General features: G+C 63.7%; 120 protein-coding genes and 1 tRNA gene (1 of these 121 running past the window's edge). 61 read left to right on the top strand and 60 right to left on the bottom strand.

Annotated features, from left to right (window positions below; all coding sequences use genetic code 11):
* Positions 1-1,155 carry the 5' portion of an acyl-CoA carboxylase subunit beta gene (locus tag NGM29_RS16135; protein WP_254157602.1) on the bottom strand. Its footprint begins 627 nt before the window's first position, so the window shows 1,155 of its 1,782 coding nt (coding positions 1-1,155); the start codon lies at positions 1,153-1,155; its stop codon lies beyond the left edge, outside the window.
* A 404-nt stretch (positions 1,156-1,559) separates the two neighbouring features.
* Here NGM29_RS16135 and NGM29_RS16130 point away from each other — a divergent pair, with 404 nt between their 5' ends.
* On the top strand, positions 1,560-2,729 hold the full coding sequence (locus NGM29_RS16130; protein WP_254157601.1) for a hypothetical protein: 1,170 nt from the start codon (positions 1,560-1,562) through the stop codon (positions 2,727-2,729).
* Positions 2,730-2,774: 45 nt separating this feature from the next.
* Complete coding sequence (locus tag NGM29_RS16125; protein WP_254157599.1) at positions 2,775-3,032, top strand: DUF8119 family protein; 258 nt, start codon at positions 2,775-2,777, stop codon at positions 3,030-3,032.
* 130 nt (positions 3,033-3,162) lie between these two features.
* On the opposite strand, the gene NGM29_RS16120 is transcribed toward NGM29_RS16125, so the two are convergent.
* The 4 genes from NGM29_RS16120 to NGM29_RS16105 form a co-directional block, all read right to left on the bottom strand.
* Entirely contained in the window at positions 3,163-3,981 is an 819-nt protein-coding gene (locus tag NGM29_RS16120) for an HFX_2341 family transcriptional regulator domain-containing protein (protein WP_254157597.1), read from the bottom strand.
* Between the two features lie 226 nt (positions 3,982-4,207).
* Positions 4,208-4,786 (bottom strand): SprT family zinc-dependent metalloprotease, encoded by a 579-nt coding sequence (locus NGM29_RS16115; protein WP_254157595.1) that lies wholly within the window; start codon positions 4,784-4,786, stop codon positions 4,208-4,210.
* A 186-nt stretch (positions 4,787-4,972) separates the two neighbouring features.
* Positions 4,973-5,302: a hypothetical protein gene (locus NGM29_RS16110; RefSeq protein WP_254157593.1), complete on the bottom strand. Its 330-nt coding sequence runs from the start codon at positions 5,300-5,302 to the stop codon at positions 4,973-4,975.
* A 132-nt stretch (positions 5,303-5,434) separates the two neighbouring features.
* Positions 5,435-5,848: a DUF7548 family protein gene (locus NGM29_RS16105; RefSeq protein WP_254157591.1), complete on the bottom strand. Its 414-nt coding sequence runs from the start codon at positions 5,846-5,848 to the stop codon at positions 5,435-5,437.
* 136 nt (positions 5,849-5,984) lie between these two features.
* Between NGM29_RS16105 and NGM29_RS16100 the strand changes: the two genes are divergently transcribed.
* Both NGM29_RS16100 and NGM29_RS16095 read left to right on the top strand, forming a co-directional pair.
* Entirely contained in the window at positions 5,985-6,320 is a 336-nt protein-coding gene (locus NGM29_RS16100) for a DUF5798 family protein (protein ID WP_254157589.1), read from the top strand.
* A gap of 170 nt (positions 6,321-6,490) precedes the next feature.
* Positions 6,491-7,471: a PLP-dependent cysteine synthase family protein gene (locus tag NGM29_RS16095; protein WP_254157587.1), complete on the top strand. Its 981-nt coding sequence runs from the start codon at positions 6,491-6,493 to the stop codon at positions 7,469-7,471.
* 42 nt (positions 7,472-7,513) lie between these two features.
* On the opposite strand, the gene NGM29_RS16090 is transcribed toward NGM29_RS16095, so the two are convergent.
* From NGM29_RS16090 to NGM29_RS16075, 4 genes are all read right to left on the bottom strand, one after another.
* Positions 7,514-7,924: a CoA-binding protein gene (locus NGM29_RS16090; RefSeq protein ID WP_254157585.1), complete on the bottom strand. Its 411-nt coding sequence runs from the start codon at positions 7,922-7,924 to the stop codon at positions 7,514-7,516.
* A 203-nt stretch (positions 7,925-8,127) separates the two neighbouring features.
* Positions 8,128-8,751 carry an RAD55 family ATPase gene (locus tag NGM29_RS16085; RefSeq protein WP_254157583.1) on the bottom strand — a complete coding sequence of 208 codons (624 nt, stop codon included), beginning with the start codon at positions 8,749-8,751 and terminating at the stop codon, positions 8,128-8,130.
* A 219-nt stretch (positions 8,752-8,970) separates the two neighbouring features.
* The gene (locus tag NGM29_RS16080; protein WP_254157581.1) at positions 8,971-9,816 is read right to left on the bottom strand and encodes a geranylgeranylglycerol-phosphate geranylgeranyltransferase; all 846 of its coding nucleotides are present in this window, start codon (positions 9,814-9,816) and stop codon (positions 8,971-8,973) included.
* Positions 9,817-10,037: 221 nt separating this feature from the next.
* Positions 10,038-10,220 (bottom strand): DUF7511 domain-containing protein, encoded by a 183-nt coding sequence (locus NGM29_RS16075; protein WP_254157579.1) that lies wholly within the window; start codon positions 10,218-10,220, stop codon positions 10,038-10,040.
* A gap of 155 nt (positions 10,221-10,375) precedes the next feature.
* Here NGM29_RS16075 and NGM29_RS16070 point away from each other — a divergent pair.
* The 4 genes from NGM29_RS16070 (at position 10,376) to NGM29_RS16055 (ending at position 13,034) form a co-directional block, all read left to right on the top strand.
* Positions 10,376-10,450 (top strand) — tRNA-Arg (locus NGM29_RS16070).
* Positions 10,451-11,113: 663 nt separating this feature from the next.
* Complete coding sequence (locus NGM29_RS16065) at positions 11,114-11,410, top strand: cysteine peptidase family C39 domain-containing protein (RefSeq protein WP_254157578.1); 297 nt, start codon at positions 11,114-11,116, stop codon at positions 11,408-11,410.
* Complete coding sequence (locus NGM29_RS16060; protein WP_254157576.1) at positions 11,407-12,372, top strand: hypothetical protein; 966 nt, start codon at positions 11,407-11,409, stop codon at positions 12,370-12,372. The genes NGM29_RS16065 and NGM29_RS16060 overlap by 4 nt, the downstream gene beginning before the upstream one ends.
* Before the next feature lie 479 nt (positions 12,373-12,851).
* Positions 12,852-13,034: a hypothetical protein gene (locus NGM29_RS16055; protein WP_254157574.1), complete on the top strand. Its 183-nt coding sequence runs from the start codon at positions 12,852-12,854 to the stop codon at positions 13,032-13,034.
* Between the two features lie 6 nt (positions 13,035-13,040).
* Here the strand turns inward: NGM29_RS16055 and NGM29_RS16050 are convergent, their stop codons facing one another.
* The gene (locus tag NGM29_RS16050; RefSeq protein ID WP_484549574.1) at positions 13,041-13,301 is read right to left on the bottom strand and encodes a DUF8139 family protein; all 261 of its coding nucleotides are present in this window, start codon (positions 13,299-13,301) and stop codon (positions 13,041-13,043) included.
* Positions 13,302-13,360: 59 nt separating this feature from the next.
* Between NGM29_RS16050 and NGM29_RS16045 the strand changes: the two genes are divergently transcribed.
* From NGM29_RS16045 to NGM29_RS16035, 3 genes are all read left to right on the top strand, one after another.
* Positions 13,361-16,294, top strand: coding sequence for an N-6 DNA methylase (locus NGM29_RS16045; protein ID WP_254157570.1), 2,934 nt, complete (start codon positions 13,361-13,363; stop codon positions 16,292-16,294).
* A gap of 103 nt (positions 16,295-16,397) precedes the next feature.
* The gene (locus NGM29_RS16040) at positions 16,398-16,544 is read left to right on the top strand and encodes a hypothetical protein (RefSeq protein ID WP_254157568.1); all 147 of its coding nucleotides are present in this window, start codon (positions 16,398-16,400) and stop codon (positions 16,542-16,544) included.
* A gap of 38 nt (positions 16,545-16,582) precedes the next feature.
* The gene (locus NGM29_RS16035; RefSeq protein WP_254157566.1) at positions 16,583-16,891 is read left to right on the top strand and encodes a M48 metallopeptidase family protein; all 309 of its coding nucleotides are present in this window, start codon (positions 16,583-16,585) and stop codon (positions 16,889-16,891) included.
* Between the two features lie 329 nt (positions 16,892-17,220).
* Here NGM29_RS16035 and NGM29_RS16030 read toward each other — a convergent pair whose 3' ends face one another.
* The 3 genes from NGM29_RS16030 to NGM29_RS16020 form a co-directional block, all read right to left on the bottom strand.
* Complete coding sequence (locus NGM29_RS16030) at positions 17,221-17,688, bottom strand: response regulator (protein WP_254157564.1); 468 nt, start codon at positions 17,686-17,688, stop codon at positions 17,221-17,223.
* 354 nt (positions 17,689-18,042) lie between these two features.
* The gene (locus NGM29_RS16025; RefSeq protein ID WP_254157562.1) at positions 18,043-18,258 is read right to left on the bottom strand and encodes a DUF7576 family protein; all 216 of its coding nucleotides are present in this window, start codon (positions 18,256-18,258) and stop codon (positions 18,043-18,045) included.
* The gene (locus tag NGM29_RS16020) at positions 18,251-18,820 is read right to left on the bottom strand and encodes an SWIM zinc finger family protein (protein WP_254157560.1); all 570 of its coding nucleotides are present in this window, start codon (positions 18,818-18,820) and stop codon (positions 18,251-18,253) included. Before NGM29_RS16020 ends, NGM29_RS16025 begins: the two co-directional genes overlap by 8 nt.
* Positions 18,821-19,045: 225 nt before the next feature.
* On the opposite strand from NGM29_RS16020, the gene NGM29_RS16015 reads away from it, so the two are divergent.
* Positions 19,046-19,366 carry a hypothetical protein gene (locus NGM29_RS16015; RefSeq protein ID WP_254157558.1) on the top strand — a complete coding sequence of 107 codons (321 nt, stop codon included), beginning with the start codon at positions 19,046-19,048 and terminating at the stop codon, positions 19,364-19,366.
* 576 nt (positions 19,367-19,942) lie between these two features.
* On the opposite strand, the gene NGM29_RS16010 is transcribed toward NGM29_RS16015, so the two are convergent.
* The 3 genes from NGM29_RS16010 to NGM29_RS16000 form a co-directional block, all read right to left on the bottom strand.
* Positions 19,943-21,091, bottom strand: a complete 1,149-nt coding sequence (locus NGM29_RS16010; RefSeq protein WP_254157556.1) for a hypothetical protein — start codon at positions 21,089-21,091, stop codon at positions 19,943-19,945.
* An 810-nt stretch (positions 21,092-21,901) separates the two neighbouring features.
* Complete coding sequence (locus tag NGM29_RS16005; protein WP_254157554.1) at positions 21,902-22,825, bottom strand: DUF4352 domain-containing protein; 924 nt, start codon at positions 22,823-22,825, stop codon at positions 21,902-21,904.
* Entirely contained in the window at positions 22,815-23,312 is a 498-nt protein-coding gene (locus tag NGM29_RS16000; protein WP_254157552.1) for a hypothetical protein, read from the bottom strand. The genes NGM29_RS16005 and NGM29_RS16000 overlap by 11 nt, the downstream gene beginning before the upstream one ends.
* A 377-nt stretch (positions 23,313-23,689) precedes the next feature.
* On the opposite strand from NGM29_RS16000, the gene NGM29_RS15995 reads away from it, so the two are divergent.
* Positions 23,690-23,920 carry a HalOD1 output domain-containing protein gene (locus NGM29_RS15995; protein WP_254157550.1) on the top strand — a complete coding sequence of 77 codons (231 nt, stop codon included), beginning with the start codon at positions 23,690-23,692 and terminating at the stop codon, positions 23,918-23,920.
* Positions 23,921-24,122: 202 nt separating this feature from the next.
* Here NGM29_RS15995 and NGM29_RS15990 read toward each other — a convergent pair whose 3' ends face one another.
* From NGM29_RS15990 to NGM29_RS15980, 3 genes are all read right to left on the bottom strand, one after another.
* Positions 24,123-25,139 (bottom strand): tyrosine-type recombinase/integrase, encoded by a 1,017-nt coding sequence (locus NGM29_RS15990; RefSeq protein ID WP_254157548.1) that lies wholly within the window; start codon positions 25,137-25,139, stop codon positions 24,123-24,125.
* Between the two features lie 584 nt (positions 25,140-25,723).
* A complete protein-coding gene (locus tag NGM29_RS15985; RefSeq protein ID WP_254157546.1) occupies positions 25,724-25,924 on the bottom strand; it encodes a hypothetical protein in 201 nt (66 codons plus the stop codon).
* A gap of 427 nt (positions 25,925-26,351) precedes the next feature.
* Positions 26,352-26,729 carry a hypothetical protein gene (locus tag NGM29_RS15980; RefSeq protein ID WP_254157544.1) on the bottom strand — a complete coding sequence of 126 codons (378 nt, stop codon included), beginning with the start codon at positions 26,727-26,729 and terminating at the stop codon, positions 26,352-26,354.
* Between the two features lie 385 nt (positions 26,730-27,114).
* Between NGM29_RS15980 and NGM29_RS15975 the strand changes: the two genes are divergently transcribed.
* Positions 27,115-27,786, top strand: a complete 672-nt coding sequence (locus NGM29_RS15975) for a hypothetical protein (protein WP_254157542.1) — start codon at positions 27,115-27,117, stop codon at positions 27,784-27,786.
* A gap of 232 nt (positions 27,787-28,018) precedes the next feature.
* On the opposite strand, the gene NGM29_RS15970 is transcribed toward NGM29_RS15975, so the two are convergent.
* The 3 genes from NGM29_RS15970 to NGM29_RS15960 form a co-directional block, all read right to left on the bottom strand.
* A complete protein-coding gene (locus NGM29_RS15970; protein ID WP_254157541.1) occupies positions 28,019-28,417 on the bottom strand; it encodes a type IV pilin domain-containing protein in 399 nt (132 codons plus the stop codon).
* A gap of 31 nt (positions 28,418-28,448) precedes the next feature.
* A complete protein-coding gene (locus NGM29_RS15965) occupies positions 28,449-28,859 on the bottom strand; it encodes a type IV pilin domain-containing protein (protein WP_254157539.1) in 411 nt (136 codons plus the stop codon).
* A 981-nt stretch (positions 28,860-29,840) separates the two neighbouring features.
* On the bottom strand, positions 29,841-31,319 hold the full coding sequence (locus NGM29_RS15960; protein ID WP_254157537.1) for a PAS domain S-box protein: 1,479 nt from the start codon (positions 31,317-31,319) through the stop codon (positions 29,841-29,843).
* A gap of 243 nt (positions 31,320-31,562) precedes the next feature.
* Here NGM29_RS15960 and NGM29_RS15955 point away from each other — a divergent pair, with 243 nt between their 5' ends.
* A complete protein-coding gene (locus NGM29_RS15955) occupies positions 31,563-32,033 on the top strand; it encodes a PaaI family thioesterase (protein ID WP_254157535.1) in 471 nt (156 codons plus the stop codon).
* A gap of 187 nt (positions 32,034-32,220) precedes the next feature.
* Here the strand turns inward: NGM29_RS15955 and NGM29_RS15950 are convergent, their stop codons facing one another.
* The 4 genes from NGM29_RS15950 to NGM29_RS15940 all read right to left on the bottom strand — a co-directional run bounded on the left by NGM29_RS15950 (position 32,221) and on the right by NGM29_RS15940 (position 36,333).
* Complete coding sequence (locus NGM29_RS15950; RefSeq protein WP_254157533.1) at positions 32,221-33,594, bottom strand: M24 family metallopeptidase; 1,374 nt, start codon at positions 33,592-33,594, stop codon at positions 32,221-32,223.
* Entirely contained in the window at positions 33,591-35,525 is a 1,935-nt protein-coding gene (locus NGM29_RS15945; protein ID WP_254157531.1) for a UvrD-helicase domain-containing protein, read from the bottom strand. Before NGM29_RS15945 ends, NGM29_RS15950 begins: the two co-directional genes overlap by 4 nt.
* A 223-nt stretch (positions 35,526-35,748) precedes the next feature.
* Positions 35,749-35,907: a DUF7563 family protein gene (locus NGM29_RS21500; protein WP_425499167.1), complete on the bottom strand. Its 159-nt coding sequence runs from the start codon at positions 35,905-35,907 to the stop codon at positions 35,749-35,751.
* Between the two features lie 240 nt (positions 35,908-36,147).
* Positions 36,148-36,333: an HVO_0416 family zinc finger protein gene (locus tag NGM29_RS15940; protein ID WP_254157529.1), complete on the bottom strand. Its 186-nt coding sequence runs from the start codon at positions 36,331-36,333 to the stop codon at positions 36,148-36,150.
* Positions 36,334-36,459: 126 nt separating this feature from the next.
* Between NGM29_RS15940 and ubaA the strand changes: the two genes are divergently transcribed.
* The gene (gene ubaA / locus NGM29_RS15935) at positions 36,460-37,305 is read left to right on the top strand and encodes an SAMP-activating enzyme E1 (RefSeq protein WP_254157528.1); all 846 of its coding nucleotides are present in this window, start codon (positions 36,460-36,462) and stop codon (positions 37,303-37,305) included.
* 250 nt (positions 37,306-37,555) lie between these two features.
* Here ubaA and cofG read toward each other — a convergent pair whose 3' ends face one another.
* The 3 genes from cofG to NGM29_RS15920 all read right to left on the bottom strand — a co-directional run bounded on the left by cofG (position 37,556) and on the right by NGM29_RS15920 (position 40,841).
* Complete coding sequence (gene cofG / locus NGM29_RS15930) at positions 37,556-38,722, bottom strand: 7,8-didemethyl-8-hydroxy-5-deazariboflavin synthase subunit CofG (protein ID WP_254157526.1); 1,167 nt, start codon at positions 38,720-38,722, stop codon at positions 37,556-37,558.
* Positions 38,723-38,809: 87 nt separating this feature from the next.
* Complete coding sequence (gene cofC / locus NGM29_RS15925) at positions 38,810-39,445, bottom strand: 2-phospho-L-lactate guanylyltransferase (RefSeq protein ID WP_254157524.1); 636 nt, start codon at positions 39,443-39,445, stop codon at positions 38,810-38,812.
* Between the two features lie 214 nt (positions 39,446-39,659).
* Complete coding sequence (locus NGM29_RS15920; protein ID WP_253437123.1) at positions 39,660-40,841, bottom strand: tubulin/FtsZ family protein; 1,182 nt, start codon at positions 40,839-40,841, stop codon at positions 39,660-39,662.
* Between the two features lie 285 nt (positions 40,842-41,126).
* Here NGM29_RS15920 and NGM29_RS15915 point away from each other — a divergent pair, with 285 nt between their 5' ends.
* Positions 41,127-42,824, top strand: coding sequence for a formate--tetrahydrofolate ligase (locus tag NGM29_RS15915; protein ID WP_254157522.1), 1,698 nt, complete (start codon positions 41,127-41,129; stop codon positions 42,822-42,824).
* Positions 42,825-42,846: 22 nt separating this feature from the next.
* Here NGM29_RS15915 and NGM29_RS15910 read toward each other — a convergent pair whose 3' ends face one another.
* Positions 42,847-43,785 (bottom strand): complex I NDUFA9 subunit family protein, encoded by a 939-nt coding sequence (locus tag NGM29_RS15910; RefSeq protein ID WP_254157520.1) that lies wholly within the window; start codon positions 43,783-43,785, stop codon positions 42,847-42,849.
* Positions 43,786-43,910: 125 nt separating this feature from the next.
* On the opposite strand from NGM29_RS15910, the gene tmk reads away from it, so the two are divergent.
* A complete protein-coding gene (gene tmk, locus NGM29_RS15905; RefSeq protein ID WP_254157517.1) occupies positions 43,911-44,540 on the top strand; it encodes a dTMP kinase in 630 nt (209 codons plus the stop codon).
* 33 nt (positions 44,541-44,573) lie between these two features.
* Here the strand turns inward: tmk and NGM29_RS15900 are convergent, their stop codons facing one another.
* On the bottom strand, positions 44,574-44,894 hold the full coding sequence (locus NGM29_RS15900; RefSeq protein WP_254157515.1) for a DUF7991 family protein: 321 nt from the start codon (positions 44,892-44,894) through the stop codon (positions 44,574-44,576).
* 102 nt (positions 44,895-44,996) lie between these two features.
* On the opposite strand from NGM29_RS15900, the gene pdhA reads away from it, so the two are divergent.
* The gene (gene pdhA / locus NGM29_RS15895; protein ID WP_254157513.1) at positions 44,997-46,043 is read left to right on the top strand and encodes a pyruvate dehydrogenase (acetyl-transferring) E1 component subunit alpha; all 1,047 of its coding nucleotides are present in this window, start codon (positions 44,997-44,999) and stop codon (positions 46,041-46,043) included.
* A gap of 78 nt (positions 46,044-46,121) precedes the next feature.
* On the opposite strand, the gene NGM29_RS15890 is transcribed toward pdhA, so the two are convergent.
* From NGM29_RS15890 to NGM29_RS15880, 3 genes are all read right to left on the bottom strand, one after another.
* Positions 46,122-47,591, bottom strand: a complete 1,470-nt coding sequence (locus NGM29_RS15890; RefSeq protein ID WP_254157511.1) for a dihydrolipoyl dehydrogenase — start codon at positions 47,589-47,591, stop codon at positions 46,122-46,124.
* Between the two features lie 72 nt (positions 47,592-47,663).
* Positions 47,664-47,894 (bottom strand): Lrp/AsnC family transcriptional regulator, encoded by a 231-nt coding sequence (locus NGM29_RS15885; protein ID WP_254157509.1) that lies wholly within the window; start codon positions 47,892-47,894, stop codon positions 47,664-47,666.
* Between the two features lies 1 nt (position 47,895).
* Entirely contained in the window at positions 47,896-48,639 is a 744-nt protein-coding gene (locus tag NGM29_RS15880) for a potassium channel family protein (RefSeq protein WP_254157507.1), read from the bottom strand.
* A 184-nt stretch (positions 48,640-48,823) separates the two neighbouring features.
* On the opposite strand from NGM29_RS15880, the gene NGM29_RS15875 reads away from it, so the two are divergent.
* Entirely contained in the window at positions 48,824-49,450 is a 627-nt protein-coding gene (locus tag NGM29_RS15875) for a hypothetical protein (protein WP_254157505.1), read from the top strand.
* A gap of 39 nt (positions 49,451-49,489) precedes the next feature.
* Here NGM29_RS15875 and NGM29_RS15870 read toward each other — a convergent pair whose 3' ends face one another.
* Complete coding sequence (locus NGM29_RS15870; protein ID WP_254157503.1) at positions 49,490-49,687, bottom strand: heavy-metal-associated domain-containing protein; 198 nt, start codon at positions 49,685-49,687, stop codon at positions 49,490-49,492.
* A gap of 161 nt (positions 49,688-49,848) precedes the next feature.
* Between NGM29_RS15870 and NGM29_RS15865 the strand changes: the two genes are divergently transcribed.
* The gene (locus NGM29_RS15865; protein WP_253437094.1) at positions 49,849-50,079 is read left to right on the top strand and encodes an Lrp/AsnC ligand binding domain-containing protein; all 231 of its coding nucleotides are present in this window, start codon (positions 49,849-49,851) and stop codon (positions 50,077-50,079) included.
* 178 nt (positions 50,080-50,257) lie between these two features.
* On the opposite strand, the gene NGM29_RS15860 is transcribed toward NGM29_RS15865, so the two are convergent.
* On the bottom strand, positions 50,258-50,800 hold the full coding sequence (locus NGM29_RS15860; protein ID WP_254157501.1) for a DUF5813 family protein: 543 nt from the start codon (positions 50,798-50,800) through the stop codon (positions 50,258-50,260).
* Between the two features lie 209 nt (positions 50,801-51,009).
* Between NGM29_RS15860 and NGM29_RS15855 the strand changes: the two genes are divergently transcribed.
* On the top strand, positions 51,010-51,156 hold the full coding sequence (locus NGM29_RS15855; protein WP_254157499.1) for a hypothetical protein: 147 nt from the start codon (positions 51,010-51,012) through the stop codon (positions 51,154-51,156).
* A gap of 6 nt (positions 51,157-51,162) precedes the next feature.
* On the opposite strand, the gene NGM29_RS15850 is transcribed toward NGM29_RS15855, so the two are convergent.
* Positions 51,163-51,552, bottom strand: coding sequence for a DUF7522 family protein (locus tag NGM29_RS15850; protein WP_254157497.1), 390 nt, complete (start codon positions 51,550-51,552; stop codon positions 51,163-51,165).
* 160 nt (positions 51,553-51,712) lie between these two features.
* Between NGM29_RS15850 and pan2 the strand changes: the two genes are divergently transcribed.
* The 3 genes from pan2 to NGM29_RS15835 all read left to right on the top strand — a co-directional run bounded on the left by pan2 (position 51,713) and on the right by NGM29_RS15835 (position 54,950).
* On the top strand, positions 51,713-52,939 hold the full coding sequence (gene pan2 / locus NGM29_RS15845) for a proteasome-activating nucleotidase Pan2 (protein ID WP_254157495.1): 1,227 nt from the start codon (positions 51,713-51,715) through the stop codon (positions 52,937-52,939).
* A gap of 91 nt (positions 52,940-53,030) precedes the next feature.
* The gene (locus NGM29_RS15840) at positions 53,031-53,510 is read left to right on the top strand and encodes a pyruvoyl-dependent arginine decarboxylase (RefSeq protein WP_254157493.1); all 480 of its coding nucleotides are present in this window, start codon (positions 53,031-53,033) and stop codon (positions 53,508-53,510) included.
* Between the two features lie 234 nt (positions 53,511-53,744).
* Positions 53,745-54,950, top strand: coding sequence for a CobW family GTP-binding protein (locus NGM29_RS15835; RefSeq protein WP_254157491.1), 1,206 nt, complete (start codon positions 53,745-53,747; stop codon positions 54,948-54,950).
* Here NGM29_RS15835 and NGM29_RS15830 read toward each other — a convergent pair.
* Complete coding sequence (locus NGM29_RS15830; protein WP_254160673.1) at positions 54,931-55,113, bottom strand: hypothetical protein; 183 nt, start codon at positions 55,111-55,113, stop codon at positions 54,931-54,933. The genes NGM29_RS15835 and NGM29_RS15830 overlap by 20 nt on opposite strands.
* Before the next feature lie 87 nt (positions 55,114-55,200).
* On the opposite strand from NGM29_RS15830, the gene NGM29_RS15825 reads away from it, so the two are divergent.
* Positions 55,201-55,362, top strand: coding sequence for a DUF1059 domain-containing protein (locus NGM29_RS15825; RefSeq protein WP_254157489.1), 162 nt, complete (start codon positions 55,201-55,203; stop codon positions 55,360-55,362).
* Positions 55,363-55,434: 72 nt separating this feature from the next.
* Here NGM29_RS15825 and NGM29_RS15820 read toward each other — a convergent pair whose 3' ends face one another.
* The 4 genes from NGM29_RS15820 to NGM29_RS15805 form a co-directional block, all read right to left on the bottom strand.
* Positions 55,435-56,595, bottom strand: a complete 1,161-nt coding sequence (locus NGM29_RS15820; RefSeq protein WP_254160603.1) for a glutathione-independent formaldehyde dehydrogenase — start codon at positions 56,593-56,595, stop codon at positions 55,435-55,437.
* Positions 56,596-56,852: 257 nt separating this feature from the next.
* On the bottom strand, positions 56,853-58,772 hold the full coding sequence (locus tag NGM29_RS15815; RefSeq protein WP_254157487.1) for an aldehyde ferredoxin oxidoreductase family protein: 1,920 nt from the start codon (positions 58,770-58,772) through the stop codon (positions 56,853-56,855).
* A gap of 238 nt (positions 58,773-59,010) precedes the next feature.
* Positions 59,011-59,193: a DUF1328 domain-containing protein gene (locus tag NGM29_RS15810; protein ID WP_254157485.1), complete on the bottom strand. Its 183-nt coding sequence runs from the start codon at positions 59,191-59,193 to the stop codon at positions 59,011-59,013.
* 141 nt (positions 59,194-59,334) lie between these two features.
* On the bottom strand, positions 59,335-60,885 hold the full coding sequence (locus tag NGM29_RS15805; protein WP_254157483.1) for a bacterio-opsin activator domain-containing protein: 1,551 nt from the start codon (positions 60,883-60,885) through the stop codon (positions 59,335-59,337).
* A gap of 113 nt (positions 60,886-60,998) precedes the next feature.
* Between NGM29_RS15805 and NGM29_RS15800 the strand changes: the two genes are divergently transcribed.
* Both NGM29_RS15800 and NGM29_RS15795 read left to right on the top strand, forming a co-directional pair.
* On the top strand, positions 60,999-61,208 hold the full coding sequence (locus NGM29_RS15800; protein WP_254157481.1) for an HVO_0649 family zinc finger protein: 210 nt from the start codon (positions 60,999-61,001) through the stop codon (positions 61,206-61,208).
* Between the two features lie 150 nt (positions 61,209-61,358).
* A complete protein-coding gene (locus NGM29_RS15795; protein WP_254157479.1) occupies positions 61,359-61,988 on the top strand; it encodes an HAD family hydrolase in 630 nt (209 codons plus the stop codon).
* On the opposite strand, the gene NGM29_RS15790 is transcribed toward NGM29_RS15795, so the two are convergent.
* The 3 genes from NGM29_RS15790 to NGM29_RS15780 all read right to left on the bottom strand — a co-directional run bounded on the left by NGM29_RS15790 (position 61,985) and on the right by NGM29_RS15780 (position 66,112).
* On the bottom strand, positions 61,985-62,632 hold the full coding sequence (locus tag NGM29_RS15790) for a helix-turn-helix domain-containing protein (RefSeq protein ID WP_254157477.1): 648 nt from the start codon (positions 62,630-62,632) through the stop codon (positions 61,985-61,987). The two genes, NGM29_RS15795 and NGM29_RS15790, sit on opposite strands and share 4 nt — an antisense overlap.
* Before the next feature lie 80 nt (positions 62,633-62,712).
* Complete coding sequence (locus NGM29_RS15785; protein ID WP_254157475.1) at positions 62,713-64,587, bottom strand: molybdopterin biosynthesis protein; 1,875 nt, start codon at positions 64,585-64,587, stop codon at positions 62,713-62,715.
* A 223-nt stretch (positions 64,588-64,810) separates the two neighbouring features.
* Complete coding sequence (locus tag NGM29_RS15780) at positions 64,811-66,112, bottom strand: molybdopterin molybdotransferase MoeA (protein WP_254157473.1); 1,302 nt, start codon at positions 66,110-66,112, stop codon at positions 64,811-64,813.
* A gap of 372 nt (positions 66,113-66,484) precedes the next feature.
* On the opposite strand from NGM29_RS15780, the gene NGM29_RS15775 reads away from it, so the two are divergent.
* From NGM29_RS15775 to NGM29_RS15755, 5 genes are all read left to right on the top strand, one after another.
* On the top strand, positions 66,485-67,039 hold the full coding sequence (locus NGM29_RS15775; RefSeq protein ID WP_254157471.1) for a hypothetical protein: 555 nt from the start codon (positions 66,485-66,487) through the stop codon (positions 67,037-67,039).
* A 71-nt stretch (positions 67,040-67,110) separates the two neighbouring features.
* Complete coding sequence (locus NGM29_RS15770; RefSeq protein ID WP_254157469.1) at positions 67,111-67,506, top strand: Hsp20/alpha crystallin family protein; 396 nt, start codon at positions 67,111-67,113, stop codon at positions 67,504-67,506.
* A 75-nt stretch (positions 67,507-67,581) separates the two neighbouring features.
* Positions 67,582-69,186 carry an ABC1 kinase family protein gene (locus NGM29_RS15765; protein ID WP_254157467.1) on the top strand — a complete coding sequence of 535 codons (1,605 nt, stop codon included), beginning with the start codon at positions 67,582-67,584 and terminating at the stop codon, positions 69,184-69,186.
* Between the two features lie 83 nt (positions 69,187-69,269).
* Entirely contained in the window at positions 69,270-70,382 is a 1,113-nt protein-coding gene (locus NGM29_RS15760) for an enolase-like domain-containing protein (protein WP_254157465.1), read from the top strand.
* Positions 70,383-70,445: 63 nt separating this feature from the next.
* Positions 70,446-71,534: an aminotransferase class I/II-fold pyridoxal phosphate-dependent enzyme gene (locus NGM29_RS15755; protein ID WP_254157463.1), complete on the top strand. Its 1,089-nt coding sequence runs from the start codon at positions 70,446-70,448 to the stop codon at positions 71,532-71,534.
* Position 71,535: 1 nt separating this feature from the next.
* Here NGM29_RS15755 and NGM29_RS15750 read toward each other — a convergent pair whose 3' ends face one another.
* Positions 71,536-72,102, bottom strand: coding sequence for a DUF8102 family protein (locus NGM29_RS15750; RefSeq protein WP_254157461.1), 567 nt, complete (start codon positions 72,100-72,102; stop codon positions 71,536-71,538).
* A 111-nt stretch (positions 72,103-72,213) separates the two neighbouring features.
* Here NGM29_RS15750 and NGM29_RS15745 point away from each other — a divergent pair, with 111 nt between their 5' ends.
* The 6 genes from NGM29_RS15745 to deoC all read left to right on the top strand — a co-directional run bounded on the left by NGM29_RS15745 (position 72,214) and on the right by deoC (position 76,662).
* Positions 72,214-73,008: a DNA polymerase sliding clamp gene (locus NGM29_RS15745; protein WP_254157459.1), complete on the top strand. Its 795-nt coding sequence runs from the start codon at positions 72,214-72,216 to the stop codon at positions 73,006-73,008.
* Between the two features lie 111 nt (positions 73,009-73,119).
* Positions 73,120-73,494 (top strand): translation initiation factor IF-5A, encoded by a 375-nt coding sequence (locus tag NGM29_RS15740; protein WP_254157457.1) that lies wholly within the window; start codon positions 73,120-73,122, stop codon positions 73,492-73,494.
* A complete protein-coding gene (speB, locus tag NGM29_RS15735) occupies positions 73,494-74,342 on the top strand; it encodes an agmatinase (protein WP_254157455.1) in 849 nt (282 codons plus the stop codon). The genes NGM29_RS15740 and speB overlap by 1 nt, the downstream gene beginning before the upstream one ends.
* Before the next feature lie 209 nt (positions 74,343-74,551).
* On the top strand, positions 74,552-75,328 hold the full coding sequence (locus tag NGM29_RS15730) for a hypothetical protein (protein WP_254157453.1): 777 nt from the start codon (positions 74,552-74,554) through the stop codon (positions 75,326-75,328).
* A 122-nt stretch (positions 75,329-75,450) separates the two neighbouring features.
* A complete protein-coding gene (locus NGM29_RS15725; protein WP_254157451.1) occupies positions 75,451-75,951 on the top strand; it encodes a DUF5797 family protein in 501 nt (166 codons plus the stop codon).
* Between the two features lie 72 nt (positions 75,952-76,023).
* Positions 76,024-76,662: a deoxyribose-phosphate aldolase gene (gene deoC / locus NGM29_RS15720; protein ID WP_254157449.1), complete on the top strand. Its 639-nt coding sequence runs from the start codon at positions 76,024-76,026 to the stop codon at positions 76,660-76,662.
* Positions 76,663-76,699: 37 nt separating this feature from the next.
* On the opposite strand, the gene NGM29_RS15715 is transcribed toward deoC, so the two are convergent.
* Positions 76,700-78,088 carry a M28 family metallopeptidase gene (locus tag NGM29_RS15715; RefSeq protein ID WP_254157447.1) on the bottom strand — a complete coding sequence of 463 codons (1,389 nt, stop codon included), beginning with the start codon at positions 78,086-78,088 and terminating at the stop codon, positions 76,700-76,702.
* 214 nt (positions 78,089-78,302) lie between these two features.
* Between NGM29_RS15715 and NGM29_RS15710 the strand changes: the two genes are divergently transcribed.
* Positions 78,303-78,767, top strand: a complete 465-nt coding sequence (locus NGM29_RS15710; protein ID WP_254157445.1) for a universal stress protein — start codon at positions 78,303-78,305, stop codon at positions 78,765-78,767.
* An 82-nt stretch (positions 78,768-78,849) separates the two neighbouring features.
* Positions 78,850-80,616, top strand: coding sequence for an archaeosine synthase subunit alpha (gene arcS, locus NGM29_RS15705; RefSeq protein ID WP_254157443.1), 1,767 nt, complete (start codon positions 78,850-78,852; stop codon positions 80,614-80,616).
* A 9-nt stretch (positions 80,617-80,625) separates the two neighbouring features.
* On the opposite strand, the gene NGM29_RS15700 is transcribed toward arcS, so the two are convergent.
* Positions 80,626-81,243, bottom strand: a complete 618-nt coding sequence (locus NGM29_RS15700) for a DUF7509 family protein (RefSeq protein ID WP_254157441.1) — start codon at positions 81,241-81,243, stop codon at positions 80,626-80,628.
* A 97-nt stretch (positions 81,244-81,340) separates the two neighbouring features.
* Here NGM29_RS15700 and NGM29_RS15695 point away from each other — a divergent pair, with 97 nt between their 5' ends.
* The 4 genes from NGM29_RS15695 to NGM29_RS15680 all read left to right on the top strand — a co-directional run bounded on the left by NGM29_RS15695 (position 81,341) and on the right by NGM29_RS15680 (position 84,412).
* Positions 81,341-81,754: an ArsR/SmtB family transcription factor gene (locus NGM29_RS15695; RefSeq protein ID WP_254157440.1), complete on the top strand. Its 414-nt coding sequence runs from the start codon at positions 81,341-81,343 to the stop codon at positions 81,752-81,754.
* 13 nt (positions 81,755-81,767) lie between these two features.
* A complete protein-coding gene (locus NGM29_RS15690; RefSeq protein ID WP_254157438.1) occupies positions 81,768-81,980 on the top strand; it encodes a hypothetical protein in 213 nt (70 codons plus the stop codon).
* Between the two features lie 246 nt (positions 81,981-82,226).
* Entirely contained in the window at positions 82,227-83,147 is a 921-nt protein-coding gene (locus tag NGM29_RS15685) for a universal stress protein (RefSeq protein WP_254157436.1), read from the top strand.
* 53 nt (positions 83,148-83,200) lie between these two features.
* A complete protein-coding gene (locus tag NGM29_RS15680) occupies positions 83,201-84,412 on the top strand; it encodes an inorganic phosphate transporter (RefSeq protein WP_254160601.1) in 1,212 nt (403 codons plus the stop codon).
* A 29-nt stretch (positions 84,413-84,441) separates the two neighbouring features.
* Here the strand turns inward: NGM29_RS15680 and NGM29_RS15675 are convergent, their stop codons facing one another.
* Positions 84,442-84,873, bottom strand: coding sequence for a universal stress protein (locus NGM29_RS15675; protein WP_254157434.1), 432 nt, complete (start codon positions 84,871-84,873; stop codon positions 84,442-84,444).
* Positions 84,874-85,022: 149 nt separating this feature from the next.
* Here NGM29_RS15675 and gatD point away from each other — a divergent pair, with 149 nt between their 5' ends.
* From gatD to NGM29_RS21190, 3 genes are all read left to right on the top strand, one after another.
* Positions 85,023-86,291: a Glu-tRNA(Gln) amidotransferase subunit GatD gene (gatD, locus tag NGM29_RS15670; protein ID WP_254157432.1), complete on the top strand. Its 1,269-nt coding sequence runs from the start codon at positions 85,023-85,025 to the stop codon at positions 86,289-86,291.
* A gap of 3 nt (positions 86,292-86,294) precedes the next feature.
* Positions 86,295-87,305 (top strand): GNAT family N-acetyltransferase, encoded by a 1,011-nt coding sequence (locus tag NGM29_RS15665; RefSeq protein ID WP_254157430.1) that lies wholly within the window; start codon positions 86,295-86,297, stop codon positions 87,303-87,305.
* A gap of 121 nt (positions 87,306-87,426) precedes the next feature.
* Positions 87,427-87,561: a hypothetical protein gene (locus NGM29_RS21190; RefSeq protein WP_256548168.1), complete on the top strand. Its 135-nt coding sequence runs from the start codon at positions 87,427-87,429 to the stop codon at positions 87,559-87,561.
* 104 nt (positions 87,562-87,665) lie between these two features.
* On the opposite strand, the gene NGM29_RS15660 is transcribed toward NGM29_RS21190, so the two are convergent.
* From NGM29_RS15660 to NGM29_RS15650, 3 genes are read right to left on the bottom strand one after another with little or no spacing between them, the layout of a single operon-like run.
* Entirely contained in the window at positions 87,666-87,941 is a 276-nt protein-coding gene (locus tag NGM29_RS15660) for a ubiquitin-like small modifier protein 1 (RefSeq protein WP_254160599.1), read from the bottom strand.
* Between the two features lie 55 nt (positions 87,942-87,996).
* A complete protein-coding gene (locus NGM29_RS15655; protein ID WP_254157428.1) occupies positions 87,997-89,211 on the bottom strand; it encodes a DUF8167 domain-containing protein in 1,215 nt (404 codons plus the stop codon).
* Positions 89,208-90,491, bottom strand: a complete 1,284-nt coding sequence (locus NGM29_RS15650) for a DUF8167 domain-containing protein (RefSeq protein ID WP_254157426.1) — start codon at positions 90,489-90,491, stop codon at positions 89,208-89,210. Before NGM29_RS15650 ends, NGM29_RS15655 begins: the two co-directional genes overlap by 4 nt.
* 212 nt (positions 90,492-90,703) lie before the next feature.
* On the opposite strand from NGM29_RS15650, the gene NGM29_RS15645 reads away from it, so the two are divergent.
* On the top strand, positions 90,704-91,891 hold the full coding sequence (locus NGM29_RS15645; protein WP_254157424.1) for an NAD-binding protein: 1,188 nt from the start codon (positions 90,704-90,706) through the stop codon (positions 91,889-91,891).
* Between the two features lie 86 nt (positions 91,892-91,977).
* Here NGM29_RS15645 and NGM29_RS15640 read toward each other — a convergent pair whose 3' ends face one another.
* From NGM29_RS15640 to NGM29_RS15630, 3 genes are all read right to left on the bottom strand, one after another.
* The gene (locus tag NGM29_RS15640; RefSeq protein ID WP_254157422.1) at positions 91,978-92,232 is read right to left on the bottom strand and encodes a hypothetical protein; all 255 of its coding nucleotides are present in this window, start codon (positions 92,230-92,232) and stop codon (positions 91,978-91,980) included.
* Positions 92,233-92,333: 101 nt separating this feature from the next.
* Complete coding sequence (locus NGM29_RS15635) at positions 92,334-93,389, bottom strand: sensor histidine kinase (RefSeq protein WP_254157420.1); 1,056 nt, start codon at positions 93,387-93,389, stop codon at positions 92,334-92,336.
* Positions 93,390-93,474: 85 nt separating this feature from the next.
* Entirely contained in the window at positions 93,475-94,419 is a 945-nt protein-coding gene (locus NGM29_RS15630; RefSeq protein ID WP_254157418.1) for a calcium/sodium antiporter, read from the bottom strand.
* A 128-nt stretch (positions 94,420-94,547) separates the two neighbouring features.
* Between NGM29_RS15630 and NGM29_RS15625 the strand changes: the two genes are divergently transcribed.
* From NGM29_RS15625 to NGM29_RS15605, 5 genes are all read left to right on the top strand, one after another.
* Positions 94,548-95,357 carry a shikimate dehydrogenase gene (locus NGM29_RS15625; protein ID WP_254157416.1) on the top strand — a complete coding sequence of 270 codons (810 nt, stop codon included), beginning with the start codon at positions 94,548-94,550 and terminating at the stop codon, positions 95,355-95,357.
* A gap of 78 nt (positions 95,358-95,435) precedes the next feature.
* Positions 95,436-96,134, top strand: coding sequence for a helix-hairpin-helix domain-containing protein (locus NGM29_RS15620; RefSeq protein ID WP_254157414.1), 699 nt, complete (start codon positions 95,436-95,438; stop codon positions 96,132-96,134).
* A gap of 157 nt (positions 96,135-96,291) precedes the next feature.
* Complete coding sequence (gene pabB, locus NGM29_RS15615) at positions 96,292-97,980, top strand: aminodeoxychorismate synthase, component I (protein WP_254157413.1); 1,689 nt, start codon at positions 96,292-96,294, stop codon at positions 97,978-97,980.
* The gene (locus NGM29_RS15610) at positions 97,973-98,683 is read left to right on the top strand and encodes an anthranilate synthase component II (RefSeq protein WP_254157411.1); all 711 of its coding nucleotides are present in this window, start codon (positions 97,973-97,975) and stop codon (positions 98,681-98,683) included. The genes pabB and NGM29_RS15610 overlap by 8 nt, the downstream gene beginning before the upstream one ends.
* 48 nt (positions 98,684-98,731) lie before the next feature.
* On the top strand, positions 98,732-99,631 hold the full coding sequence (locus tag NGM29_RS15605; protein WP_254157409.1) for an aminotransferase class IV: 900 nt from the start codon (positions 98,732-98,734) through the stop codon (positions 99,629-99,631).
* A gap of 96 nt (positions 99,632-99,727) precedes the next feature.
* Here NGM29_RS15605 and NGM29_RS15600 read toward each other — a convergent pair whose 3' ends face one another.
* The gene (locus tag NGM29_RS15600; protein ID WP_254157407.1) at positions 99,728-100,099 is read right to left on the bottom strand and encodes a DUF7344 domain-containing protein; all 372 of its coding nucleotides are present in this window, start codon (positions 100,097-100,099) and stop codon (positions 99,728-99,730) included.
* A 330-nt stretch (positions 100,100-100,429) separates the two neighbouring features.
* Entirely contained in the window at positions 100,430-100,720 is a 291-nt protein-coding gene (locus NGM29_RS15595) for a transcriptional regulator (RefSeq protein ID WP_254157405.1), read from the bottom strand.
* A 98-nt stretch (positions 100,721-100,818) separates the two neighbouring features.
* On the opposite strand from NGM29_RS15595, the gene NGM29_RS15590 reads away from it, so the two are divergent.
* The 3 genes from NGM29_RS15590 (at position 100,819) to NGM29_RS15580 (ending at position 103,041) form a co-directional block, all read left to right on the top strand.
* A complete protein-coding gene (locus NGM29_RS15590; RefSeq protein WP_254157403.1) occupies positions 100,819-101,163 on the top strand; it encodes a nucleoside triphosphate pyrophosphohydrolase in 345 nt (114 codons plus the stop codon).
* A 66-nt stretch (positions 101,164-101,229) separates the two neighbouring features.
* The gene (locus NGM29_RS15585; protein WP_254157401.1) at positions 101,230-102,204 is read left to right on the top strand and encodes a nucleotidyltransferase family protein; all 975 of its coding nucleotides are present in this window, start codon (positions 101,230-101,232) and stop codon (positions 102,202-102,204) included.
* Positions 102,205-102,354: 150 nt separating this feature from the next.
* Positions 102,355-103,041: a hypothetical protein gene (locus tag NGM29_RS15580; RefSeq protein WP_254157399.1), complete on the top strand. Its 687-nt coding sequence runs from the start codon at positions 102,355-102,357 to the stop codon at positions 103,039-103,041.
* An 18-nt stretch (positions 103,042-103,059) separates the two neighbouring features.
* Here NGM29_RS15580 and NGM29_RS15575 read toward each other — a convergent pair whose 3' ends face one another.
* Entirely contained in the window at positions 103,060-103,839 is a 780-nt protein-coding gene (locus NGM29_RS15575) for a hypothetical protein (protein WP_254157397.1), read from the bottom strand.
* Between the two features lie 572 nt (positions 103,840-104,411).
* Positions 104,412-104,651 carry a glutaredoxin family protein gene (locus NGM29_RS15570; RefSeq protein ID WP_254157395.1) on the bottom strand — a complete coding sequence of 80 codons (240 nt, stop codon included), beginning with the start codon at positions 104,649-104,651 and terminating at the stop codon, positions 104,412-104,414.
* An 81-nt stretch (positions 104,652-104,732) separates the two neighbouring features.
* Between NGM29_RS15570 and NGM29_RS15565 the strand changes: the two genes are divergently transcribed.
* Positions 104,733-105,785 carry a Gfo/Idh/MocA family protein gene (locus tag NGM29_RS15565; RefSeq protein ID WP_254157393.1) on the top strand — a complete coding sequence of 351 codons (1,053 nt, stop codon included), beginning with the start codon at positions 104,733-104,735 and terminating at the stop codon, positions 105,783-105,785.
* A gap of 262 nt (positions 105,786-106,047) precedes the next feature.
* Positions 106,048-106,263: a hypothetical protein gene (locus NGM29_RS15560; protein WP_254157391.1), complete on the top strand. Its 216-nt coding sequence runs from the start codon at positions 106,048-106,050 to the stop codon at positions 106,261-106,263.
* 35 nt (positions 106,264-106,298) lie between these two features.
* On the opposite strand, the gene NGM29_RS15555 is transcribed toward NGM29_RS15560, so the two are convergent.
* Positions 106,299-106,616 (bottom strand): hypothetical protein, encoded by a 318-nt coding sequence (locus NGM29_RS15555; RefSeq protein WP_254157389.1) that lies wholly within the window; start codon positions 106,614-106,616, stop codon positions 106,299-106,301.
* 109 nt (positions 106,617-106,725) lie between these two features.
* On the opposite strand from NGM29_RS15555, the gene lrpA1 reads away from it, so the two are divergent.
* Together lrpA1 and NGM29_RS15545 are read left to right on the top strand one after the other, a co-directional pair.
* Positions 106,726-107,154 (top strand): HTH-type transcriptional regulator LrpA1, encoded by a 429-nt coding sequence (gene lrpA1 / locus NGM29_RS15550; protein ID WP_254157387.1) that lies wholly within the window; start codon positions 106,726-106,728, stop codon positions 107,152-107,154.
* 180 nt (positions 107,155-107,334) lie between these two features.
* The gene (locus NGM29_RS15545) at positions 107,335-107,814 is read left to right on the top strand and encodes an SRPBCC family protein (protein WP_254157385.1); all 480 of its coding nucleotides are present in this window, start codon (positions 107,335-107,337) and stop codon (positions 107,812-107,814) included.
* Positions 107,815-107,848 lie beyond the last annotated feature (34 nt).

The raw sequence follows: 107,848 nt of genomic DNA, 5'->3' as shown, positions 1-107,848 counted from the left end.
GATTTCCTTGCCGTAGTCGGGTTTCAGCTCGAAGTAACTGCCCGCGTCGACGACCCGCTCGATGACGTCGACCATGTCGTAACCCCGGTTGGGGTGCTGGGGTACGATGGAGTCGATGCCGTCCGGGGACTTTTCGGGGGCTCGAGGCTCGCTTCGAGGCGGGTTCTCGTCGGCGTTGTCGGGCAGGTAGGTGACGAGCTGGGCGACGAGGTCGCGGGCGTGTTCCTCGTCCGTGGCGACCAGGTCGGCCGACCCGGACTCGGTCGCGTGGACGCGAGCGCCGCCGAGCTCTTGCATACTGATCTTCTCGCCGGTGACCATCTCGACCATCCGCGGCGAGGCGATGGCCATCGCGGACATCCCCTCGACCATGATGGTGAAGTCGGCGAAGACGGGCGTGTAGGCTGCCCCGGCGATGCAGGGACCGTAGAGGACGCAGATCTGTGGCACGCGCCCCGAGAGCATCGAGTGGTTGTAGTAGTACTTGCCGATCCCCTCGCGGTTAGCGAAGAAGCCGGTCTGCTGGTCGATTCGCCCCCCGGAGGAGTCCATCAGGTAGAGCACCGGCTGGCCGGTCTTCAGGGCGCGCTGTTGCATCCGCAGGAACTTCTCAACGCCTTTGGCGGCCATCGATCCGCGTTTGACGGTGTAGTCGTTGGCCATGAAGTGCAGGTCCCGGCCCTCGAAGGTGGCCGCGCCCGTAATCAGGGCGTCCGCCGGGAGGCGGTCGTCCGCGTCGAACTCCGCAAATTTGCCGTCCTCGAAGAGGAACTTGCTGTTCTCGCCGTCGAACCAGAGGTCGATCCGGTCGCGGACGAACAGTTTCCCCTCCTCGGGCAACTGTTCCTTGTACTTCTCGTGGCCCCCCTCGAGGATCTCCTCGATTTCCTCGAGGAGTTTCTCCTCGCGTTCGGTCGGGCCGAGGTCGTCCTCCGTGGCGGACGCCGTGGCAGCAGCCTGATTGGTGGCTGCGGCGCCTGTGGCGCCGTCGCCGTGGCTCGAACTCGAGATCGAATCCGGCGGCGAGACGACGACGGCCGGTTCCTCCCCGTCGCCGACGTATACTTCGACTTCGTTCCCGACGTACTCGGCCAGCGCCGTCCCGATCGCCGACGCCTCCTCGTCGGACGCACCCGGTCCGATACGAACGTTCATGGCAAATTCTGCGAGGAGGGGGGAAAAACCGTTTTCCCTTTCGTCCGGTCGCGGGGTTCGTGATACCGTATTACATCCCTCGGAGCAGTCTCCTGACGTACCGTGTCGCACCCCTCGAGACAGTCTCTCGGCGCGTCGGCGAGTAGGGGAACCGAACGACTCGGAGATCGGCGAAGGACGCTGAGATGAGTGCGAGACGAGTGCGAACGAGTGGCGGTTCCGAGCGCCAGCCCCCGTAACCTCCGCCACAATAGTGCACGCTCGACGTGTACCCCGGACTCACGCAAGTACACCAGTTTAGTGGGTAAGTGTGGATTGTTCGATCTGTGCACTCGACCTGTCGATGTACGGGAGAATTAGCTTTCCCCGTAGGAGGGCCATCTACGCTCGTCTCTCGAGCCACGATGAGTTCTGATACCGACGGGTCGACCGAACAGCGACTGGCGTCTCTCCGCGAGCGGGTCGCTCGCGGCATGGATCGACGCGAGTTCATCAGGACCCTCGTCGCGGCGGGGTACAGCCTCGGCCTGGCTCGCGTCCTCGGCGTCGACGACTTCCTCGCCGCAGAAGACGGCGAGGTTCCCGTCGTCACGGCCCTCGTTCGGACGGACCCCGACGACCCGTGGTCCGTCGACACCCGCACGCGATCGGTGCCGGCGTCGTGGTACGCCAGCGTCTCCAAAGCGTTCGAACTCAACGAACTCCTCGCGGAGTCGACGATCACCGGCTACCTCGGGAGCGCCGTCGTCCCGGGAACGTACGACGACGGTGGCGCGACGATCACCGTCGAAGTATCCGTCGAAGCCGACGCCGTTCGCGATGTGGTCGATCGGGCGGTCGACGGCGTGTCGATCAACGTCGATACCATTCGAAATCTGGACGGCCTCGAGGACGACGTCCAGCGCGAACCTCGTCGAGCGCGTGACCCGGCGTCGACGCTCGTTCCGGCCGGCATCTCCTGTGAGACCGATACGAGTATCGCCACACTCGGACCGGCGCTGTACGAGCCCGGGACCAACTCCCGCTACTTCTCGACCGCCCACCACGCGTTCGACAGCGTTGAGGACGCGCGCGGGGCGACCGTCTCCCTCCCATTCGAGAACGGCCAACGGACAGAACTCGGAACGGTCACCGAGAGCTATCCGGTTGCGGACGTCGTAACCATCGAACCGACGGGTCCGTACCGGCCGAGCAGCACGATCGACGGAGACCGCCAGTACGACATTCAGGGACAGTTCACCCGGTACGGCCTGGCCGACCTGGTCGCCCGGGACGAGCCCCTCGAGAAAGTCGGCGCGCTCACCGGCCAGACGAGCGGCGAGATCCAGGGCATCGACGCCGTCTCCTGTCTCACCGGCTCGGTGTGTCGTCGCGGCCAGCTACGATGGGGCGACGAGACGGACATGGCCGACGGCGACAGCGGGTCGGTGAGCTTTCACGCCGACCCGGTCAGCGACGACGAGAGCGTCCTCATCGCGGGCTTCAACAACGCCCGAACCTGGTGGCCCGGTCAGAGTTACGTCTGGGGTATCGCGGCCTATCAGCTGACCGAACAGCACGGGTTTCACTTCTGAACGCACGTCAACGTCAACACCTGCTCACGAGAGCACCTAATACCAATGACCACCACATCACGACGACACGACTCGACCGACGGCTCGCGATCGTATCGGACGCTCGTCCTCGGCTGGATCCGACTCCTCGCGGACCTCGCTATCCTCACCCTCTGGACGGTCTTCCTGACGCTCCTGTTCCTCGAGACGGCCTGGCCCAGGTGGGCGTTCTACGTGCTCCTCGTCGGCGGAGCAGCAGGGTACGTTGCCATCACCGCTCCCTGGATCCGCGCGGGTGCGGTGACTCGGCAGGCGGAAGAGTAGAATAGGAGTTGTTGCCGTCGCTCGACGGTGGACGAATAGGACACGAGTCGCCGCCATCACTCGGCGGGTGGACGAGTACAACCGGAACCGCCGTCACTCGACGGGCAAACGGGGAAGACAGGAGACGCCGTCACTCCCCAGGATAGTTCTCGGCGTACTCGAGTTTGTGCCTGAACGCCCGGTACGCGTTTTCGCCCTGTTCGGTGAGCGTGATCACGCGACGCCGACCCACCGACTCGATCTCGACGTAGCCGTCGGTCTCGAGCGGATCCAGAACGTGCGTGTCGAGGACGCGAAAGGCACCCTTGTCCTCGCCGCCGGGGTGGGACTCCGGTGGGGCGCGATCGGCCATGAACGAGAGGCCGACGTCCCGGGCGAACTCGATGCAGTCTTTCTTCTTCGGTGGCGTCGTCCGGTCCTCGTGATAGCCGTCCCAGGCCGCGGGGTCGGCGAGAAAGCCCATGATCGCGATCTGGTCGCGGGTGGGCGACTCGATCGGATAGGTCGGGAGGCCGTAGACGTCCGCGGCCCCGTTCGAGATCGGTGCCATCGTCGGATCGTGTGCGTACCCCTCGGGTTCGACGTAGTAGGCGGTCGCGTCGGTCGAGACGTCCATGCAGGCCATGGTCGCGCCGATGGCCGCGATGGTGCCGCCGCCGGAGACGTTCACGTAGACGGAATCGGTCGCGTGCTCGTCGGCCAGGGTCGTCACCTCCCCGAGGACGGCGTAGACGTCCGTCAGATCGCACTCGCGGCGACGAACCGTGGCCGCGGCTGACTCGAGATCCGTCACGAGGTCCTCACGGTAGTCGGGGACGACCCGATCCGGATCGTCCGTCGGGTGCTCGAGGAGGTAGACGAGGTCGGCCCGCTGGTCGCAAATCGGCTCGAGGACGCGGTCGAACTCGTAGCCGAGGGGCACGATGTGTACGCGCTTGACGACGTCCATACGACGACCGCCCACGGCAGGGAGATAACTGTACGGGATTCCCTCCCGATCCGACGAGTGCAGGGTATTCGGGGTCGGTTGTCGAGTACCGAGAATCGAGTACCAGGCATCGGACAACGAGCAGCAGGCACCAATCGACGAACCTCGAGCACCGAGAAAAGGCACTGAATTCCGGGCGTTCCTAGCGAACAGACGTCTCGAACCCTCGAGATCGCGTTCCCTCTCGCTACCAGTCGTCGCCAAGGGCGGCCTTCGCGCCGCCGTACTCGCTCGCGGTCGTCCAGCGCCGACCGCTCTCGGCGTGTTCGACGGCGTAATCGCTCCCGCAGTTTCCACAGCGGTATCGTTCAGGCGTCGTCACCGGGGTCGACGCACGGTGGCGACGCGCCCGCCAGTCGCAGTCATCGTTCAGACAGCGCAGGACGTACCGCGGTTCCGCGAACGAGGGACAGTGACGCGGGGCCTCGAGTTCGGCGGCAACGCGGCGAAATCGCTCGCCGTGGCCCGACTCGCCGAAGCGCTGGTACTCCCAGGCGTGGACCAGTTCGTGACGAACGACCGCGGCGAAGGTCTCCCAGTCGTAGGCCTCGTAGGCCCGCCGCGAGAGCACGATGGTCGCCACCTCGCGGTCGGCCTGCCAGCGGCAGGCCCCCGCCCGACGCTTCGCTCGCGCCGAGACGTCCCACTCGAGGCGGTCCCAGTCGACGTCGATGTCGACGTCTCGCGCGTGGATCCGGGCGCGAGCGAGGAGTTCGTCGTCGATGGTGGGCGACGGGTCGATGTCGCTCGAGTCGGCGTCGGACACGGGTTACCGACCGCGACGAATTCTCGAGACGTAGTCGTTACGGTCGTGACTGCGTGTCCGCTCGAGGTTGTTATCGGTGGTCGGTGACTGGATGTGTCACGCCAGATATCGCGGTTGTCGTCGCCATCACCGTTACCGTCGGCGTTGCTGTCGCTGGTCGCACGATAGAGCGAAGAACCGAGAGGATCAGTTCGTGACGCCGTAATCGACGTGAACCGTCGGGACGCTCGTCGATTCGGGGGCGGTGTTTCCGTTCCAGTCGACGACGCGTACGTTCGCCATCTCCCCGGAGAATCGGAACCGCCTGACACCGGTGTCGACCGCACCTTCGGCGCCGCTTCCGGAGACGACGGTGGCCGACTCGGTGGGTTCGTCGTCGACCATCTCGATGTCGCCGTCGACCGTGATTTCGAAACTCGAGGGGACCCCGCGACCGACGATGGTCACGAGGTTCGGGAGGGTGGAGTGGTGTTGTGGTGTTTGCGCGTCGTCTGCTGCCGGAGTGTCACGTGCCATACCCGATAACCTGAGTAGCGCGTCATAAGCTTTCCTGTCGAAATATTGGTAGAACAGACGGACTGTGACGGCGGCGGTAGTTTTCAGCCTGCTGAATCGTGTTCGGGAGAAGCGAGAACGGGCCGAACAGAATCAGACGAGATCGAGCGTCCAGGCGTACCAGACGGCAGCAGCGGGAATCACGGCCGAAATCGCGGTCGTGAGCCAGCGATGGTACACGAACCAGTCGGCGCCGGCCTCGAAGGCGACGCTTTCAGGGACCGAAACGGCCCAGAGGGCCGTCACGGCCAACAGGACCAGTCCCAGGACGAGCGTCACGCCGGCGACCAGGTCCGGTTCGGTCCTGGCCTGTCTCCCCGCCGCGAAGAGGACGACTGCGACGAGCGCGAACAACGAGAGCAGGTTCGGGCCAGCGATCCCGGCGGCGTAGTACACCTCGAGGACGCTCGTGTCGACCTCGAGGAGGACGTACGGCGCGAGTGCGGCGAGCACGTACGCGAGCGCCGCGACGACCCCGAGCGTGGGTGGTCGCTGGTGTGGGTACATGCTCGAGGGATCGAAGGCGGATCGTTTAATTGCGGCGATTGTCGAGCCCTCACGCGAACCTGGAGGCGAGGGCGAGCGGATACGCGCGACGAGATGGAAGACAACACTCAACCCGCTGGCGCTCGCATCGGCTGGTATGGGACTCGGCAGTACGGCCAAGAAGATCCAGAGCCTCTCGGATCGCGCGGAAGCCATGTATCGCCAGGTGCAGGAACTCCAGCAGCGAATCATCCACCTCGAGGAGGAAGTCGACGACACCCACAACACGGTGACGAAGCTCGACCACAACGTCACCGAACAGCGGGCGCTCCTCCTCGCGATCGCCGACGAGCACGGGATCGACGGCGAGCAGATCCTCGCCGATGCGGCGATCGACGACCCGGAGGGAACGGACGCCGAGGAATCGACTCAGACGGAAGGGAACGCGGATGAAGACGCAGACACCGACGTGCCGGCCCAGCCGAGCGAGTAACGACCGGCTTCGATCCGGCGTCGGTATTCGATCCGGCGTTGGTATCGGCCACCACTGGAGACAGGGTTTTCGGCCCAGCACGGCTTTTTCTGGCGGCTCGCGCTCCGAACTGACGCCCGCGCCAGTGCTGATGAGAAGACCTAACAACAGGGGTAACATTTGCCAGCACGATGACGACCTACGAGCGACCGTTGGATTCGGTGCTCGAGACGATCGGTGAGACGCCGCTCGTGCGGATCCACGAGGGACCGACCGACATCCCGATCTACGCGAAACTCGAGACGTTCAATCCGGGGGGGAGCGTCAAGGACCGTATCGGCCGCTACATGCTCGAACGGATGCTCGAGCGTGGCGACGTCGCACCCGGTGGGACGATCATCGAACCGACCGCCGGCAACACCGGCATCGGCATCGCCGTCGCCGCCGGCCAGCTGGGACTCGACGCGATTTTCGTCGTCCCCGAGCGCTTCAGCGTCGAGAAACAGCAGCTGATGGCGGCGCTCGGTGCCGAGATCATCAACACGCCGAGTTCGGACGGGATGGACGGGGCGATCGAACGGGCCCATCAGCTGGCCGAAGAACTCGACGACGCCGTCGTCCCCCAGCAGTTCTCCAACCCGCTCAACACCGAAGCACACTACGAGACGACCGCCCCCGAAATCTACGAGGCCCTCGACGGATCCGTCGGCGCCGTCGTCGCCGGCTGTGGGACGGCCGGGACGCTCATGGGTCTCGCTCGCTACGCTCGTGAACAGGACCCCGAAACCTACGTCGCCGCCGTCGAACCAGAAGGCTCCCTCTACGGCGAATTCTTGGGTGAAGATCGCGAAGAAGGCGAGTACAAGATCGAGGGGATCGGCACGCACAACGTCGAGACGAACGAACTGTTCGACCCCGACCTCGTCGACGACGTCTTCGCGGTCGGCGACCGGGCGGCCCACGACGAACTCGCGCGTCTCGCCGCCGAGGAGGGCCACCTCGTCGCCTCGAGCGCCGGCGCGGCCAGCGTCGCCGCACGACACGTCGCCGAGGGAATCGCCAGCGGCGAGATCGACGCCCCTCACGAGTCGGTCGTCACGGTGTTCCCCGACTCGAGCGAGCGCTACCTCTCGAAGGGGATCTATCGCTCGTTCGAGGAGTGGGAAGGGTGACGGAAAGCGGATTCGTTCGCTAGTCTCTACTACTGCCCAAAACTACGCCATCAACCGCCGGTGCTCGACCTTCATACACCGATCCTGGACGACCGTCCGACCCGCGTCCTCGGCTCGCTTGGTGGCGGCCTCGTCGCCGATTCCCAGTTGCGTCCAGATGACGTCGGCGTCCGCCCGCTCGAGGGCCGCGTCGACGATGCTCGACACCTCCTCGTTGGGCCGAAACACGCAGACGACGTCGATCTCCTCGTCGACGTCGGCGAGTTCGTCGACCGCCTCGCGACCGAGGAGTTCGTCGGCGTACGGGTTCACTGGGATCACGTCGTAACCGTGCTGGTGTAGATACGTCGGAACGTCGTGTGCTGCCTTCCCCGGCGTACCCGAGCAGCCGACGACGGCGATCGTCTCTCGCTCGAGAATCTCCTGCAGCGTGGCATCGTCGGTTACTGGCATGATGCGAGCTTCGTGCTGGAAGCGGGTCAACGTATCTATTTTCTGGCGGACGGGTACTGGAGAGGGTCGTGACGGGGGCTCGACGGGGCTCGATGGGTATTGGACGGGGACTGGTGACTCGAGTCGAAGGACTCTCGACCAATCAGCAGCCGAACGATGAAACTAGCCGGAAAACTGGCTCCACTCGAGACGCACCGTCGAACTCAGGATAATCCAGCCGTTCGGATCGTCTGCTCGCCGTCGCCTCCCTCGTCGATCTCGACGACGCCGTCGAAGAGCTGTTTGAGCGTGTTCATCGTCTGGTCGTCGTGGGCCGTCGAGTCGATAACGTAGACGCCCAGGGCGTCAGCGCTCTGGATTCGGCCGGTAAAGACGTGGAGAAATCGAAACACGGTCTGGAGGTCCGAGTACATGAGCAGCGTCGAAATCGAGTGCAGGAGGATGCGGTTTTCGGTCAATCCACGTACCTCGTAGAAGTCCTGAAGGTACTCAGAGAGTTTGATCCCGATTCCGGTCATGTCGACCGGCGAGGACGCGTACTTGATCCGCGGGTCGTCGTCGGCCGTGCCGATCCCTCGCTGTTTGGTCACGCAGTCGACGACCCCCACGTCTGGATCGTCGTTCATCGTCCGCGTCGTAAACTCGGTGAGAACCTTCCCGGCGCTGTCTTTCGTCGTGACGATTATCGTCCCCTCTCCCCCGTCGGCGCCGCTCGCGAGCACGTCGAGCGCGAGATTGCGCTTCCCTGTGAGCGGCGGCCCAGCAATCAGCACGTTCGTCCCCGGGGCAATCGACTCCTCCGGGCGGACGTCTGCGAGATCGTACATACCAGATACCCCGTTGTCGGCAGCCACGGTCACGGTCGACGGCACTCCCCGGTGACTGCACTGACGTATGGTATGTAGATGCAGTAAGCGGGATATAGTACTTTTGATTATACAGTTGTCTACGTGTGTTTCGCGTCGGAAACGAGAATATTGGATGGCGAATAAGATCGGCAACGCTGCACGGTCGGCTACCCGGTCTCGAGGCGGCGTGACGAAGGACTACGTAAGGAGCAACGCGGCGCGACCGACGATGAACGCCAGCGCCGCGAGAAACATGCCATACTTGAGGTGTGATTGCCCCGCCGTCGGGTTCCGGTAACTCTCGACGGCCGCGTACAGCATGACGAGATCCGCGGGGACGACGACGAGCAGGTACGCGACGCCGAAATAGCCGTCTAGGTACGGAAACGGGCTCGCCACCACTGCGACGACGAGCAGGACCGTCGCGATGTGGAGGGCCAATCGTTCGCCAATCGCGATCGGCAACGTGTTGAGTCCCTCTTCGCGGTCGCCGTCGACGTCCTCGACGTCCTTGATGATCTCCCGCGTCAGCGTCGATACGCCAGCGAGCAGGAACAAGACGACCGCCGCCTGGACGTCGCCGACGGCGGCCGCACCGAACAGGAACGTACTTCCGACGAGGTAGGCCACAAGCGCGTTCCCGATTCCGGGCAGCCCCTTGAAGTACTCCGTGTACGTGATCAGCGCGAGGAGGTTGATCACCGCGATGGCGATCGCAATCGGCGGTAACGTGACGGCGAACGCGACGGCAGCGAGGAACGCGACCAGGCTGAACGCCAGCGCCCCTCGTGGAGACACCGCCTCTCGAGGAATCGGGCGCTGTGGCTGGTTGATCCGGTCGATCTCCCGGTCGAAGTAGTCGTTGATCGCGTTCCCCGCACCGACGGCGAACGCCGTCGCCCCGACCGCCGCGCCCAGGTGCAGCGGCGCCTCACCGACTCCGCCGGCGACGAACCCGCCGATGAACGTCAGCACCGAGGCCGCGACGACGTTCATCGGCCGCGTCAGTTCGAGTAGCCCGCGGATCGTCTCTCCCGTCGCCATGTGCTGGAGTGCTCATCGATTCCGTATAAACGGACCGATACGTCCGGCTGTGGGTGCTCGAGGTTGATCGGGGTTGCTTGAGGACGCTCGAGTTCGGGTTCGGGCTCGGCCTAATCCGCTCGAGGACGAATTCCCTCGAGAACGCCTGAAGACTCCACCGTCGCAACGAAAATGCAGAGTGGACCTGGAGGACCCAAGTTTGGTATACGCCTCCGATGTGATCAGCGCATCTCCTCGAGTTCACACAGCACGGCGCTATCGACGGAAATCCACTGAGTCATCCGCTCGTCACCGGTTGCACCCATGGGGACCATCGTCCAGGTGCCTTCCTCGTCGGTGAGCAACTCGAGTACGTCGGTTGATCGGTCGGTAGGTGACTTGACCGGGGTTTCGGAGACAGTCATGCTTACTTACGAGTTGGTTACCGTTACTGGTATCTATGCTGGTGATTATCACCACCTGGGAACAGGGGCCAGCGGCGGCCTCGAGAGTGAGACCACGTGACTCAGACGACCTGAATCGAGTGACTTATACCGGGTGGACGAAAAGCAGGTGGTGAGGGCGCTTAGCTCAGTCTGGACAGAGTGCTTGGCTTCGGACCAAGTTGTCACGGGTTCAAATCCTGTAGCGCCCATTCTCAATTTAGTCGATTGGAAGTTGACCGAAAGCGGCGAGGCCGTATAAACGATCGGTCGATTTCCGCTCGAGAGTTCATGACGATCTGGCACGGGGGTCGAGGCTGTCGTGCGAATTCCTCGAGAGTTACACCCACGCGCAGGAACATAAATCACGGGCAACACGCCAGTTGGAGTCGCGGCGGTACTGATTGATCAGCACGCGCCCGCGCATGTTGAACCGAAGCCACGAGCTCGGAGGTCGAACATCATTGAGAGCGAGGCGATCACCACAGAGAAAGACCTTTGTATCAGCACTCTAACGTCTACGCCAGACGTGTACCGCTGCCGAGGTGTCTCCCATTTCACGCGCTGAAAGCACACCATCCCCGTGGACAAGGGTGGACGGAATAGACGCACTACGCGTTCCCGGGCACACGCAGCCCGATCGAGAGCCAGAGTGCCTACTATACGCGATGTGGATGACCCTCCAATACATCTCAACTGTTTACCCCTCCGACCCCGTGCAAGACGCGACACCTGTCCTGCGCCCCGACGAAATGAAAAATCACATCCGAATCCGTCAAAGCGGATGGGCGCCGAACCAAGACGACCTCGGCGCCCTGTCAGAGGAAACGGAACCGGTGAATTGGAAGTTGAAAACGTGGCGGGGCGCCCCACCGATGGACTCCCTCTACAGCGTCGTGGAAAACGCACTGGAAGACACCCTCCCCACCATCGCGGTCGTCGACTCGATGCGATTACAAGGTTACGAAGAACCGGGCCCACTGCACGCCGTGGTCGTAACCGGGATGGACGACCGACGCGTTGTCTTGAACGACCCATGGGGGCGAATGTACGATGTCTATCCGAAGGATCTAGTGGCGGACGCTTGGGACACAACGCTTAACCGCCTGATCACAGTTGATCTACACGAACAAGCAGTACTACAAGAAACGCTCACGGAGGACTCAGAATGAACACGGACACCGGACGACTGATCAGCGAAATAGAAGCCCGTAGGAAGGCCGAAGAGACGTTGGCCTTCGAGATCGGCAACTTGCCGCGGTTGGGTGAAGTTAATGTCACGGAGTCTGAGTACATTTATCCGCTAGAAATCCGCCTCCCGCGCGTCATCTTCGATCAAGAACGCGACAAACCGGTCGATGTCAAGTTTATGAAAGCGGAGCCAATCGGCGAGATCGCAGTAGACGCTGCATCGGGAGAGGTGTCGCGATCTCACCTGCACGAGATCGAGTCCGAGATTCGAAGGCAAAAGAAGAAGGTTGAGGACACTGTTCAGAAGGCGCTCGTCCGATCGTCGGCGAAGAAATTCTCGCAATTGCCGTTCCCGGAACACAGGTACACGCCGATCCTCGACGTACTCTCCCACCTAATCATTGAAGGACCGATCACCGCGCAAGAACTGGCCGAGATGAGTTCGGTTGATGAGCAAAAGTACCGTGACTACGTCGACATCCTCGCTGATGTCGACCTCGTCCGGTGGGAGAACGATCAAGTCGAGGCCGATAACATCCTCATTGAGATACTGGCGCAGCCGCACTCGCCGCCCGAGCATCTGAACGCGGCGATGGCGCACTTCTTCAAGAAGGGGGCGGAACACATCGGTACGATCCGTGAGATTCTCGGCCCGCACCTTCTTCTCTCCGGGCACTACTACTACAGCGCGCTGGGGCAGTCTGAAATGCCTCGGATGGGGGAGCACGAGTTCGACGACGTGATGAAGTGGAACTATTCGGGGAATAATCGGAAGCAGAAGCGATTCAAGCTCCCGCGGTACCTCATCCAGCTGGAGGATGTTGGATTGTTGGAGAGCAAGGACGGTACTGGGCCTCGCTCGTGGACGGGGAAGGATGACGTTCAGCGCAATCTCCTTCGGCAGGACGATCTTCTTGCCCCGATTACGGAAGTAATCGCCTGAACGTTACACCTATTGTTCCTCGTCCCACTCGGGTTCTCTGGCTCCGAACTGATCTTCTCAGTCACATGTGATTGATGAGGATTCCGTGAACGGTCGAGCAGAGGCGTGCGTCTCGTAAGTCCACGTCAGGTGATAGCACACGTGCTGGGGGCTAGCATATTGGTGTCGACTAGTGATAGATGATGTGCTCGGCTCGTTCGCACGGGATCCCGTTGCTGCGTTGTTCGCTGCGGCTCGGGCTTCACACTCGCTTGAATAGATCTGGGTCGACAGGGGCGATGGTTCTGCGCGTGTAGGATCTCGAGTCCACAAAAGAGGGACGACTCCCCTGAACCACGGGGCAACGCCCCAGTAAGATGTTCGATGAAGCATCGTCTTAGTTAATTCCGGACTCTATGGGGGTCTAAACTGGTTTGAACCATAATTGATCTCGTAGGTGGGGGTGAAGGTTTAAACCAGAAGCAGCGGCCAATCCGGGTATGATCCCATCACAACACGCTCAGGACGATCTGATCACGATCATCGCACTCGTGCGCTATTCGTACCAGTTCGAAGCAGCTGAACCCCGGAACGCCGATCGGGCGTGGCAGATGGCCATGGAACTCGCCGACCAGCACAGGCTGGATCCAACGGAGGCCGTCCATCAATTCGAGGCGAAATAGAGGGGTCTACTCGCTCCTGTCGACGGGCACGAGGTCGAAGTGCCGGAACCCAACCGGTAATGGATTCTCGCCGTCGACGGGCCTAATGCGGTACGAGTATCGGTCGAGCGTCCGTCCGGTTTCCTCGTTCAGATCGTCCTCGAAACAGTCTACAACCACGCACTTGCTGCCATGGAACCGACTGTCAGCATCGTCCTCGCCCACGTACACACGAACACGGTCGTCGGGCGAGTAGGGTTTCGAAGCGGGTTGTGGCACATCTTCCATCTGTAGGCATTGGGATATGTGCGAAACAACTTAAACCGTGGCCTGAGCAGATGAGGAATATGAGCGAAGCGGACATCCACTTTGAATTTTACCGGCATCTGGCGAATGCCGTCTCGGATGACCCCCACCGGAACGGCCTCACATTCGGTGACATCCGCCCAGAATACGGGGAAGACATCGACGGATTCGCCGACATCGTCCTGTTCGAATCGAACGGCAGTCCCGCGATGGTTATCGAAGCAAAGGCCCCAGATGGGAGTAGCAGGCCTCGAAATGACATCGACCCGTACGCCCCGAAGGTCATTAGGCAGGCGTTCCGGTACGCGGGCGACATCGGCGCGCCCTACTTCGCGACGTTCAATGGGTCGCGGTTGGTTATCTACGACGCATACGAAGAAGGCGTGCCACTCCTGCAGCGATCGACCAAGTCGTACGAAATCGGCAGTCTCGAGAAGTTCGCCGACACGTTCCTCGATGAAATCGGTCGGATTCGCGCTGGAAATGCGCAGTGGGACGCGGATGACGACGCGTTCGTTGAGCGGATGAAATCACTTCACGAGAAGATTTCCCCGAAGTTGGAGTCAGAGTTGAAGCAGCATCTCGACGAGGATGAGGATTTCCGCGCTCGATTCGAGTATTGGACTGATACGCAGGGGATTGATTATGAGGATGCTGATGAGGACGATCAGGCGAAAGTTCGAGCGGAGTTCGCCGATCAAGCTGCCTACTTGCTGATCAACAAGATTCTATTCTATAAAATCTTGGAGGACTCGCTGACGTACAGGGATGAGATTGAATCAATGGCTGTCAGTCCCTTCCGCGTCAAAGAGGATCTCGAGGAGTACTTCGACCATGTTGTTACGGAGGTCGACTTCGAGGCGATCTTCGACCACGACGAGATTTACAGCGAAATTCCACTCGACTCGGTCGCCAGTCGTGTGCGCGATTTCGTGATTGAACTGGACGACCAGAACCTCAGCCAATTCGATTCGGACGTCATCGGCCGCATCTACGAGGGTGTGATCCCAGCCGACCGTCGGCACGAGATGGGTGAGTACTACACACCTCCTGCGATCTGCGACCTCATCACGCGTCTTTGCATCGACGACGGGAGCGACGAAGTGATGGATCCTGCGTGCGGAAGCGGTGGATTCCTCGTGAGCGCTTATAATCGGAAGAAGGAGTTGTTGCCGGAGCAGAAAGGCGGGCACGAACAGATTTTAAGTCAGATTCATGGTGTCGACATCAATCGGTTCCCGGCCCATCTGTCGGCGATCAACCTCTCCATCCAAGACCTGACCTCACATACTGAAACAGTGAATGTCGAAGTTAGCGACTTCTTCAATATCAACCCCAACACCCTCCGGTTTGGGCGCGTCAAAGCCGGTGCGGGTGGAAGCGAGTGGGAGAGCGGTGATGTTGAAAACGCGATTGGTGGGATGGACGCCGTCGTCGGCAACCCTCCGTACATCCGATATCAGAACATCGGCGACAAGGAGAACGTTCGAAGCCACCTCTCCGGTCTTGACGCCGACTACCTATCCGGATTCTCGGACATCTACAGCTACTTCATCACACACGCCACCGAGTTCCTAAAAGACGGCGGGAAACTCGGATTCATCACCAGCGACCGGTGGTTGAGCAGCCAGTACGGCGAAGACCTGCAACAATTCCTCTTAGATCATTACAAGATCAACGCCGTCATCAAGTTCACGTCGCAGACGTTTGACGATGCTCTCATCGGTGCCACCGTCGTCATCGTCGAAAAATGCGAAGATGAATGGGAACGAGACGACAACCGAGTGAAGTTCATCAAAGTCAAAGAGCGAATGGACTTGGACGACCTCGCCGAGGAGGTCGAACAGGAGTTCGATAGTGACAAACTCATCATCTCTGACGAGTACCGATTGCTCGCGACCTCTCAAGTAGCCCTCCGTGAGAACGCGAAGTGGAGTCTGTACTACAACGCGCCACCCGCCTACTTCGAACTGCTACACGGAGAAGGGATCTGCGAATTGCAGGACGTTGCTGACCTCCATCTTGGAAAGAAGGTGGGTGGGAACACCTACTTCTATCACCGAATGGGGGAGTGGAAAGAGCTCGGCCTTGACGAATACGCGTCTCCGGCGATCAAAGCGAGCGGGCAGATCACCAAGATACGGTTCGACGATGAGGCTGCAAAGGAGTGGGGTGTGCTAAACGTGCGCGACTTGGTTGAGGAGGCGCTTGACGACGGCCCCGAGTTCGGCGATACCGCGTTGGAACACGTGAAGGGATGGTTAGAGGACAACGGCCACGACACCCTACTGGAGTATGTCGAGAAAGGCGAGGAAGAAGGCCATCAGCACCACGATCGGTGCAAGCGGCGAGAGGTGTGGTTCGATATCGAGGACATCAAGCAGTACAGGCCGCCAGTAGCGATGGCGGAGTTCCTGTGGACGCAGCACCGGGCCGTCTGGAATGAAGCCAATGCGTTCGTCGACTACCAATTCCATTGCATCAAGCCTGACGACGATGTTAGCGACAAGCTCCTAACAGGAATTTTGAACTCAAAGTTGGCGTGGATGACTCGAGAATTGGAGGGTAGGGAGGCGAGCGGTCAGAGTATGACTCGATCTCGGATGGCGCGCTACGAGGCCGAACAGATGTCGATTGTTGATCCGCGCAAGGTTAGTGATGGGGAGGCGGAGCGTATTGTTGAGGCGTTCGAGGCGTTGATGCAGGCGGAGGACGAAGCAGAGGACCCGGACGAATCTGATGCTGTTAAGGAAGCGCGGAACGAGTTGGACAAGGCGGTACTCAACGTCATCGACGCGGAGGATCGATTCGATGAGGTGAAGCAGGCAGTGACCGCTCTTGTGGAGAATCGCCGTGAAGGAGCTGGCGAACAGACTGAGGTGTTGGTTGATCGAGCAGAGGAGAAGGAGGTCATTGAGTTGGAAGGTGTGGTTGAGGCGAGGGAGAGTACTCGTCTCACTGATTTTACTGGGTAGCGTTATTGATCGCTTAGGTAGGGGTGTCCACGACCTCCTGAATGGGACGAGCTTGGCGACGTGTATCGCTCGATGACGCGGAACTTTCGAGAAAACGGGGTTGTTGTGTTCGATCTCCGATGTTGAGGCCGACCTCCTCGAGTTGCGCCTCTCGTTCGACGGCAACGAGTTCACCCTCCGCACTCATCGGTTCGACGCGCCGAGCGATCACGTCAGCATCCGCCGCAAGTGCCAAGCCATCGTCGATTGATACCTCAACGAGCCGAGGCCAATCTCCCCGAGCGGAGCATGCGTTACGAGGCGAAACTCGGCCTCTCATCGGTCCCGATCGTGGTTGGCGAGCTCGAGGGGAGCTCGGGTGAGTATCTCGACGGCACGATCCGGTTGAACTGGCGACTGATCCTCGCGCCCGTTCGCATCCAAGATTACGTGATCGTCCACGAGATGGCGCACAGCGTTCATGACGACCACTCAGACGCGTTCTGGAATACGGTCGGGACCCTTTCCCCAACTATAAGGACCGGCGGGAATGGCTTCGTGTTAACGGCAACACGCTCTCAGTCTAAGCTCGAACGCTCACTACACGGGCGGTACTGATCAGTCTGTTTCGTTTAGGGGTGAGAAGTCTTTACTTCCACATGAACACGTAGATCGGTTGTATAACTGTGGTTTGCCGTCCCTTGCAGTTCGTCCAGTCATCATTCTCCCACACCATTCACACAACAAACCCACTCGATATTGTTCTCGAGTCATCTCTTCGTTCCCACTATCAGGCCATTGGCTGATAAAACCATCACGCATTCACGAGAAATTGAATGAACACTACACACGAAGAGTGAGTATATCTTCAATCTCCCAGACTACTCTTGGGTTCTTTTTGGGTAAGGTGTGCCTCTCTAATTATGCTTGCTTACCGGAGGGGGCACTTATTGTTCCTTCGGCGGGAGGCGAGCGTAATTGAGCCAGAAATCCTCGATCGCCTGAACAAGCTGATCGGACTCGTCTGGCGACGCCGGTTTTTGCAGATAGGCGTTCGCGTGGAGCTCATACGACTGATTGATGTCTTCCGGCGCATCCGACGACGTCAGTACGAGGATCGGAACCTGTCGGATTTGGGGGTGATTTTTGATTTCGGCGAGCACTTCTGTTCCACTGGCGTCGGGAAGGTGGAGATCGAGCAGAACGAGATCAGGCCGTGGCGCCTCGGTATAGTCGCCGCGTTGATTGACGAAATCGAGCGCGTCAGCGCTGGTGGGGACAATCGTTACAGTGTTCGCATTCGCTGCTGCCTCGAGTGACTCAGTGAATCGCGAGACACTCTCGGAATCTGGTTCCACCAGCAAAATATCAAACGCACGACCATCTCGTCGATTTGCACAGGCACTCACAGTCACTGTGTCCACCAATGGATATTAACGAGATACCGATTCTTCCCAAATATTTTGGGTGCTTTTACTGGAATGCTTCTTTTCACATGCATTTAGCTTGAACTACAGAGTTACTATTCGTGTTGGGTGAGGCTGTTATCAGTCTTTGCGACAGTCCAGCGAAAACGGCAGGATAGTAGTGGTCAGAGGCACGTCCTGCCGTATTCCCACTCAACACCACGAACAACCAAATATCTTTGTCAAATTCTCATGCTATTTCCGTTTTGGTGAAGATCTGTTTATGTCATTCACCGATCTTGAACACTATGATGGCAAATCGATTGTGAATGGAGTTCAACAGAGCCGATGGCCGGTTTGAGACTACGACGAGCCGAACGCCGAAAGCTTCGCTTGCCGGGTCGTCGCGAGGACGACATCGTCACCCCGCCAGCGCGCCCGACACACGATCGAACAGAAATCGAGGGTGTACTTGTTTCCGGGGCCGAACCCCGTCGAGACGATCTCGAGTACCCCTGAATCGACCAGCCGCCCGCAGTCGGCACACGTTGGCTTACTTGTGGCTGATGCACTACTCATCGGCTTCCCTCGCGCTCTCGTCAGCCGGCGTTCGGAAGCCAGCCCGCCAGCACATGAAGCACGGGAGCTCGCCGACACAACAACAGTCGGCCGGACGGTCGCAGCCGCCATCGGCGATCGCCCGCCGTGTCGTGCCACGCTCGTCACTGTCGGTCTCGACGTCGTTGCCGTCGCCAGCCACGCGACCAGCAGCGAACACGGGCTCGCCGTCGACGTGGGTGGCCTCGAGCAGCTGGCTCTCGAGCGCGTCGCGGTTCACCCACGCCGGGATCGGCCGCATTCCCGTCTCGTAGGTGACCCTACTCGCGTGCTTACACGTCCGCCGACCATCGGTGGTCGGCAGGTTGTACTGGGCGTCCGGGCACGTACAGCGGGGCTCGTCGAGCACATCGACCGTGTACGTCTTGCCGCTCTGGGTGACGACGAGGAAAAGTCCGTCGGCGCCCGCCACCTCGGGGGCGTGTTCCATCACCGTCATGCATTCGGTGAGCGCACGCACGTCGCGGCGCTCGATCGATTCGACGTCGATACCGTTTTTGCGGTCGGTTGCGTAGGTTGACATGGTCCTTCATCCCTATTGAGGACCGGCCGCGGGTGTGCCAGCACCCGCGCGTTCTCCAACCGTAACACGCCGAGGCGGCCGTCTGTCCTCATCTATACCTACAACGGCATAGACTATAAAGCCCTTTCACGACGCCCGAGACTTTCGTTTACGGAGATAGACCCTCAAAGGCACAGCCTTCAACGGAACGAACTAAGGTACTCGGTGGCGTAGTCCAAATCACCGATGACACGCCCGTACAGAGTTGAGGCCAACGTGTGCCTCGAGGCATTCGTCGATCGCAAGGATGCCGCGGAGCCGCTGACCTCCCACGAAGTGGCTGAGGCAGTTGGGATCGCTCGACGGACGGCACACAAGAAGCTCGAGGAGCTCGTCGATCGCGAGGTTCTCGCCTCGAAGCAGGTCGGCGCTCGAGGCCGCGTCTGGTGGGTCCCAGACGATCTCGGCGTCGATCTCGAGACGCTCATCGCGCAGTCAGCTACCAGTGGCGGCGAGAAGGGCACCACAGCCGCCGAGAGCGCGTCTGCAGTCGGGAATGATGAATGACCTGACCAGAGAAAGAACGCGCTGACGGGCGTGAGAGGCCGTGTATACCGCTGGGCGTGTTGGCACCTACCTTTCATTCAGTGAATCAGTGGTGTTAGATATCTAACTTTATTCGAAAGGTCAGAGCTGGAAGCGTCCGATTCACGAGATCGAGGTGCGCATCCGAGCGCAGATAGGTATCTACTACCCATACCCTCTCAGAAATGAGACTGTCGGAGATGACTACGTCATCTCCGCCGAGCTAAGAGTCGCTGGTAGTAAAGAAGAGCGGATAGACAGTGAAGAACACTGTCACTGAAGGACGAAATTTCGTTGCCGCAGACTTTATAAGGACAGTAGGATCCGAATGACGGACGTGTTTAGCGGTCACGTACCCCGAATGGTCAGTATGGGAGTCCCAGTTTCGCGTCGGGGGTGGAATAGGTCGGCTTCCCCGTTCTTCGACGCATCAAGGTGTCCGACGTGAAATCATCATCTACGCCGGTTGCTCTACAAGATATTGCGTATGGTGATCTCTTCGAATAAAGAGCAGTTGCGGCAAGGTGACGGACAGTAGTGGTTCGTAAGTGGCTCCGGCTATCGCTGATCACTCTCATCCTCCGAACCCGTTTCGCCATTATAATAGCGAACGATCTCGTTATAGAGCTCGGGGTTATGCTCCTGAAGAACGTTGAGATTGACCTTCAGTACGCGTTTCTTTGCACCGTGGCTCGTTGTGTAATTGAAGCCGTTACCGCCAAACTCTGCTGCCTTTTTCATTGTCTCTCGTGCCGTTCTTTTGCTTATCTCGCCCTCAAGGACCTCGTCAAGGATTTCGTCGGTATCGATCGAAGCTTTCCCGTTATTGGATATCGCTCGATAGCCAGTTTCGATGCAAACTCGTCGTGCCCGACCTACAGGGTTTCTGTCGAGTTCCGAGACAGGTACCCAGCATTCCGTGGGTATGTGGTCGGGTTTTCGTGGAAACTCTTCGGACGGGATGTATAACTCCGAGCACCGTGGATGCCGCTTGAGATCGAGTTCTTCGGCTATTAAGTCGGCGTACTTATCGACTGTCTGGGGGGCAGGGTCGTCAGTAATCCCGTCACATGCGGCTAAAAGCGGGCGGATATCCTTGTCGACGTGAAGTTGTTTCTTGTCGGATTTCCCATGTATTTGATCGACAAGGGTCTGCACTCGACGATCGACAACAGTACCGGATTCACGGGTTCCTTCCTCGTCATCAGTCGCGGATTCGTTTCCGTGATCATCGGATCCACCACCTACGGGCATGGGTGATTCATCCATTTCGCTATCCACGAACCGTTCCAGTTTCGAACGGATACGCGAGCTGCGGGAGTTCGTTCGGTACTGACGAAGTGCCCGCGCTAACTCGACGCCGTAGCAATCATCGGAGTTTTCACCGGCCCATTGTTTGAACCGCATTCGAACATAAGGATTGACACACGATTGTGCTCGTCTCGTGTCTTTGTTTGCGAGTGTGTCAAGGCCGGTTGTGGTTTTTTGTTTTTCTTCTTCGTCGGCCGAATGTGCAAGGCACTCATCGAGCAACGCCTCACTTGCTGCGTCATCAGTATCGAGCTCGGCGTATTCCCGCATTGCCTCTTCGACTCGGCGACCGAGCTCACCCTCATACGCCCCGAATTCGGCTTCAACGTAGTCCTCGAACCGCGACAGTTCCTCCTCCGGAACGAACCAGTCGACCGGCATGCGTTCGTCATCCATTGAAACCACCCCGCCAAACCACCCGGCCATGGCTGCCAACAGGCCCTGCCAGCGGCAGGGGCGATTTATTCAATTTCCCAACAGCTACACTACTACTTCCTTCTACTAACAGGGAGAGTGTGGAGGGGGGTGGTGGTTGGTGTCGAAATGAAATTTCGACGACGGACCTAATTTGCGGTTGTAGCGCCTCTACTGGCGGTTCGCTGATTTGACCTCGTGGCGGGGGTGGTCTCGCGTAGCCCGAAGAAGAAAAAGAAAAAATTCTCGGGTAGTTGTCTGTCGTGGTACCCAGAGAGCTACACCCGCGTCTCGTGGTCCTCTGATCGATCGACACGGCGGGCATGGCTATGTGTGCGGACGCAAGCTCTGGCCCCTTCCGGTGGTTCGAGGGGACTGATGGTCGAAGGGTCGCTTTCTGTCGTCGTCTTCCGGTGGTCGTGTTCTCGATAGACATCTCAGTAGGTGGATGGATTCTTCGTCGAATTGAGGGAGAACCCGGACGACGCCCCGAAGAGGATCGTGACTCCGAAACGCTAAGGAGGTCACAGTAGAACTCTTAAACGGAGCTCCCGTGCGGAGTTCCCCCTACAGCCAATGCCCATATGGGCGTGAACGGCCCGTTGCACCGGGCCGTGCGGTTTCTGAATGATTACATGGCTACTGCTCGGTACGCTATTGCATAGAGCATTCCGGTTTTGATGGAATTTTAAACCTTTAGGGGACGAAACAAAAAGTCTCGTTAGGGAATTGTTAGAAAGAAGGAATAAGTCCAGTTCTATTGAGTTGGTGAACCATAATAATAGAATTCAGTCAGCGGAGTTGCCAGAACGTCTTGTCCCCCTCGGCGAACAGCGAGAACTCGAACACCCAGTACAGTGGCTCGCGCCCCGCCTCGACCTCGTAAGCGAGTTGGCCTCGGCGCTCATCACCGTCTGCGATCGGCGCCCCCTGCTCGAAGGCGCGCTCGAGGGACGACGTGGCGCCCAGATCGTCGTCGTAACTCAGTCCCTCTCCATCCTTGAGTTGCATCTGCAACAGCGTCGAGACGTGTTGCTCCTCGCCTGTGGTGTTTTCGACCGTGAGGTCGACGACGACGTACTCGTGGTCAGCTGCGGCCTCGGTGAACTCGTCGAGCTGCGTCTCCGTGGTTGCCTCGTTGACGGTGACGGCCGTCCCCTCGTGCTCGACGGTGTCGCCGATCCCGTGGACGTCGATGGCGAGCTCCTGCTCGAGCGTCGCTGGGTCGTCGCTCGTCGTTTCGAGATCGATCACCGCTCGTTCGAGGTCGCCGAACAGGCCGATATCGAAGTCGAACTCGAGGATGAACCCCGACGCATCCTCGGGCACCTCGTAGACGAGATCCCCGCGTTCGACCTCGCCCGGCGCGATCTGGCCGTCATTGAGTGCTTCGGCCGTCCCGTAGAAGCTCTGATCGTAGGTATAGGACTCGTCGTCGCGAACGCGCGTGCTCAGCAGGCCGCTCACCGTGTGGAACTCCTCACTCGTGTTCTTGTAGGCGATCCGGACGACGAGGAACTCAGACCCTGTCTCGGCCTCCGTAAACTCACCGAGCGAGTCCGTCAGCCGCGCTCCTTCGACGACGAGGTGTAACGGGTCCCCCTCGATCAACTCGCCGACGACCGCGCTCGTGTCCTCCTGTGCGGCCGCTGAGGCGCTCGTGCCCGCGGTGGCGACGATCGAGCCGAGGACGCCGAGGAAGACTCTACGGATCATAGCTCCCCCGTGAGGCGCTCGCTCGAGCGCTGAGTTTCTTCTTAGCGCGTCGATTACTGAAGTACCCCAGCGTGAATACGACGAGGGCGATGAGGAAGAAGACGAACCCCCAGAGAAACAGACCGAGGATACTACCGATGAACGTACCAGCCTCTTCCGCCCCAGAACTGCCATCCGGGGCGAGGATCGTCGGGACGTAGAAGAGGATCGGCGCTAAGACCAGTAGGCCGGCGGTCAGATACAGTCCCGTCCCGAACACAGCGCTCGGTAGAGGCTTTCGGTAAAGATAGTACGCCGACAGCAACGTAGCCACAACGAACCCGGCCGCCGCACCGCCGATATTCGACAACGAAAGGGCCACGAGGCCACCGATGAGCACGCCCAGCACGACGGCTGGAACAAGTTTCATCACCGCGATTCGGCGCCCCGTGGGTACTGCGTCGAACGATTCTTCCCCAATCTCCCCGCTTGCTATTTTTCGTGCCATGCAATCTCATACTACAGCACCATTACACATAGTCCAAACACAATTGTTACCATCGGAATATTTCATAGAGAAGATGGCTCTCTCGACGTGAAGAGTTGCTTCTTCGACAACATGAATAGGGAAAGTCACTGTGGAGTTGTGAGAAAAGAGTCGAGAAAGATAGGGAAGGGGAGCTCTGTTGAAATCCTTAGTATCTTATTGGATTCGCCTGCTGAATATAGAGGTTGAGTGCAGCACGGCACACACGTTTATTCCATGTGCTTAGTCCGAAACCAACCAGCACCTACGGATGCAGACTGACCATAGAAGAAGATCCGAAGTGTTATTAATTGAGTGAACGAGCCTTTTTTCCTCGGTGGATCATTTTCTACAACGTAGTGCATATTACCCATACCATTGTCTCCAAAATATCGGATCGAGAAAACACCGATCCAATCAACCTCCCCCCACTCTACGAGGCTGTTGATCCCGAGAGACTCCAAGAGCTTGTCGAGTCGTCACCGAATGACACATCTGTTGCTAAATTCACATACTATGGATACCAGATCAATGTAACTGGTGACGGTAAGACCACAATAGGTGAGGAGGTTCAGTCAGGGAGCACATGAATAGTCCCATTCCTTGCTTGATGTTCCCCTTGTAGAAGATTCGCTTTCGATTCTGACCGAGATGTGCCAAAATAGCTCATCTGTATTGAGTGATCCTCCCCATCACAAATTGAATCAGATCTCGTGCCACATTCGCGCTCTGTATGCAGCACGTCTCTCGAATCATATCACCTATCAAGGGTTTCAACAGAGCCGGAAGGGATTAGATGGTATCCAGATACTGGCGTCGCTGTTCCATCTTCTCCGATTCCGAGCGCTGGTCGTAGTGAACCTCGAGCACTTCTCGCGAGACGTTCGCCCGATCGCTCACGGCATGGTCGGGCCACTCCGATTTTAGCCAGTGGGTGATCGCGCCACGCCGGATCGCGTGCGGCGACACTGATGACGGACACGCGTAGGGTTTCGTCGAGCCAGCGGCGTCACAGTCGTCGATCGTCCGCCCGTGGGGACACTCGCCGGTGACGACGCAGGGGCGCGTCCACATGTATACCACCTTCCGAAGGTTGGTCTTGTGGCTGCGACCGTGTGGCGAGGCGCACAGCGGCTCACGACCGAACGCGTCGGTCACCGCTGGTCGACGATTGGCCAGCCAGTCATCGAGGATCGCACAGGTGTCGTTAGCGAGCGCGAGATGGCGCTCGCCGCCGCCTTTGTTCTTCAGGGGAGTCTCGCTCTCGGGTCGGTGATGAACCTCGAGTGAGCGGCTCGTTGGATCGTAGTCATCGACGTCAAGCGTATGCAGGGCGCCGATACGGAGTCCACAGTGCCAGAAGAGGGTGAGGACGACGTGATTGAACGAGGCGTACTCGTAGCACCCGAGGTACTCGAGGATCGCCTCGGCGCGCTCGGCGTCGAGCATCTGTGTGCGGACGTTATCCTCCGGCTCAAGCGTCGGACTCTGGACGGCAAGGTGCAGGTCTGTCGGCGCGAAGCCGAGTTGTTCGCACCACCGGATGAACACCCGGAGGGTATCCATCTGGGTTTTTTCGGTCACGCGGTTGAGGTCACCGTCGTCACGCCGCCACAGCCGGTAGGCGTGGAGATCGCGACCAGTCAGGTCGGCGATCGTCTCGATACCGGTTTCGTCACACCATCGGAGGAAGTGGCCGAGTCGTGAGCGGTGGGCGTAGAGGGTGCTGGTCGCGACGTCGGGCTTGCGGTCGGTGAGGTACATGTCGTACGCTTCGTCTGGGTCGATCGGGTCGAGTGTCGTGGTCATAGTCTCTGTGAGGAAGACCACGGTGCCTCGAGCCACCCCCGCCGAACCACGCCGCGGTGGCCGACTGGCGCTTCCACGTGGAGTCGGGGGCTTGCTTGGCCCACCGCGTCAGGAGCCCGGGCGCGCAGGCACGAAGTGCCGAGCACCCCGGAACTGGGAAGTTGTCACGGGTGAGCGCTGAGCAGCGCGAAGCGCGAGTTATGGAAGAGGTTCTGCAACTTTGTTGCAGGTTCTCTTCCCGTGGTTCCAAATCCTGTAGCGCCCATGATTCTGCGACGAACGGACGTGAGGAGCGAATCACGTCCGCGAAGGATTTGAATCAGGGAGCAGTTTTGCTACGACTGTGGTTCAAATCCTGTAGCGACTATTCACAGACGGCCCAAGTCCCGATCGGCTCTACGTTCCAAGTAGCAGAAACAGAAGCCTCTACTTTGGCACTTCTCTTGTTCGGCGAGGAGGGAACAAGTGGCTACAACCTGATCCAAACGGGACCAGATCGCACCCTCGTCACGTCGTGCAAATGCGTTCACCAACTCGAGGGGGGCCTGCATGAGCAGAACTGATCGCTGCACGGACGGGGCTGATTAGAAGGCGTCGCGAATCTCCTCGAGCACGACGACTGTCCGGTAGAGAAGGTGGGTTGCGATCAACCCGAGTCCCATCCAGAACAACATGACAAAGACACCAGGGTCAGATATCGGATCACTCGCGACGTAGGCGATGTACAGGAAGAGGACGACTGCAACGATTACCCCTTCTTTGTATCCCGGTTCTTGAAGTGACATGTCGGTCAGTTCCCGTTTGATTGTGATTACGTTTCCGATATTTCCACGTCGACTCGAGCGGGAACCACTGCGCACGACAACCGGGGAGTGACCGATCGAAGAGCGAGTGATGAAGCTCGATCGCGACGTAATTCGGTGTCCCATCCTGCCTGTGGATGAGAAGCGACGGTCGCCGTCCTGGATGAGCCAACGTGTTCCGAACCCGTCGCTGCACTTGAGGAGAGCCGTCGAGGACTCAACTCGTCGAAAACCGCGAGTGCGAGCAGTGTGAGGAGTTCGTCGACGGCCTTCATCGACTCTGCGAGTGGACTCGAGCGGTCTCTCGAATCGGGGAAATCCTCGACGAGAACGGCGAACTCGAGGGGCTTTACGAAGATACGGATAAGGAGTTACCACAGAGACGTACAAGCAACATATTCGAGCGAACTCAAACGAAACCGATCGTGGCGTTTTCAGGTCCTTCAATCACAATTCGAATTTCCTCTTCTGGGAGTTCATCTGTCTCCTCGGTCGTCTGTGTTCCATCGATAACGACAAAGACCTCTACCTGTTCAGGTGGCGCATCACCAGTTATTATCGCTTCGTCGTACTGCGTGGAATCGTCCGCATCTAACGAGATTTCTCGAGCGAAAAATTCCCTCGGATCCCTGCCGACGGTGTCTGTGATAGTAACCGAGACGTTCCGTGCATCATTGCTGTTGTTTTCTATTAGAAGGGGATAGTGGTCTTCTCGACCGAAGGTGCAACCGGATAGAGTGACGATAGCAGGTACCAGGGAGCATGCCAGAAACGACCGACGATTCATACACACCTCTACTATAATTAGATAATAAGTCTTGTGTAGAAGACACGATTGGCCTGTAACCTGTGTGTGGGCCAGATAGATAGCACAGATAGTATCTCAGAATTACACCCAAATAATTTTCTCACGTCGTCGTTGCTGCGCTTTCGGCGAATACGTCCCATGACCGTGCTCGAGGGGCACCTCGAGTTCGCTCTATTCTCCCCAATCGATCACCAGGGCGGATCGACGTCAGCAACCACGAGCGCGGTCGTCCAAGCCGGGGACGGGCGTGGGTATCGAACTCGTAGATGGAGTTTTGAGGAACGGTATTGAACGTCCACCCCCGAGATAATTTAAGGTCCATCTCGACACAAGAATTATTACTTTCTCACATGCCGTGTAAGAAGTGAAACGTCGAACTGCAGGAACCAGCGTTGGACTGCTGGTAGTTGTCTGTCTGGCGCTTGTTCTATCGATGGTGTATCCGTTCAGTACGTCGGAACCACATGCGGTGAAAGACGAGCAGTTCACTGCTGTCGAAGGCGACGAGTACCACGTTTCTGGCGCGATAACCATCGACGGAGATGAGTACATAGTATTAGAGGAAGCCGTCGTCGAGGACGGTGCGCGATATCAGTCTCTCACTGTGGAGAATTTGCAAAGTGTTTCATATCAGGCTGGACCTTGCGAAGCGGTCTATACGCGAAGTAAATACCCTGACGAGGACGACGTCGATCAAATCCTCGAGAGAATCGAAGAGCGTGAGGACCAACACATCCTTCGCGTCGACCGTGACGGAGAGGGCGTTGTTTTCGTTACTCGAGAGGAGAACACTGACGATTGCGCAGTCAAAGTCGGATCGACTGCTTCGGTTCTAGTGGATAACCTTCGAGAGACCAACTATGAACGTGTGCAAGAATCACCTGAAGAGCACGTATACGAACCCCGGAATGGGTGGTTCGACGGTGGGTACCGAATCACGGACTCGAGTGGACAGGTACGCGCTGATCCAGATTCGTACACCGTCACTGCTGCCGACGTCTCGTACACCGTTATCCCGAAGCGGAAACCTACGTAGAGTATCTCCATACGAGCTGGACCACTGATGAATCGTTTACGAGGGGAATCTCGTACGACTACACGTCGAATAACGTCTCTGTCGAGATGCCACAATGGGTCGAAGAGATAGAGGATGCGGACTAACGTTCCGAAATCGCAACCCGGCAAATAGTGAGTGTTTTGAGGGGTGACCGGTCCCATTGGACCGAATCATATCCGAGATTTAAATCATACCGGGAATCTGGAAGCAGTTACGGTTCGTAGCTTCCTACTTGGGTTTCGTCGTCACCGCTGACAGCTACTGCAGAATAGCTTTGACTATTGTCAAATTTAATCTGTTCTCCAGTGTTTTCAAGCACAGCGTCTGTTGAGCTGTCATTAGGGGTTGCTTCATTACCAGCAGAATTCCGGATCACAACTTTCTCAGCGTTACCTTTGCCGTTCAATTGGAACGTCACGTTCCCATCAGATCCGTTTTCAATAGAGACGCCAGCGTTAACGTTTGAGCTCTGCCCCTGGCCGAGGTCGAGCACAAACGCCGCAATTACGGCAGCAAGAACCACTGTGATTGCGACCATAAGGATGACACCTATAACTGGCGACACTGCTCGGTTGGACGATTCATCTTCGGTTGGAATTTCACTTTCCATTTACATGTTAATTCCTGTTTAATTATGTGTTCTATGGCGAGTGAGACCCTACCTGGGTTTCATCATCTCCGCTAACAGCAACCGCAGTATATGTGGCGGAGCTTGAATTTTTCAATTTTACAGATTCACCAGTGTTTTCGAGTTTAGAGTCACCAGAACCATCGATATCGCCGCTCGCAACTGGTGTGCCATCTGACTTTCTAATTTGAACGTACTCTGCATTGCCACTGTCAACTAAAGAGAACGTGACGGTATCATCAGAGTTATTCTCAAGATCAACGCCAGCGTTAACGTTTGAGCTTTGACCTTGTCCGAGGTCAAGCACGAACGCCGCGATCACAGCAGCCAGAATCACCGTAATCGCAACCATAAGAATAACCCCTATAACCGGCGATACCGCCCGGTTGGACGATTCGTCTTCGGTTTGAATTTTGCTTTTCATTTGCATTTTGAATCACAGCATCGTGTGAACGATAGGAAGACTTATTGACAGGGGAATGATTCCCACAGTCGACGGATGGGTTAGGGGGTATGCACTGCGTCAACCACTCCGTCAGCTTCTCATCGTTCCGCTGGATGCTGATAGTGAAACCTCAACCATCCCTAATAAACACATCGGTCACTTCTGAATAAATGACTCTCAGCCTCAATTAATAATTTTCAAAGCTGATAATCAGCGACTGATAGAACCCTTACAGCACTCTCTTGAAGTACCGCCGTCTGGCGGTTTCAAAATAATCGTTCCAGAACCGGAATCTACACGATTCTGTATGGTTGTCATCCATACAAGGATTGAACTGGTACTCGTCATAAGGAATCTCTCGCGCGCACTTTCGACAACGGGGCCTACGAGGGCATCACGGAGGTCGTCGAGAACCGGACGACCCGAACCCACGAACGTCCTTTGGAGACCGTTTCGCCACACTATCGGGGACTCGAGTAACTGTGTAGGCCGGCCCGACTCGGCCGATACGATTACAACGCTCGAGGATAACTACCTATCAGCGCGGGGAGGGGGTTTGTCGTTGCCAACGTCGCCCTCACTGCCAACCAGCTACCACATCATTGTTAGCCCCGCGCTGCTTCTTTAGACGGATAGAACGCTTCTGGACCGATTGGGCTCGTCTCGCTCTCGAGACGAACCACCACCATCACCACCTGCGACGATCCAAACCACCACACGCGACGAGGTACTAAATCGGCACTCGCTCTCCGCGAACGACTCTCTCTGCTCGATGCTCGAGCGCGTTCGCACATCATCGACTCGATTCGAGACTCGAGGCGAATACCCGCGTGATCAACACGCCCGAACGGAACGATCCGGACTCGAGTCACAGCCTCGAGGCGGCCCACTTCATCCCAACCAACATCGCGTGGGATCGCAAACGAGAGCACTGAGGGCGCAGTTAGACAGGAGGGAGACTCAGTTGGTGACGGGCTCGACCTCGGTGACGTTCTCGAACTCGAATCGAGCACCGCCGGATTCGCTGTCGGTCACCGAACACTCCCAGCCGTAGGCGTCGACCAGTTCCTGGACGAACGTGAGCCCGAGGCCCATCCCACCGTGGTCGCCGGCCGTCGTGTACCCTGTCTTGAAAATCTCCTCGCGCTCGCTCTCGGTGATGCCGACCCCGTCGTCGGCGACGTAAAACCCGGTCGGAAGATCACCGACCGTAATCATGACGTCGCTACCGCCGTGCTCGATGGCGTTCTCGAAGAGGTTGCGAAAGAGGTGCTGGACGTACGTCTCGTCGATTACCGCCGTCCGGTCGGTCTCGATGTCGATGGTCGCCTCGCCGCCATCGATCTCGTCCCAGGCCTCGTGGGCGACCGCCGCGAGTTCCATGGGCGTGCGCTCGGCGTGGACGCTTCGTCCCTGGGTGAGCACGAGCATGATCTCGATGATATCCTCGATGCGGTCGAAGGCCTCGGTGACGTAGGCATGGGCCTCCGGATTCTCGTCCGCCGAAAGCTCGCGGCTGTAGATTTGCCCGATCGAGACGGGATTGCGGAGTTCGTGTGCGACCATCCCCGCGAAGCTCTCGAGGCGCTCGTTCTGTTTCTCGAGTTGGCGCTTCCGTCGATTTCGCTCGGTGACGTCACGGACCACGCCGGTGAGCCCCGGTTCGTTGTCCGCCCCTCGGCCCGGAAGCGGTGAAATCGTCCACTCGACGTCGATCGTCTCGCCGGAGGCGGTCTTGAGCGCCATCTCGTAGGAGAGTCGTTCGTCCGATTCGTCCTCGACGTCCCGCTTCGCCCGTTCCATCAGCACCTCCGGGTCCGTGTCCGAGCCCTCGACGACCATCGACGAGTGCGACCCGATGAGTTCGTCGCGGGAGTACCCGACCATCTCGGCGTAGGTATCGTTGACCAGCAGGAAGTTCCCGTCGTCGTCGACGACGAAGATGCCGTCGTTGACGGTTTCGACGATCGTCTTGTAGCGCTCGAGTTCCTGGCTGTAGCGTTCGGCTTCGCGTCGGCGCTCCCGTGCGTCCAGCGTTCGGGTCTTCGCCCGTCCATCGTGGTATCCCATCCCGAGACCGGCGGTAGCAGCGAGCGACGTGAGGATGAGGAGGTTCGCGACGACGTCGCTGAGGCCCGAAACGACGTGGACGAACAGCAAGATAGCGAGCATCGCCCCGATCGCGCGAAGACACCATTTGGCCACGCTCTCGTACGCGTCGGGCCTGATGTCGGTGTTCGGCAGCTGGTACCCACCGTAGAGAAGGGTCAATCCGGCCAATCCCGACAGGATCGAGATGATGGTCACGTCGTCGAGCGTTCGAAACTCGAATGCGTACGCCAGCGGAAAGCCGGCGGCCACCACTGCGTAGAATCCGCCGAGATACAGGATCGTCCGCCGGCCGCCGACCCTGGAGACCAGTTTGGAAACGATTCGCATTACGTAGAGGGCTACACTGAACCCTATTGATAGTTCGTGTTTTTTCACATCGAGGGTGGTTCAGACGGAAACCCCGGATCGAACGTGACAGCGGGGTCGCTACTCGAGAGGGTGGCACTGATGGGGGCAGACAAGGGGGGAGAGGAAGATGGTCGCAGCTGCGGACGGAGAACGAGAAGAACGGGCTCGATTGGCGAACGCACAAACGCAGGAACCAAATCGCTGGCTTGCCCACTCGAGGGTATGACTGCGTCCTACGACGACATCGCCACCGTTCTGCAGGGGTACATCGACCAGAACCACGAGTTCCTCTCGTGGCTGGGAACGACGGTCGAGGACGTCTCCGGGGGGCGGATGTGCATGGCCATCCCCTACGACGAGAAGCTGACGAACACGCGCCCGTCGCGGGCCAACGGGAGTGATCGCCGCCCGGACATTCACGGCGGCGTCGCCGCGACCCTCGTCGACACCGTCGGCGGCCTCGTCTTTCACACCACCTTCGAGAAGCCCCTCGAGGCGGGATCGGCGACCATCAACCTCAACGTGAACTACCTCCGGCCGGCGACGGGCGACCTCAAGGCGACGGCGACAATCGTCAGGGCGGGAAGCAGCGTCGGCGTGAGCGAGGTGACCGTCGAGAGCACGACGCCGGACGGAGAGACGCGAGAAGTCGCGACCGGACAGGGATCCTATCGGCTCTTTCGGCCGGAGTGACTCCTTTCCTGTGGCTGTGACTAGTGATCAGTGTAGAGGATTCGCGGGTTACGGATTCCGGTTCACGGCTCACGGTTCTCGATTCGCCCCCGCTGAATCAGGAGTGCCGACTCACGATTCACGAGTGTCGGCCCACGACCCACGATTCACAGCCCACAACCCACGAGCCACGACCACCACTGGACCACTACTCGCTCGAGGGCCGCATCGACCACGAGGCCGGCGAGAGCCACTGCGCGTCGTCTTCGGTTCGAACCAGAACGTCCGCGAGTCGAACGCGTCCAGCGTCGGTCCCCACCGCCGCATCGACACAGGTCGTGGTCCCGACGGCGACTGACTCACCGCTACCGATCGGTCGCTCTCGAGGCTCGAGTCCGATCCCCGTCACCTGGACGTCGATCGCGTCCGGCTCGCCGAACCCGAACGCGCGAATCTCTGCCTCGAGGTCGGCCTCGAGGGCGGAGACCGTGTGATCGCCGGCGACGGCCATCGTCCGGACTGACCGGAAGGCGTGGGTGAGCGCGACGTGTGCTCGTCGTTCGGCCCCGCCGTTCGGATCGACGACGAGGGTTCGAACGAGACGGCCGTGGTAGCCCGACGGCGTCCGAACCAGGGTGTCGATCTCGATCGGTCGGTCGGCTACTAGCCGATCGTCACCCGTCACGGTCGTCGACACCGGTCGGCATCCGGCGTCGAGAACGGCTCGGTCGACGGCGCTGGAGATGTCGGCTGGTGTGAGGGGGTTAGCCTCACTCTCGCCTTTCCCTTCTCCTTCGACCCCATCCCCGTCTTCACCCTCGACCTCGACTTCGGCCCTGCCCTCGAGCGAGCGCATTCTGGTTCCCGTCTCCGTTTCCGTTTCCGATCGCCCGTCGTCGCGTTTCAGGTCGGAATCACCATCACCGTCCACGACTGTTGCCGCCGTCAGCATCGACCTCGCTCGCTCGAGGCCGTCGTGAGCGGCCGTCTGGGCGCGCTCGAGCGCTGCCAGTTCGACGTCGTCTTTGGTCGCTCGCAGTGCCGACAGGACGTCGCTCGAGGCGAGGGTGAACCCGGCCCGTTCAAGGTAGCAGGCGGCATCGTGTGGAATCGTGGCTGGTGTCAGGACGCGTTCGCCGTTCTCGCCGTCTCCGTGTGTCTCCGAAATCGCCTTCGCCACGGCTTCGGCGGGGTGGGTTGCTCCGTTCGCTCGCTGTTTCTGGGTCGCCGTCTCGAGGTACCAGCGCTCGTGCTCGTGCTCGAGTTCGGGCTCGCGGTCGACGGCGATCGCGACCGGCGTGCCGGCAGCAATCGGTGCGTTCGTTGTCAGCGCGTTCGCGGTCAGCGTCGTCGAACCGGCAGGCTTTGTGCTTGCGCTCGGGTTCGAGTTCAAACTCGCGTTCGATTCCCAGACGCTATCGCTGCTGACAAGCAGACAGTATCGGATCGACGGGTCGCGAACCGGCCCACAGTGAACGAACGCCGTCGCCGATCGGTCCTCGAGGCGCGTTCGAATAGTCTCTCTCACTCGCGTTCGCATCGTATCGCTAGTCGCCGTCGAGTGTGACGCCCGCTTGGTCACGGCGCTTCGACTTCGGCTTCGTCGGCGTCGACGTTGGCATCGGCGTCGACGTCACCCTCGCCGTCGAGTCGCTCCGCCTCGGGTAGCTGGGCCTGCTCGACGAGTTCCTCGAGGTCGGCGCCGGTCTGGCGATTGTTGAGCAGGACGTCGATCGAGAGCGTCGGTGCGCCGTCGACGAGGTTCTCGAGGAGGACGAGGCGTTCCCGGGCGCGGGACATGCCGACGTAGAAGACGCGGCGCTCGTTGTCCGTCAGGACGGGCACGGGCGAACTGGTCTTGGTGAACTCTTCGACGCCAGGGATGTCCTCGGGGTCGTCGACCGTGGCGACCATCTGCTCGACTACTTTCTCGGTGAGGTCGGTGCCAACGAAGACGTGATCGGCCTCGCGCCCCTTCGCGGAGTGGATCGTACCGACGCGAACCTGATCGGTGGCCATTCCCTCGTAGGTGCCGATAGCGAAGTAGGCCTTGATCGACTTCTTCTGGAAGTTAGTCACCTTACGGACCATGTCCGAGGCCGAGGCCGGACCGGGGAGGAACGGCGCGTAGTCTTTGATCACGTCGACCGGGATCATGAGTTCCTCGAGGTCGTCGATGCCCGACTCTTCCTGACGCTCGTCGATCTCGTCGAAGAGGGCGTCGCGCTCGTTGGTGCCGAACGCCGAGTCCATGAGCATGTCGGCCAGCCGTCGAGCTTGTAGGCCGGTAACGTCTTCGTCCGCGTCGATGGCCTCGATTGCGCGGACGTACTGGGTGAGTCGATCGGTCCACATCCGCTGGTCGGTCAGCGCGGTGAAGGGAATCCCCTCGGTGATGAACTCATCGATGAACTGGAACATCTGGTACCGCGCCCGGAAGAGCAGCATGATCGTCCCGTCATCCTCGACCAGGGTCTGGCGGACCATCCGAACCAGGTCGAGCATCGATCGGTTCTGGTAGGCCTCGACGAGGCCGCCCTCCTTGCGCGGGTTGAGGTCCTTGTCCTGGCGAACGTCGATGTGGCGAATCTCCTGATTGACCGCGTTGAGGACGTTCGACGGCAGTCGGTAGGAGTTCGGCAGGATGATGTCCTCGTCGACCTCCTCGTCGAGCAAGAGTGCGGGGTCGGCCCCCTGCCAGGAGTAGACGACCTGGTCGTCGTCGCCGGCGATCAGGACGCGCTTGACGTGGGGTTTCCACTCCTCGTAGACGTCGTACTGCAGGGTCGTGATGTCCTGGAACTCGTCGATGATCAGGTAGTCGACGTTCGGGATGAGTGAGCGCTGTTTTACCCGCTCAAGCATGTCCGCGAAGCCAATCTTGCCTTCCTGTCCCTTGTAGTTGCGCCAGGCGCGGATCGCCTCGGGGACGTCGATCCGGTCGTCGTCGGAGGGCCACGTCGGCGTGTACTTGTTCCCCTCCTGGGCGTTCGGGTCGATTTCGGGCGGGAGTCGAACTTCCTCGACGTCCCACTGGAAGGGTACGTCGTACCAGTCGGCGACGTCCCGGCGGGTGCGCTGGAGCCACTGACTCGTCGCGATGATCTTGTTCCCAATGGTCGTCGACCGCGCGGTACGTCGTCCTGCGCCGCTGTATTCGTCCTCGTACTCGAGGCCGTAGTCCTCACAGAATTCCTCTTTGTCCTTCTCGCCGATGACGTCGCCGCGAGAGAGGTCGAGCAGGTTGTACGCCTTGGCGTGCATCGTACAGACGTTGCCCTGGAGGGCGCGTGGGCTCTCGTCGAGGCGCTCGGCCAGCCGTTCTCGAATTTCCTGGGCGGCCGCTCGCGTGTAGGAGACGACGAGGATGTCACGAAATGTCACGTCGTCTGCCTCGAGGATCTCTTCGACGTGATCGAGGAGTGCCGTCGTTTTCCCGCTGCCGGGGCCGCCGAACAGACGAGTGACGTGCGCCCCCGCCTCAGCATCCGCGTCCGTCTCCGTTGTAGCCATTGTACCATATCAGGGACGCGACTCCTATAAGTCACGTGGGTTTCATCCGACGAACGGGCGAATAATTGACGAGTCGGGGAAAGACGGCGCGTTTACTCTCTCGTTGACCTCGAGGCAACAGAATCTCGGTGTGGCTCGCCGACAGGCCCAGTTCTGGAAAATTTCGGTAGTTGTTCCGAGGGTGACTACCGGGGCGATTCCGGGACAATTCCGGGAGCGTAATTCAATTATTCCGGGGCGACCGAGCACGGCGGATCTCCGCGCCGTCGCGTATCTTGTCCGTACACTCTGGACAGACACGCGGGTTGTCGACGTTCCGAGGGGTAAACACTCTCGCATAGGCGTCCGTCACGAACGCACCGCAGTTCTGGCATTTCGGCATTGATGATCCCTCGTCTCTCCGTCATCGACACGCCGTAATAATTCTACCGACTATGAGTGTATGAAATTATGGTGGTCGGGAGAGAATGGCACGAGGCCGGGGCGCCACGTCAACGCGACGTGTATCGCGGTGTCGCCCCTGCCCTGCTGTTCGTCCGACCGCGGTACGCACACCAGGCGATGGCGATCGCTACGATCGACTCGAGTACGGCGAAAATAGCGATTCGGATCCGGATCCTGGCTACGGTCGCGGATCCCACCCACAGACAGTACAGGTCGTCGCGGACGTATCGTGGAGGCCGCCGCAGTCCGGACACTGCTTCTTGTTGTAATCACGTTTCCAGCCCGTTCGCTCCGTAGAGTGGCCGTTGTCGGCGAGGAACTGGTCGAAAACGTCGTCTCCGGCACCGTTGGGTGATGATGCCATGGTCATGCTACAACACACCACACACGCACATAAAGCATCGGGTAGTGACAGTCATTATCAGTCACACTCGAGCGACGACGCATTCGGCCCCGCGGACTTTTCTCGCTCCCGTCCGAAGTGGAGAGCATGAGCGACCTTCGCCTCGATCCCACCCAGCTCGATCGCTACTCGAGACACGTCATCATGGACGAAGTCGGCCCCGAAGGCCAGCAACGGCTGCTCGAGGGGTCGGTCCTGGTCGTCGGGGCGGGTGGCCTCGGATCGCCGGCGATACAGTACCTCGCCGCGGCGGGCGTCGGCCGGCTCGGCATCGTCGACGACGACGTCGTCGAGCGGTCGAACCTCCAGCGCCAGATTATCCACGGCGACGACGACGTGGGCCGGCCGAAGGTGGACAGTGCGGCCGACTACGTCGCGCAGCTCAACCCGGACGTCACCGTCGAGAAACACGAGCAGCGGCTCACGCCGGCGAACGTCGCGGACCTGGTCGCCGACTACGACGTCGTCCTCGACGCCAGCGACAACTTTGCGACCCGGTACCTCCTCAACGATCACTGCGTCCTGTCGGGGACGCCGCTCTCTCACGGCGCGATTTACCGGTTCGAGGGACAGATCACGACGTTCGACAACCGGAACCGCGGCGCGGAGACGGAATCGACGCCGCCGTGTTACCGCTGTCTCTTCCCGGAAGCCCCCGAACCCGGCACGGTTCCCGACTGCGCGACGACCGGCGTGCTCGGCGTCCTTCCAGGAACCGTCGGCTGCATCCAGGCGACCGAGGTTGTAAAACTCCTCCTCGAGAAAGGCGAGACTCTCGAGGGACGACTCATGCTGTACGATGCGATGGGAATGACCTTCGAGACCGTCGAAATCAGGCACAACCCGGATTGTCCAGTCTGCGGCGAAGAGCCCGCTATCGAGTCGGTTCGTGACGCGAGCTACGAAGAAACCTGCTTGCTACCGGCCGAGTAACCGCCACCGACGCGGCGCCTACACTTCCATCAGGTACTCTGGACAGGCGACCCAGTCACAATCGTCACACGCGAAGCCGCGCTGTTCGAGGCCGAGCGAACTGGAACCGCACTTCGGGCAGGCGCTGACTGTTGCCATAGTACTCAATTAGTTATACTCGTACATAAAACCCAGTCACACCGGTCACCGTTGCTGACAGCGCCGTTCTCGAACTCGGCTTCGAGTAAACAGCATCTTCGGAACCGGCAGGTTACTCGAGCGTCGCTCGAAAGCGTCCTCCGGCGTCGTCGTCGGCCTCGAGGGCTCGGCAAATCGTCGGCGAGAGCCACGTCCGGCCATCCGCGTCGCTCGCTTGTTCTGCCCTCCCGTCGACGCCGTCGGCCAGGACCCCGTCGAACTCGGCACTTCGCAGGTCGGCAGGCAGGAACCGCTCGTAGACCGGCAACCGCTCGCGGAGCGGAACGTCGGCGTGCTCGGCGACGGCCTCGAGTTCGTCCAGCGCGGGCCAGGCGTAGTCCGGATTGATGTGGTCGTCGGTCACCGGCGAGACGCCGCCGAGGTCGTCGATGCCGCAGTCGACCAGATCCCGGGCAGGTGCGAGGTTCGGGGGCACCTGGACTGACACCTCCTCGGGGAGGGCGACCCGCGCCATCGCCGTCACCCGACGCATCGTCTCGAGGCCGGGCGACCCGTCCGTCCAGCGCTCGTTGTTCGCGACGGGCTGGACGATCACCTCCTGGACGTGATCGTAGCGCTCGTGCAGCTCGCGAATCGCGAGCAGGCTCTCGGCGCGGTCGCGCCAGGATTCCCCGATGCCGACCAGAATCCCCGTCGTGAACGCCACGTCGAGTTCGCCCGCGTTCCGAATCGTCCGCAGGCGCTGGCCGGGCAGCTTGCGTCGCGGCCCCGCGTGGGCGTCCACGTCGGCCGTCGTCTCGAGCATCACGCCCATGCTGGCGTTGACGTCCGCCACCTCGGCCATCTGCTCGAGCGTCTGGTCGCCGGGGTTCGAGTGCGGGAGCAGTCCCTCCTCGAGGGCGACCTCGCAGGCCGCCCGCAGGTACTCGTGGATCGAGTCGTAGCCCCAGTCGGCGAGCTGGTCGTGAATCTGCGTGTACCGGTCGTCGGGGTCGTCGCCGAACGTGAAGAGCGCCTCGGTACAGCCGGCGTCGGCGCCCCGTCGACAGATGTCGCGGACCTCCTCGAGCGAGAGGAGCGAGGCCTGGCCCGGCGGATCGAAGTACGTGCAGTAGGTGCAGGTGTACCGGCAGGCCGTCGTGAGCGGGACGAACACGTTCCGACAGAACGAGAGTTCGGGGGCGGGTTCGACGTCGCTCGGCGTCACCTCGAGCAGACGCTCGACCTCGGATTCGGCGATGGACACCTCGACGTCGTACTCCGCTGCCCCCGGAATCATCGGTTTCGTCTGGAGGGAGTCGTCCCCGGCCTAAAACGCTTCACTTTACCGTCGACCGGGCGACGCCGGACGACCTCTCGAACTGGCCTACCGAACCAGCCGAACTCGCCCCCCGGTCGTCTCAAGGTCGAAGCCGAACGCCTCGAGTGCCGCTCGCGTGTGGCCGCCGCCGTGGAGCCACCCCTCGACCAGGTCCGCTGGCTCGTCGACGTCGGTCGCCAGCCGGAAGGAGTCGACCGTCTCGAGGCTGGCTCCGATCTCGCGGGCCTTCCGCCGATGGTCGAGGATGGACGCACCGTGGTAATCCGTGCGGAACTCGGGGTGGCGAACGACGAGCGCATTGGTGCCGCCGCCGCGTCCCGGTGCGACGACCACCTCGCCGGGCGTCTCGAACAGCGTCTCGAGTGCCGCGGGCGTCGCGAGCGCGAGATCCGCCATGACGACCGCGACCGTCTCGTCGACCGACTCGAGGACGGCGTTGACCGCGGGCGTGAGCGCCCGGTCGTCGACGATCACGTTCACGTCGGGACCGTCGAGCGCGTCCAGCGTCGATGCCGATAGTGGCTTCGTCGCGAGAATCGTCGGTTCTCGACCCACCGCCCGGAGCGTCGAGCAGACGTCGGCGAGCATCGCTCGGGCGAGTCGCCGTCGCTCCTCGCGCTCGAGTGCGGGTGCGAGACGGGATTTGGGGGATTCGTCGGCGAACGGGACGACGACCTGCATTCGTCGGTTCTTTCGAACCGGAGAGCAAAAGCGCCTCGGAGTCGGCGTCGAGTCGCGCAGTCCTTTCGTCGATCACTCGGGACGACTGGAAGCGACCGTGGTCGGTCTTCGAAGGGAACGAAAGACTGGAGTGAGAGATCGACGACTGTCGCTCGAGGTCGATCAGAACACGTCGAAATTGTGGTCCAAAAACGAAGGACGGAGGCCGGTCAGCTCAGAATAGCGGCTCGAGTTCGTCCTCGTCGTCTTCGACGAGGGTCTCGAGATTTTCCTTGCTCTGGGACTCGATGTCCTCCATGTTGTCCTGGGCCTCGATGGCCACCTGCTGGAGGCGCTTGATTCGCGGGACGTTCGTCACGCCCGAGAGCAAGATCGCCGCCGACACTTCGGGGACGTTCTGGGGGTAGTCCCCGCCGCGGACCTCCATGCTGCCGGTTTCCTCCTCGAGCCACTTCCGCCCGCGCTCGATGCCTTTCCGGTTCAGGTACTCGCTGGGCCCGGAGAGAACGAGCAGGGCGCGTTCGGCACCCTCGATCTCGCAGGGCAGTGTCAGCCGGCCGAGGGCGGCCTTGCGGACGAGGCTCGTGATGCGGTTGGTCGTGTTGGCCGCGTCGAGGCCGTCGTCGGCACCGGCGCCACCGCCGGTAAATCGGGAGAGGAGCCCACCACTGGTGTTGAGTTCGACGTCCTCGGAGGCGTATCCGACCGTGGAGACGCCGCCACCCGAGAGGGTGTTGATGATCTCCGAGGAGTCGACGACGCTCTCGGCGACTTCCTGGCCCTCGCCGACCTCGCCGGCACCGAAGAGGATGCCGAAGCGACGGACGATTTCCTCGTTGATCTGGTCGTAGCCGCCCTCGACGGACTCGCCGGTCTGTCGCCAGGAGTCGTTGTCGAAGACGAGCAGGTTGTCGACCTCGCGGACGAACGTCTGGAACGAACGGGCGGCGTTCAGCGTGTAAATGCCACCCTCGTCCGTGCCGGGCAGGATGCCCAGTCCGTAGACGGGGATCGTGTAGATGCGTTTGAGGTGCTTCGCGAGGACGGGCGCGCCGCCTGAACCCGTGCCGCCGCCCATGCCCGAGACGACGAGGAACGCGTCGACCTCGTGAGTCGGGATGGCGTCGACGGCGTTTTGCACCTCGTCGATGTCTTCCTCGGCGATTTCCGCGCCGAGTTCGTTGTCTGCGCCCACGCCGTGGCCCTTTACCCGGGCCTGGCCGATGAGCACGCGATTCTCCTGGGGTATATTCTCGAGTCCGATGAGGTCCGCCTTCGCGGAGTTTACAGCGATCGCCGCACGGACGATTCCGCTGTTGGTCCGGTCGTCGAAATCGAGAAATCGATCGACGACCTTCCCACCGGCCTGTCCGAATCCAATCATCGCCAACTTCATTGTTAGTAGGGGGCTCCGTTGACTCGAAAACAGTGCGATGAGGGATATAAACTTTGTGTTAGTCTGAAAGTCTCACACCCCTGAAAGTCGGCGAGAATTGGTAGACGGCGTTGGTGTGGGTGCGTCGAGAACCTCACCGTGAAACCCCTGTACTGGTCGATTATTTGAACTGAGGGGAGGGTCGCTCCGCACGTCGAAACCCGCCTCACGTCGCCGCAGTATGCCGTTCCCAGCACGTAACAATCAGGTGCCTATTTTACCGCTTCGGCTGGTCGAGTACTCCCTATGGCCAAGACGGATCCACAGTTCGACGCGATACCCAGCGACGCCGAGATCTCCAACGCCGCGACGTATCGTCCCATCGAAGACGTCGCCGCGGACCTCGGCCTCGAGCCGGCGGATTTCGAACGCATCGGGACGCACAAGGCGAAGATTACCCACGAGGCGGTCCAGCGAGCGTCGGCGGGCGAGCAGGACGGTCGACTCGTCCTCGTCACGGCGATGACACCGACGCGGGCCGGCGAGGGAAAGACCGTGACGACCGTCGGACTCGGGCAGGCGCTGGGCGAACTCGGCGAGAACGCGGCGGTCGCGGTCCGCCAGCCCTCGCTCGGCCCGATTTTCGGTATCAAAGGCGGGGCCGCAGGCGGTGGGTACGCTCAGGTCGTTCCGATGGACGAGATAAACGTCCACTTCACGGGCGACATCCACGCAATCACCGTCGCGCACAACCTCATCGCGGCGATGCTCGACAACCACCTCCACCAGGGCGGCGAGCCAGCCATCGACCCCGACGGGGTCGTCTGGCCGCGAGCGATGGACATGAACGATCGCGCGCTCCGGAACGTCGTCGTCGGCCTCGGTGGATCCGTAAACGGCGTCCCCAGGGAAGCCGAGTTCGTCATCACGGCCGCCTCGGAACTGATGGCCGTCGTCGGCATGGCGAGCGACATTCCCGACCTCAAACGGCGAGTCGGTCGCGTCATCGTCGCCTACGACGTCGACGGCGACTCCGTCACGGTCGACGACCTCGAGGCGACCGGCGCCGTCGCCGCGGTCCTCCGGGACGCCATCAGGCCGAACCTCGTCCAGACCCTCGCCGGGACGCCGGCGTTCGTCCACGGCGGCCCGTTCGCGAACATCGCCCACGGGACGAGCAGCATCCTCGCGGATCGACTCGCGCTCACCCACGCCGAGTACGTCGTCATCGAGGCAGGTTTCGGGGCCGACCTCGGGGCCGAGAAGTTCTTCGACATCGTGTCGCGAAACGACCTCGAGCCCGACGCCGTCGTGCTGGTCGCGACGATCCAGGCCCTGAAACACCACGGGAGCGACGGCCTCGCGGACGAGACCGACGACTCCCTGGAGGCGCTCCAGGAGGGGTTCGAGAACCTGGACCACCACCTGGACGTCCTCGAGCGCATTGGCTTCGAGCCAATCGTCGCCATCAACCGATTCCCTGACGACACGCCAGCCGAGCTCGAGGCCGTGCAGACACACTGTCGCGAACGCGGCGTCACGGCCGAGGTGTCAGACGTGTACCGGAACGGCGGCGAGGGCGGGATCGAACTCGCTCGCGCCGTCCGCGACGCGGCCGACCGCGGGGTGCTGGACTTCGAGCCGCTGTACGACCTCGAGGCCTCCGTCCGAGAGAAGATCGAAACGGTCGCGACCGAGGTATACGGCGCCGACGGCATCGAGTTCACCGCCCAGGCCAGGACGGATCTCGAGCACCTCGCCGAACACGGGTTCGACGACCTCCCGGTGTGCATCTCGAAGGTCCCGTCGTCGCTGTCGGACGATCCCACTGCCTTCGGCGTTCCCTCGGGGTGGACGCTGACGGTTCGCCGGCTCTACCCCGCCGCGGGGCCGGGCTTCGTCGTCGCGCTCACCGGCGACGTGATGAAGATGCCGGGACTCCCGGCCGAACCGGCGGCGAAAACACTCGACGTCGGGCCCGACGGGACGATTACCGGGCTGTGACCACGCTGGTGGCTGGTGCCCATCAGGCGGCTTCCGATTGGTGACTCGAGGGTGACGATTCCGATCCTGACCCCGACCCCGAGAGCCCGAGGTAGTCCTCGAGCGTCCGCAGGTCGTCCTTGGTCCGGCCGAAGGCCGTCACGTCGTTGTCAGCGACGGTATTGTCGATTTTGAGCGAGCGAATCTGATCTGGGCCGAACGGAACGAACGGGACGGGTCCGGCGAGAATGCCACCGAGTTTCGCCATCGCCATCGGAATCGGAAGAACGGTGACCGGGCGTCCCTCGGCTTCGTAGGCCAGTTCCGTCACCTGCTTCATTGTGAGTACTTCCGGCCCACCGATCTGGTAGCGCTTGCCGACGTGGCGGTCGTCCTCGACCGCGTCCGCCATCATCGCGGCCAGGTCTTCGACCCAGATCGGCTGGAAGGGATTCTCGCCGCCGCCGGGCAGGGCCGTAACGTACGGGGTTGTCAGCAGTTTCGTGAATCCGATGAATTCGTCGCCTTCTCCGAAGACCACCGACGGGCAGAAGATCGTCCACTCGAGGTCGGATTCGCGCACGACGTTCTCGGCTTTTCCCTTGGTCCGGAAGTAGGCGAGTTCACTGTCGGGGTCCGCACTGAGGTTACTCATCTGGACGAATCGAATTACGCCGCCGTCTTCGGCCGCCCGGATGAGGTTTTCCGTCCCGCGGAGATGGACCTCCTCGTGACTGGTCCCGCTCGGCGGTTCGAACAGCGGCGACAGCGCGACGAGGTTGACGACGGCGTCGTGGGCAGCGACCGTCTCGACGATCGAATCGTACGCGCTCACGTCGCCCACCACAGTTGCGACGCCCTCCGGGACCGAGTCGGGGTTCGGCTCTCGAGCGAGGGCGGTCACGTCGTGGCCGCGGTCTCGCAACTCGCGACATAGGTTCGTGCCGATGAAGCCGGTTCCGCCGGCGACCAGTACGTTCATGGTTCGAGAAAGGATGTCGGACGGCTTATAAGTACGGCCTTACAGCGTACGTCAGCGTGCGGCGCGGTCTCGAGCGACGACCTGTCGTCGACACATAATTGTACCCCACGGCAGGATATCCGTGTATGTTGGTCACGCTCGAGGGACTGGACGGCACCGGCAAGACGACGGTCTGGGAGGCGCTCCACGACGTCTATCCCGACGCAACGTTCACCCGGGAACCGACGTCGGGCGAAACCGGATCCTGGTACGGCGAGGCCGTCTACCGCTCGATCGAGGACGACGACGCCGACTCCCTCGCCGAACTCTTCCTGTACACCGCCGACCACGCCGACCACCTCTCGCGCGTGATCGAACCCGCCCTCGAGCGCGGCGACCTGGTCATCTCCGATCGCTACTCCGACTCGCGCTACGCCTACCAGGGCGCGACCCTCGAGGGACGGATCACCCGCCCGATGGAGTACATCGTGGGCATCCACCGGGCGTTCACGGTCGATCCCGACCTGACTATCTACCTCGACCTCGACCCGGAGACAGCCGCCGCTCGCGCGGGCGCGACGAACAAGTTCGAACACGCCGCCTACCTCTCGCAAGTGCGGGCGAACTACGAACGCCTGCTCGAGAACGAGCCCGGGCGATTTGTCCGGGTCGACGCCAGCCAGCCCCCGGAGGACGTCCTCGAGGCCGTTGAGTCGGTGCTGGCAGATCGCCTCGAAGCGGACACGGATGCGGACCCGGGCACAGACGCGCGCTGATTGCGGAACGAGTTCACCGATTCGACGGGGACGTCACTTCGCGGTGTCCGGGAGCTCGACCTCTTCGGGGTGTGGCATCCAGAACACGTCGATCGTGTACCCCAGCATGATCGGCAGGGCAATGGCGACGACGAACGCCGTCACTGCCGACCCGAGATTCGGCCCCAGTCCCAGCGGGCCGGAGAGAACCAGCAGCGAGACGAACAGCACGACGGGAATCACGAGGGCGACGTAGACGAGCGTCCCCCAGTCGGTCTCGAGTCGAATCCTGAAGAACCGGGTCGAGACGGCGGCAAACAGCGTGTGGACGCCGACGATGACGAGGAGCCCGATCGCGTCGAGGGGCGACACCATACCTCGAGTATCGGCCGGGGGCTCTTTTCCCTGTCGACCTGGACTCGCAGCAAACGGATCGGAACCAGAACCACTTTCACTGCTCCGGGTGACCCACCCGCCATGCACCGAATCATCGGGGAGTACGACCTCGAGGAGACGCCGTTTGGGGAGACGGAGGCGCTCGCGTGTTACCGGGACCTGGTCCGGACGCGACGCTTCGACGAGCGGGCACTGGCCCTCCAGCGCCGGGGCTGGATGAGCGGCTACCCGCCCTACAAGGGGCAAGAGGCCTCGCAGGTGGGAGCCGCCCACGCCCTCGACGAGGACGACTGGGTCGTCCCGACCTACCGCTCGAACGCGCTCCAGATCGCTCACGGCGTCCCGATGAGCGACATCTTTCTCTTTCGGCGGGGCCACCCCGAGTACGCCTCGAATCACGACCTCAACGTGTTCCCGCAGGCGGTCCCCATCGCGACCCAGATCCCCCATGCGGCAGGGCTGGGGATGGCCGCGAACTACCGCACGTCCGACGAGGCCGTCCTCTGTTACTTCGGCGACGGCGCCACGAGCGAGGGCGACTTCCATGAGGGACTCAACTTCGCGGGCGTCTTCGACGCACCAACGGTTTTCTTCTGTGAGAACAACGACTGGGCGATTTCGCTCCCCCGGGAGAAACAGACCGCGAGCGCCACCATCGCCCAGAAGGCCGACGCCTACGGCTTCGCTGGCGTCCAGGTCGACGGGAACGACCCGCTGGCCGTCCTCGGCGTCACGAAGCGCGCCCTCGAGCGCGCCCGCGACGGCGAACCGATCCTCGTCGAGAGCCTGACCTATCGCCAGGGCGCCCACACGACCAGCGACGACCCCTCGCGCTACCGGGACGACCGCGAGGACCTCCCCGAGTGGCGCACCGCTGACCCGCTCGAGCGCTACGAAGCGTATCTCCGCGAGCAGGGCGTCCTCGACGACGACGTCGTCGAGTCGGTCCGCGATGACGTCGAAGCCGAAGTCGAGGCGGCCGTCGAGACGGCCGAGGAGGCGCCGGCCCCCGACCCGTCGGACGTGTTCGAGCCCGTCTACGACGAGCCAACGCCCCGGCTCGAGGACCAGCGCGCCTGGCTCGAGGGCTTCCTCGCCGACCACGACGTACAGGAACTCGAGCACTGACGCTCGAGCGACTTCAGGTCTCGAACGTGCAGTCTCTGTGATTGCTTCTCGAGTGGTGTCGCTCGGCGGATACGGGCGTCAGTGCTGGTGGTTGTCGCCGTGGTCGTGCTGGTGGCCGGAATGACCGTCGTGATCGTGGCTGTCACCCCGACTGAACTGTCCGGTAAACGCGCGCTGGACGACCTCGGGGAGCGCCGGGTGAACGTGGACTGCACTCCGAATGTCCTGGACCGTCCCCGTGCCGGACTTCATCGCGACGACGACCTCCTGGATCAGCGTCGAGGCATCCGGCCCCACGATGTGACACCCCAAAATCGTTCCCTCGAGGTCGATGAGCACCTTCACGAACCCCTCGGCTTTCATCGCCGCGCCGCGGGCGGTGTCCTCGTAGCGGTACGTGTTCGTCGCGTATTCCCGACCGTCGTCCCGGAGGTCGGCCTCGCGAGCGCCGGCACCGGCGACTTCGGGGGATGTGAAGACCGCGAACGGCATCGCGTCGTAATCGACCGGCTGGAGTTCGTCTCCGAAGAGGTTTCGGGCGACCGCCTGGGCTTCGTGGTTCGCGCTGTGTTTCAGCAGGTACTCGCCGACGATGTCGCCGAGTGCCCACACGCCCTCGGCGTCCGTCCGCAGGTACTCGCCGGTCTCGACGAAGCCTCGAGCGTCAGTCTCGACGCCCGTCGCTTCGAGGTTCAGGGTATCCGTATTCGGGCGGCGACCGGCGGCGACCAACAGCGCGTCGCCGGTGGCGGTCACCGGCTGAGCGTCCTCGAGGAGTCCATCGCCGTACTCGTAGGGCTTCGCCTCGACGGTGACCTGGCCGTCGGAAGACGAGACGGCGGTCGCCTCGTGGCCGGTGTAGACGGTGAACCGGTCGGCGAATCGGTCGGTGAACGCCTCGGCGACCTCGTCGTCGGCCTCGGGGAGGAGCGACGGCCGCCTCCCGACGATCGTCACGTCGCTGCCGAACGTGCCGAAGAAGTGCCCCAGTTCGGCCGCGACGTACCCGCCTCCCACGATCACCAGGTGTTCCGGTGGCGTCTCGAGGCGTAGCGCCTCGGTACTGGTCAGGTACTCGACGTCCTGGATGCCCTCGATTGGCGGGATTGTCGGGCGAGTCCCGGCCGCGATGAGGATCGTGTCGGCCCGGAGCTGTACGCCGTCGTCCTCGCCGCCGGAGACCTCGAGCGTTCTGTCGTCGACGAACCGTCCCTCGGCCTCGAACAGGGCGTGATCAGACGAGGAGCGCAGGCCGCGACGGATCGATTCGGCGTCCGCTTTCACGTCTTCGTTGACCTCGCGGACGATACCGGCGAAGTCGACGTCGTCGACGGTCGCGTCGATCCCGAACTCGTCGGCGGACTCGATCGTCTCGAGGACGTCGGCGTGATAGAGCAACATCTTCGAGGGGATGCAGCCACGATTGAGACACGTCCCGCCAAGACGCCCCTTTTCGACCACGGCAACGGACTGTCCCTGGTTGACGGCCGCGTTCGCCACGTCGAGGCCCGAACCCGATCCAACGACAAGAAAGTCGAACTCCTGCATACGGGTTTCACGCGACAAAACAGTATAAATCACCGAGGTCGAACCGATCCCCTGGCGACTCGAGACTACCGATCAGTCCATCGCGATGTACGTTTGGGTGTCCTCGACGCCCTGAATGCCCTGAATGCGCGTCGCGGAGATTTCCTTCACTGCAGCGGGCGTCTCGACGCGCGCCTTCGCGATGATGTCGACGTCGCCCGCGACGATGTGCGCCGATTCGACGCCCTCGATCGCTTCGACGCTGTCTCTGAGTCGATCCGCCTCGCCCGTATTCGCCTTGATCATGATGAACGCAGTGACCATACTAGTTGCCTCCGTCGTGTTCGCCGCCGTTCGCTGCACCTGGATTCTGGTCGACAATTCCGCCATCGGCCGACACCGCCCGGTCCGGTGACTCGCCCACGAGAATCTGCCTGACGTCGCTCAACACGTCGAAATCCGCCAGGACGACCAGGCGGTCGCCGGTCTCGAGCGACTCGTCCTCGGTCGGAATCGCGAGCTGGTGGCCCGACTTGCCGAACGCGAGCAGGGTCGCGTTGGCCGGCAACTGGAGTTCGCTGATCGTGTACCCCCGAACCGGGGCCTCGTTGGTGATCGTCAACTCGACGACCTGGAGGTGCTGGGCGATGTCCGCGATGGCCCGGATCGTCCCGCCCAGCAGGGCGTTCTTTGCGCCCATCGCACCCAGCCGTTCGGGGTAAATCACGTCGTCGACTTCGTCGGCGTACTTGCGGTAGATCTCCTCGCGGTAGTCCTCGTCGATGCGCATGATCGTCCGACAGCCGTGGTGTTTGGCGATCATGCACGCCGCGAAGTTGACGTTCAGGTCGCCCGTCAGTGCGCCGAGGGCGTCGGCCCGGTGGACGCCCGCTTCCTCGAGGTTCTCCTCGCGGGAGCCGTCGCCCTGGACGACCTCGAAGTCCTGGCCGCGTGCCCGGCGGACCTTCGCCTCGTCGTACTCGACCAGCGTTACCTCGTGGCCCTCCTCACGTAATACGCGCGCAGTGCGGAGGCCGACCCGACCGGCGCCGATGATGACGAACCGCATGGAGTGGGCTACGCCGGCAGCCGTGAATAATGTTACCCCGGTTCACGGTTGTGCGGGCGCGGATAGGCGCGATGACGACGGGTCGGAGTGACCCACGACGGATCCAATGTACCACGTCGTCGAACACGTCGCTCGAGAACGACCAGCAGGATTATGAGCTACGACTCGAGATACCGACGATAGCATGGACGGGGAACCGCCGGCGGAAGCGGCCGACGAGACGGAAGCAGTGGGTGACGCGGGTGACGGGGACGGCACAAGCGACGCGAAAGACGCGAAATCGACACCGGTTGACCCGTCGGATGCCGAAGCGACCGTCCGGTCGGCGATCAGCGACGAACTGGGCGTCCCCGAAACCCCTCCGGACCCGGAAACGAGCTCGCACGTCCTCCCCGACGAGAAACTCGCCTACCCCGACTTCGAGTTCGAGTCCGGGTCGATGGACGAGGACGGCGGGTTCGACCTCGAGCAACCGCTCGACCGGGAGTCGATGCGCGTGTGGCTCGAGGACCTCTCGAGCGGCCTCGCCAGTCACGACGTGGGCGTCTCGACGCCGACTGACCGGGCCATCTTCGGCGTCGGCACCGGCGACGTCTCGATGCGGTTCGACCCCGACGAAAACCACACGGGCACGCTCGAGGTCACGTTTTCGGTGAAGGCGAAGCTCATGACCTTCTCCGACGACCCCGACGAGCGCGAGGCGGGGGCTCGCGGCGGCGAGGGATTCATCCCCCTCGAGATGCTCACAAGCGAAAAGCGGCCGGAGCACTTCCGGTGTTACAACTGGATCGACGATCCGATCGACCGGTAAAACGTGTAGAACGAGCGGGCGTTCGCGAGTGGGCCGAATTCAGGCGGAGGCGTCGTAGCCGGCGTTCTGGATCGCCTCGACGAGCGCGTCGACGTTGGCGTCACCCTCGACGGTGACGGCGTCCGATTCGTTGTCCGCCGACGCCTCGACCACGCCGTCGACGTCCTCGAGCGCCGATTCGACCGTGTCCTCGCAGCCGCCACAGCTCATGCCAGTTACCGTGATGGTTCGTGCCATACACTCACTTCGGGCTCCAGGTTTTTGCCAGTTACTGCTTCGACCTCTCCTTGCACTCACCGCGGGACTTTTGATACGAAAGTTTCGACGGGCTCTCGAGACGTCGGCGTCCGTGGCCGGGCAAACACTTTAGTCGTGCCAAGGAGTACCACACAGAAGTAATGGTTCACGCGTTCATCATGGTGAAGACCGCTGCCGGCAAATCCGAAGGACTCCTGGCGGGCATCCGCGACCTCGAGAGCGTTTCGGACGCCCACATCGTCGCCGGCAATTACGACATCATCGCGGAGGTCGACGCCGACGAGGTGTACGGCGTCCTGAAGGCGGCTTCGGGCGATATACAGAGTCTCGATGGGGTTTCGGATACGAAGACCTACATCGCGATGGACTGAAACGACGTTTGCGAGATTGCGTACTGCGCGGCAGGTCCGTCGCTCGAATGGACCGGATCAAACGCGCCGGAGGAATCTATCGCTCGAGTTCGTATCATCTAGAGAACACAGCATGCCTCGAGCCACTATCACTAACGTGGCGCATCCGTTCATCGTGAGCCGAGGCGAGTAAGCGTGATTAAAACGGGCTGTCGTACTCGTCGCCGTGGTCGCCAGCAGCGCCTTCTGCAGCCCGCTCTCCCGCGGTCTGGGCGTTCTCGACCAGCGTCGCCGCGGGCCCCTCGTACTCGTACCCCGGAATGATGCCCTGTGCGTAGGTTCCCTCGACGTACTCGATCAGTGCCTTGGCGTCCTCGACTCCCTCCCTGGCGTCCCAGGCGACGTACTCGAGGGAGACCGTCACGACTCCGTCGTCGCGACCGATGCGCGGCGCGTCGTGTGTGCCCGTTTCGGCGACCGTGAACACGTCCGCGAGTCGACGCTCGAACGTCTCGAACCAGCCGTCTTCGACGACCGGGGCGACGCGGTCGGCGGTCGCCGCATCGAGCGTCGGCAATCGGACGACGACGGTAAACGAGCCGTCTCGCCGCCCCTCGGCGGCGGTCGCGGTCACGCGCGTCTCGAAGACGGTGGTCTCGAGCGCGTACGTCGCGTCGTCGACCAGCTTGAACGCCTCGTGCTCCCCGAGTGCGGCGGAAACAGGGGTCGGTAACTCCGTCATACGTGGGCGAAGGGTTGGTACGGAAATGGGTGTTACGCCAGTAGCGGGATGCGAGCCTGCAATGTCAGGGCCGAGTGGAACTGTCCCGTCACTTCGGTTACCATTTCACTGGCGTTCGATCGGTTTCCGTCCGTTTCGCCGTGAACAACGGTGGGAAACAGCGTTAATGTCGTGCATAACTACACGTGGGTCGACCGTTCGTCGGAAGCATGGCACTCGATAAGTACGCTGCGGAGAAACGACGGTTCGCTCGACTGCTCGGTACCGACGGGGAACTCGGCTCGGGATTACCGATCGGCTCCCCCGACGGACCGGGCGAGTCCAGCGACGACGACGAGCGGACGGAAGCGTGTTGACGACGCTTACTCGCGGTTGCGCTCACCCAGGAACGACTCGAGACCGATCGCGACTTCTTCGAAGTCCTTGACCGTCAGCCCGTCGGTCGTCGCGAAGACGCCCTCCCGATCGGTCGTCACGCGGATGAGAAAGCCGTTTTCGAACACGCGGATGGTGTACTCGTAGTCGCCCAGCTCTGAGCCCTCGTAGGCGGTCTGAGCGGTCTTGAAGCCGCGCCATTCGTGACCGATGAAGCTCGTGAGGTCGGCGTCGCGCTCGAGGTCGTCGCGGAGGTACAGCTGTTCGAAGTCGTCCCGAGTGAAGTATGTCACCGACCGGAGGCTGTCGCCGACGGCGGTTCGACAGGTGGTGACGATCTGATCGGCCGTTTCGTCTGTGAGCAGACCCGTGGCCATATCGAGGGGTGGGAACCCCGGCCGCTTAAATGGCGCGGGCGGCGGTCGACGGATGCCAGGCCCGGGCCGTGAGCTTTCGCCGGCGAATCGGAATCGCGTCGATGTCCTCTCCGCGACCCAAAGGCAGATGTACCGTCGGCAGCTATGCTCGGTCGTCAGGATGTCTCGAAGTCCCTCGCTCCCCGACACACCGAGCCGGGAGATCGACCCCGATCTCCCGGACGAAGAACGACTCGAAGCGCTCCACGACCACTTTCTGCAACTGACAGCGGCCAGCGAGCAGCTGTCAGAGCAACTCGACGCCGCCCGCGACCGGCGAACGCGCCTCAAAGAACAGGTCGACCGTACCAAACGCGAAAACGAGGTCCTCAAGAGTTCGTCGCTGTACCTCGCGACCGTCGAAGACCACCTGGGCGACGAGGTTATCGTCAAGCAACACGGGAACAACCAGGAGGTGCTCACCGAAATCGGCCCCGACTTCGCCGAGGAACTCGAGTACGGAGACCGCGTCGCCGTCAACGATTCCTTCGGTATCCAGCGGATCCTCTCGGCGGAGACGGACGCCCGCGCACAGACGATGGAGATTACGGAAAAACCCGACGTCAACTACGATGACATCGGGGGGATCGACGACCAGGTTCGAGAGGTCAGGGAAGCCGTCGAGCAACCGCTCGCCCAGCCCGAACTCTTCGAGAACGTGGGGATCGAACCACCGGCCGGCGTCCTGCTCTACGGGCCGCCGGGCACGGGGAAGACGATGCTCGCCAAAGCCGTCGCCACCCAGACCGACGCCACCTTCATCAAGATGGCCGGCTCCGAGCTCGTCCGCAAGTTCATCGGTGAAGGCTCCCGACTGGTTCGGGACCTCTTCGAGATGGCTCGCGAGCGCGAACCCGCCGTCATCTTCATCGACGAGATCGACGCCATCGCCGCTACGCGTACCGAGTCGAAGACCTCCGGCGACGCCGAGGTCCAGCGAACGATGATGCAGCTCCTGAGCGAGATGGACGGGTTCGACGAGCGCGGTGACATTCGCATCATCGCCGCTACGAACCGGTTCGACATGCTCGACGACGCGATCCTCCGTCCAGGTCGGTTCGATCGCCTCATCGAGGTTCCAGAACCCGACGGCGAGGGACGACAGCAGATCTTCGAGATTCACACGCGAACCATGAACGTCGACGACGACGTCGACTTCGAGGTCCTCGCCGAACAGACGGTTGGCTTCACGGGCGCGGAAATCGAATCCGTCACGACCGAAGCCGGGATGTTCGCCATCCGCGACGACCGGACGACCGTCGGGCAGTCAGACTTCGAAGCCGCCCTCGAGAAGATTGAGGCCGGCGACGCGGAAGTCGTCACGTCGGCGAACTATTTCTTCGACTGAGGAACTCGAGGCCGTTTTTACCGCGTTCCGTGGCGTTTCGAATCGACCCGAAATCGCAAGTCCTTACGCCGTCGTCCACCCACGTCCGTTCATGAGCACTATTCGGGTCGTCTGGGGATCGGCCGCGGGACCGACGAAGATGGCCGCCTACGACGGCGCGCTCGCGGACGCCGGAATCGAGAACTACAACCTCGTGACCGTCTCGTCCGTGATTCCGGCGACCGCTCGCGTCGAGGCGGTCGGAACCGCCCCCGACCTCGGCCCGGTCGGAAATCGGCTGACCGTCGTCCAGGGACACGCGACGGCCGCCGATAACGAACCGGCGAGCGCCGCCCTCGCGTGGGCCGAATCCGACGGCGGCGAGGGTCCGGGCCTGTTCTACGAGACGACCGGGACTGACCCCGATTCGGTTCGCGAGCGCGCCCTCGACGGTCTCGAGGCCGGCCAGGCCCTCCGAAACTGGGCGTTCGACGAGCCGTCTGTCCAGGTCGAAACGACGGAGGAGGAATCTGGGGCGTACCAGGCCGCAGTGGTCGTCGCCGCCTACGGCACGAGCGAGCCGATATGCTGACGACGACTGAGCGGGGCGAGGCAGCGCACAGGAGCGATTTGGAGTGAGCTGTTCGGCGGCTTTCGGTGTTTCGGTCGGTCTTCGCTTCGGATCCTCGTTCAGTCCGCACTTCGGCGTCGAGCGACGCCCGCTCGAGTCAGCCCCGACGATTCGAAGGAGGGAGCATCAGCGTTCGAGACTCTCAACGAGAGCCACCCGGTCGTTTAGTACGCTCGTCGTGGTCCTCGATACCATATGACGAGCAAAGGGCCAGTTCCCGTCACCGTCGTCAGCGGCTACCTCGGCGCGGGAAAGACGACGCTGATCAACCGCGTGCTGTCGAACCCCGGCGGACGCCGAGTGGCGGTGATCGTCAACGACATGGGGGAGGTGAACGTCGACGCCGATCTCATCGCGCGGTCCAGTGACGACGAGGACGACGGCATCGTGGACCTCTCGAACGGCTGTATCTGCTGTCGGTTGCGGGGAGACCTGCTCGAGGAAGCGACGCGACTGACGAGACGCCGCGAGTTCGACGCCCTGCTGGTCGAAGCCTCGGGAATCAGCGAGCCGATTCCCATCGCTCAGGTGTTCCTCGAGGGAACGGACGCGAGCGACGCTGATCCGGACCTGTTTCGGCTGGACACAATGGTCACCGTCCTCGACACGTACGGCTTCTGGAAGGAGTTCGACGCCGGGGCCCGCCTCCCGGACGACCTCGAGCCGGACGCGGATCGACCGCTGAGCGACGTGCTCGTCGAGGGCATCGAGTTTTGCGACGTCCTGTTGCTCAACAAGGTCGACGCGGTTCCCGAGGACGTCTTCGAGGAAATCGAAGCCGTCGTCGAGACGCTCCAACCGCGAGCGACGCGGCTCCGAACGACCTACTGTGACGTGGACCCGGACGTCGTGCTCGATACCGGTCGGTTCGATTTCGAGGCGGCGAGCCGTTCCCAGGGGTGGAAGCGCCACCTGCGTGGGGAGGGAAGTGGGCACGACCACGGTCACGACGCCGACCACGACAACGGCGCTAAACTCGATCACGACGCCGGCCACGACCACCACGCCGACCACGACATTGAACCCGGCGCCGCCGAACGACACGGCGTCTCCTCCTTCGTCTTTCGCTCCGAGACCCCGTTCCACCCGGAGCGACTCGCGACCTGGCTCGAGGAGTGGGACGGAGCCATCGTTCGAGCCAAGGGCGTCTGCCACGTCGCGAACCGCGAGGAGGTGATCGGCGTCAGCCAGGCCGGTCCGTCGGTGAAAGCCGGTCCCATCGGTCCGTGGCGACCGGCCGACGACCGGACGACCCAACTGGTGTTCATCGGTCGTGAGATGGACGAACCGCAGATTCGCGAGGAACTAGAAACCTGTCTGGTCGACGACGACCGCGAGACGGTGGACGCATCGACCGATTCGTTTCCGCTGGAGGCGCTCGTTACGCGAGCTGGTCGCTGAGTTCCTCCCAGGACTCGTGGAAACCGTGCGTTGACTGATCGGCCACGCCGTCCGAGAACGCGTCCTGGTAGACGTCGTCGTACTCGAGCAATTGCGTCCACCCGTCGTGGAGGGTGTAGCTACAGTACTGGCACATGGATCTGGGTACGCCGTTCGCGACCATACCAGTTTCTCCGACCGAAGTGAACCTGTCGCGCGGGCGAGGGCCAATAACACAAAGGCTATGTCGACACAGTGGACCGCGTTCTGCATGTGCGGAAGGGGCGGATACGTCCAGAGCGCGAACGACACAGTCGAACGGGGATGCGATCACTGCGGGTGGCACGCGGTTGCAGGGTCGTACCCGGAACTGATCAAACGGTACCAGGATCACCTCCGCGATGATCACCCGATGGCCTGGGTTCGCAGCTGAGGCTCACCTCGGTCGACTGGCCGGTGCTCGTCACGGAGGTCACGAGCAAAAAATCGGATTCCGCGCGACCCCTCAGGGCTCAAGCAACACCTTGATTACGCCCTCCTCTCGCTCGTCGAAGCGCTCGTACATCTCGGGGGCTTCCTCGAGGCCGACTCGATGCGAGACGACCCAGCTTGGGTCTGCGCGGCCCTCGATGATCATGTCTCGGAGCTGTCGGTTGTACTGCTTGACGTTACACTGGCCGGTGCCAAAGCGCAGGCCCTTCTCGAAGAGTTTCCCGAAGTCGATGCCGAGGCGGCCCTGTGCGGCCATCTCGTCCGGGGCGCCGGGATCGGAGGGGACGTACAGCCCCGGTACGCCGATTTCGCCCGTCGGCCTGACGGTCTGGATCAACTGGTTGAGTACGACCGCGGGGTTCTCGCGGGCGGGGTCGTACGCGTCGTCGGTGACGTCCGTCTCGGGGTCGATCGCCTGGTAGCCGACGGCGTCGACGCCCTTGTCAACCTCGTCCCCGTGCTGGTCGACGATCTGTTCGACCGGGTCGGACTCCTCGAAGTTGATCGGATGGGCGTCGCAGTGGTCCTCGGCCATCTCGAGGCGGCTCTCGACGCGGTCGACGACGTAAATCTCCGAGGCGCCCTGGATCATGGCGCTGTAGGCCGCCATCAGCCCGACCGGACCGGCCCCGAAGATCACGATGGACTCACCGGGTTGCAGGTTCGCGAGGCGGGTGCCGTGCCACCCCGTCGGGAAGATGTCCGCCAGGAGCGCGAAGGCGTCCTCGTGTTCGTTCCCCTCCGGCAGTTTCAGCGCGTTGAAGTCGGCGAAGGGGACGCGGAGTTTCTCGGCCTGGCCGCCCTTGTACGGTCCCATCGCGACGTAGCCGTACGCGCCGCCGGCGAAGCCCGGATTGACGTTGGTGCAGAAGCCGGTGTAGCCGTTCTCGCAGTTCCGACAGAATCCGCAGGCCACGTTGAACGGCAGCACGATACGGTCGCCCTCCTCGAGCGTCGTGACGGCGTCGCCGACCTCAGTTACGGTGCCCATGTTTTCGTGCCCGAAGACGATTCCTGGATCGGCCGCGGTCCGGCCCTCGTACATGTGGAGGTCCGAGCCGCAGATGCACGTCGTCGTGATGTCGATGACGACGTCGTTTTCGTGTTCGATCTGTGGCTCGTCGACCTCTTCGACGGCCACGCCGTGCGGTCCCTGGTATACGACTGCGCTCATTGACATTGGGTATCAAACCTCGAGGAACGGACCACTAACGTCGTTGTAAAGGTTCCCGTGTGCGGAATCGCCCCGGCGCGAAATATTTAGCTCTTGTCGGTTCGCACGCTGGAACGAATCGGCTGCCGTGAGACTGGTACCGACTGGAACGTTGGTACCCGATTCGATCGAGCGGCAACGCGGGTGGCCGTCGCTACCCACGAGACTCGAAAAAATACGTCGTGATCGGAGTCGCGACCTTCGAGTCGGCCTCGCAATCAGTCGTCAGCCGGAGCCGGCGAGTCGCCCGCCGAGACGCCGGTACCGGGGCCCATGTCGATGCCGAGTTCGTCGAGTTTCTCGTCGGGGACGACGCCGTCGACCCAGCCGCGGTGCTCGTAGTACTCTTCTTTCATCTCATCGAGTTCGCAGTACTCGCCCTCGCTGGCGCCCTGGCCGCGGATGCCGTCCTCGAGGAAGCGCGCCGGCAGGGAGTCGTCCGCGCCGTCGAAGCCGGCGAGGTTGTTGTAGTAGCGCTCGAGGTTGTAGATGCGCTCGCCGGCTTCCATGAGTTCGTCCTCGCTCACGTCGAGGCCGGTCATGCCGTTGTACTGGTCCACGTACTCCTCGATGCCCTCCGCGAAGGCGTTGAACTTGCAGATGTCGAAGCTGTCGGAGATGGCGTGGAGGTCCTGGAAGGCGGCGGTCAGTTCGCCCTTGCCCTCCCACTCGTAGGGATCGACCTTCTCGGGAATGCCGAGAATTTCGGCGGCGGGCGTGTACCCGCGCAGGTGACACGCCCCGCGGTTCGAGGTGGCGTAGCCGATGCCCATTCCCTTCATGCAACGTGGGTCGTAGGCGGCGATGGTCTGGCCCTTGACCGCGAGCGAGTTGTCGTGGGCGTCCTTGCGGTCGGCGACCCGACGCGGACCCTCCGCGAGCAGGTCGGCGAGATCGTCCTCGCGGTGACCGATCCGGTCGATCATGTCGATCATCGTCTCGTAGTCGCCCCACTCGAGGTCGCCCTCCTCGAGTTTGCCCTGCTCGGACATCTCCATGGCCATCGCCATCATGTTTCCCGTCTCGATGGTGTCGACGCCCACGTCGTTACAGCGCTCAATCATGAGGGCGACGGCGTCGCGGTCGGTGTGCCCGGAGTTCGGGCCGAGCGCGTAGGCCGACTCGTACTCGTAGGACTCCGTCCTGACGTTCATCTCTTCGCCCTTGTGCATCGTCTGCACCTCGACTTCCTTCTTGCAGGCGACCGGACAGGAGTGACAGGTCGGCTCGTCGACGAGGATGTTCTCGCGGACGTTCTCCCCGGAGACGCGCTCGGCGTCGATGTCGACGCCCTCGGCCTCGCGCATGCTTTCGGTCGAGGTGTACTGGGCGTTCTTCGTCGGGAGGCCGTCCATCTCCTCGCCGATGTTCATCAGGACGTTCGTCCCGTACATCGAGAGGCCACCCTCGTTGGGCGCGGTGACGTCCGATTCCTGGATCGCCTTCATCGCCTGCTGGTGGCCCTCCCTGAACGTCTCCTGGTCCGCGGGCTTGGGCATCTTCGTCGTCGACTTGACGACGACCGCCTTGAGGTTCTTCGACCCCATCACGCAGCCGGTGCCGCCCCGGCCGGAGGCCCGGTCGTCTTCATTCATGATGCAGGCGTACTTCACGCCGTTCTCGCCGCCGGGACCAATCGCCATCAGCGAGAGGTTCTTCCCGTACGCACCGTCTACTTCCTCCTCGAGTCGGTCGCGGGTCTCGTGGACGCCGCTTCCCCAGAGGTGAGAGGCGTCCCGGAGTTCGACCTCGCCGTCCTCGACGACGGCGTAGACGGGCTCGTCGGCCCTGCCTTCGAACAGCAGGCCGTCGAAGCCGGCCCACTTCAGCCGAGCGCCGGACCAGCCGCCGTGATGGCTGTCGGTGACGGTCCCGGTGAGTGGCGATTTGGTACAGACCGCGATTCGCCCGGACATCGGCACCTGCGTGCCCGTCAGCGGTCCGTTCATGAACGCGAGCAGGTTCTCTGGCCCCTCGGGATCGACGTCTGGTCCGTTTTCGAAGACGTACTTTACGCCGAGTCCGCGAGCCCCGATGTACTTCTGGGCGTCGTCGTCGTCGACCGACTCGTAATCGACCGACTCCGAGGAGAGATCGATGCGAGCAACCCTGTCGTGAAAGCCGCCGAGTTCAGTCATGGTAAACCCTGTTCGTTATATTCGTGGCGGAGCCTGTTAGGCGTTCCCACAGGCACGTAACCGGATCCACTTACATTGCGAAGAAGACGACGGTCTCGACCCGGTAGCCAGCCCGCACGCTGGCGTCGCTTCTCTGTTTTCCGGCCTCGTATCTCCGGCTCCCTCTCTCTGATTACCGGTCTCCTCTCTGGTTTTCGGCCTCGAGTCTCGGACTCCGAGTACCGACACTCGAGGGCGGCTACAGTAACAGGGCGACGATCGCGAGGATGATGAAGATCAACACGAAGATCCGTGCGATCTCCATACTCACCCCGGCGACGCCGCGGGACCCGACCGCCGCGGCGATGATCGCCAGGACGAAGAAGATGATCGCCCAGTACAGGAAGCCGCCGCCACCGATCTGGAGTGGGATCTCGAGCATGTGTGCGTTGCCACCACAGACGAGTATATAAACGCGGGTGACCGTCCTACTCGGTTTTTCGGCGCTAAGGGGCGACTACGGCCCAGTAAGCGAGTCTAGGGTGATCTTTCTTCGCCTTACTCGCCTTCGACGAACGTCACTTCACTCACCTTCGAAGAACGCCTGACAGAGTTTCGCTTCGGCGCTCCGCAGGTGTTCGTGGAACGTCGGTCGCGAGACGCCCATCGAACTGGCGAGTTCCTCGCCAGTGGTTGGACGGGGCCACTCGAAGTAGCCGCCGAGGTACGCCCGTTGCAGGGAGGCGAACTGGCGTTCGGTCAGTTCGTCCTCGAGTCTGGCGGCAAACTCCTCGCGGGTCTCGCCGCCACGTTCGTGCTGGCGGAAGGAAATGACGTCCGTTCCGTCGTACCGCGCCTGGACCGACTCGACGACGCTGCGAACGTTCGTCGAGTGCGGAATCTCGAGGGTCACGCGGGCGCGACCGTCCTCGGCCTCGATCGACTGGACGAGAATGCCGCGTTCAGAGAGCCACTCGACGAGGTCGTCCTCGGCGTTGAGTTCGATCAGCGTGCGGTCCGCCCGCTCGACGAGAACTGCGAGGTCGATTCCCTCGAGACCGTCGGCGGCCGTCGCCAGTTCTTCGGCGTCGGCGTTCGTGACCGTAAACAGCGACGCCGTGTCGTCGCCCACCCGGTGAACCGATCGGCGGTACTCGAGGCGGCCGCCCGTCTCGGCGCTGATCGCAACTGGTGGGAGGTCGCGGTCGGTCAGCTCGAGTTCGACGGCGACGACGGCGTCGGTCGCGAGCATGCGACTGGTCTCGCGAGCGTTGATCCCGCTGGCGACCGCCCGTGCGAGCGCCGAGAGGATGATCGTCTCGCGGTCGTCGACCTCGTGCGAGTCGTCGCTGCAGACCGTCAGCGTCCCGTACTCGACGCCGTTGTAGACGAGCGGGAACGAGGCGTGGGTCCACCCCTCGACCGTGTCGACGACGACGGACTCCGAAGCGAGGCTGGTCGTCGCGGGGTGATCGGCGTCGATCGGCACATCGTCGGGGTCGACGCCGACGCTCGCTCGCACCTCGAGCGTGTCTGTTGCAGGATTGCGCTCGCCGATCCAGGCGCCCTCGTAGGCGGCTTCCTCGGCGATTCGGCTACACACTGCGGTCTCGAGGTCGCTCCGGGAGGTCGATCCGGCGACGACGCTGGTCACGTCCTGGATCAGGCCCTCGACGCGCTCGAGGATGTACTCCAGTTCCTCGGTTCGTTCCTCGAGGGCGAGCTCGGCTGCCTTTCTGGCCGTGACGTCGTTCTGGAAGCCGACGTAGTGCGTGACGGTTCCCGTCTCGTCGCGAACAGGGGCGATCGTCACCTCGTTCCAGAACTCGGTGCCGTCCGCTCGGTAGTTCCGGAGTTCGACCGTCGCCGGTCGTTCTTCCTCGATAGCGGCCCGCATTTCCGCGACCACTTCGGGGCTCGAGTCCGGCCCCTGGAGGAATCGACAGTTTCGTCCGAGAACCGCCTCGTCGTCGTAGCCGGTGAGTCGCTCGAAGGCCGGATTTATGTACACCAGCGGGTTGTCCTCGCGTGACGGATCGGAGAGGGAGACGCCGATCGGCGCCTCGTCGATCGCCCTCGCCTTCACGGCTCGGTCGACGTCGCCCTTCCCGTCTCGTCCGTCGGTGTCGTCCATGTCCACTCTAGTTTCGGGCCGGTCATAAAACGCCAGTCCCTATCGCGGTGGTGAACATTCTTCGTTCGTGACTGATGCGGACAATTATACGACCCTGAGTTGTATGTTAACACATGTCTATACAGAGAAGTCGGTCGCCGTTCGAACGACTGCGCCAGCGACTCGATCGAACCAGTGCCCGGTGCCGAGAGTGCGGCTACGACGGCGACGACGCGGGCTGGCACGTGACGACGTCCGGACGGTCCGTCCACTACCGGTTCGTCTGTCCCTCCTGCGCCGGCGTCGAGACGAGGGAGGTCAGGCTCGAGTCACCGCGTCGGTGAGTTCTGCGCTCATGGGGAAGTGACGTGTGACGGGGGACGTGAGGGACGTCTGACGGGCGACACGAGCGACGTGGGAAACCAGCAATACCGTCACCGGCGGCGCTCGCGGCGACACACACTTATAAGCGGAGCGACTACTGGTAGCTCCACATGGTCTCGGAGTACGACTTCTGGCTCCTCGATCTCGACGGGACCCTGATCGACGTCGAGTGGTCCTACACCCGCGAGGTGTTCGACCGCGTCGGTGACCGGCTCGGTCGAGAGTTCACCGACCGGGAAGCCGATATCCTCTGGAACGGCCTCACCGGCTCCCGCGACGCTCAGCTCAGGGCCTGGGGCATCGAGCCGTCGGCGTTCTGGGACGCCTTCCACGCCGAGGAGGATCCGCTCGTTCGCGCCGAACAGACGTACCTCCACGAAGACGCCGCGTTCGTCGGCGACCTCGAGACGCCGGTCGGCCTCGTCACCCACTGCCAGCAGTTCCTGGCCGATCCCGTCCTCGACCACGTCGGGATTCGCGACTGGTTCGACGACGTGCTGTGCTGTACCCCGGAGACGGGCTGGAAACCCGACCCGACCCCTGTCGAGCAGGTAATGTCGAACCTGGGGGTCGCCGAAAACGGACACCAGGGCGTCCTCGCTGGCGACGGTGCCGGGGACGTCGGCGCTGCCTGGAACGCCGGCCTTGACGCGATTCACGTCGAACGCGTCGGTCACGACCGGCGCGGACGCTGCGTGCTCGGCGACTACCGCGTCCAATCGTTCGAAGAACTGTTTTAGTCGGTCGTCTGCTCGTTCACCGGCTGTACCTCCGCGTCGACTAGCGTCCCGTACGCGCGCCGCAATCGTTCCGAGAGCGCCTGGTGGGAGATGCCGAGGTCGTTCGCGAGTTCCTCCATCGAAATCTGGCGCGGAATCTTGAAGTACCCCTTCTCGAACGCGGCCGTCAACGCCTCGTGTTGCTCCGGCGTGAGCCGTGTGTTCCCAGTCGACACCGTCGAGACGTCAGTGACGCGGATCAAATCGACCACGATGCCCTGGCTCTCGAGTGCCTCGTGGGTATCGACGAGGTGCTCGCGCGTCCGAAATCGCATCTTGAACTGCCACCAGGAATCGACGCCGCTCCCCTCGAGCAACGAGCCGCCAGAAGAGAGCAACTCGTCGTAGAGGTACTGTCCGCGCTCGGAGTCGACGTCGTAGAGGAGCCGGTCTTCGGCACTCGCGACCAGTTCGAATCGCTCGATCGTGTCGTCGGCCGCGAAGGCGTTCTCGATCGCCTCGCAGGTCGTCCCCGAGACCCAGATCGACGGGAGCGTCTTCGACACGGAGGACTCGAGTTCGAGCCTGGCCTGTGGCGCTCGCTCGAACGTCGTTTCCATCGCCGTATCCGAGGCCGGGATCCGAAACTCGGCAATCGTCGACATCACGCACACTACACCGCTCGGGCGTAAAACTACTACTTCGAAGATCCTGACTACCGGTGCCCAGAGACTATCTCCGTACGTTATTCGAGTTTCTTACGGAGGGCCGACTTGAGTTCCCGAACGCCCGGTTTGTCGATGCGGTCGGCCGCTGCCCAGACTTGGACTGGTTGTTCCCCGAGGGAAACGAATCCGAGGCTCAATCGCTCCGCGGTCTCCTGAAGTCCGAGCGCGACGTCCGCTTCCCCGGCGATGACCCGTCGAGCAGGGCTCTCGTGGGCGCGTAGTCCCAAATCGAAGCCGTCGATGGCCGCGGTGAGGTCGTGGCGGTCCTGGCCACGTTCGTCCGCGAGTTCCGCGAGGGCGACGCCCAGGCTCGTTCGCAACCCCGAATCGGTCGTCCGGTTGACGAACCGCAGGTCGCGGTCGACGAGCGACTCGAGCCCCTCGACCTCAGCCGGGTTCCCCGCAGGCACGATCAGCCCCCACTCTCGATCCCAGGAGCCGAGTTCGGTACCTTCGGGTTCGCGATCCGGCTCGACCGGCCCGGCGACCACGGCCACGTCGGGCGCTCCCGTCCGAAGCCGCCGCAGTGCGGGGCGCGATCCGATCGGGAGGTATCGTGGTCGCACCAGACGATCCAGGACGCGGTTGAGGGTCGGATCGTCCTCGCCGACGCCGAACAGCGTCGGGAGCCGACGATCGGGCGAGAACAGCCGGACCTCGAGTGTTGCGCCGACCTCGAGGTAGTCCGTGTCGGCGTCGATTTCGACGACTCCGTCGGCTTCGACGAGGCTGGTCGTCGCCCCGCTCCCCTTGTCGACGGGGTAGACCAGGTACTCGCCGTCGCCGTCAGTCGTGACGCCGACCGGAAGCAAGCGATGACGCCCCTGCTCGGATCGCTCCTCTCGAGCCAGGCGGCCGGTCAGCGTCGCCGTCTCGGGTTCCGGAACGCCGGCCGCCTCGCGGATGGCAGGTGCGACGAACGTCCGGAAGACCATCATCGCCGAGACGGGGTAGCCGGGGAGGCCGACGTAGGCGGACCGTCCCGCCGAATCCGACCGCTCGAGGCGCCCGATCAGCATCGGCTTCCCGGGTTTGACGCTCACGCCGTGCAGCAGCAACTCGCCTTGTTCCTCGATCACGCGGTAAATCACGTCGACCGCGCTCGCGCTCGTCGATCCGGACGAGAGCACGAGATCGCACCCCTCGGCCGCTTCCCGAAGTACGCGCTCCATCTCGGCGGGGTCGTCGCCCGCGTGCGGGTAGAGCACCGCCTCGCCGCCTGCCTCCTCGACGCCCGCGGCGACCGTGTAGCTGTTGACGTCGTAGATCTGCCCGCGGGCACTCTCAAGGTCGCCGCCCGGGCGAACGAGTTCGTCACCGGTCGAGACGATTCCCACGCGGGGACGGGAACGAACGGGGACCTCGTCGACGCCCAGCGCCGAGAGCAGGCCGGTCTCCCGCGGCGTCAGCTGCGTCCCCGGCCCAAGCGCTCGCTCGCCGGCGGCGACGTCAGCCCCAGCGAACATGACGTTGTCTCCTGGAGCGACGCTCGTGCGGACCAGAACCGTCCCATCTTCGAGGTCCGTTCGCTCGACGGGAACCATCGTGTCGGCCCCGGGCGGCATTACGGCTCCGGTCGAGATTTCGACCGCTTCGCCGGGTTCGACCTCGAGTCCCGGCTCCTCGCCGGCGTGGACCTCCCCAACCAGTTCGAGGCGAGCTGGGTCGGCTTCGTCCGCTCCGAACGTGTCGCTCGCGCGGAGGGCGTAGCCGTCTAGACTCGAGCGATCGAAGCCGGGGACGTCCAGTTCGGCGTCGACGCGCGTCACCAGTACCCGGCCGCGTGCCTCTGACAGGGGGACGCGGTCGATGCCGCCCTCGAGCGACAGCGACCGAATCGCCTCGTGGGCTTGCTCGGGTGTCGCGAGATCCCGAAATTCCTTGCGGGCCATGGGCGTCCTTGGAAGCGATGCCGTAAAAACCTCGAGTGTCCACCGGCGCGCTCGGCTCACTTCGACCCGATCGCTGTACGGGAGTTTATGTACGAATGAGAGGCCAAACCCGGCGTGAACTGACTCGAGACGCGATCCGCGCGGCGGTCGTGCGACACGACGGATCGCGGTAGCGGTGTGTCGCCTGTTCGCCACAGTCCGACGCCTCGTCGCCTCGCTCCGCTCAGAACCAGGGTTCCCAGTTCTCCACCGCCACTGTTTCACCCGCTGGAATCCCCTCTCGCTCTTCCGGGACGACGACCCAGCCGTCGGCGAGCGCAACGCTCGAGAGCACGCCCGACCCGCTCGCTCGCGTGGGGGTCGTGACCAGCTCCCCACCTTCTTCCCCTTCCTCGTGTCCCTCGTGCGCCTGCTCGACTCCCTCATCCGCTTCGAGCGACACCCGGGCAAACGTCCGCGTTCCTGGCTCCGAGGCGATCTTTCGCTCGAGACGCGCCGCCACCGTCGGATGGGGGGTCGCCTCGGTCCCCTGGAGCCACGCGAGCGTCGGCCGCAGGAACTGGACCGCGTTGATGAGACACGCCACCGGATACCCCGGCAACGCGAGCACCGGCGTCTCCTCGACGATCCCGAGACAGACCGGGTGACCGGGTTTCAGCGCGACGCCGTGAACCAGCACCTCGCCGAGGTCGTCGATCACCTCCGGCAGGAGATCCCGCTGGCCGACCGAAGACCCGCCAGTCGTGACGACGACTTCCTTCGTCAGATCGCGCTGGATCGCCACGCGAAGCGCCTCGGCGTCGTCCGTCACGATCTCGCGGTGGGTCGCGCGACCGCCCCACCGCTCGACCAGTCGCGAGACCGTCAGCCCGTTTGTCTCGATCACCTCGCCAGGGTCGGGATCGGCCTGGACGACCTCCTCGCCGGTCGGCACGACGCCGACGGTCGGTCGGTTCGAAACGAGTGGGCGGTCGATCCCCGCCGACCGGAGGAGGCCGAGGTCCGAGGGCCGCAGTCGGTGGCCCGGTTCGTACAGTTGCTGTCCGGCCTCGACGTCCTCCCCGACGGGCGCGACGTTCTCACCCTCAGCGACCGCGTCGAGCACCTCGAGTTCGCCCGTCGCCGCGAGCGATTCGGCGTGCTCGAGCATGACGACTGCGTCGGCATCGGCGGGGACGGCGCTGCCGGTGTGGACCCGACGGGCCGTTTCCGGGGGGAGGGTGGTTTCGGAGTCGGGCTGATCTTCGAGGCGCAAGACGGCGGGCGAGCGTTCGCTCGCACCGAACGTGTCCGCCGCTCGCAGTGCGTAGCCGTCCATCGCCGCTCGTTCGTAGTGGGGGACGTCGACGTCGGCGGTGATCGACTCGGCCAGGACGCGCCCGTCGGCGCGCTCGAGTGCCACGCGTTCCTGGTCACATCGGACGCTTCGCTCCTCGAGCGCCGCCTCGAGGATCGATCGGGCGTCGTCGACGCGGGTTCTCACTCGGAACCCCGACTCCTTGCGGTCGCGGTCGGCACCCTTCATATCGCAAAGAGGGACGGCCGGCGATGAAAAACGTGCGGGTCGGCCGCGAATCCGACGACTTTCACCATCATCGATACATTGGTATTCAATCATGTCCGTCCTGGTCCTCTCTCTGGCCGCCCTCGGTGCACTGCTCGGCGTTGCCCTTCTCGGCTACGGGCTCCGCGAACTGGGCTTCGCCTATCGGCTCTTCGCACGCGAGCCGCACACGGTACTCGACACGCCGAACGGCGGGTCCGTCGAACTGTCTGGAACCGTGCTCGCCTGGGACGACGTCCTCGAGTCGCCGTTCACCGAGACGGCCTGTGTCGCCCTCGAGTACGCCGTCGAGGAGAAACGCCGGAAGTCGACCAACACGGGGAGCACCACGAAGTGGGTCGAAATCGACAGTGGGACTCAGGTCGTGCCGTTCCGCCTCGAGGACGAGACGGGAACGTCCTGGTCGACCCGCGAGGGGCGGACCTGCGTCTCACGACGGACGCGCGGATTCGCGTCGAGGGAGGCGAGAAGGGAGGCGAGACGCCCCCGGCGACAATCGCCCGCCACATCGAACGCGACGAGGACGTGTCCGACGAGAACACGAGCCTCTCGCTGGGGCCGCTCGAGATTTCGACCGGGCGCGACCGGCGCTATCTGGAGCGTCGACTGGACGTCGGGGAGTCGGTTCACCTGCTCGGGACGGCCCGGCGCGACACGACGGCCTCTCGAGAGACGGGACAGGTGAACGCCGTCGTCGAGCGGTCGGTCCCGCCGGAGTCGGGTCTGCTGGCTCGCGTTCGCCACCGTTTGCTCGGCCCGCCGTTTCTGCTCTTCGACGTGACCGAGCGCCGTTCGGCATCCCGCGTCGCGGTCCGGGGACTGCTCTCAACGCTCGCGGGTGTCCTGTTCCTCGTCATCTCTCTCGCGGTCGGCGTCGGCGGTATCTGACCTGCTCGTCGGTCCGAGAACGATCGGTCGGGACCGCGGCCTTTTTCGTCGCGGCGTTCGAACCTGTCACTATGTCAGCGCTGCGCGACGCCCTCCGGGACCTCTCCGACGCCGCGTTCTTCGATCTACTCGAGAGCGACGACTCCTACCTCCTCGTGCTCGACGTGCCAGGGGTCCCTGCCGAGACCGTGGACGTTGCCGTCGAAGACGGCCGCATTCGGATCGAGGCCCGCCGCCAGAAGGATCTCCCCGAGAAGTACCACTACCTCGAGGAGAACCGTCCGCTCTTTCTCGACGTCGACCTCCCCCTGCCCGACGACGCGACGGAGTCGAACGCCGAGGCGAGCGTCGATCGGGGCGTACTCGAACTCGCCCTGCCGAAACGGGAGGGATCCGATAGGACGCCGATCGACGTCGTGAGCGACCCCGAGGACTCGACCGCCGAAGACGCCGACGGGGACGTCTAACCCGGGTGACTTGACCTGGGCATCCTTCGCGCGTATCGACGATTCGTCGTCGTCGCGTGGCACTTCCTGCCGCTGTTGCTGGCGTACGCTCGCGACCGCCGCCGCTGGCTCGTCTTCGGACGGCCACGCCGCGTCGGCTCGGAGACCCATCGCGAGCGCGCGGAAGTCCTGCTCGAGTCGTTGCTCACCCTCGGTCCGACGTTCATCAAACTCGGGCAGTTGCTCTCGACGCGACCAGACGTCCTCCCGCCGGCGTACATCGACGTGCTCTCGGCGCTCCAGGACGAGGTACCCCCGGCCGACTGGGCCGACGCGCGAGTCGTGCTCGAGGAGGATCTCGGCTCGGTCGACACCCGCTTTCAGGACTTCGATACCGACGCAATCAGCGGTGCCAGTCTGGGGCAGGTGTACCGTGCCTCAATCGACGGCGACGACGTCGCCGTCAAGATTCGGCGGCCGGGAATCGAGACGCTCGTCGAGTCCGACCTCCGGGTGATCCGGTGGTCGCTCCCGATACTGATTCGGTTCGTCGACGAATCCAGGTCGTTCTCCCTCGAGAACCTCGCCGACGAGTTCGCGAAGACGATTCGCGAGGAGATGGACTACCATCGCGAGGCCCGGATGCTCGCCGAGATTCGCTCGAATTTCGACGACGACGACCGGTTTCTTATCCCGGAGGTGTACGAGGCTTACTCGAGCGACCGGGTCCTGACGATGGCCTACATCGACGGGACGAAGATCAACCAGGTCGACGAACTCGACGCAAAGGGGATCGACCGCGAGCAGGTCGCGGAGAACCTCCAGCGGTCGTACCTCCAGATGATCATCGACGACGGGGTCTTTCACGCCGATCCCCACCCCGGAAACCTGGCGGTGACCGACGACGGGCGGATCGTCTTCTACGACTTCGGGATGAGCGGCCGCGTCGACGAATTCGTCCAGGACAGGATCGTCGAGTTCTACATCGCGATCGCCAACCAGGACATCGACGCGATCCTCGACTCCCTCATCGCGATCGGAACGCTGAGTCCCGAGGCCGATCGAGCCGTGATGGCCGACGTGATGGAACTCGCCATCGCCGACGCGCGCGGCGAAGACATCGAGCAGTACCGCGTCCAGCAGATCGTCGGCCAGATCGAGGACTCGATCTACGAGTTCCCGTTCCGCCTCCCGAAGAATCTCGCGCTCGTGCTCCGGGTGGCGACCGTCGTCGAGGGCGTCTGCGTGACCCTCGATCCCGACTTCGACTTTATCGCCACCGCGACGGACTACCTCACCGAACAGGGCTACCGCGAGGAGTCGATCCAGCGGGTCCTCGAGGACACTGCGGGCGAGGTCAGGGATGCCAGTCGATCCGCCGTCAGGATCCCGCCGAAACTCGAGCGGACGCTCGACCGATTCGAACGGGACGACCAGTTCGTCCGGGTCGGCGTCGAGGACAGCGATCAGGTGTTCGCCACCCTGGCGAAGCGACTGGTCTACGGCATGTTGTTGACGATGTCGCTGTTCTCGATGGGCGTCCTCTACGCCTTAGGAGCGCCCGTGGCGGCGGTCGTCGCGGCGGTCTTTTCGGCCGTCCTCTCGATCGTCCTCTACTGGTCGTTCCGGACGCCGAGTTCCATCTCGACGAAACCGCAGTTCACGCGCCAGAACCTCAGGCAGCGACGCGGAGAAGAGTAACGTCGCTGTTTCGCAGGTTCGTATAGGGGGGCGAGCAACGAGGCCGTACCAACGTTCATCGTCCTGGCAGTTCAACGACGACCATGGACTTCGATCGACTGGCCGACCTCGAGGTGCGCATCGACGACGTCGAACTCCACCGACTCGAGCGCGACACCTCGAGCGATTTTACGCGGGTGACGACGGAGGTCGCGTTCACGGGTCCGGGTTCCGCGTCCGCACACGAAGACGGTCGCGCTGGCGGCCGTGGCGACGCGCGAGTCACGGGCCGCGGCGAAGACGTCACCTACGATGCCGAGGAACACGACGCCCTCCACCGGGTCGGATTGCCGACCGGCGAATTCGAGGGCGAATTCACGCTGGCGTCGTTCTCCGACCGCCTCGAGGACCTGGATCTGTTTCCGGCGGGCCCACCCGACCGCGAGGACTTCCAGGACTACCGACGCTGGGCATTCGAGAGCGCGGCGCTCGACCTGGCGCTACGCCAGGCCGGAACCTCGCTCGGGGACGCACTCGACCGCGAACCGAAACCGCTCCGCTTCGTCGCGAGCACCCGCCTCGGGGAGCCGCCGTCAGTCGATCGGGTCGAGCGCCTTCGCGAAGCCGTTCCGTCCCTCGAGTTCAAACTCGATCCGACGCCCGAATGGACCGGCGCCGTGATCGACGACCTGGTGGCGACCGACGCCGTCCGAATCCTCGACCTGAAGGGACAGTACGAGGGGACCGACGTGGACGTTCCAGCAGACCCCGTGTTCTACGAACGCGTCCTCGAGTCGTTCCCGGAGGCCGTAATCGAGGATCCGGGTGTAACCGAGGAGACGCACCCGCTGCTCGAGGCTCCGAAGGTTCAGAACCGACTTTCCTGGGACGCCCCGATCCACGGGGTCGAGGACGTCGAGGCGCTGCCGTGGGAGCCCCGCTGGTTGAACGTCAAGCCCTCCCGATTCGGCTCGCTCGAGTCGTTGCTCGAGACAATCGCCTACTGCGAGGAGCACGGGATTCGGTGTTACGGCGGCGGGCAGTTCGAACTCGGCGTCGGCCGCGGGCAGATTCAGTTGCTGGCCGCGCTGTACTATCCCGACGGCCCCAACGACGTCGCTCCCGGCGTCTACAACGACCCCGAGGTCGCCGCTGAGTTGCCGCCGAGTCCGCTCGAGCCGCCAGCGGGGGACGAGCGAGTCGGGTTTCAGTGGTAGCAATTCGGGTTTTGGTGATAGCGAGTCGGTGACTCTTTGCCGTCTCGTCCCTCTCATTTTGGCATGCACATCGAACCCTTCGGCCTCGAGCGCTGGTTCGCCGAGTACGAACACGAGGCGGACGTCATGCTCGCCGAGAGTGGCATCCGGAGTCTGCCGGCGAGTCGATTCGACACCGATCCCGGCGACCTGGGGTACGTGATTCCCACCGACGGCGACCCCGACCTCCGGGCCGACATCGCGGATCGATACGACCGCGAGGCAGACGAGGTGCTCTTCACCGTCGGCACTCAGGAGGCGAACTTCCTGACGTTTCTGTCGCTGCTCGGCGCCGACGCGTCGTCGTCGCAGACCGTGGGGGACGGCCACGCCGTTGTTGTCACGCCCACCTACCAGGCGCTCCACGCCGTCCCCGAGGCCGTCGGCGAGGTCACGCGAGTCTCGCTCGAGCCGCCAAGGTGGGAACTCGAGGTCGACGCGGTCGCCGACGCGATCCGCCCCGACACCCGGGTCATCGTCCTCAACAACCCGAACAATCCCACGGGTCGGTATCACCCGCTCGAGCGAGTCGAGGCGCTCTACGACCTGGCGGCGGACAACGACGCCTATCTGCTCTGTGACGAGGTCTACCGCCTGCTCGCCGACGACCCGCTGCCGCCCGTCGCCAGCCTCGGACCTCACGGCCTCTCGACGACGAGTCTCACGAAGGCCTACGGTCTCGCCGGGACCCGCTTCGGCTGGCTCGTCGGCGACCGCGAGGTGATCGAGGCCGCCTGGACCTGGAAGGATTACACGACGATCTCGCCCTCCATCTTCGGCCAGCACGTCGCGAAACAGGCCCTCGGCGAGCAGGAGGACGACATCCTCGAGGAGAACCGCGCCCTCGCGGCGGCCCACCGCGACCGCGTTCGCGAGTTCGTCGACGCCCACGGCCTCGAGTGGTACGATCCCGTCGGCGTCAACGGGTTCGTGACGATTCCCGACTGCTTCGAGAACGGGACCGAGTTCTGCCGGACCGTCGTCGAGGAGGAGAGTGTGGTTCTCGCACCAGGCGACCTCTTCGGCTTCGAGGACTACTTCCGCATCGGATTCGGCTTGCCGACCGAGAAACTCGAGGAGGGTCTCGAGCGCGTGGGTCGCGTAATTGGGTAAGTCAAAAGTTCGTCATCTTCGACTGGATTCGGCCGTCGTCGATCTCGTCCACGTCGTCGACGTCGGAGAAGTATTGCGCCAGTTCGTCCCGTCGAATCTCCTCGCTGTCGTGGAGATAGGCGATTTCGGTGAGCGAGAGGGGTTCGCCCCGCTTCAGTTTGTGTCGCAACTGATCGACGGTAAGCGACTGGTAGGTCACGTCCAGCGAGACCGTCGCGGCGCGGTCCCGGCGTGCTTCCGCGAGATTGATCCCTTCCGTCAGGAGGGTCTCGAACTCGATGTCGGTGTCGTCCGCGGCCAGGTAGAGGAAGGCCACCGCCGAGACCATCGCGTCGAACGCCTCGGTACCGTCGATTTCGCCGAACCGTTTCTCGAAGACGAGTTTCCGGTCGTCGTCGGAGAGCGATTCGACGAGCAGTTCGAAGTCGCGAACGCCCTGGTAGAGTCGTTCGCGGATGCGAGCACGCGTGTTGCGCTCGGACTGGACGCTCGCGAGGTCGGACTCGCCGCGCAGGAACGCGCGGTCGGCGCTGCTCAGGATTCCGCGGGGACGGCTGTCGCCTTTCATAATTTGATATGGATTATCTACTAATCCACACACATATATAGGTACCCCATTTTGAGTTATCTATCAATTTGGCTAGGAACACTTTTCCCTCTCATTCGAGGTTGACGGGGTATGGTCGAGCAAACAGTTCAGGAGTCGAACTCGAGCGCTACCACGACGTTCCGCGGCGTGCTCGACGCCGGAACGATCAAACGAACCGTCGACGTCGCGTACGCCGTCTTCGACGAGTGTCACCTGTACGTCGACCCCGATGGGCTCCGCCTCGCGGCAATCGACGCGGCGACCGTCGTCCGTGCGGACGTCACGCTCGAGCGAGCCGCCTTCGAGTCGTTCGAGGGGGCTCCCGATCACCTCGGAATCGACCTCGAACGGTTTCGCGACGTCGTGAGTATCGCCGACCGCGACCAGTTCGTCGCCCTCGAGGTGAACGCCGAGAGTCGAACGCTCTCGATTCGCATCGACGAACTCGAGTACACGCTCGCGCTCCTCGATCCGGAGACGATTCGCTCCCCGCAGGAGGGCTCGAGCGACGCGTTCGACCTCGCGGGATCAGTGGTCGCCAGTGCCGAGACCTTCGATCGCTCGGTGCGGGCCGCCGAGATGGTCTCGACGCACCTCGAATTCGAACTCGACGCCGCCGACGAGGTGTTCGCGGTCCGCGCGGACGGAGACACGGACGACGTCTCGCTCACGCTGTCGGCGAGCGACCTCGTCGACCTCGAGCCAGCGGACACCTCCTCCCTGTTCTCCGTCGATTACCTCGCGTCGATCAATCGGGCGATGCCGGGTGGCGTCGACGTCGGTCTCGGGCTGGGTACCGAGAAACCGCTATCGATCCGCTACGAGTTCGCCGACGGAGGCGGCGACGTTGAGTACCTCGTGGCACCGCGGATCAGCGCGACCTGAAGACGCAATGTGCGGTCCCCGCTGTCCGGGCCGATCGACCGCTCGAGGCCGTCGATTCGACACAGAGCGCGATTCAATCCCTTTATCACGTTCGATTGATTACCCCGCTGTATGGCGAAGCAACAGAAAGAAGTTCGCGACCTCGGAGAAGGCGGCTACGTCCTGATTGACGACGCAGCGTGTAAAATCGACTCCTACTCGACGGCAAAGCCCGGCAAACACGGCAGCGCCAAGGCCCGAATCGAGGCTCGAGGCGTCTTCGACGGCAAGCGACGGTCGCTGTCCCAGCCCGTCGATGCGAAAATCTGGGTCCCGATCATCAACCGCAAACAGGGTCAGATCGTCTCCGTCGACGGTAACGACATGCAGGTCATGGACCTCGAGACCTACGAGACCATCACGATGCGCATTCCCGAGGACGTCGACGCGTCCCCCGACGACAACATCGAGTACCTCGAGATGGAAGGCCAGCGCAAGATCGTCTGATGTACCCGGGGGCGACCGCCGATCGAACGGAGGCGAACTTCGTGGTCGTCGGTGCGCCCCTCGACGCATCGACGACCTTCGCGCCGGGGACTCGCTTCGGTCCCCGACGCATCCGCCATTTTTCGGAGACGTTCGACGACTACGACCACCGGACGGACCGGCGATTCACCGACTGCAGCGTCCACGACGCGGGCGACGTCCACGCCTGGGACGCGGTAGACGAGTACCTCGAGTTCCTCGAGGGCACCCTGCGCGACGTCCACTGGGACGACGCCGTCCCCCTGTTGCTCGGCGGCGAACACACCGTCTCGGCGGCGGGTGCGGGCGCGGTCGACCCGGACGTGTTCGTCTGTCTGGACGCTCACCTCGACTTGCGAAGCGAGTACGACGGCAACCCGCTCAGTCACGCCTGCGTGACCCGACGCATCCTCGATCCCGACGACTACGATGACGCGCCCGACATCGACGTCCAGGAGGCGATCATCCTCGGTGCACGGACGGGGAGCGAGGAGGAGTGGCAGTGGGCGAGTGAGAACGACGTGACCGTCGTTCCTCCCGACGAGGCCGCGGAGTTCGTCCCCCAACTCGAGGACCGCCTCGAGGGTCGGGAGGCGTACCTCAGTGTCGACATCGACGGCGCCGACCCGGCCTACGCGCCGGGAACAGGGACGATGGAACCGTTCGGCCTCGAGCCCCGGACGATGCGCGACGTCGTGCGGGCCGTCGCGCCGTACGCGACCGGGTTCGACGCGGTCGAAGTCAACGACCGCGACGACGGCCAGGCCGCCTCGCTGGCCGGGAAGTTGCTCCGGGAATTCGTCTTCTCGCGCGTCGACGCGCTCGAGTGATGCTTACACCTCGATTTGTAGTGTAATGGCCACCGGTCGGTGTAGCTCCTCGGCTGCCGTCGGCTCTCCGTCCAGTTGAAATTTCGAATCCGAACCGATCGCTCCGTTGGGGAATTTATCGGGATGACGACGCTCGATCAGGGCGCGGTGACGACGTCGACGATTCCGCGCGCACCGTAATTACGTAGATAGCGACCGTTCCGAACGGTATGGAACACCACTCCAACCACGACGGTCACGACGATTCTCGGAACTCGACTCGAGGAATGGACGCCGTCGGACACGCCGTGCCGGCCGGCCTCTCGCTCGCCGCGAACGGTCTCCGACTCGTTCCGTCGGAGACGCGATTCGATCCGGGAGAGCGGACGAACTGGTCGTTCCGAATCGTCGAGGACGGGTCGGTCGTGACCGACTTCGAGACCGCCCATGGGCAGCGCGCTCACCTCATCGTGGTGCGTCGAGATCTGACCCGGTTTCAGCACCGCCACCCCGAACTGGATTCGGATGGAACCTGGCGACTCGAACGGCTCGCGTTCCCCGACCCGGGCGTCTATCGCGCGTTCGTAGACGTGGTCGTCGACGGGCGAGCGACGACGCTCGGGTACGACCTGTTCGCCTCCGGCGTCGATGATGTCGAGCCGCGACCCGGATCGTCCCGACGCGGCGCCGCGGACGGGTACGAAGTCGAACTCCTGGCGGACGGCGTTGAGGCCGGCGAAAACACCGAACTGGCGTTCGAGGTCCTGACGGAGGACGGGGCCGTCGCCCGCTTGGACCGATACCTTGGTGCGCTCGGTCATCTCGTCGCGCTACGAGAAGGTGATCTGGCATACCTCCACGTTCACCCGGAGGAGACGGCTGCCGAGAGCGGTCGCGCGGCGTTTCGCGTACGGTTTCCGACGCCCGGTCGGTACCGGCTGTTCCTCCAGACCAAACCCGCTGGAACCCTGATCACGACGCGATTCGACGTTCGCGTCGAAGCGTAACGGGTACCGGAGTCTCGCCGCGGGCATACCCCGTCGCTGGTCGAGTCCAATCGCGACTCGAGTCCCGTCCCCGTGACGCAACGCAAAAATAGCGGACCCACGTACGTCGAGGTGATACGAGGATGACGCTCTCCGAGGAGGCTCGCGATCGACTGGCGGACGTGGTGGAGCTACAGCCGACGAAAAACAGCGAGTTGCAGGATCGGTGGAACCTCGAGAGCGGGAGCGAGGTACACCAGTTCCTCGAGAACGAGCTGGAAGAGTACTACTTTCGGGACGACAACAGCCTGATCCGGGCGACGCCCGAAGCGGCCGAACTCGTCGACGTCGAACCCGGCGTCGTCAGCGAAGAGGGCGAGGGACCGCCATCGCGGATCCGCGTGCCCGAGCTCCAGGCGCAAATCGTCGAGGTACTCGCCGGACCCGAGGAGCGTTCACAGAGCGTCGTCGCCGTCCTCCACGCCCTCCGGGACGCGTTCGACGTCGACCCCGACGTCGAGGACGTCCGATCCGGTCTCCAGAGTCTCCGGCGCAAGGACGTCGTCGAGGTCGAGTACCGGACGGTTCCCACGTTCCGACTCGCTGTCGAGCGTGACGACCTCGAGGTGGACGTCTCGAGGTAACTGCCACGACCGTCGGTCCGGAGACCGCACACTACCGGGCGCCTTTTTATCCCACGAGCGAGTCGGGCCGGTATGGACCGCAGCGAACTCGCACCCCTGATCGACCACACCGTCCTCGGCCCCGAAACGACGCCGTCGGACGTCGAACGCGTCCTGGACGAGTCTGCAGAACACGGGATGAACGCCTGCATTCCGCCGTACGCGGTCGAAAGCGCCGCCGAAACCCACCCGGACGTCACGCTCGCGACCGTCATCGGCTTCCCGCACGGCCAGCACGACCACGAGGTGAAACATCTCGAGGGCGAACTCGCCTGGAAGGCCGGTGCCGACGAACTCGACGTGGTAATCAACGTCGGCCTCCTGCAAGCCGGCGAGACGGACGCAGTCGAAGCCGAACTCGAGGAACTGGTCGCGGCCGTCCCCATCCCTGTCAAGGTGATCATCGAGACGGCGCTTTTGACCGACGAGGAGAAGCGCGCAGCCTGCGAGGCGGCGAAGGCGGCCGACGCGACGATGGTCAAGACGTCGACCGGGTTCGCCGATGGCGGGGCCACCGTCGCGGACGTGGAACTGATGAGCGAGTACCTCCCGGTCAAGGCGAGCGGCGGGGTCGGGAGCTACGAGAAAGCGATGGACATGATCGAGGCTGGTGCCGAGCGAATCGGCGCCTCGAGCGGGGTGGCGATTCTCGAGGGTGCCCCGGACGCCTGATCGGTGTCCACGACCGGTTTCGAGGAGCGCCCCGCCGTCAGTCCCAGGCGCGAGGCCAAGTATCCGACGCGCGCATCCCTGGTTCGTAGTGCTGTTCTCGAAATGCATCCCGGAGATCCGCGCCGTCGATTCGAGGTGGGGTTCGCCTCGAGAGTACTCGAACCAGGACGGCCGAGAGCATGGTGTGCGTTCGAATATTCCGCACGTCGACTTTATCGCGGCTGTCGGCAGCCGTGTGTCCCCAGCCACGCCCTCGCTCGCCGCCGCCGGCCGGTTCGCTGTGTAACTGGAGGGCAGGTACGCCGGCCCGGAGGAACGGCCAGTGGTCGCTGAACGGGTGCGGATCGGGCTCGTGAACGACCGGCTGACCGTAGTGTTCACCGACTTCGGTCGCTAGCGCCCGCATCTCTTCTGAGGCGTGGGAGTACGCCTGCAAATTCCGAAACCGGCCCGCTCCGTCGACGTTCACGACGGCGCGGACGGACTCGAGGTCGAGGCGCTCGGCAAGGGCTTCGGCGCCCAGTAGCCCAATTTCCTCGCAGCCAACGGCGGCGACGCGGACCCGACACCCCAGATCCGACTCGACGGCAGCGAGAACCGACGCGGCGCCGAGGACCGTCGCGACGCCACAGCCGTTGTCGAGGGCCCCTTCGGCGACGTCGTGGGCGTCGTAGTGAGCAAGCAGGAGAAGTTCGTCGTCAGTATCGGGTCCGAGGGTGCCGACGACGTTCTGGCTCGAGCCGTCGGTCGTCGTCGCCTCGACGCGCAGACTGGCCCGGGCGTTCGCGGATTCGTCCGGGTCAGCCGCCGGTGAATTGGCGTACTCCGTCAACCAGTCGTGAGTCTCCGCGCTGACGCCGATCCCGGGGATGGCCGCCTCGCGGTCGAACCGGAGCGCCCCCGTCGGTGGCAGCTGTCCGGGAACGTGGTTGGCGAAGACGAACCCCCGCGCGCCCGCGTCGACGGCGTGGCCGAACTTCTCCATGCGGTGGACGAAACGCTGGCCGGCCGGGGTGGTGGTGCTCGCGACGACGATGGCTCCCTCGACGGCCTCGCCCGCGTCGTCGATTTCCTCCGGGGTCCCGTAGCCGACGTCGACCAGCGGCGCCTCGAGGTCCGCTGCGGGAGCGTAGGGGAGTGCGAGCGCCTCGAACTCGCGTTCGACGGGCTCGGTAACGGTGAACGTCGTCTTCCCGCGCTCCCAGTACTGGATCGGAAACGACTCGAGACCGACGTTCGCCACGCCGACGCGTTCGAACGCCTCGGCGACGAGGTCGGCCGCTGCCCGTTCGCCCGGCGACCCGCCCATGCGGCTCTCGAGCTGGGTGAGCGCGGTCAACAGCTCCCACGGTCGGTCGTCGGACCAGGCCCGCCCGAGCGTCCGCTCGAGCCGACTCGAATCGTCCGGGTCCGTCGGTGTGGTCATATCCGACACCTGGACTCGAATCGAGAAAGTCGTTGGGTAGTCTCGAGAGATAGCCAGCCACTCGGTCTATTATTTCTGATACGAGTTTCGTGCGTTTCTATCGATCGTGTCATGCCTCCCCAACCCCGTAAGACGGTCACAGACGCACGATACTGTCTCCCATGAGTCGTGTATTCACGCAAGTACTTTCACAATATCGAGCGTATCAGTGACTATGAACACAGGACTCGTCGTCGTCGACGACACGGACCGACATCGATTGCTGCTCGAGACCGCGGGCGAACTCGCCGCCGGGGCGGACGCTGAACTCGTCTTGCTTCCCATGACCACGACGGACGAGGTCAACGCCGAACGCGAGGCAATCGGCCAGGTCAGCGACGCTCACGTCGCCGCCTACGGTACGGACACGATCGAAAATCGCCTCTTCCACAATACCGGCCAGCTGGCACGGGAAGCACTCGAGAGCATCGAGGGCGAGGTCGACTTCACCGTCGTCCCGAAAATCGTCGACGCGAACACGGAGGCGACGGCGATTCTCGACGCCGCCGAGGAACACGTCTGCGATCACATATTCCTCGTCGGCCGCAAGCGCTCCCGGACCGGGAAGGCCCTCTTCGGCAGTCTCGCCCAGACGATCATGCTCACCTTCGACGGGCAAGTGACCGTCGAACTCGAGTAAGCCACGCCAGCCCACGATTTTCGCGTCCCGGCATTCGACCCGTATCGACAGCCTCTTTCACCCGCCGCGCTCGAGTGTTGATATGACCGACTACTTCGAAGTCCACGCGCGCGACGGGGCCGCGCGCCTGGGCGAACTCCGCCTCGAGACGCCGCGGACGACCCCGGCGCTCGTCGGCGACCTGCTTCAGGACGGCGGCTCGCTGTGGGCGGCCGACCGCGGCGTTCCGAACGGCGACGAGTCTTCGCTGACCGTCCTTCCCCACCGCGGTTTCCCCGGTGGGACGGCCGAACCCGTCCGTGAGTCGTTCGCCGTCGACTACCCCGACGTTTCGTACCCGAGCGTCGCCGTGATCTCGAGCGCGAGCCCCGCCGACGAGGGAACCGACGCCTACGCCGTCTCCAACGTGCAGTCGATCGTCGGCCACGGGGCCGCACTCGTCGAGGCCGTGGTGTCGGTCCGAGAGGCCATCCCGTCCGACACCGCACTATTCTTCTCGGGCGTCGCGACCCCCCGAAACGTCGCACTCCTCGCCTACGCGGGCGTCGACTGTTTCGACGCCGCCAGGGCGACGATCAAGGGCACCCAGGGAAAGTACCTCACCACCGAGAGCGAGTACTTCCTCGAGGACCTCGAGGAACTGCCGTGTTCGTGCCCGGCCTGCCAGGGTCCCCGCGACGAGTTCACGCGAGCGGACTGCGCCGAGCACAACCGGAACGCCCTGGCCGCGGAACTCGCGGTCGTTCGCCAGCGGATTCGAGACGGCCGCCTGCGCGACTACGTCGAGGGCCAGGTTCGCCAGGAACAGTGGCTCACCGCCGCGATGCGCGAACTCGACGCGCAGTGGACCTACCTCGAGGAACGAACGCCCATCCTCCGGAAAGCGGACCTCGACGCGGCGACCGAAGACACCCTCCGGCGGGTCGAAATACAGCGCTTCGCCGACCGGGTAACCAGCCGCTACCGCAACCGGTTCGACGCGCCGCTCGTGCTCGTACCCTGTTCGGCCCGGAAACCCTACAGCGAGTCCCAGAGCCACAGCCAGTTCCACCGGGCAATCCAGTGGCGCGCTCACCTCGTCTCGATGACCTCGCCCATTGGTGTCGTCCCTCAGGAACTCGAGACGACCTACCCGGCCCAGCACTACGACACCGTCGTGACGGGTCGTTGGTCCGCCGACGAGAAAGGATTCGTCACTCGGGTCCTCCGGCGCTACCTCGAGCGAAACGCGTACCCGCGAATCGTCGCCCACGTGCCCGACGAGGGCTACCACGACATCGTCGAGCGCGTTCAGGACGAACTCGACCTCAAGGTGACTTACACGGTTGACCGGGGCGCCCACCCGACCGACGACGAGTCCCTGGCGAACCTGAGCGACGCCCTCTCCGGCGAGTCCGCGTACCAGAAGCGCGAACGCGAGCACAACACCATCCGGGCGCTCGCGGACTACCTGCTCGGCGACGGCGCCGGCGACGACCTTTTCGAGGAGTTCCGAACGACGAGTCACTATCCGCGACTCCAGATTCGAGATACCGATTCCGAGGAAACGCAACTGGCGACGATGGTCCCCCAGTACGGCACCCTGTCGTTCACGCTCGAGGGGGCGAGACGCTGGGTCGCGAGCGACGCGCCGACGAAGCGCCTCGAGATCGACGGTTTCGTCCCGCAAGGCAGCGTCCTGGCGCCGGGGGTCGTCGACGCCGACGACGACATTAGAGTCGGCGACGAGGTCGTCGTCGAGGGACCGAAGGCCTTCGGCATCGGTCGCGCCGGGATGTTCGGCCGCGAGATGGTCGAGAGCACGCGCGGCGTGGCCTGTGAGATTCGCCACGTCGAGGAGAAAGACTAAGCCGAGCGATCAATCCAACCGCTCGAGGGAACCGCGTCGTTCCCGTTGCATGATGCCGCCCGCGAACCGCCGGAGCCGGTCGACCAGTTCGGCCTCCGTTTCGTAAGTTTCGACTCGCAGGTCCCATCGAACTCTCGCCGAGCGGATCATCGCGCTCGTCACGTCGTCCTCGTGAACGAAGACCAGCCGGTCGCCGTGGGTTTCCGAGAGCGTCTCGAGGATGCTTCCGGCCTCCTCGCCCACGCCGAAGTTGTGGCCGAGAAACGGCACGACGAACGCCGTCGCGTTGCTACACCGCGTGTACTCGAGGCTCTGGGTCACCGCGTCCACGTCGTCGGTGTCGATCTCGGGATCGAGCGCCAGAAACGCGTTGACTCCTGGGTCGGCTCGCAGCGCTCCCTGTACGCGCCGCAACAGTGCCTGCGCCCCGTCTATCTCGTCTTTGCTCCGGAACAGCCGGCGTAACGGCCCGGGGAGGTCCTCGATGTCGATGTCTCGACGCTCCTCCTCGCTCAAGACGTAGTTGAGGTTGAACGACTTGTACGGTCCCATTAGGTAGAAGAGAAACCGATCGTACTTCACGGACCCCAGCCGATCGACGATCACGTCGCGCGTAATCTCGCCCATGCGAGTGGGTGCTCAGCGATAATATATAAAACAGGCACTTTTTGAGAGGTCTCGGCTCGACAACAGCTAAGAATCCGACGCTCGTAGGTCGACGTAGATGGCGACCAATGGAGCGCACGCGGCCGGCGGAGACGCCCCGGAGGACCCGGAAGACCTGCTTCCGGAACAGAGTGTCCTCCGCCTCGAGGAGTACCTCGCGATGCACGCCGCCATCGGCCACCGAACCCGCTACGAGATCCTGTACCGACTCGTCCACGGCGGCGACATGAGCCCCAAGGAACTCGAGGAAGCGATCGGGGTCGACGACAGCACTCTCCACTACCACCTCAACGAACTCGTGGACGTGGGACTCCTCGAAAAACGCCAGCGCACGGAACGTGATCAGGACGGGTTGTACACGTACTATCGGGCGACCGTGTTCGGCGAGGTCACGCTCACCGAGGGCGTCGACGAACTGATCCGCGGCGAGTGGGAGTTCGAACGGCTGTACGATAGCTCGGCGGAGACGTGACCCGCTCGCCTCGATGAGGACGCTCGCGTTTCTCACGTTCGGCTGTTTCGCCCTCGGAGCGAGTGCACTCGCGTTCGTGCTCGTGGCCAACCTCGAGCCCCAGCCGGAGTATCCGACGGTCATGACGACCACGATGCGGGTTATCGGCGGGCTCATCGCCCTGTCTGGCGGCGTGCTGGGGTTCGTCTTCCTGGGGTACGCGTTCCTCTCGTACACCGGTCTGTGAGTCGCCGCGGTGGGGCTCCTGGAGCCGTTACGGTAGGATTTCCGAATCCGTCGCAAAAACTCGAGCGATCGGCACGTCGTTTCGATGTCCACGGTAGCCGCCAGGCCGTCGCGACGCCCGCTCGAGCCATGGGGGCCGTCGGATCGTCGCAATACTGGCTCGAGCCACGGGTACGCCGTCAGGTCGTCCTCGAGAGACCATCAGGTAAACCATAACTATTCGTTTCTCCCCGTCGAACTAGGCCCGATGGACCGCTCTCCGGAGAACCGACCGGTACTGGTCGCGGTCGCGAATCCCGAACACGCCGAGCAACTGGTCCGGACCGCCAGCGACCTCGCCCGCCTCCTAGAGAGCTACGTCACGATCGTTTCAGTCGCCGTCAAACCCAGTTCCTCGCCGTTTTCGGTGTACACCGACGAAACGATCATCGAACGCTTCGCCCAGGATACCAGGGATCTCCTCGACGCGGCAATCGCGGTCGCCCCCGAGGACGTCCCGATCGAACGCGAGATCGTCGTTGGTCGAACGATGGCCGACGGCGTACTCAAGGCGATCAGACGCACCGACGCGCGGGCACTCGTCATCGGGTGGCACGACAGTCGGAGTCGAACCGACGCCATCCTCGGCACGAACCTCGACAATCTCATCGAGAACGCACCGTGCGACCTCTACGTCGAGCGAATCGGCTACGAAGCGAACGGCGTCGATTCGATCCTGGTGCCGGTGGCGGGCGGCCCCCACGTTCGACCGGCGACGCATGCAGCGAAGGCTATCGCCGCCCGCAACGACGCGACGGTACACCTTCTCTCGATCGTCGAACCCGACATCGACGAGGGCGCCGCACGCGATCACCTCGAGGCCGGGGTGCAGTTGCTCGAGGATTCGCCCGGTTCCGGAGCCAGCCCTGATTTCAGTCCCGACGTCCGGGTCGAGACGGCGGTTCGAACCGGCGACGACGTTTCCGCGACGATAGCGGAGTTGGCACCGGATCACGACGTGCTCGTCTTTGGCGTGACGCGCCAGGGGGCGATTCAGCGGCGACTCGTCGGGTCGATTCCCCAGCGGGTCATCCCTCGAATCGACGAGACGGTCATCCTCGCGCGTTCGGGTGACGTCGTTAGCCCGTCTCGTCTCGACAAACTCAGGGGACTCTGGAGACGAGGGTAACGGTGGCGGTGACGCTAGCGGCGCTGACGCTGGCGACGATGACGGTGACGACGATGCTGGCGCTGACACTGGCGTTCTGGACGTTCGTCGGACTCGCGACGATCGCGTGCCTGTTCATGGCGTGGTCACTCGGTGCGAACAGCAACTCGCCGCCGTTCGCGCCGGCGATCGGTGCGAACGCGGTTTCGACGTTGCGGGCCGCCTTCCTGATCGGAATACTCGCGGCAGCGGGTGCCGTCACGCAGGGTGGGAGCATCTCCGAGACGGTCGGCGCCGAACTCATCCGCGGCACCGCGATTACGCCGCTGGCCGCGACGACGGGACTGCTGGTCGCGGCGACGTTCATGTCGTTCGGCGTCTACTCCGGCTATCCGGTTCCGGCTGCCTTCGCGACCACCGGCGCGATGGTTGGCGTCGGCCTTTCGCTCGGTGGTGACCCGGCGTTCGGCACGTACCGACGAATCGTCATGTTCTGGCTACTCGTCCCGCCGTCGTCGGGCGGTATCGCGTTCCTGACGGCGAAACTCCTCCGCAGAGACGACATCCCGGAAACGGTCGGCGTTCCGGTGCTGGCGGCCGTCGTCGCGGGCATTCTCGCCAATATTCGACTCGGCGTGATTCCCCACCCCGACCGCTCGCAGGGATCGATCGCGGAACTGGTTTCACATGCCCTCGGAAGCCCAACAGTCCTCGGCGTCGATCCGTCCGTCGTCGGTACAACCGTCGTGTTCGCCGCCCTCAGCTTTCAGTTCATCCGTCGGAAGGTGGTTGCGTCGGTCGAACGGGGTATTCGATCATTCCTCCTTGTCCTGGGCGCCATCGTCGCGTTCAGTAGCGGCGGTAGCCAGGTCGGCCTGGCGACCGGGCCGCTCGAGGCGCTCTATGGGACCGAACTCGGGCTCCCGAGCGTCGTATTGCTCGTCATTGGGGCGTCGGGCATCCTGGCGGGGGCGTGGATGGGGGCGCCGCGATTGCTGCAGGCGACGTCGCGAGAGTACGCCCAGCTGGGGGTTCGGCGCTCGATTGCGGCGCTCGTGCCGGGGTTCGTCATCGCCCAGACGGCGATCGCGCTGGGCATTCCGATTTCGTTCAACAACATCATCATCTCGGGCGTGATCGGCGGTGGACTGGCCGCCGGATCTGCCGGCGTCTCCCGACGAAAAATCGGGGTAACGGTGCTCTTCTGGGTGCTCACGCTGGTCACGTCTATCGGAATCGGATTCGGCCTCTACCGGCTGTTGTCGACGCTCCTGGGGACGAGTTGAAGATAGGTTCACCGTCCACCGGTCGACCATCACCGGACGACCGTCACCGATACCGGCGCTTCGCCAACCACGGTCGTCGCCACGGTGCCGAGCAGGCGGCGAACGGCGCCCATCCTGGGGCCGCCGTGGCCACCCAGTACGACGTGATCAACGTCTTCGGTATCGACGTACGCGAGGATCGTTTCGGCCGGTTCGCCGGTCTCGACCACCGTTTCGATCGTCCGCTTCTCTGTCGCAACCTGGCGACTAGCGCGCCGAATCGCCTCCTCGGCATGGCTGCGTGCCGCCTCGAGTCGCTCTTCGTCGGTCTCCAGCACGCCACCTTCGCTCATGGTCGCGTCGAGCGGGGTGACGACGTTCAACACGGTGATGGGGCAGCCGAAGGTCTCGAGGGCGTGTGCGAGCGCATCGTCGGCTAACGGTGACCCATCCAGTGGGACGAGCACGTGTTCCGGGGCCACGTCTTCCCGTTCGGGGGCCAGCGGCTTGTATATCCCCCTGGTCGACGCGACCGGATTCCGGGTAAATGAAAGTGACCGTTCCGCGAGCCGAACACCGTCACCCGGCCCGAAAGCGTGCTTTCAAGTCCGACGACGCGAAAGCGACCACCATGAGTCAGACCCCAGCCCCCGGCGATCGAATCCGCGTCGATCGCTCTGGCCGGACGTACGAGGGCGTACTGCTCCCCTCGAGCACCGACGAGCACGTCGTGGTGAAACTCGAGGGGGGGTACAACGTCGGCATCGACCGCGAGGAGGCGGACCTCGAGGTGCTCGCCGAGGACGTCTACGACGTCGAGAGCGCGCAGGCGGAGTCCGATGCGACCTCAAAAATAGAGTTCGACGAGGACCTTCCCACCATCGCGCTCATCTCGACCGGCGGCACCATCGCCTCGACGGTCGACTACCGGACAGGTGCCGTCACCGCCCAGTTCGACGCCGAGGACGTCCTCCGTGCCGTCCCCGACCTGGCGGGCCGAGCCAACTACCGCGGTCGGGTCGTCGCCAACATCCTCTCGGAGAACATGGAGCCGCCGATCTGGCAGGACCTCGCCGAGGCCGTCGCCGAGGAGATCGAAAACGGCGCCGACGGCGTCGTCGTCATGCACGGGACTGACACGATGCAGTACTCCGCATCGGCGCTCGCGTTCATGCTCGAGACGCCGGTCCCCGTCGTCTTCACCGGCAGCCAGCGCTCGGCCGACCGGCCGTCCTCGGACAACGTCATGAACGCCGTCTGCGCCGTCGAAGCCGCCAAAAGCGACTGCGCGGAGGTGCTCGTCTGCATGCACGCGAGCGAGAGCGACACGACCTGCGCGCTTCACCGCGGAACTCGGGTCCGAAAGAACCACACCTCGCGACGGGACGCGTTCGAGACCGTCGGCGCCGAACCGGTCGGCGAGGTCGACTACGACAGCGAGTCGGTCACCTTCCGCAGCGAGTACCGCGAACGCGACGCGATCGACCTCGCCGTCGAAGCCAACCTCGAGGAGGACGTCGAACTGGTCAAGTTCACCCCCGGAATGGACCCCGCCTTCCTCGACGTCGCCGCAGGGTCGGCGGGTCTGGTCCTCGAGGGAACCGGGCTCGGCCACGTCCACACCGACCTGATTCCAAAGGTCGAGGAACTGGTCGACGAGGGTACGACGGTCGTCGTGACCAGCCAGTGTCTCGAGGGGCGAGTCTGTGACCGCGTCTACGACACGGGCCGGGACCTTCTCGCGGCGGGCGTCCTCGAGGGCGAGGACATGCTGCCGGGCACCGCGAAGGTGAAGCTGATGTGGGCGCTGGCGAACGCGGACGGCCTCGAGGAGGCCATGCGAACCTCGCTCGCGGGAGAGATTCAGGAGCGATCCGTCCCGTGGGAGAGCCAGCGGTGAGCCATGGGCGACAGTCACACCAAACCTGGCGACGGGACTGACGCTGACGACGCCAACGCTGACGACGCCCTCGAGATCCGGCGGGCGACACTCGAGGACCAGGACGCGGTCGTCGAACTGACGAGCGACATCTGGACCGACCGCGGCGGGGACTACCTCCAGTACGTCTACCCGGACTGGCTCGAGGACCCCGACGACGACCACAAGCGGACGTTCCTTGTGGACGCGAGCGGGAGCGACGGCGACGGCGACGTCGCCGTTGCCGGACTCGTCCAGGCGGTCGTGCTCTCGCCCGACGAGGCCTGGTTCCAAGGGTTGCGCATTCACCGCGACTATCGCCGTCGTGGCCTCAGCCGACGCCTCAATCGAGCATGTTTCGACTGGGCGCGCGAACGCGGGGCGACCGTCGGCCGGCTGATGATCTTCTCCTGGAACGCACCCGCGCTCGGAGCGTCCCGGTCGGCCGGGTACGAACCCGCGACGGAGTTCCGCTGGGCCCACCCCGCCCCCGACCCCGATGCGTCCGGTCCCGATTCGGTGTCGACCGCCGACAACGCAGCCCGAGCGTGGCGTTCCTGGAGCCAGAGCGCGGCTCGAGACCACCTCCAGGGACTGGCGCTGGACCCGGACGAATCGTGGGCTTTGCGGGAACTCTCCCGAACGGACCTCGTGCACTTCGCCGCCGACGAGGGCGTGTTCACGGTCGACCGGCCGAGCGGCGTCGCCGGCGTGAGCTACCGAAACCGAACCTACGACCGGGAAACGGAGGCGGGCGACACCGAACACTGGGTCGAGTACGGCGTCAGCGCCTGGGACGACGTGGACGCCGCCCGCTCGCTGTTCGCCGCGATTGCCAGGGACGCGGCCCGCCTCGAGGCCGACCGGACGCGCGTCCTGATCCCCGAAACGGTCGACGCCGTCAGCGACGCCTCGTTCGCTGGGGCGCCGATTTCGGACGAGCCGGATTTCGTCCTCGAGGTGGATCTCAGCGGCTCTCGTGGGCAGGTCGAGTGAGGGGGCGCATCTCGAGTCGTCGTTCGAAACGGAATCCACCATTTCTACCTCCGAAACACAACTCACCATCTCCACCGCAACACGACGAAAGGGTTAACTGTCGAGGCTCGGAGCCTCGAGTATGTCGCTCGGAGACACCCTGTTTACCTACGAGGAGAAACAGCTTCCCCCGATCGTCGTGATTACGACGGTGCTGTTGATCGTCACGCTCGTCGCTGGAGCGGCGATTCGACTGGTGTTGACGCTCCTGTTGTGACTTGCGGGTATTCCGCACCAGTGACTGTGACCGAAACCTCGACTGCGACCAAGACTGCGACTAAAACTGTAACCGCAACCGAAACTGAAAGACCCCGACCTCGATCAGCCGCCGCTAACCGGCGGAAACAGCGCCAGTTCGTCCCCCGCCTCGAGTTCCGTCTCGAGTCCCTTCTCCTGTGACCTGACGTCGGCACCGTTGCGAAGGAGGTTGATCTGGGAGCGCAACTCGCCGTCCTCGAGGACGCGCTCGGCCAGCGCCGGTCGGTCATCGAGCAGGGCGTCGAGGGCGTCCCCGACAGTGTCGCCTGGATCGGCGGCCACGGACACCTCGCGGTCACCCGCATGCTCGGCGAGATCCGCGAACAGCTTCCATTCCATAGACGTGGATGTGGACGTGGTCATACTCGCCGCTATCGTCGCTGGAGGCAAGTAGCTACCGCTCCCGTTCCCGCTCTCGAACCCGGGCCTGGGCCAGTTCGTCTGGCCGACCCATGACGTAGCAGGCGTCACCGACCTCGAGGCGCCGGTCGCTTTCGGGGAACGGTACCAGTGCAGGAGTCGTCTCCCCGCAGCCGCCTTCCGACGATTCGAGCACGAGGGGGAGTCCAGGCAGCGCGTCGACTCGAGCGTCGACGAGGGTGTCGTCAGCCTCGATGGAGACCGTCGCGACGGTCGCGTCGGCCGTCCGCAACAGGGCCCGGAGTTCCCGACTTGCGTCGGCCGTGCTGGGCCGCGTCACGAGTCGGAACTCGCGATCGGGTTCGAGGTCGGCGGCGTCGTCTTCGCCGATCGCGAGCGTGACGACGTCCCCTGCTGTCGCCCGGAGGTCAGCCGTGGCGATGCGGCGACTGTCAGGACCGTCGGCGGACCAGACCTCGACGACGTCGCCGGGGCTGGCGTCCGGGGCCGGATCGGCGCGGACCGCCACGGCGACCGACCCCGGCGCGAGGGTCGGCCCGATGCCCGACGGAACGCTCCCGACCGCGAGGTGGTCGATCGTCCCATCCTGGCTCACCTCAAGGTCGACGTAGCCGATGCCGTAATCGGCCTCGAGACGGTCGACGAGGCGTTCGCGCAGGGTAGCGACGGTGAGTCCACGGGGAAACAGCAGCGTCTCACCGGCGACGGCCGCTTTCGTGTCGTCGTCGACCGGATCGTAGCCCTCGGCGTCCTCGATTTCGTCGGGGAGGTCGATGGTAATGACCCGTCCGGCCGACCTGACCAGCTGGCTCACGTCGTCGATGGTCCGGGCGGTGGCAACGGTGCCGACGTCTGCCGCCAGCCCGTCGCCCGTTCGGCGGCCGCCGTCGGCCGCGATCGCGCTCGCGACGAACGACGCGATAGTAAAGGTCGCCGTCAACGGGTCGAGCACGTCGGCGTCTCCCAGAATGGCGGACTGCAGCGCGGTCTGGGTGTTCAGCCACAGGGCGACCGCGACGAGCCCCGACAGGACTGCGACGCCGTCCGGGATACCGTCGCCGCTGTACCACCGGTAGACGAATGCCACGCCGGCGCCGATGGCCCCCGAGAGGACGACGAACCCGAGAATCCGCACGACCGCATCGAGGACGAGTTCCGACGTTCCCGTCGACACGAGGGAAATTCCGTCGACGAGGAGAACCGGGTTCGTGAGTGGGGCGACGATCATCGTACCCCCTCGGTGACGGTCGCTCGCGTGTCGGGCTCGAGGAACGCCTCGACGTCGGGTTCGCGACCGGCGACGTACACCTCGTCGCCGGCCTCGAGCGGTCCCTCGACGTCGGCACCGAACTGCCAGTTTCGCGCGGTGCCGGCGTCGCCCGCGTCCGGCCGCCTGCGGGCGAGACAGACGAGGTCGCTCCCCTCGGATTCGAGTCGACGAGCCGCGTCGGCGGTTCGAAGCGCGGCCCGTCTAATCGCGTAGCCGGCCTCTCGGAGGCGCGAAAACGCCTCGAACGCGTCTTCGGTCGCTCGAGCACACACCGTGAGTCGGATCGACTCGGCGCCGAGAACGGTTCTCGCACGTCGTCGTGGCAGAGAGACCGTGATTCGGCCGGTGCCCCCGGCGGTGGCAAGTCGAGGCGCGTTCGCTGTGGGCGGGGAAACGGGTTCGTCGTCGCTCGAGTTTGCGTCGTTCGCGTCAACGGTCGCCGGAGCCTCAGTCGCGTCGTCGGCCGAAAGCGACTCGTCGACCTCCGTTCGGACGCTACAGACGGTGCCTCGAACGAGTTCGCCGTCGGCGTCGACGACGACTTCGTCGCCGCGAGCCGTCCCGGTCGGGACGAGTGTCGTAAGCGAAACCGCCCGGTGACCGTCGGGAATCCGTTTCGAGAGGCCGCTCGAGGGTGGCGCGGCGGCGATCGTCGCCTGGCCCCGCTCGTCGATGGAGACTTCGACGTCGGCGAGGTCGTGATCCGTCCGGAGGCGTTCCTCGAGGCGAACCGACAGTTCCGACAGCGGGAGGTCGGCGGGAAAGCGCCACGAGCCGGTTTTCAGCGTCGATCGAAGCGCGGGCGACAGCGGCGGGTACCCCTCCAGGTCGTGAATCTCGCCGGTGGGTCGGACGGTCACCTGGCCGACGCTGCCGACGAACTCGACGACGTCCGCCGAGAGCGTTCGCTGGCGGAGCGCCGTCAGCGAGAGGTGGCGAGGGAGTTCGGCGCCGAGTTTGTCCCCCTGGTTGTGGGCGTACAGCGCGAGCATCAACACGACCAGGACGGCGACGAGCAAGCGGGGTGACTGGGCGATGTCGGGTTCCACCAGCCCGAGGAGGCCGCCCTGGACGCTCGCGATGGACAGGGCCATTACCACGACACCGAAGCCGGGGAGGCCGACGCCGGTAAAGTACCGGACCAGGAAGCCGAGCGACCCGGCGGCGAACGCGGGCACGATGCCGGTCAGCAGTCCCAGGTACAGACCGAGGAGAATCTCGAGCGGAAGCGTTGCCATGGGTTGTGTCAGTCACGGATCGGATAAACCAGTACCGACCGCGGCGAGTGCGACGCGGTTGGTCTGATCGGCGGCGTGTCGCGAGCGATTCGGACCGGCGGCGTTCGCCTCGAGCCGGTGTGGGCGCCTCGAGTCGTCGCGAACGACGAGCGGTCGGCGCAATCGGTACCGAAACCGTGTTCGTTTAATCGCTGGCCGACGACACCTCGAGTATGGTCGGTGAGCGTGTGGCCCGGCGATTGCCACAGAACTGGACCTGGATCGTCGGGACGCGAGCGGCGGTGCTTCTCTCGCTGGCCGTCGCGCTGCTATCGGTCGCGACCGGCATCGTCAACATCGAGCAACCGGCCGCAGATTTCGGGCCGGTCGCCGCCTACGTCCCCGCGATTGTTCAGCAAGGCGTCGGTTTCACCGGCGCGCTGACGGGGTTCCTGATGGTCGCGAGCGCGCTCGCGCTCCGGCGCGGTCTGCGGGTCGGCTGGTACGCGACCGTCGTCTTGCTCCCGATGACGGCGATTCAGGGGCTCCTCCAGGCGAGCCCCTATTCGATCCCGCTGGTCGTCCTCTCGCTGATTTCGCTCCCGACGGTGTTGATCACCCGCCGACAGTTCGACCGCGAACTCGGGTTGACGACGACTCAGCTTGCCGCGGGCGGGGCGCTCATCGGGGTCCAGGCCTACGGCACCTTCGGCGCGTTCGCCCTCCGGGAGGACTTCGACGGCATCTCGAACCTCCTCGACGCCTTTTACTTTACCCTCGTCACCTCGAGCACCGTCGGCTACGGCGACATCGGCCCGACCTCGCCGGACGCACAGCTGTTCACCATGTCCGTCGTCGTCCTCGGCGTCGCCAGCTTCGGTATCGCTATCGGGGCGCTGGTTGGCCCGGCGATTCAGGCGCGGATCACGAAGACACTCGGAAAGATGACAGAATCACAGCTCGAACTCCTCGAGAATCACATCCTCGTCCTCGGTTACGGCGAGTTGACCGAACCGATCGTCGACGAACTCAACGCGGCCGGGCGCTCGTTCGTCATCGTCACGAAGGACCGCGAGGCGGCGACCGAGCTCGCCGAACGGGACATCCCTGTCGTGACGGGTGACCCGAGCGACGAGGCACCCCTCGAGCGTGCCCACATCGAGCGCGCGGTCGCCGCCGTCGTCGCGACGAACCACGACGCCGAGGACGCGCTCTCGGTACTCACTGCGCGCGAACTCGCGTCGGACCTGCGGATTGTGGCCGCGGCGACCGATCGGGAAAACACGACCAAACTCGAACGGGCGGGCGCGGATGCCGTGATCAGCCCGGCTGTTCTGGGCGGGAGTCTGCTGGTTCGCTCGGCCCTCGGGAGCGACAATTCGGCGCTGATCGATCGCATCCTTGAAGACGAGGAGCCATGACTCGGCACTGATCGATTACATTCTCGAGGACTAGTGGCGACGTCGAAAAGCGAACGCCAACTACGCGTTCGGAAGTCGGTTCGGACTCAGTGTCTGGCCGAGTGAAGTCGGTATCGACGCTTCGTTCCCGGCAGACGGACCGTCTCGAGGGACCGCGCCGTTCGCACAAGTCGAGCGGCCGTGAGCGCCCCGACGGCGCCACCGATCGCCGCCAGCGCCGGAATCGGGTACGACAGCGCGACCAGGAATCCGACGAACCCGACCAGCATGGCCAGGGAGACGACGAGACGCGGCACCGACGCGACGTGGACGCGTTCGATGTGGGGGTAGTGTGGCATCATACAGGTAATGAGAGGATCGGTATCCGCATAAGTGTAATCTGAAAATCATTTCTGTAATGCGGATTACTGAAATTCGCTTCGGTAACGGGCAGTGAACGTCGTCACCTGCCCTGGACGCCCGTAAATTCGAAGCGAGCGCCGCCAGTATCGCTCTCGGCGACCGCGACGTCCCAGCCGTGGGCGTCGGCGATGGCGCGAACGATGGCGAGCCCGAGTCCGGAGCCGTCGGCCGTGGAGGAGACTCCCTGCTCGAGGACGGACTCACGGCGATCCTCGGGGACGCCTGGGCCGTCGTCCTCGACGTAGAAGCCGTTTTTGAGCGCGCCGATTCGAACCACGGTCTCCGGTCCGGCGTGTTCAATCGCATTGCGGAACAGGTTCTCGAGGAGCCGTTTCGATCGAGCCGGATTTGCACGAATCGTCCGGTTCCCCGAGAGTTCGTAGCTCGAGTCGGCCGTCTCGACGACGGCCCACGCCTCCGAGGCGAGGTCCACAAGTTGAACCGGCTCCCGGTCGGTGACCTGCGTGCCGTTTCGGGCGACCGACAGGGAGTCGTCGATCAACTCGTCCATCTGCTCGAGGGAGTGATCGACCGCCTCGAGGTGGCTCGGGTCGCCCGTCCGACAGGTCTCCTGGAGCCGGCCCTGGGCCACGCTCAGCGGGTTCCGCAGGTCGTGTGAGACGACGCTCGCGAACTCCTCGAGGCGCGCGTGCTGGCGTCTGGCCTCGCGGACGGCTGATCGCTGGCGGATTTCGTACAGCCCGGCGACGGTTCCGGCGGCGACCCCGACAGTGCCGCTCATGAGTGTCAGGTACAGCGGCGTCGTAACGCCGGCCCCGTCGAGCCGAAGGACGTGCAGGTGGAGCGCAGTGACGAGTGCGGCGGCCAGGAAGCCGCCGAGGCCGTAGGCGAAGACGGTGAGGCGGTCGCGGACGCCGACACCGCTTGCGACCAGCCGTCGGTTGGCGAGGACGACGGCCGTCGCCGCGAGCAGCGGGAACGCACTCTCGAGAAGCGCCCGGCTCGAGGCGTTCTCGACGGCGATTCGAAAGCCGATGGTCGCTGCGAGCAGGAGTCCGAGTGCCGAGAGCGGCGACACGGGCAGGCGCTCACCGAGGTCGGCCACCCAGTCGTCGTCGGCTACGACGCGTTGCACGATGTCGACCTACCTCCAGAAGTGCATCAATCTACGGAATAATCGTGGGCTCGAGGGTGTGGAAGTAATCAGTTCGAAAGACGGGTCAGGCGAACAGGAACCGGACGAACACGGCGTAGGAAATGACGAGAGCGGCCCCGTCGACCCGGGTCAACCGACGTCCCCGCCACATCATGCCGACGAGCACGAGCGTGAACGCGACCACGAGCGGGAGTTCGAACCGGAGCATGGAGTCCGTGACCGTGATCGGCACGGCGACGGCGAGTAGCCCCAGTACGGCGACGATATTGTAGATGTTCGAGCCGACGACGTTGCCGACGGTGAACTCGGTTTCCCCGCGGGCGGCTCCGACGGCCGAGGCGGCGAGTTCCGGCAGGGACGTCCCGAGCGCGAGGACCGTCATCCCGACGACGAACTCTGAGACGCCCATCGCCAGCAGGAGCGAGGAGCCGCCGGAGATCAACCAACGAGAGCCGACGAGCAGAGTGACCAACCCGGCGAGGACAAACGCAACGTCGCGTACGGTGATTTCGTCCTGGCTCCCCTCGGCCATCTCGGCGGCCGCAGGGCTCGAGTTCACGGTGTGGAGCAGATACCCGGTGAACCCGGCCAGTACCGCCAGCAGTATTCCCCCCTCGAGTTTCCCGATCCGCCCGTCGAGGGCGAGCACGGGGAGCAAGACGGCCGCGAGGACCATGAACGGGACGTGGCGGCGCATCATCGCGTCGCTGATCGAGAGCGGTCGGATGAGCGCGGAGATCCCCAGGACGAGGGCGATGTTGGCGATGTTCGACCCGACGACCGTCCCGAAGCCGACGTCTGAGGAGACGTCGAGCGCGCCGAGGATGGCGACGAACAGTTCGGGGGCAGTCGTCGCGAAGGCGATCACGGTGACGCCGACGGTGGCCGCCCGGAGACCCAGGCCGAGCGCGAGGTTGCCGGCGCCCTTGACGAGGAGTTCGGCGCCGCCGAAGAGCGCGCCGGCGCCGAGAACGAGCAAGAGAGTGGAGAGGAGTGTTCCGTCGACCATCGATACGGGAGTGGTACTCGAGACGGTGGTATAAGGCGTGTGAAACGCGGTCGGTGCGGGTCACCAGATCGCCAGGAAAGCCTGCCGGAGTCACACCCGTTATACCCGCCCGGGAACCACTCACGCGCATGCAGGTCTTCGGTCTCCTCGGGAATCCGGTCGGCCACTCGCTCTCGCCGCCGATGCACGAAGCCGCCTACGACGCGCTCGACATCGACGCCCGGTACGTCACGTTCGAGCCGGACCCGAATCCGGATACGCTCAAGCGAGCCATCGACGGGGCGCGGGCGCTCGGGATCGCCGGCTGTAACGTCACGATTCCGTTCAAGCAGGACGCGCTGACGTTCGTCGAGCCAGACCCACTGGCGGCGCGGATTGGCGCAGTGAACACGATCGACTTCTCGCCGGACGGGCCGCCCGCGGGGTACAACACCGACGCCGTCGGCGCCGTCCGTGCGCTCCGCGAACACGAGGTCGCCCTCGAGGGAGCGTCGGCGGTCGTGGTCGGCGCCGGCGGGGCCGGTCGGGCGATCGCGTTCGGACTCGCCGACGAAGGAGCCGAGGTGACGGTCGTGAACCGGACGGTGTCGCGAGCCGAGGAACTCGCCGCAGTCGTCACCGGCGCGACCGCCGGCGGACTCGACAGCCTCCCCGACGTGCTCCCGGATGCCGACGTCCTGGTCAACGCGACCAGCGTCGGGATGGAGGAGGACGCGTCCCCCGTCTCGAGGGATGCCCTCCACGACGAACTGACGGTAATGGACGCGGTGTACAGTCCACTGGAGACACGCCTCCTCCAGGCGGCGGGGGACGCCGGCGCGGCGACCGTCGATGGCGCGTGGATGTTGCTCTATCAGGGCGTCGAGGCGTTCGAGCGGTGGACGGGACGCGAGGCGCCGGTCGGTCGGATGAACGAGGCGCTTCGGTCGCGCCTCTAACTGTTGTATTCCGTGTGCGTAACGGCAACTGTCCGATATCAGACGACTTTAAGTAGCGGTGGTAACTACCCTCCGATAATGGGACTCCTGCAGAAGCTACAGTCGCTTCTCGGCATCGGTGACAGCGACGCCGACTCGCGGTCGGCGGAGGGCCGTGACGTTGGCGTCACATTCGAACACAAACGAGGCCAGGATGCGGCGGAGACGTCGACCGATCCGGGGACGCCGACGGAGGAGGGGACGACCGAATCGCCGACTGGTCCGTCCGACGAAGACGTTGGTGAGGACGATGACGTTGAGGCAGAAGACGTCGCGGACGAACCGATCGTCGAAGCGGAAAGCGAAACCGACGAAGCCGACGAAACCGAAGGCGCCACCGAAACCGAAGACGCCACAGTCGAATCGCACGACACAGCCGAATCGAGCGACACGGACGAGGCCGCGGAAACGGCCGCCACCGGCACCGACGCCTCGAGTTCGACCGACGCGATGACCGAAATTCCCGACGACGCCGAGGAAGCCGCCGAACCGGCCGAAGCCACGGGACCGACCAGCGAGGACGCGACCCCCGAGGCCAGCAAGGTGCCGGACGATCACAGCCAGGAGCCGGTCGACGTCATCAAGGGCATCGGCCCTGCCTACGCCGACCGACTCGAGGGTGCTGGCGTCGAAACCGTCGCCGACCTCGCGACGGCAGACGCCGACTCGCTCTCGGCGGACACGGACATCTCCGCGAAGCGGCTCCAGGGCTGGATCGACCGGGCGGAAGTCCGATAACTCGACACGTTGTTCGGTTTCCTTTCTGCCTCGAGCGACGGCGACGACGCGGGATCGAGTCTCCGTGAGGCTGAAACGCTGCGCGATCGAGCCGATGCGGAATCGAAACGCCGCGAGAACCGCAAAAGCGTTAGGCCACCCGCACATCGACTCGAGCATGAACCAGCCGCGCGTCGTTACGGACGAGGAGGCGTTCCTCGACGCCGCCAGGACGGCCCGTACCGATGCCGGCGACGATCGCGCACCTGGACTGGGGGAAGCCAGCCAGATTCGACTCCCCGTCGAAGTTGCCGTCACCGTCGACGACCCTTTTCTCGCCTATCGCCGCGCTCGGCGCGAGTCGGCTCCCGGCGTCTTCCTGGAGACGACCGGTGGCCAACCGGGCTGGGGCTACTTCGGAGTCGACCCCGTCGAGCGGCTGACGGTCGGGCCGGATGCGGCGGTGCGTCGCGATCGGTCGGCATCGGGTTCAGAGCACCTCGACCCGCCAGCGATCGACAGCGGATCCACCACGACGCCGGCGTCACAGTCGCCGACGCTCGCCGCCCTCGAGGGACTGCTCGAGGGCACGTCGCTCGTTCGTGGCGACTGCGACGTCCCCTACCCCTGCGGCGTCGTCGGTTGGCTCTCCTACGACGTCGCCCGCGAACTCGAGGACCTGGCCGGAAGCGCCGTCGACGACCGCGGGCTGCCCAGACTCGAGGTGGGCGTGTACGACCGACTCGCGGCGTGGGAGTGTCCGGCTGACGCGGACGAAGAGGTCCGACTCCGGGTGACGGCCTGTCCGTCGATCGACGCGTCGACGCTCGAGGGTGGAGATTCGGCGGGCGATATAGAGGCGCTCGAGGCGACCTACGAACGAGCTCGCTCGCGGGCGCTCGCGCTCGCCCGACGAGCGCTCGAGGGCGACCTCACCGCCGGCCCCCCACCGGTCGACGCGGCTGAGGCGACCTTCGAGAGCACCTGCGGCCGGGACGCGTTCGCCGACCGTGTTCGGCAGGTCAAGCGGTACGTTCGCGACGGCGACACCTTCCAGGCGAACATTTCACAGCGTCTCGTCGCCCCCGCGGCGGTCCATCCCGTCGCCGCCTACGAGGCGCTCCGGACCGTGAACCCGGCCCCGTACTCCTGTTTGCTCGAAGGACGGTCCACGGACCTGGTGAGCGCGAGCCCGGAACTCCTCCTCGAGCGCGACGGCGCGTTCGTCCGCACCGAACCCATCGCCGGGACCCGTCCCCGAGGTGAGGACCCGGCGGCGGATGCGGCGCTCGAGGCCGACCTCCAAGATGACGAGAAGGAGCGCGCCGAACACGCGATGCTGGTCGACCTCGAGCGAAACGACCTCGGGAAGGTCTGTACCTACGGAAGCGTCGAGGTCGAGGAGTACCGCCGGGTCGATCGCTACTCCGAGGTCATGCACCTCGTCTCGAACGTCACCGGACGCCTTCGACCCGACGCGACCCTCGGCGACGCGATCGCGGCGACGTTCCCCGGCGGGACGATCACGGGGGCACCCAAGCCCCGGACGATGGCGATCATCGACGAACTCGAGGCGACCCGGCGCGGGCCGTACACCGGCGGCGTCGGCATCTTCGGGTTCGACGGTCGGGCGACGATCAACATCGTCATCCGAACGCTCGTCCGCCACGCCGAGGCGTACCACCTCCGGGTGGGCGCCGGGATCGTCCACGACTCCGACCCCGGGCGCGAGTACGACGAGACGCTCGCGAAGGCGCAGGCTCTGTTGAACGCGATCGACGCGGCGCTGGGCGAGCGGGCGGCGATGACGCTCGAGACCGGCGGCGGTGAGTCCGGTAATGAAACAAGAGGTGATCGCAATGACTGATTCCGATCGCGCGACCCGCATCCTCGTCGTCGACAACTACGACTCCTTCGTCTACAACCTCGTCCAGTACGTCGGGGAGGCCGCAGACGAGGTCGTCGTCCGCCGGAACGACGCGATCACCCTCGAGGACGTCCGCGCACTCGATCCGACCGGCATCGTCGTCTCGCCAGGACCCGGAACGCCCGCCGACGCGGGCGTCACGACCGACCTGTTCGCCGAGCTCTCGTACCCCACCCTCGGGGTCTGCTTGGGCCACCAGGCGCTGTGTGCGGCTAACGGCGCGCCGGTCGTTCACGCCCCGGAGGTGGTCCACGGTAAGCCCTCGACGATCGAGCACACGGGCGAGGGAATCTTCGAGGGGCTCCCGGCGCGACTCCGGGTCGGTCGGTACCACTCGCTGGCCGTCGAGCGGGAGTCGCTTCCGGACGACCTGCTCGAGACGGCGTGGACCACGGACGAGCGCGACGTGTTGATGGCCGTTCGCCACCGCGACCGCCCGCACCTGGGCGTCCAGTTCCACCCCGAGAGCATTCTGACGGGGACAACCGATAGCGAACCCGGCGACGAGTTGGACGAGGAATCGGATCACTCGAGTCGAGCGTACGCGAGCGGCGACCGCATCTCCCTCGAGGTTGGCACGCGGATGATCCGGACGTTCTGTACCTTCGCCGCCGAGTACGATGCTGGGGGTGACGATGATTAAAAACAAATCCGGGGGCAACGATGCCTAAAGACAACTCTGAGGGTAACGATGACTGAGGACGAACCCGCGAGCGAGCGCCTGTATCACCTCGACGGCGAACTCGTCCCCGCCCCCGAGGCGACCGTCAGCGTCGACGATCGGGGCTTTCGCTATGGCGACGGCGCGTTCGAGACCCTGCGGGCCTATGGCGGTTCGATCTTCGAGTGGGAGGCCCACGCCGACCGCCTCGAGCGAACCTGCGAGGCGATCGGGCTCGAGCACGGCCTCTCGCGCCAGGAACTGGCCGATAGAATCGAGGCAACCCTGGCTGCTAACGACCTCACGGACGCCTACGTCCGGCTGTCGATCACCCGCGGCGTCCAGCCCGGCACGCTCGCCCCCCGGCCCGAGGTCGACCCGACGGTCGTGGTGTACGTCAAACCGCTCCCGAGGGGCGGCCTCGAGGGCGAGTCGGTGTGGGACGGTCCGGCCACGCTCCAGACGGTCAAAGTGCGCCGAATTCCGGACGCCGCGCTCCCCGCGGGCGCGAAAACGCACAACTACCTGAACGGCATCCTCGCGAGACAGGAACTCCACGACGCCGACGAGGCGCTCGTTCGCGACCTCGAGGGGGACGTCGCCGAGGGGGCCACGAGCAACGTTTTCTTCGTCGACGATGGCGGGCTGCACACGCCGACGACTGAGGGGGCGGTCCTCCCCGGCATTACTCGTCGGGTCGTCCTCGAACTCGCAGCCGACGCCGGGATTCCGATCGACGAGGGACGATTCCGGCCAGAGGACGTCCGCCAGGCTGACGAGGTCTTTCTTACCAACACGACGTGGGTGGTGCGTCCGGTCGACCGGGTCGACGGAATCACTCTCGGTGACGGCGACGAGCGTGAGCGGCCGGTGACGTCACTCCTGGCCAGGCTATTCGACGAGCGAGTCGAGCGAGACCACTACGGGTAACTTGGTGACCGAAGCCCTCGAGCGCGACGTGCTGACGTTCAATTCCCAAAAATCGGTCGTGGTCCGGCGTCTACGCCACGTACACGGCCGACGGGCTCAAAACGAGGCGGGCGCGACCAGGTCTCGTTCCTGGTCGTACTCGAGCAATCCGGCGTCGACCAGTCGGGGCAGGTGGTCGTGATACAGCGAGATGTAGACGTTCGCGACGCGCTCGGCCGACAGTTCGGTGATCGGCTTGCCGGTTTCACACTGGGCGACCTCCTCGGCGGCGTCGGGTAACGTCAACTCCTGTTCGTGCTCCTCGAGCACGGAGAGCAACAGCCGTCGGCGCTCGGCGGCTACCGCCCGGAGCGTTTCGTCGATCGTCGCTGCCGACTCCGGCTGCTCGCCGAGCCACTCGAGAAGGTCGAACGCCAGTTCCGAACAGGCCCCGTGCGTACCGGGTTCGGGTTCGGGAGGCTGGGTCATCGTTTCCCTCCTGGACTGGCGGGGGTTCGAACTCGTGAGCGCCACTGTTGTGTGTGGTGTGAAGTACTAAAACCGGAACGAGGACTGATACGGGAACGCGGACGAGGTGGAACTCGAGCGAAGCGGGGTCTGCTCAAACGGAAACGAAACCGGCGTCGGCGCCCCTGTGCGACACCTATCGCAGACGCTCGGTAGTCGTTCACTCGATCGTTCATATCCCGATTGTCGGTACGACGACTGATATCCGTATCGACTTGGCCATACGCCAGCACGAGTCGACTCGCCAGCGCTACAGCCCGAATACGCCGGGTCCGCCGCTCGAGCGGCCGACTACTCGATGGTGAACGTCGGTTCGTCGACGGCTTCACTCTTGCACTCGGGGCACCGAGAGGGGAGATTCAACAGGTCGTCGTACGCGTCGAAACCGCATTCTCGACAGGCTGGGGGCGCGACGAGAAACTGCTCGTCGGTGCCGTCGACCGAGCGGGCGACGTGTTCGGCGTGGCGGAGGACGGCTCCCGTCGTCAGGTCGAGTCGGGTCGCGAGCGCGCTCGGGGTCGCCGCTTCGTCCCGGAGCGCGTCGGCGAGGCGTTGACGCGTCGTTTCGTCGGCTTCTGGCATAGCGGTTCGTCGTGACTGAACGCCCCGTCGGTTATAGAGGTTCTCTTTCGCCACCTCGATCCGACACGCTCGAGTGGGTTCCGTTCGACGTCCGGCGTATGCCGCGTATCTACGACAAACTGGTCCGCGACGAGATCCCGACAGTAGTCGAGGCCAACGGCGAGCGACCGATCACCCACGTCGCCAACGACGAGGAGTACGACCGCCGGTTGCTCGCGAAACTCGAGGAGGAGTGCGCCGAGTACCGCGAGGACCGAAGTCTGGACGAACTCGCCGACGTCCTAGAGGTGGTTCGGGCGTGCTGCGTCCAGGAAGGCTGGTCGGTCGAAGAACTCGAGGAACGCCGTCGGGAGAAGGCGGCCGAACGGGGCGGGTTCGGAGCGGGAGTCGTGCTCGAGGCGGTCGTCGAAAGTCAGTCTCAGTCGCGGTCCGGCGAGAACTGAGGCCCGAGCATTCCGTTGCTCGAGAAAGGGCAAGTGTCTTACACCCTGCTGGTGAATTGCGAGTGTATGAAGGCCGTCGTTCTCGCCGGAGGGTACGCGACTCGACTGTGGCCGATTACCAAACATCGACCGAAGATGTTTCTCCCGATCGGCGACTCGACCGTCATCGACCGGATCTTCGCCGACCTCGAGGCCGACGAGCGGATCGACGAGGTGTTCGTCAGCACGAACGAGCGCTTCGAAGCGGAGTTCGAGGCCCACCTCGCGGCGTCGGACTTCGAGAAACCGCGCCTGTCAGTTGAGGACACCGCAGCAGAGGACGAGAAGTTCGGTGTCGTCGGTGCGCTCGCCCAGCTCATCGAGCGCGAGAACGTCGACGACGACCTGGTGGTCATCGCCGGAGACAACCTCATCAGTTTCGACGTCGCCAACTTCGTCGACTACTTCGAGGCGCAGGGGACGCCGACGCTCGCGGCCTACGACGTCGGGTCGCGCGAGAAGGCCAAATCCTACGGCCTCGTCGAACTCGAGGACGAACGCGTCGTGGACTTCCAGGAGAAACCGGACGATCCGAAGAGCACGCTGGTCTCGATCGCCTGCTACGCCTTCCCCCGCGAGGATCTCTCCTTGCTCCCGACGTACCTCGAGGAGGGAAACAACCCGGACGAGCCCGGCTGGTTCATCCAGTGGCTGCAGAACCGCCAGCCGACCTACGCGTTCACGTTCGAGGGAGCCTGGTTCGACATCGGCACCCCCGACAGTTACCTCGACGCCGTCGCCTGGTTCCTCGACGGCGACAACCACGTCGCGGAGTCGGCGGTCCTCGAGGAGACGACCCTCGGCGAGAACGTCCACGTGATGGACGACGCGGTCCTCGAGAACACCACGCTCGATCACGCGGTCATCTTCCCGCAGGCGGAGATTCGCCACGCCGATATCCGCCGTTCGATCATCGACGAGCAAACGCGCCTCGAGAATATGGACCTCGCGGGAGCGCTCATCGGGGCGCACACGACGATCACGAACGGCGCACCGGAGTAGGCGAAGTCACTCTCTCCCTCTATCACCTCCATCTCCACCTTCACCCTCACCCTCGCCCTACTCTCCAACTCCACCTCTACCTCCATCTCCACCGAGTACACCGGGCGGTACACCTATCTGTATCGACTGTGTTGTGTGCCGACAGGAGTCATGGCCTCACCTCAGGCGGTGCTCGACCGGTTCGCCGACGACGTCCCGTATGCGCCGCTGGCCGATTCGTTTCGCTCGTTCGACCGACCGGCTGGCGACGAACCGCTGTCGATGCTCGCGACGGCGACCGCGGCGACCGACGGCGGATCCGCGACGACATCTGTCGTCGAAACCGTCGAGGAGACGTTCCTCGAGCGAGGCGAGGTCACGTCTTTTTCGGACGTCGCCGACCTCGAACCCGACGACGAGCGGCTCCATGAGGTCTTTCACGCCGACCGAAAGCGTCGCGTGTTCTGTGAAGTGGCCCACGTCCTCGCGAACCGACCGGAGCGGTCCGACATCGAAGCGCTGTGTTCGTGGGCCGCCGAAGCCGACGTCTACCGATACGACCTGGATCCAGTCGGCGACGTCTCGGGCGTCGGCCCGACCTCGTTTCAGTACCTTCGCCAGCTCGCCGGGATCGACACGGCCAGGCCGAACGCCGCACTCGAGTCGTTGCTCAAGTCCGTCGCGCACGAATCCGAAACGGCCGTGGTCGAGACGAGCGAACCGCTGCGGACGCTGGCGTCCTGTGAGTGGCTCTCGCTGACGACCACCTATCGCCCACTCGAGATCGATCGCCTCGCGTGGTGGCTTGAGGCGAGCGACGACAAGCGAGCGCGAGCGGTCGATCCAGCCCTCGAGTGAGTGGAGCCGCTTTCTCTCCTACTCGTCTTCGCTCGTCGATTCGCTGTCTCCGCCTTCCGCCGAGTCGCTCGCGGAACTCCAGCCCATGCCGTGCTCGCCGCCCTGCCCGTCGGTGATCGTCACCGAACCGCTGGAGGGCGCCTCGCCGTCGTAGCTGACCCGGACCAGCAGACCCAGGTTAGTGATCTGTTGGGTGCACATCTCGTCGTCGCCACCGGTATCGACCACTGCCGCGGTCATCGAAATGCCGCTCTCGGCCGTCACCTCGAGTGACTTCAACTGGAGTTCGGCGCAACCGTCGTTCCCCTGGGACTCGAGTGCGACGAGCGAGTCCGTCTCGAAGTCCGTCGCCTCGAGGAGGTCCACGATGGCGTTGCGCTCCGCATCCTGCCGGGACTCGACCTCGAGGTAGGACTCGGCTTCCTCACGGCTCGAGAACGGCACGGCGGTCGTCTCCCCGTCGTTCCCCTCGTACTGGACGGTTCCGTAGCCGGAAACCTCGTTGCCGACGTCGGCCGATTCGCTCCCGTCATCGCTCGAGCCGTTCTCCGTGTCGTCGTCTCCGTTACCGCTTTTCGCGTCGTCTCCGTTTCCGTTCTCGGTGTCGTCCGATCCGTTCTCGGTGTCGTTCGAACCGTTCCCTGTTTCGGTTTCGTTCTCGTCGTCGGTGTCGTTGTCGTCGCCGTTGCCGTTTCCATTTCCAGCGCCCAGGTCGCCACTCTCTCCGAGGCAGCCGCCAATCGCCGAGACGCTTGCGATGCCGGCTGCGGTCAACATCCGTCGTCGAGTTATCTGCATATGAGGGGGTTGTATTCGGATTCCCCTATAAATCACGGAAGGTGAAATGCGTATTTTAGCGAACGAGATAGCGCTCGTCTCGGACTCGAGACGGCGGTGGATCCGGTTCTCGAAGAGTGTGACGGCGGAATCGTCAGATAAGGGCTGACCTCATAGTTCCGCACGGTCGCCAAAATGGTTCGGCCAGGAGCCACACCACCACCCGAGCCGCTGTCTGGCGATGGCTCGTGGGAGTGCGTTCGGTCGAAACCGGGCGGGGGCGGGGAGCCCGCCCTGGTGAGAGACATGAGCGTACTCGAAGCGGGGGCGAGTCCACGTTCGAGTTACGGGCACGGACACAGCACTCGACTGTCAGCGCGTCGTCCCGTCGGCCGCGACGTCCGAGCGAACGTCGAGTCGGCGACGGGTAGTTGCACCGATCGCGCACCCGACGGGGCGTGTGTTCCCCGCATCGTCACCGAGTACCGTTTACCCCTTTGTTATTCAGTGGCACACGAGTGCGTAGTTCGTGCCGACTGACGACAGGCACCGGCTACCATCGCCGTAGTCGGTTCCTACGGCCCTCGAGTCGGTCAGGCGAGCGTTCGATCGACGTACTCGAGGATGTTGTCCGATTCGGCCATCGTGACCCCACGATCCTCGTCGACGAGCACCGGGACGCCGCGCTGACCGGAGACGCGCTTGACCTCGTCGCGTCCGGAGTGCATCGCGTCCGTCCACACCGTTTCGTAGCTGATCTGGGCGTCGTCCAGCGCGTCAGCAACCTTCTCACAGAACGGACAGCCCTCGAGCTGGTAGAGCGTGATCGACATAGGAGGTCGTTCGCGCGGCGCGTCAAAAACGTCGCGGGTGACGGCGGGACCGTCCGGTTTCGCGCGCCCGGCCAAACATCCATGTCGATCGGCGGTGTGGACACCCCTGTGACGACTGCTAGTACCCACACACCCCTTCGCATCGGTATCGTCGGCCTGGGCTACATCGGGTCGTACGTTGGCGACCAGTTCAACCGCCACCCTGACGCCGAGGTCGCCGCCGTCTGCGACCTCGACGCCGTCAGGCTGGCGTCCGTCGGCGACCAGTTCGTCGTCGACGACGCTCACCGGTACGAGTCCTACACGGCCATGCTCGAGGACGCACCGCTGGACGCCGTCCTGGTCGGGACGCCCCACACGCTCCACTACGAACAGGTGGTCGCCGCCCTCGACCGGGGACTCCACGTCTACTGCGACAAACCGCTCACGACGGATCTCAAGCGCGCGCGAGACCTCGCTGATCGAAGCGAAGCGGGCGAGGAAGTGTTGATGGTCGGCTACCAGCGTCACCTCCAGACGGCGTTTTGGACGGCTCGAGACCGGTTCGCCCCCGAGAGCGAGGACGGAACCGACCCCACCTGGCTCACCGCCTCGATCACTCAGGGCTGGATCGAGGACTCCGCGGACACCTGGCGGCTCGACCCCGACCTCTCGGGCGGCGGCTTCCTCTACGACACTGGCAGCCACGTGCTCGACGGCGTCCTCTGGTCGACGGGCCTGGAGCCCGAATCCGTCCGGGCCAGCATGGATTTCCACGACGACGATCAGCGAATCGACCGACGGGCACACCTCGACGTTCGGTTCGCCAACGGCGCCACCGGAACGTTCTCGTTCCTCGGCGACGCCCCGGCAGTCCGCGAGCACATCCACGTCTGGGACGACGAAGGCGCCGTCTACCTCGAGGGCAAGCAGTGGCGATCCCGACGCGTCTTCGAGATCGACACCGAGAGCGCGGAGTACCACCCCTACATCGACCCGCGTCGCGAACGCTCGCGCGCGGACGCGTTCCTCGAGAGCGTCATGGAGGGGCGCGAACCGCCGGCGACCGCTCGAGACGCCCTCGCCGTGACGGCGCTGACCGAGGCCGCCTACGCCTCGGCGAGACGAGGCGAGCGAATTCCGGTCGAGCTCTGAGTCGACGGTCGATTTTTTGGCTCGAGTCGCGAGTATCGACGACCGGGTAAACGACCGCCTTCGCTCGAGTAGGGGCGGCTAACGGTGAGGAGACGACCCGAGTCCTCGGTTTGCTCGAGCGGCGACGGCTTCGCACGAGTGGTCAAGCAAACCTCACCCGACGATCGAGAATATCTGCCGTCAACGGTAGCGAGCGCATAGCGAGCGCGTCGAATGCGGTACTCGCTGGATAACTACGAGGTATCTCCGTGTGTCGCCAGCTATGATAGAGTGTACCAACTGTGAGACCGCGCAGTTCCTGCAGATCACCCAGAGCCGCGTCTTCTTCGAGGACGGGGAACTGATCAACGAGATCATGGAGACGTACCAGTGTACGCTCTGTGACTCGACCGGCCAGTACACCTACAGCGAGGACGCCGAGGATCCGATCGTCGACGGCTCGATCCAGGTCACGGGAGAGCGGCCGAAGTACGCCTGACCTCGAGGGCAACCGAGGCCCTCGAGCCGATCGGTTCACTCGCCGTGCCAGCCCCAGCCCTGGGCGAATCGTTTCGTGAGCGTCGTCAGGACGAGCAACGTGACGAGCAACCCGCCGAAGGCCAGCGGCCGGTAGCCAAACCGGATCTGGGCGAGTCCGTACGTGATCGTCACGACGCCCATGAGCAGGGCGGTCGTCCCCGCTCGACGCGAGACGTAGGCGGGGTCGACGCTGTCGTCGTAGTGGACGTGGAGGTCGGCCCGACCACGGACGGCGATGAGCCAGGCGGGGATCAGGATGACGATCCCACATCCGACCCAGAAGAGTCCCATAGCGACGTCGAACGAGACCATCGACGTCCGTTCTGTCGCCGGGGCGGATAAGTCCGCCGGTCGACACGTCGTCCCAAACTCGGCTTTTCAGATACAAAAGATATTTTTCCGCCCGAGCAAAAGAGGGTGTATGAGCACTCGCCCAACGGAAGATCGCATTCTCGAGGTCCTCGAGGAGGACGCCCAGGCGTCCTACGCCGAGATTGCCTCGCGAGCCGAGGTCTCGAAACCGACCGTTCGAAAGTACATCAACCAGCTCGAGGAGGACGGCGTCATCGTCGGCTACTCCGCGGACGTCGACCCCAAGAAACTCTCGAGCCAGACCATCGCGCTGGTCGGCATCGACGTGGCCAGCGAGCGCTACGTCGAGGCGACCCGGGCGCTCAAGGCCCTCGACGAGATCGAATCGCTGTACACCTCGAGCGGCGACCACATGCTGATGGCCGAAGTGCGCGCGGCGAACGGCGACAAACTCGGGGACGTGATCGCGACGGAGATTCTCGAGGTCGAGGGCGTGACCGCGGCACATCCATCGTTTTTGCAGGAACGGCTGAAGTAAGCGTCTTCGAGGCGCGTACACGGCTCTCTCCGAACGATTCTCGAGAACTGTTGGCGATCTAATCGCCGTGGCTTTTCGAGAACTGGTGGAGAATGAACGGCTGTCGATTTTCGAGACAGTTCGCAATCGTCCCCCATCGATAGTCGTACTATTTTCCCTCGAGGCGTCGTATCCCTCGCCATGCCAACCTACGAGCGATCGATCCGGATCGACGCACCCCTCGAGGAGGTCTGGGACTTTCACTCGCGCGTCTCGGGACTCGAGGCCGTGACGCCGCCGTGGCTGAACCTGCGAGCCGAGGCGGTAATGGGACCCGACGGCGAACGAGATCCTGACATCTTGGAGGAGGACGCAGAGATTTCGATGTCGATCCGCCCGTTCGGCGTGGGCCCGCGCGTTCACTGGACGTCGGTCATCCTCGAGCGAGATTCTCGCCCAGGACGAGCGTACTTCAGCGACGAGATGGTTCACGGCCCGTTCGCCACCTGGGTGCACACCCACTCGTTTTTCGCCGACGGCGAGCAGACGGTCCTCCGGGACAAGATCGAGTACGCCCTGCCGGGTGGCAGACTCGGCGAGACGGTAGCACCGTTTTCGCGAGTCGGCTTCGAGGGGATGTTCCTGGATCGTCACAGGCGAACGAGACGCGCGCTCGAGTGACTCCTCGTGCACTGATCCGGCGTCACCCACGTTG

It is taken from the genome of Natronosalvus rutilus, from assembly GCF_024204665.1.
In the GTDB taxonomy this organism is placed as follows: domain Archaea; phylum Halobacteriota; class Halobacteria; order Halobacteriales; family Natrialbaceae; genus Natronosalvus; species Natronosalvus rutilus.
This window is presented reverse-complemented; position numbering and strand designations above follow the sequence as displayed.

Bases quoted from the DNA above. Each gene is read 5' to 3' on its own strand.
- NGM29_RS16060 (WP_254157576.1), top strand. From the start codon at position 11,407: ATGAACACGGACACCGGACGACTGATCAGCGAAATAGAAGCCCGTAGG.
- NGM29_RS15640 (WP_254157422.1), bottom strand. From the start codon at position 92,232: ATGATGCCACACTACCCCCACATCGAACGCGTCCACGTCGCGTCGGTG.
- NGM29_RS15685 (WP_254157436.1), top strand. From the start codon at position 82,227: ATGGACCGCTCTCCGGAGAACCGACCGGTACTGGTCGCGGTCGCGAAT.
- NGM29_RS15920 (WP_253437123.1), bottom strand. From the start codon at position 40,841: ATGAAGTTGGCGATGATTGGATTCGGACAGGCCGGTGGGAAGGTCGTC.
- NGM29_RS15910 (WP_254157520.1), bottom strand. From the start codon at position 43,785: ATGAACGTACTGGTCGCCGGCGGAACCGGCTTCATCGGCACGAACCTA.
- NGM29_RS15715 (WP_254157447.1), bottom strand. From the start codon at position 78,088: ATGACCACACCGACGGACCCGGACGATTCGAGTCGGCTCGAGCGGACG.
- NGM29_RS15865 (WP_253437094.1), top strand. From the start codon at position 49,849: ATGGTTCACGCGTTCATCATGGTGAAGACCGCTGCCGGCAAATCCGAA.
- NGM29_RS21500 (WP_425499167.1), bottom strand. From the start codon at position 35,907: ATGCCGAAATGCCAGAACTGCGGTGCGTTCGTGACGGACGCCTATGCG.
- NGM29_RS15600 (WP_254157407.1), bottom strand. From the start codon at position 100,099: ATGACCCAGCCTCCCGAACCCGAACCCGGTACGCACGGGGCCTGTTCG.
- NGM29_RS16015 (WP_254157558.1), top strand. From the start codon at position 19,046: ATGACACGCCCGTACAGAGTTGAGGCCAACGTGTGCCTCGAGGCATTC.
- NGM29_RS16090 (WP_254157585.1), bottom strand. From the start codon at position 7,924: ATGCCAGTAACCGACGATGCCACGCTGCAGGAGATTCTCGAGCGAGAG.
- NGM29_RS15820 (WP_254160603.1), bottom strand. From the start codon at position 56,595: ATGAGCGCAGTCGTATACCAGGGACCGCACGGCGTGGCCGTCGAAGAG.
- NGM29_RS16000 (WP_254157552.1), bottom strand. From the start codon at position 23,312: ATGGCACGAAAAATAGCAAGCGGGGAGATTGGGGAAGAATCGTTCGAC.
- NGM29_RS15940 (WP_254157529.1), bottom strand. From the start codon at position 36,333: ATGGCATCATCACCCAACGGTGCCGGAGACGACGTTTTCGACCAGTTC.
- NGM29_RS15880 (WP_254157507.1), bottom strand. From the start codon at position 48,639: ATGCGGTTCGTCATCATCGGCGCCGGTCGGGTCGGCCTCCGCACTGCG.
- NGM29_RS16130 (WP_254157601.1), top strand. From the start codon at position 1,560: ATGAGTTCTGATACCGACGGGTCGACCGAACAGCGACTGGCGTCTCTC.
- NGM29_RS16025 (WP_254157562.1), bottom strand. From the start codon at position 18,258: ATGAGTAGTGCATCAGCCACAAGTAAGCCAACGTGTGCCGACTGCGGG.
- NGM29_RS16095 (WP_254157587.1), top strand. From the start codon at position 6,491: ATGACGACCTACGAGCGACCGTTGGATTCGGTGCTCGAGACGATCGGT.
- NGM29_RS15580 (WP_254157399.1), top strand. From the start codon at position 102,355: ATGGCCTCACCTCAGGCGGTGCTCGACCGGTTCGCCGACGACGTCCCG.
- NGM29_RS15805 (WP_254157483.1), bottom strand. From the start codon at position 60,885: ATGGACGACACCGACGGACGAGACGGGAAGGGCGACGTCGACCGAGCC.
- NGM29_RS15885 (WP_254157509.1), bottom strand. From the start codon at position 47,894: ATGGTCACTGCGTTCATCATGATCAAGGCGAATACGGGCGAGGCGGAT.
- NGM29_RS16120 (WP_254157597.1), bottom strand. From the start codon at position 3,981: ATGGACGTCGTCAAGCGCGTACACATCGTGCCCCTCGGCTACGAGTTC.
- NGM29_RS15840 (WP_254157493.1), top strand. From the start codon at position 53,031: ATGAGCACTATTCGGGTCGTCTGGGGATCGGCCGCGGGACCGACGAAG.
- lrpA1 (WP_254157387.1), top strand. From the start codon at position 106,726: ATGAGCACTCGCCCAACGGAAGATCGCATTCTCGAGGTCCTCGAGGAG.
- NGM29_RS15750 (WP_254157461.1), bottom strand. From the start codon at position 72,102: ATGAAAGGCGACAGCCGTCCCCGCGGAATCCTGAGCAGCGCCGACCGC.
- NGM29_RS15690 (WP_254157438.1), top strand. From the start codon at position 81,768: ATGAGGACGCTCGCGTTTCTCACGTTCGGCTGTTTCGCCCTCGGAGCG.
- NGM29_RS15560 (WP_254157391.1), top strand. From the start codon at position 106,048: ATGATAGAGTGTACCAACTGTGAGACCGCGCAGTTCCTGCAGATCACC.
- NGM29_RS16045 (WP_254157570.1), top strand. From the start codon at position 13,361: ATGAGCGAAGCGGACATCCACTTTGAATTTTACCGGCATCTGGCGAAT.
- NGM29_RS15835 (WP_254157491.1), top strand. From the start codon at position 53,745: ATGACGAGCAAAGGGCCAGTTCCCGTCACCGTCGTCAGCGGCTACCTC.
- NGM29_RS16005 (WP_254157554.1), bottom strand. From the start codon at position 22,825: ATGATCCGTAGAGTCTTCCTCGGCGTCCTCGGCTCGATCGTCGCCACC.
- NGM29_RS15710 (WP_254157445.1), top strand. From the start codon at position 78,303: ATGAACACAGGACTCGTCGTCGTCGACGACACGGACCGACATCGATTG.
- cofC (WP_254157524.1), bottom strand. From the start codon at position 39,445: ATGCAGGTCGTCGTCCCGTTCGCCGACGAATCCCCCAAATCCCGTCTC.
- NGM29_RS16055 (WP_254157574.1), top strand. From the start codon at position 12,852: ATGATCCCATCACAACACGCTCAGGACGATCTGATCACGATCATCGCA.
- NGM29_RS15700 (WP_254157441.1), bottom strand. From the start codon at position 81,243: ATGGGCGAGATTACGCGCGACGTGATCGTCGATCGGCTGGGGTCCGTG.
- NGM29_RS15980 (WP_254157544.1), bottom strand. From the start codon at position 26,729: ATGAATCGTCGGTCGTTTCTGGCATGCTCCCTGGTACCTGCTATCGTC.
- NGM29_RS15870 (WP_254157503.1), bottom strand. From the start codon at position 49,687: ATGGCACGAACCATCACGGTAACTGGCATGAGCTGTGGCGGCTGCGAG.
- NGM29_RS15800 (WP_254157481.1), top strand. From the start codon at position 60,999: ATGTCTATACAGAGAAGTCGGTCGCCGTTCGAACGACTGCGCCAGCGA.
- NGM29_RS15695 (WP_254157440.1), top strand. From the start codon at position 81,341: ATGGCGACCAATGGAGCGCACGCGGCCGGCGGAGACGCCCCGGAGGAC.
- cofG (WP_254157526.1), bottom strand. From the start codon at position 38,722: ATGATTCCGGGGGCAGCGGAGTACGACGTCGAGGTGTCCATCGCCGAA.
- NGM29_RS16085 (WP_254157583.1), bottom strand. From the start codon at position 8,751: ATGTACGATCTCGCAGACGTCCGCCCGGAGGAGTCGATTGCCCCGGGG.
- NGM29_RS15790 (WP_254157477.1), bottom strand. From the start codon at position 62,632: ATGTCGACGATTGCCGAGTTTCGGATCCCGGCCTCGGATACGGCGATG.
- NGM29_RS16125 (WP_254157599.1), top strand. From the start codon at position 2,775: ATGACCACCACATCACGACGACACGACTCGACCGACGGCTCGCGATCG.
- NGM29_RS15795 (WP_254157479.1), top strand. From the start codon at position 61,359: ATGGTCTCGGAGTACGACTTCTGGCTCCTCGATCTCGACGGGACCCTG.
- gatD (WP_254157432.1), top strand. From the start codon at position 85,023: ATGAGTCAGACCCCAGCCCCCGGCGATCGAATCCGCGTCGATCGCTCT.
- NGM29_RS15830 (WP_254160673.1), bottom strand. From the start codon at position 55,113: ATGGTCGCGAACGGCGTACCCAGATCCATGTGCCAGTACTGTAGCTAC.
- NGM29_RS16050 (WP_484549574.1), bottom strand. From the start codon at position 13,301: ATGGAAGATGTGCCACAACCCGCTTCGAAACCCTACTCGCCCGACGAC.
- NGM29_RS15965 (WP_254157539.1), bottom strand. From the start codon at position 28,859: ATGAAAAGCAAAATTCAAACCGAAGACGAATCGTCCAACCGGGCGGTA.
- NGM29_RS15565 (WP_254157393.1), top strand. From the start codon at position 104,733: ATGTCGATCGGCGGTGTGGACACCCCTGTGACGACTGCTAGTACCCAC.
- NGM29_RS16075 (WP_254157579.1), bottom strand. From the start codon at position 10,220: ATGACTGTCTCCGAAACCCCGGTCAAGTCACCTACCGACCGATCAACC.
- deoC (WP_254157449.1), top strand. From the start codon at position 76,024: ATGGACCGCAGCGAACTCGCACCCCTGATCGACCACACCGTCCTCGGC.
- NGM29_RS16035 (WP_254157566.1), top strand. From the start codon at position 16,583: ATGCGTTACGAGGCGAAACTCGGCCTCTCATCGGTCCCGATCGTGGTT.
- NGM29_RS15545 (WP_254157385.1), top strand. From the start codon at position 107,335: ATGCCAACCTACGAGCGATCGATCCGGATCGACGCACCCCTCGAGGAG.
- NGM29_RS16110 (WP_254157593.1), bottom strand. From the start codon at position 5,302: ATGGCACGTGACACTCCGGCAGCAGACGACGCGCAAACACCACAACAC.
- NGM29_RS15900 (WP_254157515.1), bottom strand. From the start codon at position 44,894: ATGGTGTCGCCCCTCGACGCGATCGGGCTCCTCGTCATCGTCGGCGTC.
- speB (WP_254157455.1), top strand. From the start codon at position 73,494: ATGTACCCGGGGGCGACCGCCGATCGAACGGAGGCGAACTTCGTGGTC.
- NGM29_RS15875 (WP_254157505.1), top strand. From the start codon at position 48,824: ATGGACGGGGAACCGCCGGCGGAAGCGGCCGACGAGACGGAAGCAGTG.
- NGM29_RS15825 (WP_254157489.1), top strand. From the start codon at position 55,201: ATGTGCGGAAGGGGCGGATACGTCCAGAGCGCGAACGACACAGTCGAA.
- NGM29_RS15630 (WP_254157418.1), bottom strand. From the start codon at position 94,419: ATGGTCGACGGAACACTCCTCTCCACTCTCTTGCTCGTTCTCGGCGCC.
- NGM29_RS15755 (WP_254157463.1), top strand. From the start codon at position 70,446: ATGCACATCGAACCCTTCGGCCTCGAGCGCTGGTTCGCCGAGTACGAA.
- NGM29_RS15725 (WP_254157451.1), top strand. From the start codon at position 75,451: ATGACGCTCTCCGAGGAGGCTCGCGATCGACTGGCGGACGTGGTGGAG.
- NGM29_RS15740 (WP_254157457.1), top strand. From the start codon at position 73,120: ATGGCGAAGCAACAGAAAGAAGTTCGCGACCTCGGAGAAGGCGGCTAC.
- NGM29_RS15770 (WP_254157469.1), top strand. From the start codon at position 67,111: ATGTCAGCGCTGCGCGACGCCCTCCGGGACCTCTCCGACGCCGCGTTC.
- ubaA (WP_254157528.1), top strand. From the start codon at position 36,460: ATGAGCGACCTTCGCCTCGATCCCACCCAGCTCGATCGCTACTCGAGA.
- NGM29_RS15810 (WP_254157485.1), bottom strand. From the start codon at position 59,193: ATGCTCGAGATCCCACTCCAGATCGGTGGCGGCGGCTTCCTGTACTGG.
- NGM29_RS15970 (WP_254157541.1), bottom strand. From the start codon at position 28,417: ATGGAAAGTGAAATTCCAACCGAAGATGAATCGTCCAACCGAGCAGTG.
- pabB (WP_254157413.1), top strand. From the start codon at position 96,292: ATGAACCAGCCGCGCGTCGTTACGGACGAGGAGGCGTTCCTCGACGCC.
- pan2 (WP_254157495.1), top strand. From the start codon at position 51,713: ATGTCTCGAAGTCCCTCGCTCCCCGACACACCGAGCCGGGAGATCGAC.
- NGM29_RS16080 (WP_254157581.1), bottom strand. From the start codon at position 9,816: ATGGCGACGGGAGAGACGATCCGCGGGCTACTCGAACTGACGCGGCCG.
- pdhA (WP_254157513.1), top strand. From the start codon at position 44,997: ATGCACCGAATCATCGGGGAGTACGACCTCGAGGAGACGCCGTTTGGG.
- NGM29_RS15760 (WP_254157465.1), top strand. From the start codon at position 69,270: ATGGACTTCGATCGACTGGCCGACCTCGAGGTGCGCATCGACGACGTC.
- NGM29_RS16065 (WP_254157578.1), top strand. From the start codon at position 11,114: ATGGACTCCCTCTACAGCGTCGTGGAAAACGCACTGGAAGACACCCTC.
- NGM29_RS15590 (WP_254157403.1), top strand. From the start codon at position 100,819: ATGCCGCGTATCTACGACAAACTGGTCCGCGACGAGATCCCGACAGTA.
- NGM29_RS15985 (WP_254157546.1), bottom strand. From the start codon at position 25,924: ATGTCACTTCAAGAACCGGGATACAAAGAAGGGGTAATCGTTGCAGTC.
- NGM29_RS15745 (WP_254157459.1), top strand. From the start codon at position 72,214: ATGGTCGAGCAAACAGTTCAGGAGTCGAACTCGAGCGCTACCACGACG.
- NGM29_RS15815 (WP_254157487.1), bottom strand. From the start codon at position 58,772: ATGACTGAACTCGGCGGCTTTCACGACAGGGTTGCTCGCATCGATCTC.
- NGM29_RS16010 (WP_254157556.1), bottom strand. From the start codon at position 21,091: ATGGATGACGAACGCATGCCGGTCGACTGGTTCGTTCCGGAGGAGGAA.
- NGM29_RS15960 (WP_254157537.1), bottom strand. From the start codon at position 31,319: ATGCGAATCGTTTCCAAACTGGTCTCCAGGGTCGGCGGCCGGCGGACG.
- NGM29_RS15595 (WP_254157405.1), bottom strand. From the start codon at position 100,720: ATGCCAGAAGCCGACGAAACGACGCGTCAACGCCTCGCCGACGCGCTC.
- arcS (WP_254157443.1), top strand. From the start codon at position 78,850: ATGACCGACTACTTCGAAGTCCACGCGCGCGACGGGGCCGCGCGCCTG.
- NGM29_RS15680 (WP_254160601.1), top strand. From the start codon at position 83,201: ATGCTGGCGCTGACACTGGCGTTCTGGACGTTCGTCGGACTCGCGACG.
- NGM29_RS15660 (WP_254160599.1), bottom strand. From the start codon at position 87,941: ATGGAATGGAAGCTGTTCGCGGATCTCGCCGAGCATGCGGGTGACCGC.
- NGM29_RS21190 (WP_256548168.1), top strand. From the start codon at position 87,427: ATGTCGCTCGGAGACACCCTGTTTACCTACGAGGAGAAACAGCTTCCC.
- NGM29_RS15665 (WP_254157430.1), top strand. From the start codon at position 86,295: ATGGGCGACAGTCACACCAAACCTGGCGACGGGACTGACGCTGACGAC.
- NGM29_RS15625 (WP_254157416.1), top strand. From the start codon at position 94,548: ATGCAGGTCTTCGGTCTCCTCGGGAATCCGGTCGGCCACTCGCTCTCG.
- NGM29_RS16020 (WP_254157560.1), bottom strand. From the start codon at position 18,820: ATGTCAACCTACGCAACCGACCGCAAAAACGGTATCGACGTCGAATCG.
- NGM29_RS15780 (WP_254157473.1), bottom strand. From the start codon at position 66,112: ATGAAGGGTGCCGACCGCGACCGCAAGGAGTCGGGGTTCCGAGTGAGA.
- NGM29_RS16105 (WP_254157591.1), bottom strand. From the start codon at position 5,848: ATGTACCCACACCAGCGACCACCCACGCTCGGGGTCGTCGCGGCGCTC.
- NGM29_RS15645 (WP_254157424.1), top strand. From the start codon at position 90,704: ATGGTCGGTGAGCGTGTGGCCCGGCGATTGCCACAGAACTGGACCTGG.
- NGM29_RS15610 (WP_254157411.1), top strand. From the start codon at position 97,973: ATGACTGATTCCGATCGCGCGACCCGCATCCTCGTCGTCGACAACTAC.
- NGM29_RS15990 (WP_254157548.1), bottom strand. From the start codon at position 25,139: ATGACCACGACACTCGACCCGATCGACCCAGACGAAGCGTACGACATG.
- NGM29_RS15605 (WP_254157409.1), top strand. From the start codon at position 98,732: ATGACTGAGGACGAACCCGCGAGCGAGCGCCTGTATCACCTCGACGGC.
- NGM29_RS15915 (WP_254157522.1), top strand. From the start codon at position 41,127: ATGGCCAAGACGGATCCACAGTTCGACGCGATACCCAGCGACGCCGAG.
- NGM29_RS15570 (WP_254157395.1), bottom strand. From the start codon at position 104,651: ATGTCGATCACGCTCTACCAGCTCGAGGGCTGTCCGTTCTGTGAGAAG.
- NGM29_RS15890 (WP_254157511.1), bottom strand. From the start codon at position 47,591: ATGCAGGAGTTCGACTTTCTTGTCGTTGGATCGGGTTCGGGCCTCGAC.
- NGM29_RS15650 (WP_254157426.1), bottom strand. From the start codon at position 90,491: ATGGCAACGCTTCCGCTCGAGATTCTCCTCGGTCTGTACCTGGGACTG.
- NGM29_RS15850 (WP_254157497.1), bottom strand. From the start codon at position 51,552: ATGGCCACGGGTCTGCTCACAGACGAAACGGCCGATCAGATCGTCACC.
- NGM29_RS15860 (WP_254157501.1), bottom strand. From the start codon at position 50,800: ATGACGGAGTTACCGACCCCTGTTTCCGCCGCACTCGGGGAGCACGAG.
- NGM29_RS15855 (WP_254157499.1), top strand. From the start codon at position 51,010: ATGGCACTCGATAAGTACGCTGCGGAGAAACGACGGTTCGCTCGACTG.
- NGM29_RS15945 (WP_254157531.1), bottom strand. From the start codon at position 35,525: ATGGCTACAACGGAGACGGACGCGGATGCTGAGGCGGGGGCGCACGTC.
- tmk (WP_254157517.1), top strand. From the start codon at position 43,911: ATGTTGGTCACGCTCGAGGGACTGGACGGCACCGGCAAGACGACGGTC.
- NGM29_RS16100 (WP_254157589.1), top strand. From the start codon at position 5,985: ATGGGACTCGGCAGTACGGCCAAGAAGATCCAGAGCCTCTCGGATCGC.
- NGM29_RS15555 (WP_254157389.1), bottom strand. From the start codon at position 106,616: ATGGTCTCGTTCGACGTCGCTATGGGACTCTTCTGGGTCGGATGTGGG.
- NGM29_RS15655 (WP_254157428.1), bottom strand. From the start codon at position 89,211: ATGATCGTCGCCCCACTCACGAACCCGGTTCTCCTCGTCGACGGAATT.
- NGM29_RS15585 (WP_254157401.1), top strand. From the start codon at position 101,230: ATGAAGGCCGTCGTTCTCGCCGGAGGGTACGCGACTCGACTGTGGCCG.
- NGM29_RS15785 (WP_254157475.1), bottom strand. From the start codon at position 64,587: ATGGCCCGCAAGGAATTTCGGGATCTCGCGACACCCGAGCAAGCCCAC.
- NGM29_RS15620 (WP_254157414.1), top strand. From the start codon at position 95,436: ATGGGACTCCTGCAGAAGCTACAGTCGCTTCTCGGCATCGGTGACAGC.
- NGM29_RS15575 (WP_254157397.1), bottom strand. From the start codon at position 103,839: ATGCAGATAACTCGACGACGGATGTTGACCGCAGCCGGCATCGCAAGC.
- NGM29_RS15730 (WP_254157453.1), top strand. From the start codon at position 74,552: ATGGAACACCACTCCAACCACGACGGTCACGACGATTCTCGGAACTCG.
- NGM29_RS15955 (WP_254157535.1), top strand. From the start codon at position 31,563: ATGACTGCGTCCTACGACGACATCGCCACCGTTCTGCAGGGGTACATC.